Below are 115,343 nucleotides of genomic sequence, written 5' to 3'. Positions count from 1 at the left end.
GTACAGCCTGGAGTTCAGCAAGGCGTTCAAGGAAGCGGGCGTCGATATTTTCCATATCAGCGCGGGCGGCGAAGGTCCGATTGCGGCAGCCGGACGGCCGGGAACGCATGCGGCGTACCAGGTGCCACTAGCCAAAGCGATCAAGGAAGGCTTGAACGTGCCAGTAATCGCCGTAGGACGGCTTGACACGCCTGAGCTGGCAAACGCCGTCGTCGGCAACGAAGAGGCCGAGCTGGTTGCCGTAGGCCGGGGCATGCTGAAGAATCCGTACTGGGCGTTGACCGCCGCCGAAGCGCTTCGCAAGGAAGTTCCGGTTCCGGCCCAGTATGAGCGCGGCTTCGCCATCTCCAAGTAAGCTGTGATGCTCCGGCATGGACCGGAACGGGCCGAAGCCGATATAACCTAACAACACCCCCGGCTGCGGAACCGAGCAGGTTCCGCAGCCGGGGGTGTTCTGTTGTAACCGGGTATCGGGTATCCGGCTCATTTCGAGAAGTAGTCCGCGAGGCCGTCGGCGATCGCCCGGGCGGCCTTCTTCTGATAGGATGATGTCCGCACGATTGACTCGTCTCTCGCACTGGTGAGGAAGCCAAGCTCCACGAGCGCCGCCGGAATCGTGTTCTCGCGCAGGATATGATAATTCCCGAAGGACAGGCCGTTGCTCTTGAGGCCGATGCCGTCGCCGAGCCGGTGCTCGATGGCGCGGGCCAGCGGGAGATCGCCTGATTCCGAGTAAAAGAAGGTTAGCGTACCGGATACATTTTTCGGTGAGGAATTGAAATGAACGCTGACGAAGGCGTCCGCCCCGATCGTCTGCGAGAGCTGCGCGCGGCTGGACAGGGATGGCTTCTGGCTGTCCTTCGTCCGCGTCATCCTTACCTTTGCGCCGGCCGCTGTCAAATAGTCGCGCAGATACAGCGCCGTCTGCAGGTTGAGGTCCTTCTCCATGGTACCGTAAGTCGTCCCGATCATGCCGGGATCGTCTCCTCCATGACCGGCGTCGACGACAATCAGCTTGCCGCGGATGCCGCCGGAATGGGACCGGCTTGCGGAGCCTCCCGAGGCAGAGGAGGAGGAACCGGACGAACTGGACGCGGCATACGAGATGTAAGAGGAAGACACCCAGCCGGTTACGCCCTCCGGCGTCCGGATGTTCATCCATCCGGACCGGCTGGACAGCACGGTTACACTGTTGCCTCCCCGCAGTGAACCGACGACTTCGTAGCCCGTTCCGGGACCGCCGCGGATGCGGAGCGAATCCGCCGTGACGGTCGCTCTGGACCGGGAGGCGCTTCCCCCCGCAGAGGAAGAAGATGCTGCGGAGGGTGAATTGCTCTGGACAGAGGCCGGGGAGCCGGAGGACCGCTTCAGATAGTAGCCCGCGACCCAGCCGGTCAGGGAACCCTGCCGGATCTTCAGCCAGCCATGCTGCTCGTCCGTCACGGTGACGACGGCGCCGCTCTTTAGCGAGCCAGTGATGGCGGAGCTGGCGGCAGGCTCGCTTCGGACATTGAGCGAGGAGGCGTAGACCTTGGCCGTGTAGCTGTCCGCACGGACCGTGTAGGACGACGCCGGCACAAGGCACAGGAGCGCGGCAAGGGCGGCTGTCAGCCAGGCGGCGGGTTTGAGCCAAGCCTTGCGGCGGGAACGGGAATATGTACGCGGGCGTTTCGAATTTCGTTGATCGGGCGATGTAAGGTTAGATCGATCTCTGTTCATCTGCAGGCCTCCGCTGTCGCAAAAATTCTGTAACCCTTTACCCCTACACTTCCAAAAGCAAACCGAAAACCTCCCAAAATGCTTCCATCGGCTCAGGAAAAGCGGGCCCCGGGAATCAGCCGGAACGCCAGGGTCCCGGCTTCTGCAAGAGCCGTAAATGCGTGCAGCGACTGCCGCGCAAGCATGAAATGCTGCGAGTGCCGTGTAGCCGTGAATTCCGTAATGCCGGACTGGAAGGCCGGGTGCTTATAGGCGCTTGCCGCATCACAATGCGCCGCCTGGCTGCAAGACATTCCGGATCTTCAGGCGTCCCGGAGCATCAATTGGCGCCGGTTCTCTTCGCAATCTCCCGGCGGACGATTGGAGCGACCTCTGTCGCCAGCAGCTCGATGGCCGAAGCAACCTTGGAGAAGGGCATGCCGCCGACGTCCATCTGGGCCATGAAGCGGGTATGTCCGAACAGCTCATGCTGGTGCAGGATTTTCTCGACAATCTGCTCCGGACTTCCGACAGCCAGTGCCTCGCCGGGCCGGGTATACGCTTCGAAATCTTCGCGCGTGAACCGGAACTCCTGGCCGGGATGGGCCATGATGCCGTTCAGATAGTTCAGGTAGTACGGATAGAAGTCGTCCAGCGCCTGCTTGGATGTCTTGGCGATATAGCCGTGGCTCGTTATGCCCACCTTCAGGGAATCCGGGCTGTAGCCCGCCTGCTGTCCGGCCTGCCGGTACAGCTCTGCCAGATGGGCGAAGCGCTCCGGATTGCCGGACAGAATGGCTATTGCCATGCCGGTGCCAAGCGTGCCGGCTCTCTCCGCGCTGGCTGGCGTCCCGCCGACGCCGATCCAGAGCGGGAGACTCGGCTGGAGAGGGCGGGGCGAGATTTCCGCGTCCTTGAGCGGCGAACGGAAATGGCCCTCCCACGAGACAGTGCTCTCCTCTCCGAGTTTTTGCAGAAGGCCGATATTCTCGGTGAACAGCTGCTGATAGTCACTCAGGTCGTATCCGAACAGCGGGAACGATTCGGTGAACGCGCCGCGTCCGACCATTATCTCTGCGCGTCCGTCCGACAAAAGGTCGAGCGTGGCGAAGTCCTCGAACAGGCGGACGGGATCGATGGTGCCGAGCACCATGGTCGTGCTGGCGAGCTTGATCCGCTTGGTGACCTGAGAGATGGCGGACAGAACTACGGGAACGGAGGAGACGGCAAAATCGAGGCGATGATGCTCCCCGACGCCGAATATATCAAGTCCGGCCTCGTCGGCGAGCTTGGCGGCCGCTACAATATCCCGCAGACGCTCCCGGTGGCTCGCCGAACGGCCTGTCAGGGGATCGGGGACGATATCGCCCAGCGTATAGACGCCGAACTCAAAGACGCTGCCGGACGCTGACGTTTTTAGAATGGAAGGGTTCATGGAAAAGACTCCTTTGGTTTATGGTTCAAATATAAGACTTTATAAGTTGTTGCTTACAATAGATCTTCTGTTTCTCGGTAAATGCACGGCGCCTAAAGGACGCCGTCAGGCGTTTATCCTTGAGTGAATAAGTAAGTTAGTGAGTTATTGTGATCATTATAACAGGAATAAGCCCCGGGTTTCTATGTTTCTTGCCCGCCGCCGATCAATCATGGTAAGTTACGGGTAGGATGAAAGCGGACAGAACCCGCGCAGATTACAGAAGCCGCCGGTTTTTGGCTTGGCGGAAGGATAGGAGCATACAGGAAATGGATTATAGGATTGTGTTTTTTGATATCGACGGCACGCTTGTCAACGAGGAGAAGGAAATTCCGGCGGATACGCTGGAGGCCGTCGCCCATTTAAAGAAGAACGGCATTGAGCCGGTGATTGCGACCGGCCGGGCGCCTTATTTTATCAAGCCGCTGGCGGAAGCGCTGGGCATCGACTCCTATGTATGTCTGAACGGGGCTTTTGTCGTATACAAGGGCAAAGTTGTGCATAAGCAGCCGCTGGACAAGGAGACGATTGCGGCGCTGGTGGAGCTTGCGGGCAAGCACAAGCATTCGCTCGTGTTTGAAGGCGGAGAGTCTTATTTTGCCGATACGGAGAATCATCCTTTTGTCACGGAATCCGTGAACACCCTGAAGGTCGATCAGCCGGGCTGGGACCCCGAGTTCTGGAAAAACAATGAAATCTACCAGATGTTCCTGCACTGTGAGAGCCATGAAGAGGCGCTGTACGAAGAGCTGCTGACGAAGCTGCGGCTGATTCGCTGGCATCCGCTTGCACTGGACGTGCTCCCGCCCGGAAGCTCCAAGGCAATGGGCATTCAGGCGCTGCTGGACAACCTTGGCCTTAGCCGGGAGGAAGCGATCGCGTTCGGCGACGGCCTCAACGACAAAGAAATGCTGGAGCTGGCCGGACTCGGCATCGCGATGGGCAATTCACATGAAGAGCTGCTTCCCTACGCCGACTATGTGACAAGCAGCGTGGATGACGGAGGCATTTACAAAGGGCTTCAGCACGCCAGCCTGATTTAACCGCGAATAGTGGAAGCTGGGAGAGCATGGCAGAAGGCAAGCCTAATAAGGGGAAAGAAGGGACCCATGAAATGAAGCTGCTGCAGTATAGAAGCAATGGCGGAATCAAGCTTGGCGTGAAGACGCCGGAAGGCATCGTTGACATCGAGGCGACGGCTGAACAGGCGGGAGTCCAGGCTCCTGCAAATATGGAGGAAGTGATCGGGAGCGGCGATGAAGCGCTGACTCTGCTGAGCGGGCTGTTGGCGGGGTCGCCGGTCCTGCTGCCGGAAGAGACTGTGGAGTTCGCGCCCAGCGTGACCCGCCCGCGCAAAATTCTCTGCGTTGGCCTCAACTACAAAAGCCATGCGGAAGAAGCGGGCTTTGAATCGGTTTCGGTTCCGGTGCTGTTCAGCAAGCTCGACAACACGCTGTCGGCCCACAAGGAGACGATTGCAATACCGCCGGGGCTGTCGCAGATCGACTATGAAGCGGAGCTCGTCGTGGTGATCGGCCGCAGAGCTTCCCGCGTAGCGAAGGAAGAGGCTCTGAGCTATGTTTTCGGCTATGCCGCCGGCAATGATTTGACCGCCCGCGAGCTGCAGTTCCGCACAACCCAATGGCTCCTCGGCAAATCGCTGGACGGCTTCGGGCCGGTAGGGCCCTGGATTGCGACGGCCGATGAGATTGATCCCGGCAGCCTTCGCATCGAATGCCGTGTCAACGGGGAGCTTCGGCAGTCCGCCAACACCGGGAACATGATCCATACCTGCGCCGAGCTGGTGTCCTACATATCGCAGTACCTTACCCTGGAGCCTGGGGATTTGATTTATACAGGAACGCCGGAAGGGGTTATTCTTGGATTGCCCGAGGAAAAGCGGGTATGGCTGAAATCCGGGGATAAAGTCGAGATTACGATTGACGGCTTGGGTACGCTGGAAAATACGCTCGCTTAGCGGCAGGACGCCTATAGGCGAATATGAGATGTACAACAAAACGGCCTGTCCGCGGATCAAGCGGACAGGCCGTTGCTGTGAGTGGGCTGCAAGTGCAGGGGCGTGTGCAGGAAAGTATCTTCCGCTTAACTGTCGTATGCTGCTCCAGGGTCTGCCCCGAGTGCGTGGAATGATCTTAAATGCCCGGCTGGCCGGGATAACCGGTCACGGGATAACCAATTACGGGGTAACACGTCACGGGATTAACGGCTAACCGGGTGAAGGGTTCACCGCCTGAATCATTAACGGCCTGTACACAAGGCGCAGGAAGATAACGTGCCTGAGGGGCAGGCCGTTCGGCGTCTCATTGGCGGTTGACCGAGCCTCGATCTGGAAAATCATGTATACTCATTGATGTCAGCATTAACCATTTGGGACGGGGTTCGTTCCGAAGCGGAGGAGGAGAAGGGATGGCAGGCGGCAGGGAAGAGAGCGGCAGGGGGACGGAAGACGGGCGCACAGGGAGAAATGAGGGTGCGCAGGGGAAGGGGAAGTTCATCTCGGCAGGACATCCACATGACAATGATAATGATGCGGGCTCAAGGCTCAATGACTTACGAGAACCGGACGAGAACGCACAGTCGGAGGTTGAGGCCAGCGGCGGGCCGAAGACAACGCCGATCCAGGAGGAAGCCGCAGGGGCGGGCCTGCAAAATACGGCGCTTCCGGAAGTCCGGCCTAGCAGCGAGGCGAAAGGCAGCGAGGCGAAGAACGACGAGCTGCCGCAGCGGGCGAACGGCTGGATCGTGTCGGTTCTCGGCGCCGGTTCTCTGCGCGTCAAAGAGAGCCAGCTTCTCCCGGGAAGCACCTCCAGTGTCCTGTACCGGGTTACGCTGGAGGACGAAGGAGAAGCGGACGAAGGAGGAGCAGGTGTTATGGAAGCGGTCATCCGCCTGTATGACAATGAAAGCTGGCTCCGCATGGAGCCCGACCTGGCTCAGCACGAGGCCGCTGCGCTCCGGCGGGCGAAGCTGGCCGGCCTCTCTGCGCCGAGACTGCTCGGCGCAGACCCGGACGGCGCGGCCTGCGGGCTGCCCGCCGTCCTGATGACTCTGCTGCCGGGCAGAGTCAATCTGAAGCCCCGCGACATGCGGAGCTGGCTCGCGGGGCTGGCGCAGGCCCTTGCCGGCATCCACGCCGCGCCGGCAGAGGAATTCCGCTGGACGCATTTCCCGTACAGCGACATCGCGAACCTCCGGGCTCCCGGCTGGACCCGCTGCCCGGAGAGCTGGTCTGCGGCGGCGGACTTCGTCAAGCGCCGGCGGCCGACCTTCGTGCCCCGGTTCATTCACCGGGACTTCCATCCGGCCAATGTGCTGTGGAGCGGGGATTCCGTCAGCGGAATCGTCGATTGGCCGAACGCCTGCATCGGCCCTGCCGGAGCCGATGTGGGGCACTGCCGCTTGAATCTGGCGGAGCTGTACGGTGTGGAAGCCGCGGATTTGTTCCTGGAGTTGTATGCGGATGTAGCCGGTGCGCAGTTCTCCTATCATCCGTACTGGGATCTGCTGTCCCTGTTCGACGGGCTGGATGATCAGCCGCCGCAGGTTTACGTGGGCTGGTCCGCGTTCGGCGTAACGGATCTGACGGCAGAGCTTATTCAGGAGCGTCTGGAGCATTATCAGACAAGCTTGATGAAACGACTGGAGGAGGACGGGAAGTGGGAATGATCAAGTGGATGAACCGGATTACGGCGGGAACGCTCGGTCTCGGGCTGCTGCTTGGGGGGACAGGTGCGGCTGTGGCGGATACGGCATCTCATACTTCGTATGTCGGGAACAACTATGATACCTCGGCGTCGTCAATATCCGCGAAGGAGATCAAGGCGCAGTGGGTCTCGGCAATGGATGCAGCCGCCGATGATTCTCAAGGAGATTATTCGGTGGATCAAGGACTCACGGCATCAGGCGGCGGACAAATCTATATCATCAAATCCGGACAGCTGACGGCGCTGGACGCACAGACGGGAAAGACGGTATGGAAGTTCGGTGCGGGCCTTCAGGCGCCGATCCTGTACCGGAACGGTGTGCTGTACACAGCTTCGAAGCCGGGAACGATCTATGCGGTTAATGCGGTCAACGGGAAAAAGCTCTGGGCTGCCGCCAAGCCTTCAAGCCCGGGAGCGTCGCAGCTGACCGTGGATGGAGAGCGGCTGCTGGTGAGAAGCGGCGGAATTCAGGCGTACCGGCTGAAGGATGGCGTTCTGCAATGGACCGCCAAGGATGAGACCCCGTTCAATCAGCCGATCATGGCGGCAGGCGGACTGGTATTTGCCACGAACACCATCTCCGGGGCCTATTCGTATAATCTGTTGCATGCCTATGATTCGGCGACAGGCAAGCAGTTGTGGGAGTCAGGCCATTATAGTTTGCCTCTTGCGGTGAAGGACGGCAAAGTAGTGGTACAGCGAGAGAGTACGCCTTTTGAAATACAAGAGCTGACCACGCTCGATACGCTGGACGCCAAGACCGGCAAAATTACCGGAACGACTGTCTATAATCCCGCGAACATCAATCTGACCGATCCTCAGCATGCTCCCGGAAATTATGGAGCCTGGTTTGAAGGCGGCCGCATTTATCTGAATGCGGGGAACAAGCTGTACAGCTATCCGGAAGCCGCCGATCCCGCGAAGACAGTGAGGGACACGTATTCGGCGGAGAGCATAGGGCCGAAGGACTTGGCCTACGCGGCGGGCCCGTATGACGAGCGGATTATTTTTACCAATAACCATGATCTGTACGGCGTCAAGACGACCGACAAATCGGCGGTTTCCTATAATGGAAGCATCCGCAATCCCATCGCCCGTCTTGATTTGATCGGCCACGGCATGTATGTGATCCAGACCGACGGACGGCTGATCGGCATCCATCTGAAGACGGCGCAGCCGGTCGTTCAACTGGAGACGAACGGGCATGTCTTTGGCCCGAGCCTGTCCGAGAGCGGAATGATTATTGTGCAGAGCAGAGGGAAGGTGCAGGCCTTTAAGGAACCGGACAGTCTCCGAATCAAATAGCGTCCGGGCATCATGTGCGAATAAGTTTATTTGGCATGCTGCATCATTCTCCAGACAGATCCCATCATTCTGCTCTCTATATTGTTGGCCTAAATCACTCCATGGAGTTAAGCAAAATGCTCTATTGACAAACAATCCCATTCCGCCTACCATGTATATTAATCCTATAAACTTAGTTGGAAAAAGGTTGACCGGATAACCGGAGGCTCTGAACCGCCGTAGCTGCCCAAGGCAGCATGGCATGGATTCAGGGCCTTTCTTCATATTCGGGAGCAGCAAGGCGCGGAAAATTGTGTGAAAACCATCACAATGAATGGGGGAAGAAACATGACCAAGTATCTGTTTACTTCAGAATCCGTTACAGAAGGACACCCGGATAAAATCTGCGACCAGATTTCGGATGCCATTCTGGACTCCATATTGGAACAGGACTCGAACGGAAGAGTCGCCTGCGAGGTGGCGGTCACGACGGGGCTCGTTCTGATCGCCGGCGAGATTTCGACCTCGGCGAACGTCAATATTCCGGCCATTGCGCGGGATGCGATCGTGAAGATCGGCTACGATCATTCTTCACTCGGCTTCGACGGCCATACCTGCGCCATTCTCAGCTCGCTTGACGAGCAGTCGGCAGATATTGCCCAAGGCGTGGATCAGGCGCTGGAATCGAGGCTTCTGGTCAATGCCGGTGAGACGGAAATCGAGCTTGGAGCAGGCGACCAGGGACTGATGTTCGGCTATGCGACGGATGAGACGCCGGAGCTGTTCCCGCTGCCGATCTCCCTGGCCCACAAGCTGGCGAGAAGACTGGCAGAGGCCCGCAAGAGCGGACTGCTGCCGTATTTGCGTCCGGACGGCAAGACGCAGGTAACCGTGGAGTATGACGATGACCGCGCCGTTCGTGTCGACACCATCGTTGTGTCCACCCAGCATGACCCGGACATCGAGCTGGAGCAAATCTGGAAGGATATCATCCGGCATGTCGTGGAGCCGACGGTTCCCGAAGGGCTGCTGGACGGAAGTACGAAGTACTATATTAACCCGACAGGCCGGTTCGTGGTCGGCGGACCGCACGGCGACGCCGGATTGACCGGACGCAAGATCATTGTCGACACCTACGGCGGCTACGCCCGCCATGGAGGCGGAGCCTTCAGCGGCAAGGACCCGACGAAGGTGGACCGCAGCGCCGCTTATGCCGCCCGCCACGTCGCCAAGAACATTGTAGCGGCTGGCCTGGCCCGCCGCGCTGAAATTCAGCTGGCCTACGCCATCGGCGTCGCCAGCCCGGTCTCGGTCACGGTGAACAGCTTCGGCACCGGCATCCTTCCCGACGATGAAATCGCGGCTGCGGTGAAGGCAGTCTTCGATCTCCGTCCGGGAGCGATTATCCGGACACTTGATCTCAAGCGGCCGATTTACCGGCAGACTGCGGCCTATGGCCATTTTGGCAGAAGCGATCTGGATCTGCCGTGGGAGCGCACAGACAAGGCCGAAGCGCTCAAGGCGGCCGCTGCGGCGCAGAGTCATGGGGCAGCGGTGACTGTGGCCGAAGCCAGTGCGGCTCTCTGAACCGAATAATCAGGAAGTCGGAGACAGGATTAGGGCAAGCAGCATACAGGAGGTTGATAGAAATGGCGAAGAATACCAAGCATATTGCCATCTACGGCAAGGGCGGAATCGGCAAATCGACCACTACTTCCAATATCAGCGCCGCCCTGGCGGAAGCGGGTCACCGGGTCATCCAGATCGGCTGCGATCCGAAGAGCGATTCGACTAATACATTGCGGGGCGGCGATTATTTGCCGACGGTGATCGACAGCCTTAGGGACAGCGGCAAAACGCGGCTGGAGGATATTTCGGCGATCGGATTCAAAGGCATTCTCTGCATCGAAGCGGGCGGTCCCGTGCCCGGCGTCGGCTGCGCGGGGCGCGGCATCAACGCCGCAGTCGGCCTGCTGCAGGAGCTGAACGTGTTCGAGGAGTTCGAAGCGGATTATGTGCTGTACGACGTGCTGGGAGACGTCGTCTGCGGCGGCTTTGCCGTTCCGATCCGGGACGGCATTACGGACCGGGCATATGTCGTCAGCTCCTCTGACTTCATGGCGGTCTACGCCGCGAATAATCTGTTCAAAGCCATCGGCAAATACGCCCCCTCCGGCGGAGCGAGACTCGGCGGCATTATCGGGAACAGCGTTCTGCCCGGCTATCCGCAGGCGCTGATCGAGGATTTCGCGAAGGTGACGGGCGCGTCCGTGGCCGGGTATGTGCCCCGGTCGCCTGTTGTGGCGCAGAGCGAGCTTTACGGCAAGACGGTCATCGAAGCCAGTCCGCAGTCGGACCAGGCGGAGGTGTACCGCAAGCTGGCAGCGCATGTGGCCTCCAATGAGCAGTTGACCGTTCCGGCTCCGCTGAATGTTACTGATCTTCGCGACTGGGCGAGAAGCTGGGGGGATGCCATCAACAAGGAGGCGGTATCTTCGGGAACCGCCGCGAACTAAAGGAGATGACGACCATGAACCATGAGATCAGACAGCGGTTCGCTCGGGTTCGGGAGAAGCGCCTCGGAACGCTGACCGCCTTCTATGGCGACAGCGGGACGCTGGCGGATGAACTGGAGCGGGAGGAGCCGGCTCAGCGGATCCGCACCTACTCGGAGACGACCGACGACGAGGTGATCGGAGCCATCCGTCTGCTGGGACGGATTCGCGGAGCTGTCACGATCATTCACGGCCCTCCGGGCTGCGGCGCGGCGAAGCTTGAGGATGAGCTGCGCTCCGGCGGCGGGCCTTGGCTGCTTACACATATCGAGGAGAATGATTCCATCCTTGGGGCGGACGACAAGCTGAGAGATGCGATCGGCAGAGCGCAGCGGCTGTGGAAGCCGGATATCATCTTCATTCTGGCCACACCTGTCATAGCGATCAACAATGATGACATCCAATCCGCTACTGTAGAGGCGGAGGAGCTGTACGGCATTCCGGTTGTCCCGATATTCGCAGCTGGCTTTCGTTCCAAGTCGCCGCTGTACGGCTACGACCTTATCTATCACGCTTTAGCCAAGCATGTGCTGAACGAGGAGCCGGCTTCGGACAACAGCGAGCGGTTTATCAACCTGATCGGGACAGCGGAGACAAGAACGGGGAATATCATTAGAGAGCTGACAGCCGCAGGAATTTCATATAACAACGTGTCAGGATTCTATACGCTCTCCGATCTCCGCAGATCTCCGGGAGCCGCCGCCTCCGCAGCACTGGACCGGGATGATGCCGGCTATCTGCTGGCCTGGCTGGAGGAAAGCCGTGGCGTCGCCAGGCTCGATGTCCCGCCGCCGATCGGCTTGACCGGAACTCACCGTTGGCTTCTGGCCGCGGCGGATGCCTTGGACACCGGCGCCGAGACGCGGAATGTGATCGAGGCCGCCAGGACGGAGACGGCGGAGACGCTCGCACTTCAGCGGCTGGGCGATATCTCGGTCTTCATTGATCTTCCGCCGGAGCAGGCCTTCGGGATCGGCGAATTAGTAACGGAGCTTGGAGGGAAGGTGACTGCCTTTGCTCTAACCCATGCCGACCTTACCCATGCCCCAAGGCTCAGGGAATGGTCCCGCCGCCACAATCCGCATGTGCTGATCGAACCAGGGCAGCCGTTCGAGAAGATCAACGCGCTGAACAAATGGCGGCCAGACCTCTATATCGGCCGGAGCGAGACGGCCGTATGGGCGGCTGCCGCAGGCATTCCGGCAGCTTCGGTGGACGCCGTGGACATTTACGGCTTCCAGGGAGCACTTGCGCTGGCCGGACTCTTCGGCAAGGCGCTGCGGAATCAGGCGCTGAGCCGGTACTTAAGCGCGGGAGGTTCCTCCTACCGTGAGGGTTGGCTTGCGAAGAGCGTGAACTGGCATATCAAGCAGGAGGTGCGGTGAAGATGGGACAGACGACGGCGGGGAACCGGAACAGCTGCCTGCTGCACGGCGCGCTTCAGACGATTCGGGCGATCGAGGGGGCGGTGCCAATCATTCACTCTTCCGCCGGCTGCGGTGTGCAGCAGTATTTGGGAGGAAGCACACTCAGCGGCAACGGCGGCTCGGGCAGCGGCGGCGGACTCAGCGTTCCATCCACCAATTTTCTGGAGCGGCAGGTTGTGTTCGGCGGCACGTCGAGGCTGAGGGAGCAGCTCAAGAACACCGTCAAGATCAAGGCGGGAGACTTCTATGCCGTTCTGACGGGCTGCACGCCGGAGCTGGTCGGGGACGATGTGCCGGCGATGACCAAAGAGCTGCAGGAGCAGCAGGTGCATGCCATCCATCTCGGCACTCCGGGTTTCAAGGGCAGCGTTCATAACGGCTATACTGCCGCGCTGCTCGGCATTTTGCGGCAATACGACAAGCTGGGGGTAACTGAAGGGAATCGAAACGGCCGTCTGGTCAATTTGTTCGGCGTAATTCCGGAGCAGGATGTGCACTGGAGAGGCAATTTAGCGGGGCTGAAGCTCAGCTTTGAGGACGCGGGAGCCGAAGTCAATGTCATCTTCGGTCCAGATGCGGCAAGGAAAGAATGGGCGGCGCTTCGGCAGGCGTCGCTCAACGTCTCCTTCTCGGTCCATAGTCTGGAGATTTGCGAATGGCTGGAGCGGCATGCGGGCATTCCCTATGTGCATTTCGACGGCTATCCGGTGGGAGTGGCGCAGACAGGGGAGGTGCTGCGCTGCGTGTTGAATCAGCTTGACCTGGAGCCGGATGCGCTGGAGACGCAGATCAAGGCCCAGGAGCGGCGGGAACGCTATTACATCCGCGAGCAGGCGGACGCCTATTACCGCTACGGCTTCCAGAAGAGGCTGGCCGTCGTCGGCGACAGCTCAGCCGCAATAAGCCAGGCCCGGTTTCTGGCCGATCCGCTGGGCTTGCTGCCGGTTCTGATCGTCATTACCGACAACCTGCCGGAGTCGGCGCAGGAACGGATTGTCCATGGCTGGCAGGAACGGCATTCCGGGCTTGAGACGAGAATCGTCTTTGAAACTGACGGACAATTGATTGAGGAACTGCTGCTGGAGGAGGACATCGAGCTGCTGCTGGGCAGTACGATCGAACGAAAAACCGCGGAGCGCAAGGGAATTCCGTTCATTCCCGTGTCGTTCCCGGTTGCGGAGGAGCTGGTGCTTACCCGGGGCTTCGCCGGATTTGGCGGCGGCATCGCGCTGCTGGAGACAGCGGGGAGCGGAATCATCAGGTTCGCGAAAATACGCAGGGAGCTGGAACCGCATCAAATCATGAAGGGGGACGCGAGAGATGAGCAGGGAGCACATCCGAAGCCGGCTTTTTCAGGAGCTGAGCATTAAGAATGAGGTGAATGTGGAGGGAGTGGCGGCCGATCCGGCCATTTTCCAGCATCTCGATCTTGGAGGCGCGCATCAGGAGCAGGTGCATCTGTGCTTTGAAATGGACCATGAAACCCATGAGGGCTTCGATCTGCCTACCGGGTACATTACGCCGGGCGGGCTGCGGGTCGCCTTTCACTGGGACAGCAGATCGGACTTCCGGATCGTCTATGACAGCTGCGAATATGTCCTGACCCATAAGGGAAAAGAACTCTTCCCTGTTACCTTCGACAAGCGGCCCGCCTATTACGGACTTGAGGCCTCGGACGGAACGCCATTCTCCCGGATTGCCGGCTATTCCTCCGGCTATTTGGACGGCGGGACCGTCTCCATCGCGTACAGCAATGAATGCTCGCTGAAGGAGAAGGGCCAGGACTGCCTGTTCTGCAACATTAACGCGACCAAGGATACGTATTCCGAAATTCAGGGCATCAAGTGGAAAAATCCAAGGCAGATCGGTGAAGCCGTTGCGGCGGCTTATCGGCTCGACGGCGTCACCCATACGAACCTGACGGGAGGCTTCGTGCCGGAGCGGCGGGAGGTCGACTACTACATTGACGTGGCCGAAGCCATCCAGGAGAGCACGGGGCTTCAGGACTTCAATGGGACTGCGGTCATCGGGGCTCCGCTGGATCTTGGTATTATCGACCGCTACAAGGAAGCGGGCTTTCGGACGCTCGCGATGAATCTGGAAATGTGGGACCCGGCATTCTATGCCGCGATCCTGCCGGGCAAGGTTGCGGAATGCGGCGGCCGGGAGCATTGGATCAAGGCCATTGAATACGCCGCGAAAGTGTTCGGCAAGGGCAAGGTGCGGTCAGGCTTTGTTGCCGGCATCGAGCCTAAGCGGGCGACGCTGGAAGGCGTGGAATACTTCGCTTCCATCGGAGTATTGTCCCTGACAGGCGCCTGGACGCCGAACCCTGGGTCGGCGCTGGAGGGCCACCGGACACCGCATGCGGAGTGGCATCTCGATATGGCCTACAAATGCCATGATATTTTCAAAAGATACGGCTTCACCTATCAGGACTATTTCGACATCGCGCCAAGCCCGAACTTCCTGATTCACGATCTGTTCGCGATCGACGAAGAACGGGTTCCGGCGTTTGGCGGGGACAAGCGGGAGCAGCCGGTATAAGGAGACCGTATCGCTTAAAGGCCCGACGTATGGGCCCCCGCAGGATAAACAAGAAACGCAGATGCATTCCACAAAGGCGGCATGATGCGTTTTTTCTTTTTATTTTATCGTTGACAGCCTGTGTGAATGATGTTATTTTAATAATCACAAATCGCATAAAAATACTATGAATTAAATCACAGGACGCTGACTGTTTAAGCAGAGGCGCTGTGTCCATTTGGACATGGCGCCTTTTGTTTGGAGTTTCATTCTGCTGGCCGGATTTAATTTGATGGGGGAGGAAGAGGATTTATGGGCGAGGCGCTGCTGGAAATCTCCAGCCTGAACAAGTCGTTTGATACCAAAAGCGGTCCCGTGCAGGCGCTCCGGGAAGTTGATCTCCGGGTGGAGAAAGGAGAATTCATCACAGTTATCGGTCCAAGCGGCTGCGGCAAAAGCACGCTGCTGCGCATTATCGCCGGCCTGGATGCCGGCTATGACGGCACGGTGAAGCTGGGTGGAGCGGAGATTGGCGGCCCCGGCGTCGATAAAGGTTTTATTTTTCAGGAGCATCGCCTGTTTCCCTGGCTGACTGTGGAGAAGAACATCGCTTCCGATCTGTCCCTGCGAAGTCCCGAAGTCCGGAAGAAGGTGGATGAACTGATCGGGCTGGTGAAGCTGAAGGGATTCGAGAAGGCCTATCCCCGCGAGCTGTCGGGCGGCATGGCCCAGCGGGTGTCGATCGCGCGGGCGCTGCTCCGGAATCCGAAGATTCTGCTGCTCGACGAACCGTTCGGCGCGCTGGATGCTTTTACGAGAGCGCATATGCAGAGTGCTCTGCTGGACATTTGGCGGAACAATGGAACGACGATGATTCTCGTCACGCATGATATCGACGAAGCGGTCTTCCTGGGCAGCCGGGTGGTCATTCTGGACCCCAGACCGGGAAAAATCCGCAAGGTCGTACACATCGATCTTCCGTATCCCCGCAAAAAAGCGTCAACCTCCTTTCAGGAGCTCCGGCTGAAGGTGCTGAGCGAGTTCGAGAAGGTGGAGGAACTGGAGCTGACCGACGGAGCAGGGATTTAGTCGCTCATAAATCCGATTTAATCTATTGGAATTGTAATTAATTGTAAATGGAGGATTGATGTTCCGATGAGCAATCGCGCTGCCGTTGTCCGAACGCCGGGAAGACCCGGACGAAGCACGCAGGTGCTTCTCGGTCTGCTGGTTCCGGCTGTGGTACTCGGCCTCTGGCAGATCCTCGGACAGAACGGCTGGATCTCCGATCTGCTGTTTCCGACACCCTATACGATACTGACCTCTCTCGTCTCGCTAGCAGGTTCGGGCGATTTATGGATCAACCTCAGAGTCAGCGCCGCCCGGGCGTTCTCCGGCTTTGTGCTTGGCGGCGGTCTTGGACTCTTCTTCGGCATTCTGGTCGGCCTGTTCAAGCGGTCGGAGAAGCTGCTTGATCCTTCATTCCAGATGATCCGCATGATTCCGAGCCTCGCGGTCGTTCCGCTGTTCATTCTCTGGTTCGGCATCGGGGAGGAATCGAAGGTGCTGCTCATTGCGAAGGGTGCTTTTTTCCCTATCTATATCAACACTTTCGTGGCCATACGCGGGGTGGACAACAAGCTGTTCGAGGTTGCTCGGGTGCTCGGCTTCGGCTGGTTCAAACAGGTCACGAAGCTGGTGCTTCCGGCGGCGGTTCCCGGCATCATGCTCGGCGTAAGATTGTCGCTCGGATTGTCCTGGCTGGGTCTGGTGGTTGCCGAATTGATCGCCTCGACATCCGGTATCGGCTACATGATGTCCGATGCCCGGCAATTTGCCGATACACCGGTCGTCTTCGTCGGCATTCTGGTCTTCGCGGTCTGCGGCCTGCTGAGCGATGGGGCGGTCCGTCTCGCGGAACGGCGGCTGCTGCGGTGGAAAGAAAGTCATTAGGTTAAGGAAAGGAGTATGACGATGAGTGAAGGAGCCAAGGCGCTGTTTCGGGCGGGAGCCAAGACTGCCGAGGAAAGCGTCCGGTCTGATACGAAGCGAAAGCCTGCTGTTCTGAGGAAGGCTGAGCCGAGGTGGAGAGCTTATCTCTCGGATCTAGGTGCCGGGGCGCTGATCCCGGTCATTGTGGTGGTGCTCTGGCAGGCCGGTGCCAGCACCGGGTGGCTGTCGCCTGAATTTCTGCCCTCGCCGCTGACCATTGTCCAGTCATTCATAGAGCTGACGGTGTCCGGCGGTCTGGCGCATCATCTGGGCGTCAGTCTCGGGCGGGCCTTCCTGGGCTTTCTGATCGGCGGCGCGGCCGGGCTGCTGCTCGGAGTGCTGAACGGTCTGTTCCGCAGCGCCGAGTATTTGCTTGATCCCGGCATCCAGGTGCTGCGGCTTGTCCCGCATCTGGCGATCGCCCCGCTGATCATTCTCTGGTTCGGCTTCGGCGAAGTTTCGAAGGTAGCCATTATTCTGAGCGGTTCATTCTTTCCGCTCTACATTAATACCTTCCTGGGAATCCGGCACAGCGATCCCAAGCTGCAGGAGGTTGGACGGGTTCTGGGCTTCACACCGTTTCAACGGCTGCGGCGGCTGATTCTGCCATCGGCGCTGCCGAACATCCTGCTCGGGGTGCGGCTCTCCCTCGGCGTCGCCTGGATCGGTCTGGTCGTCGCCGAACTGATCGGCTCCCAGTCGGGAGTGGGATTTCTCATTAATGAAGCGAAACAGAATTCCAACACGCCGGTTATCTTCGTCGGCATTTTGATCTTCGCTGTAATCGGCAAGCTGATTGATTCGCTGGTACGGTTGCTGGAACGCAAGTTTTTGTCCTGGCGGGACAGCTATTCGGGCTAGCGAGAGAATTGCCCCGGCGCAAAGGCGCCGTCACATATTTCAACTTCTAAGTCCAGCGGTATGATGTCAAGTCCCTGAGTTGTGCGAATTGGAAATTTCCCAGGCTCATCAAGGAAGAAGTCACGAAAAAAGGCGCATCGAAACAAACCCAGCCGAAAATTCAATCATATACCAGAATTTTACTGGGAATTTGGTGAAGGACTTGGCAAAGAAGGCGTTAATTCTTCGCGCTATTCACCTTCCTTCGAGGCGTATAGAGTTGGCCGTTGCGTAGCAGCACATCGACCAGACGCACGAGTTTTCTTGCCGTTAAGACGAGGGCGCGTTTGTGTTGATTTCTGGGCACTTCGTTATATTTCTTCCGGTAGTACTCACCGAATTCCTCATCGCGCAATCGAACGGAGTTGGCAGCTTCAACCAGGTAGTAGCGCAGGAATCGATTGCCGGATTTGATGCGCGCGGTGTGTTCGGCTTCGAAGGCGCCGGACTGATGCTTTCGCCATGTAAGGCCGGCATACTTGGCCACGGCGGCCTGATCCTTGAACCGTTCGATGTCGCCGAGTTCCCCGAGCAGGCCGGCGGCGTAGACCTTGCCGATGCCGGGTGCGCGCCCGGGATGCCGTCCAGAATGCGTTCAATGGCCTTGTCCAGATCCTTGAGTTGCTTCTGGATGCTGCGGATGGACTCGATGGACGTGCCGAGCACAAGGTCAATGGAATCTTCCACGACCTTCGACAACCGGTAGGAGGCGCGGGCGGCTTGCTGGATGCAGCGAGCCACACGTTCAGGGTCGGGGAAGCGATTCCGCCCCTTGTCCCGCAGATAGTCAGCCAGGTCGGTAACATTCATCTCGGCAATGTCATCGAGGCTGAACTTCTCCGAGAGCATTTCCATGAGGGCGTGGCCGAATACTGAACTGTCCACTTCGGTGGTGAAGGCATTGCACTTGTAGAACAGGTTCTGCAAGAAGTATTGCTTCTCCCGGGCGAGGTTGTGCACCAAGTGGAAACGCATGCGCGTAAGGCGCTGGAGCGCGATATACTGCTCCTGCATGACGAGGGTGGTCGTCAGGCGGCCGAAGCGAAGGCGATCCGCAATGACCCAGGCATCCAGACGGTCGGTCTTGTCCATGTCGGCGTAAGCTTCGCGGAACTTGCAGATGAGCTTGGGGTTCAGCGTAAACACCTTGGTCTTGCGCTCACGAAGTGCCGGGTCCTGGTGGAAATACATGGCCGGGTGCCAGCTGTAGACGGAAGTGGCCTCAAGGCCGATGTGAATCTCAGATACGGCAAGCTTGTCCGCTGCGACCACGATACGATCGCGAAGGTGAGAAGCGCCGTGAAGGTTATTCGGGACGGTGAACGATTCGAAGTTGTCGCCGTCCGCGTTCATGAAACACGCTTCGAGCTCTTGGGAGCTCACGTCAATTCCGACAAAAAGCTTCAAGGGGAATTCCTCCTTTCATTTAGGGATTCAGGGAATGGACGCTCCGGGATGCCTCCGGCGCACGCGCCCAACCTCACCCTCGCGTATGAGAACACGCTTCGGTCCATGAGCTGCCCTGGGTCTGCTAAAGCCAGGCATGGGCTGCCGAAGGGAACAGCCAGCGGGTAAGAAGTTCGGACGCGTACCGGAGAAACAGACTTAGGGAGTAGATGAGACTACGGGAGGCGTAAGAATATCCCCGAATGAACCCTAAGATTCATTGTCCAGAAGCACGCCGGAAAGTCCAGTCCCTGTTCGATGTTCAAGGAGCAAGTGACTGGTAAATCTTCGAGTGGCCGCTAGTCCCCTCTGGGACTGGAAACTAGCTTATATAAGGCTTTTGAAAATACTATACGAGGAGGCCATAAGCATGACATTTGGAGCAGACAAGGGTGTATTGGAACTTAAGGCAGATGTCCTGATCCTCGGTGGAGGGCCCGCCGGCACATGGGCGGCTCTTGCGGCCGCGGCCAAGGGCGCTTCAGTTGTGCTGGCCGACAAGGGTTACTGCGGGTCAAGCGGCGCGACGGCTCCGTCCGGAACGGGTGTCTGGTATGTTGAGCCGGACCGGGAACTCCGTGAGAAGGCCAAGGCCAGCCGGTATACGCTGGGCGGCCAGCTGGCGGAGGACCGCTGGATGGACCGGGTGCTGGACCGGACCTACGAGAACATGAACCGGCTCGGCGTTTCGGGTTACCCGTTCCCGGTCGATGAATACGGCAGGCAGCACCGGCGGGGGCTGCAAGGCCCCGAGTACATGAGGCTTATGCGCAAGCTGGTCAAGAAGGCTGGCGTCCGCATTCTCGACCACAGCCCGGCGCTGGAGCTGCTCGCCGATGAGCATGGCGTGGGCGGCGCCTCCGGCGTCCGCACGCAGAGCGGCGGAACATGGAAAGTGACGGCGGGGGCGGTCGTAATCGCCACCGGAGGCTGCGCTTTCCTGAGCAAGGCGCTCGGCTGCAACGTGCTGACCGGCGATGGTCTGCTGCTGGCCGCAGAGGCCGGGGCATCGATGTCGGGCATGGAATTCTCCAACGCCTATGCCATCTGCCCGACGTTCTCCACTGTAACGAAGACGGCGTATTACAGCTACGCCAGCTTCTATTATGAGGACGGCAGCGTCGTGGAAGGAGCCGGCTCGAAGAAGGGGCGCTCCGTGATCGCCCGGAATCTGCTCGCCGGCCGCCAGGTCTACGCTAAGCTGGACCAGGCTCCCGAGGACTTGCAGCCGCTGCTGCGGGTCGCGCAGACGAACTTCTTCCTGCCCTTCGACCGGCTTGGCATCAATCCGTTTAAGGATGCTTTCCCGGTTACGCTTCGGCTGGAAGGAACGGTTCGCGGCACCGGAGGAATTCGCATAACAGACGAGAACTGCGGTTCCGGGGTGCCGGGTCTCTACGCCGCCGGCGATGCGGCGACCCGCGAGCTGATCTGCGGCGGCTTCACAGGCGGAGGCAGCCACAATGCCGCCTGGGCGATGTCGTCGGGCTCCTTCGCTGGCGAAGGGGCGGCCGACTATGCGCTGAGCCTCGGGGCCCGCGCCGCAGGGCGCAACCCGTCCGGACTGTCGTCCTCTACGCTGACCGCCCATGAGGGTGACCGGGGCTACCAGAACCGGACGGCGGAATACATCTCGGCCGTTCAGGACGAGGTGAAGCCTTACGATATTAATCTGTTCCGCACCGAGGCGGGACTTACGGCCTCACTGGACCGGCTGGACCGGCTGTGGGAGGAGCTGCGCGGCGGCGAGGTCGCCCTTACCGCCCACGGGCTGAAGCGGCGCGAAGCCGCCGCCATGACGGCGACGGCCCGCTGGATGTACGCTTCGGCGCTGGCGCGGACCGAGACGAGAGGCATGCACAAGCGCGAGGATTACAAGGCGCTTGACGACAGCCAGCATTACCGTCTTGTGAGCGGCGGGCTCGACGACATCTGGGTGTCTCCCGAAGCCGTGAAGGAGAGTGCGCTGTTATGATCGAGATTGTCAGCGCAGAGCGGTGCATCGGCTGCAATCAATGCGTGTCCGTCTGCCCGACCAACGTATTCGACAAGGGCGAGGCCGGGGTGCCGGTGATCGCACGCCAGAGTGACTGCCAGACCTGCTTCATGTGCGAGCTGTACTGCCCGGTTGACGCCCTCTATGTGGCGCCCGATGCGGAAGCAGCAACCGGTGTGACGGAAGAGCAGCTGTCTTCGGGAGAGCTGCTTGGGGGTTACCGGGCCAAGGTCGGCTGGGGCAAAGGGCGTCAGCCCGTAGCCAGCCACAGCTTTATGATTGATCTGTCCCGCCGTGCGGGATTTTAACAACAACGACTGATTTTTAATTACTGAGGGGAGAAATGGCAAATGACGCGCACTGGCAGAGAGATTCAAAGGGGAGAGGCGCGGGGCTTCCGGCTGGCGCTGATTACAGGCATGATTCTGATGCTGCTGGCGGTTACCGCCTGCGGAAATAACGGGAATGCCGGAAATCAGGCTGACGGAGCCGGCAAAGCGGAAGCGGCAGGCAGCGAGAGCAACAAGGCCAGTAACGTTCCCGCTGTGCTGAATTATGGATACATCGGAAGCAACAAGCTCAATCTGCCCGGCGGCGCCGAGGGCTGGGGCCTGTATAAGGGCATCATTCAGGAGGAATTGAAGAAGTACGGAATTACGGAAATCAAGCTGACCGGCTTTCCGAACGGTCCCGACCAGACGGAGTCGCTGATCAGCGGCCGGCTGGACTTCGGCTCCCTGGGTGACACGCCGGCGCTTATCGCCCGTTCCGGCGGGGCCAAGACCCGTCTGATCGGCCAGGGATCGGCCCATACAGTCGGCTATCTGATCGCGAAGAAAGACGGTCCGAAGACGGTGAAGGATCTTCAGGGCAAGACGATCGCGACTCAGAAGGGCTCGTTCATGCACCGGTATCTGGTTGGACTGCTGAAGCAGGAAGGCGTCACCGACTACAAACTGGTGCACATGCTGATACCGGACGCGACGGCGGCTCTTGCCCGGGGCGACATTGACGCGACGACGAACAACGGCGTTCAGGCTATCAAGCAGATCGACAGCGGATATCCGCTGCTGGATGACGCTACGAAGCATCCGGATCTGTTGGGGTCCAGCGTAACGGTCGTGTCCGAGGATTATTTAGCCAAGTTCCCGGATTTTCCGAAGGTATGGAACGAGGCCCGGGAGAAGGCGCTGGCCGACTTGAAGCAGCACCCGGATGAGTATTACAAGTTCCTGGCCGAAATCGGGGATACGACGACGGATATCGTCAAGCAGGTCAGCCCCATCGAAGATTTGAAGGATACAGCTTTTACCGATGACGGGCTGGCGCTGCTGGAAGGCACCAAGAGTTTCCTTGTTGAGGAGAAGCTGGCCAAGAAGGACTTCTCGATTGAAGAGTGGAAGATTAAATAATAGGGTAGGCCGGGTTATCCGGGAAGGCGGGCTGGGATGTTTGGCCCGTCTTTTTTTCTGGATTTCGCGGTTTTTCCGCGTTTTTTCTTGGATTTTCGCTGATTTTGTCGAATGCGAAGAGGCATTTTGGAGCATAACGAAATCACTGAAAACAAGCCTATTTTTCTATATACGATGCAAAAATAAGAGCTTATACTAAAGCTGCGCACCGTTTTCAGCAGGGTGGCTGCTCCCCCAGGGCATACTTAGTAACTTGAGAATTTATAGCTGGAGGAGAATGTATGAGTACTATTGACCTGGCGGGCCAGCTTTCCAATTACACGGGAAGATTGCTTCGGGAACGGTTCGGGAGAGGTCCCGAATCTGTATATGCTTCAATCGGAAAGCATTGTGTGGCGATGCATATCCGCAACTTCATGGGACCGGTGGAACGCTTTTTGCTAGGCAAGGAGGAGGAGCAGGCCTTTCGGTATACAAGGGAGCTGCTGATGAAATCGCTCCTGCCGGAACTTTCTTCTTATTTAAAGGACGAGTTGGATTTTGACGCCGGCGAGATTTTTTATGACTGGGGCATACATAACGCATCTGGGATGATTGTGGCGCTTGCTGAGGGATGTGAGGCTTCGGCCGACAGTTACGCGAGGCAGGAGGAAGTTCACGCCGAGATTAACGAGGTGAGCAGCAAGGTTCATAAACTCCCCAACCTGACAAGCTCCTGGTGGATCAATCCGCGCATGCTGATCATCAGGCGAGAAGGCATACTGATCCCGTTGGAGAAAGAACTGCTCGAGCTTGGCTATGAGAACACATTGAGGACGACCAAGCGGAAGATGGAGAAGCGTTATCTGGAGATGACGACGGTAGCCTCGCTGCTTGGCAAGGAATTGTCTGATATTTATGTGGACTGGGATTTCAACAAGGATACCAGCGTCATCGCCTATACGTTCAAATAAGATCACTTATCGGGTGGAAACGGGTCGGACATGCAAATGAGCCGAACGTGAGCCGGAGCAAGGGGGGAGCCCCTTTCTTCGGCTTTTTCATTTTCGCGGATAGGGTTCGGTTGGCAGACTCAAGCAAGGAGGGACGGTACAATTATGGAAGATCAGATGCAGAAGGTTCTGTATGTAGAGGACAACCTATTGAATATGGCGCTCATGCACCATCTCTTCAAGAAGAATCTGCCGTCCGTCCAGCTTCTGAAGGCTGAAACCGGTGAGCAGGGGCTGGAAATCGCCGAACAGCAGCTTCCCGACCTGATTATTATGGATATTGGCCTGCCGGGAATGAACGGCTATGAGACGCTGGAGTGTCTGCAGCGAAGCGCCGGCACCTGCGACATTCCGGTACTCGCGATCAGCGCGTTCGCCCAACTGTCGGATCTGGCCATGGCCCGGGATACGGGATTCGCCGGATACATTACGAAGCCGATTCAAGTGAGAGTCTTTACGGAGACCGTACAAGAACTGCTCGCCGGGGCGGGAAGATTGACTCGCAACTGACGCATTAGAAGTGCAAGCAAGCCTTGGGGAAAGGGCCGTCTTCTCTGTGTGAAAAGGCATACCAAGAGCATGGCCCGTACTGCTGATCAGCCTGGATTATTGGAATTGACTTTCGCCCGGATATGCCACATATTATTAGTACAGTTTTTAATTAATAGAGAGTTTACTATTCTTCTTAACTATTCCACAAACGGGCGGTGGATTGTTGTGACGAAGAACAATACGGATGGTTGTGAATATTCGCCGACCGGCTATGCCTACTCCAGGGCCGCTGAGGAAGAAGGACAGACCGTCGTCAAAGAGTCTACTCCCCCGCTGAATATCCTGGTGGCGGAGGATAACGAGGTGAACCAGATTGTGCTCCGAAAGATGCTGGAGAAACGGGGACATGCCGTATCCGTGGTATCGGACGGGCAGGAAGCCCTGGAGGTGCTCAAGACGAACACCTACGATCTGGTCTTCATGGACGTGCAGATGCCAAGGATGAACGGACTGGAGGCGGTCCGGGTGATCAAGGATACGATGCCGCCCGAAGCTATACCGGTCATTATCGCCGTCACGGCCAATGCGCTGAAGGAAGACCGCGAACGCTGTCTGGCCGCAGGTATGGATGAATACATCAGCAAGCCTGTGCGCAGCGAGACACTTCGAAGCGTAATTTCCAAATTCTTTTGAGATAGCCGCCGCCATTCGGTAACCTAACCGGAGGCGACGGTTTTTTTGTGACGTGGCCCAATTCCCAGTACCTTAAAACTATACATGGGAAAAAGGCAAGGTCCGTTCGTATCCTTTCACGACGGTCTTGCCTAATTTAGTTTTCAGACGAAAACCATTCTCCTACTGTTGCCATCTCCTGGATAAGTTGCATAATCTTAAATAATATAATACAATTCTTAAATTTATTTCATGAGGTTGTTGTGTATTATTATTTGGTAGTTACTATTAAAGGGGTTGTTTGCAGTTAATAGAAAAATGATCATATTATCTTCGTTGCTGCTTTTTAACATGCTGTTGGCTTGCAGCAGCCAGCAAAGCGGAACTTCTTATACAACTGCCTCAGAATCATCTGTGCAAGCAGCAACATCCTTTTTTCCAGAGATTACGGATACTCCTGCTGAAAAAAACGGGGATACCGTCAGCAAGTTTCCGAAATCTATTCTTTCTGATTCTATTTCTTTGGATTCTGTTGGAAGTACACCTTCCATTCGAGCAGAAACGGATCTTGAAGAGGGAAAGATATTAATGATTTCTGGGGACCGTGAAGAGCGTGGACATCTAATTGTTCCAAGTGTTTTGGGAGCTGAGGGCGATCAGACATTTCAGAGCAATTATAAAATTGTCTATCGGAAGGGAAATAATGATGAAGTTCTTTTGGAGTTGCCCGCCTTTTTGTATGTGCAGCCAACTGATAAAATAATACCTTTTGATAAAGTAAGCTTTAAGGAAGCAGACATTTTCTTGCTAACCCCGCAATATCGGACTGGGCACGGTCTTGAAGCGTATGTGTTCGCAGCAGATAAACAAAATGGGAATGTATTTCCTGTAGAGATTCGGAAGGGGAAAACAACTTCTAAAATGCTCTTGTATTCCGAACTGAACAGTCCCTTTAATCAAAACGAACAATTAGTTGTGTATCCTCCAATAGGAGCTGGTACGCCTGAACAGGACGCCAAGGAAATCCATTTTAAGTTAGACCTCCGCAATAAGCAATTAATTGCAAAATAAAAAATAGCTGCCCTAACTGATATACTCCCCATATACTAGACAGGCGAAATAATAAAAACCTGTTGCTGTATGGGGAGCGTTTTTAAGGATACCAAGAGGTATATGGATTAGAAAAACAAACGACCCTTCAAGAAATTGAACATATTTTAACTTCACGCTGATCAGGATTATTTGGAAAGAGCCTTCTCGCAATACCAAACTATCGAGAAGTATCAGATTGCGAGTCGAACCCAACTCTCAAACTGGATAAAGAAGTATAGTGGTCATAGCAGCAGCTTTACAGTTGGCTCAGGGGGAATCAGGATTTTCCTGACTGCACATGAAATCTTGGCACGGGGCCTATACTAAACAGGTATGAAATCCAACCTTGGTGAGGACTGAAATCATGAACAAGCAGTCAGCTTCGGAGAAGCAGGGAAAGCTTAAATGGTGGCAGTTGTCCCTGCTGGGAGTCGCGGGCACGATCGGGACGGGATATTTTCTGGGATCGGGTCTTGCGGTCATGATCGGCGGCCCTGCCGTAATTATCGCGTACGTACTTGCGGCTGCGGGAACCTACGTCGTCTTTGACGCGCTGTCGCGCATGACGGCAGATCATCCGGAGCAGGGTTCCTTCCGGTCCTATGCGCAGCAGGCCTTCGGGAACTGGGCAGGATTCGGCAGCGGATACATCTACTGGTGCTCCGAACTGCTGATTATGGGCAGCCAACTGACGGCTTTGTCCATTTTCTCGCGCTTCTGGTTCCCCAACGTTCCCATGTGGATGTTCGCGGCAGGCTTCGGACTGCTGGGCCTTATCATCGTCTTCTTCGGCAACAAGGGCTTTGATAAGGTCGAGAATGTGCTGGCGGTTATAAAAATTGCGGCCATCCTCATGTTTCTGATAATCGCAGCCGGACTCTTGGCGGGCTGGATCGACGGCGGGCATTATAAGCCTAATGTGCCAATGAGCAGGCATGAGCTTTTTCCGAAAGGCTTGATGGGATTATGGACGGCATTTATCTACGCCTTTTACGCCTATGGAGGCATCGAGGTACTGGGCATCATGTCTTACCGTCTGCGGAAGCCGGAAGAAGCTCCCAAGGCGGGCAAAATCATGCTGCTCCTGCTGGGTGGGGTCTATGTGATATCTATCGGCTTGGCTGTCTCAATGGTTCCCCACGGAGAGTTCAATCCGAAGGAAAGCCCGTTCGTACTGGCGCTCAGCAGCGACCATCTCAAATTCGTGCCCCATGTCTTCAACGGCGTTCTCATCATTGCAGGCTTCTCGACCATGACTGCATCGCTGTATGCCGTTACGTCCATGATGATAACCCTGGCCCGGGAAGGAGACGCTCCCGCTCTATTCTCGCGCAAGCTGAAGGATAAGTATCCGCTGCCGGCCCTATGCCTCATTACGGCCGGACTCGCGGCCACAATCGTCATGTCGCTGCTCATGCCCGGGAAGGTGTATGAATATATCACCACGGCCGCCGGATTGATGCTTCTCTATAACTGGTCGTTTATTCTGCTGTCCTCCAGCAGGCTGCTTAAGCCGGTGAAGCTTGGAAGATTCAAGCGTTGGTGCGGCCTGATCCTTATTGCAGCGGCGGTGAGCGGAACGCTCTTTCATCAGGACAGCCGGCCCGGCTTCTTCATCAGTCTGCTGCTGGTTGCTGTGATCGCTGGTTGCGATGCAGTTCTTCAGTATGTTCGAAAGCGGCGCAAGAACGGAGAAAAGGGACGCGGACCCCGCAACCCTTTGGAATCAGCCGAACATGCCACGCTGCCGGGCACGGCATTTCGGATCAAGGGATTGCGGCTGCGCAGATCGCGATCTCCGCATTAAGGGAAGAAGAGCATGCGCGCAGCCTGATAGCCGAAATAGAGGCCGAAGCCGATGAGCGTCAGTCCGGACAGCAGCGACAGTCCCTTAAGGAACCGCTCAGTCAGCAGCCGGCGGAAGATGCTCGCCGCTCCCGCCATGCAGAAGTCCCATATCAGTATCCCGAGAACGATGCCCACGCTGTAGAACAGCAGCAGCCGCATCGGATACTCTTCCGCTGCCTGGGCGAGGACGGAGCCGTAAATGCCCAGCCAGAACAAGATGGACAGCGGATTGAAGAGCGACATCAGAAGTCCCGATAAGTATGACTTGCCGAGACGCGAATCTTCGCCTCCCCTGTAACCGTAGACGGACGTGCCGCCCGCATTCTTAACGCTCTCGAGTCCGGTATAGGTGAGGACGAAGAAGCCGAATAGCCATAGGCAAGCCTTGATGTACGGATATTCAAGCAGCCTGATTACTCCAAAATAGACCAGCAGCATGTAGAGAATATCGGCGCAGACCGCCCCTAGCCCGACGAACCAGGCGTGCAGAAAGCCGCTCCGGATGCCCTTGTCCAGCTGTGCGGCGTTGATGGGTCCGATCGGAGCGGACAGCGATATACCGAGAATCATATAGCCGAAAAAAATACCCACTTTCACAATCTCCTCGCCAATTAATGGATCACCTGTCTTATCCTATTCAGCGAGCGTGGCCTGTACCACTAATTTAGCAACCTGCCCAATCAGCATATATTCTCTTGCAACCTTCCGGATTATCCTTTAGAATATGACAATACGCTAATGACATTGACGAAGAGAGTAAGCGTCCATACGGATCTGGACAGGGAGGGCATGCCGGAGATTGAGAGCTGCCTCTGAGACGGAGACGCCGAAGTTCACTTCATAGTCGGATTCCCGAAGTGCCTTTTTAGGCTATGTGTAAGGATTCCCGCGCCCCGCGTTACCGGGTCAAAGACAGAGCTTCTTCAGACGTTTGGCGGATTCCCCGAATCCAGTCAAAAGCGTAGATGTCTCTAAATAAGGGTGGTACCACGGCTCCTCGTCCCTTGACGAGGAGCCTTTTTGCGTATATTGCGTATATTTATTTGAGAAAAAGGAGTGCAGATGAACATGAGCAACGCCGAATTGGAGCAATTGAGAAACCGTCTGGACGAAATCAACAGCGAACTGCTGAAGCTGATTTCGGAACGCGCGACTGTGGTGCAGGACATCGGAGCCGTTAAGGAGAAGCAGGGGGTGCCGAAGTTCGATCCCGAGCGGGAGAAAAAGATGCTGGATAAGCTGGTCGAAGAGAACAAGGGTCCGTTCACGGAAAGCACGATCCGTACGCTGTTCAAGCAGATCTTCAAGGCTTCCCTTGATCTGCAGAGCACCGAGCACAAGAAGAACCTGCTCGTCAGCCGCAAGACTCGCAAGGAAGACACCCTCATCCTTCTTCCGCAGGATGTCGTGGTCGGCGGAAATGCCTCGCTGATGGTGGCGGGACCTTGCTCCGTCGAGAGCGAGCAGCAGACGCGCACGGTGGCGGCCGCTCTGGCCAAGGCCGGTATCAAAGTAATGCGCGGCGGTGCGTTCAAGCCCCGCACCTCGCCTTACGATTTCCAGGGCCTCGGCATGGACGGCCTCCGCATTCTGCGTGAAGCAGCCGACGAGTACGGCCTGCTCACGATCAGCGAGATCGTAGACCCGGCGCATATCGAGCCTTCGCTCGACTATGTCGACATCATCCAGATCGGCGCCCGCAACATGCAGAACTTCGAGCTGCTGAAGGCTGCCGGCGAAGTGAACAAACCGGTGCTGCTGAAGCGCGGTCTGGCAGCGACGATGGAGGAATTCCTGCATGCAGCCGAGTACATTCTGTCCCGCGGCAACACTCAGGTTATGCTGATCGAGCGCGGTATCCGCACCTATGAGAAATGGACGCGCAACACGCTCGACATTTCCGCAGTGCCGATTCTGAAGCAGGAGAGCCATCTGCCTGTGCTGGTCGACGTGACGCATTCTACCGGACGCAAAGACATCCTCGTGCCTTGCGCCAAGGCCGCGCTGGCGGCCGGAGCCGACGGCATTATGGTTGAGGTCCATCCGGACCCTGCAACGGCGCTGTCCGATGCGGCGCAGCAGCTTAACATCGACGAATTCAACACCTTCTTCAATGACGTGAAAGCCTCCGGCCTGTTCCGCGAATAGTCGGAAAGTCCGCAGCTGTCTTCCATAAGGCCTCCGGGGTTCGCACCCCGGGGGCTTTTTTGCGTAGATGGCCATAAGTGTGCCCGCTGTTTGGTTTCAAATTATCGGATAAGCAGGGACTAGGCCGCAGCGGAGACTATGGGTGTAGATTACGTGAATTACGTGAACAGATGCTTACACGCGGATTATCCGTTATTGTTGCGACCGATCCCTCGGAACTTCCGTATATTGTTCATAACGTGCACAGCAGGGCTGGTGGATTCCGAAGCAAGGACGGCCGGAACAATCCGCTGGAAGAGCCGTGCAATTATGGAGGGGGAATGTTTGTGAGTAGCACCGAATTGAATCCCAAAATGAAATCCTGGCGTCCGGGAAAAATGATCGGCGTGGCTGTAGCTGTTGTTCTTGTGCTGCTGATTGGAGGCAATGCGTACTCTTCGGTCGAATACGGTCATGTCGGCCTGTACAAAACCTTCGGGAAGCTCGACGACCAGGTGCTGTCTCCAGGCATACATCTTAAAATTCCGTTCATCCAATCCATTATTCAGGTCAACACCCAGGTCACCAAATCGGAGACCGATACGTCGGCTTCCTCCAAGGATCTTCAGCCCGTATCGACGCATGTGGCGGTGAACTATTCCGTGAACAAGGAATCGGCTTTCAATCTGATGAACAATATCGGGGGCCGCTTCGATTCTGTCATCATCAACCCCGCCATTCAGGAAATCGTCAAGGAAGTGACGGCCCGCTATCCAGCGGAAGATCTGATTACCCGCCGGGATATCGTAGCCGGAGAGATCAGCGAGCTTCTGACCAAGCGTCTGGCCAAATACGATCTCATCGTCAACGATATCAACATCGTCAACTTCAAGTTCTCCGATGCCTTCAACCAGTCGATCGAAGCCAAGCAGGTAGCTCAGCAGCAGGCGCTGAAGGCGGAGAACGATCTGAAACGGGTCCAGATCGAAGCGAAGCAGAAGGTCGCCCAGGCTCAAGCCGAAGCCGAGTCACTGAAGCTGAAGAAACAGGAGGTTACGCCCGAACTGGTGCAGCTTAAGCAAATCGAGGTGCAGGAGAAGGCACTGGACAAATGGGACGGTAAGCTGCCGAGCGTAACGGGCGGAGCTACGCCATTCATTGATTTGGACTCTCTGGCGTCTAAATAAGCGGGAATGGTCCGCTCTATTACCTTCAATCCCCAAGAAAGGCTCTTCGGTCTGCGTGACCGGAGAGCCTTTTGACGGTAGCTATAGGCATGTTGGCGTCAATCGCTGCGATGTTCGGGTTCTGACAATTGAACAGCCAGCCTGCGCAAGCAAGGAATTCGGCTGCCGCGCTTAAGCGAGAGCTTTGCAAAGAAAGCCTCCTGATTGTATGATTACAGAGATATCAGGAACTTCACTGAATTGAATTAATGGAGGAACGCATATGAGCGAGAGCAATCTGACACGCATGATCGACCATACGCTGCTTAAGGCGGATGCCCGTAAGGAAGATATCATCAAGCTGGCCGAGGAGGCCAAAACCTATAAATTCGCTTCCGTCTGCGTCAACCCGGCTTGGGTGGCGACGGCGTATGAGGTGCTGAAGGATACGCCTGAAGTGAAGGTCTGTACCGTCATCGGCTTCCCTCTGGGAGCTTCGACGCCTGAGACGAAGGCTTTTGAGACGGAGAATGCTATTCAGGCTGGAGCCGAGGAAGTGGATATGGTCATCAATATCGGTGCGCTGAAGAGCGGGGATGACGAATGGGTGAAGCGGGATATCGCCGCCGTAACGGGAGCAGCCCGCGGCAAAGCGCTGACCAAGGTCATCATCGAAACCTGCCTGCTGACGGACGAGGAGAAGGTTCGCGCCTGCAAGCTGGCAGTCGAAGCCGGAGCCGATTATGTCAAGACCTCGACCGGCTTCTCGACAGGAGGGGCGACCAAGGAAGATATCGCCCTGATGCGGCGGACCGTGGGTCCGAATATTGGTGTGAAGGCGTCCGGCGGGGTCCGCAGCGCTGAGGATGCTCTGGTGATGATCGGAGCAGGCGCAACGCGAATCGGAACAAGCGGCGGCGTCGCCATCGCCAAAGGCGAGCAGAACATCAGCGGATACTGAGTTCATGCCCTCTGCGAACGCGTATTTAGTGATAGGGCCGAAGGGACAACCCCTTTCGGGCTTATCCTGCAATGTAAATTGAAAGCGATAACAAAAATAAATTTATAATTCTCATTGGAATAATAAGATTTACTCTTTTCAAATGGAAATGTTTGTGAGAGAATAGGAACAAATTCGAGCGCTCACCCGCTTCCCATTGAATAAAAGGAGGATTTTTGATGCCAGAACAACCGAAGCTTTCGTTTGAAACCCTTGCTGTCCATGCCGGACAGGAAATCGATCCCACCACCTTCTCCCGGGCGGTTCCGCTCTACCAGACGACGTCCTATGGCTTCCGCGACACCGAGCATGCCGCCAATCTATTCGGGCTTAAGGAGTTCGGCAACATTTATACCCGGCTGATGAATCCGACTACCGATGTGTTCGAGCAGCGGATCGCTGCTCTGGAGGGAGGCGTAGGTGCGCTTGCCACAGCGTCCGGTGCAGCCGCCATCTCCTTCTCCATTCTGAATATCGCCGGAGCCGGCGACGAGATCGTATCTTCGGCGAGCCTGTACGGCGGAACGTACAATCTGTTCTCCACAACGCTTCCGAAGATTGGCATCAAAGTGAGCTTTGTCGATCAGAGCGACCCTGAGAACTTCCGCAAGGCGATTACGGCGAATACGAAAGCTCTGTACGCCGAGACGATCGGCAATCCGAAGGGCGATATCCTCGACATTGAAGCGGTAGCGGCCATCGCGCATGAGCACGGCATTCCGCTGATCGTCGATAACACCTTCCCGAGCCCGTACCTGCTCCGGCCGATCGAGCATGGGGCGGATATCGTCGTTCACTCGGCGACGAAATTCATCGGAGGACACGGCACCTCAATCGGCGGCATCATCGTCGACGGCGGCAAGTTCGACTGGGCGGCCAGCGGCAAATTTCCGGGACTCACGGAGCCGGATCCGAGCTACCACGGCCTCGTCTATACGGAAGCGCTTGGTCCGGTCGCTTATATTATTAAGGCCCGCGTACAACTGCTTCGCGACTTGGGCGCTTCGATCTCGCCGTTCAATTCCTGGCTGCTCTTGCAGGGGCTTGAGACGCTGCACCTGCGCCTGGAGCGACACAGCGAGAATGCTCTGAAGGTTGCGCAGTATCTGGAGAACCACAAAGATGTGGAGTGGGTGAGCTATCCGGGACTGCCTAGCCATCCTTCCTATGAGCTGGCACAGAAATATTTGCCGAAGGGGCAGGGAGCCATCCTGACGTTCGGCATCAAGGGAGGCGCGGAGGCTGGAACGCGTGTTATCGAGAATGTAAAACTGTTCTCGCATCTGGCCAATGTCGGGGATTCGAAGTCGCTGATCATCCATCCGGCCAGCACGACCCATCAGCAGCTGTCAGCGGAAGAGCAGGTGTCGGCAGGGGTATCGCCGGAACTGATCCGCCTGTCGATCGGCACGGAAGCGATTCAGGATATTATCGCGGACCTGGAGCAGGCGATCCAAGCTGCAGTTGCCGTCCCGGCCCAATAACAGCCATCTTCCAATTTCAGTCTTCCGGCACTTCTGCAAGCCGCTTTGTCCGCTCCCGCAGGGTAAGCGTAAATCAATCGGTCCTTCGCGACACACGGGCTGCATAATTTGCGGTAACCTTCCGTAAGCATGTAAAGAGACCTTCAATACAGACTGCAGACCTTTTGTCAGGACCGGCTGAGGCGCGGCCCATAGGCCGCGCCTCAGCCGGTTAATTATAGGAAAGGGCAGGTGCGAACAATGGGGGATAAGCAATGGCGGGGAAATGAGGCCGGCGGTGCGCTATCGGCCGGAACAGCGGCCGAGTGGCTGAAAGAAGGAGGCGCTTATCTGCCTCCATCCTTAAGAGGACTGCGTCCGGCCTTTCTTGTGCTGCCCGAAGGCAGGGAGGATCGTCCTTCCGGACGCGAGCCGGCGGCATCCGGGCCCAGACTGATCCGTTCGGAGGAGTGGCTGAAGAGCTCAGGTCCGCTGTATGAAGCCTGGCTCGCCAGCGAAGGGGAGCAGGAGGCGGAGCAAGCTCTGCGCCGGATCTGCTATCGGCTGCGCGACGAGGCCGCCGCACAGTTCACTGGAGGAGGCGGCGCCTGGACCGCGGCAGCACTTCCGGTGCTTCCGGAGCTAAGCGACCGGCCGGACTTGCTGGCGGCGCTTCAGGATGCAGTGTTGGAAGCGCTTTTTCGGGCGGTGGGCGAGCGGCAGCGCGGGGGCGGCGACGCCCGCCTGGACCTGCTGGCGTCCTACCCCGCCAGCGCCTGGGAATTCGCGGCTGCGCGCGAATTCATCGAGTCGGTGGCCGAGCAGCTTCTCGGCCACCGGTACGCGGCGGCGTGCCGCATCGGGGCGCTGATCGCCCCGGACATCCCGCCCGCCGCCGCGCTGGAAATCGGGCGCACCGCCGATTTCCTGGTGATCGACGGCGCGGCGGCTGGAGCCGCGCCGCTTGACGCCGCGAGCTTCGCTAATGCGGCGGAGGGCATAGCAGCCGCCGTGCGGCGGGTGAAGCCCGCGGCGGCCGTGTTCGCCGCCGGAGCGCCGGCGGCGGAGGCGCTGGCCGATCTGTATCGGATCGGCCTGAACGGGATCTTCTGCGCCCCGGCCCAGCGGACGGAGGCGCTGCTGCGGGCGGCATGCCTGGTCTGGATGGACCGGCATGAGAGCGGAGGGAGCGCGTCTGCGGCAGAGCTGTAATCCGCGTGCCATCCCGCTAGAATGGAAGTAGCTTAATTCATCTGGGAGGTGTCCCGGCCTTAGGGCTGTCGGGACACCTCTTTTCGTCTTTCAGCGGTCGGATGAAGAAGTCCAACCGGCAAGATGTTTCATTTTAAAATGCTAGTCCGATCCAATCATTCGTTGAAAAAAGCGCGTGGCACCACTTCGCCAAAGGGAATAATTTCATCCTGCTGCTGAATCGGCAGAATACGTTCTAACCGGTCAAATCCCTCTAGATTATTAAAGGCTGCCCTCCATTTGCCTCCAGCGGCTGCTTTTTCTCATAAATTGCATGCTCACATGCTCCATATCCTTCTTAATGGTTTCGGCGTAGCCAAGCTGTTTGTACAAACGGATGGTATCGGTGAAGGACGAGCCTGTAAATATTTCGAAACAGTCATTGGGCTGAATTCGCGTCTCGATTTCGAGCATCAAGGCCCGGCCGAACCCTCTTCTCTGATAATCGGGGTGTACGATTAGGCGGCCAATGTGGCATACGCCTTGATCATCAAGGCGGGCGCGGACAGAACCCGTAATCATTCCGTTATCTGTTTTTTTTAGGAATAGCGAGCTTGTAAATTCTGCTTCGATGCTGACAAGCGTTTGGGTAAGCGGTGCGAGGTTATAGTTGCCGACAGCAGCTGCTACAGACTGGAAAGAGAGTTTCTGCAGCCTCAGGATTTCCGGCAAATCCGTTTTCTGCGCTTGTTCAATCATGTGAACCTCCTATATTTTTCGTGTATGGGATGATTTGGAGGTGATGTTAAAGCATAAAAAGATACCCGTCAATGAGAAAGATTCCTCTAGAAGTGAAGCTTTTTGAATGATCATCTTATTCGGAATATTATGGAACTGGTCATTTCTTGATTCTATACGGGGTACCCGACCTGCCTCGCAGGCTGCGAGCAATACTTCTTAGAGACATTCTCACAGATAAGCCTATGGGGCCGCCAATTACCTGGAGAATGAATTTTTTTAATCATTTATGATTTGGACATGACCCAGACTAGCGGTACGCTGCTCCTTGAAGGAGGCGGGAAGGTTGTTGATGCAGCCGTAAAGAATGGAAGCGGATGATCATCATGACATCCCACGAAATTTCCGACAAGTCTTAGCCGTTTAGCTGGGTCATTCAACCTTAAGTGAGCGGTGGAGCTGTTCACTATTGCGTAGAACTTGGTATCGATTCCATCCATTTACCGACTCTTGGGCTTATAGGATTTGGACTGGAACGCTTCAAAAGAGAAAACCTCACCCTCAAGTCTGCCTTCGTCGAGGGTGAGGTTTTTTGAGGGTATCCTCCGCACCAGGAAGTACCCGGCGCCATTCGGCGGCACTTTTTTCCGCAAAACGGGCTTCCACCGTTTACAAAAATCGAAAAAGGGGTATATACTAAGTATAAGTTGCATTAAGGAAAACAAGTTGTACCATGGAAACAATGATTTTCATTCTCAATTAACATGCTGTCCCGGCATAGCCGGGGCAGCATGTGTCATTTTAAGGGCTGTAAGAATGGCTCTCATTATCAGTGAATGCTGCTCTTCGCCCAAACATATAAAAAAGGAGTGTCTGACATGCAGGAAGCCAAACAATTGCCAAGAATCGCAGCATATGAAGAACAGAAGAAACCGGGTGCGCCTAAAGGCAGGCGATTTGATCCCAAGGAAATGCTCCAGAATACGGAGATGAGAGCCGCGCTCGGAAGCGGAGCGCTAATGCTTCTCGCCTGGAGTATTCATTCATCGTTCGCGACGGTGTCGATTCTGCTCTATATCGCGGCCTATACGGTCGGCGGATGGATCAAAGCGAAGGAAGGGGTCGAGACGCTCGTTAAAGAGCATGATCTTGATGTCAACCTGCTGATGATTGCGGCTGCGCTGGGTGCAGCGGCGATCGGCTACTGGAACGAAGGAGCCATGCTGATCTTTATCTTCGCCATGAGCGGGGCGCTGGAGAGCTATACGATGGACCGCAGCCGCAAGGATATCTCCGCGCTGATCGCGCTGAAGCCGCAAACGGCTGTGCGCATCGACCAGGGCGCCATGAACGAGGTGTCGATTAACGATCTGGCTGTCGGCGATCTCCTGCTCGTGCGTCCGGGCGAACTGATTCCCGCCGACGGCCTCGTGTACCGGGGCGAATCCTCGGTTGACCAATCCTCGATTACAGGGGAATCGGTGCCGGTGGAGAAATATGCCGGAGACGATGTGTTCGCGGGTACGCTGAACGGCGAAGGCGCGCTGTATGTCGAAGTAACCAAATCGGCGGAGAACACGCTGTTCGCGAAGATCGTTAAGATGGTGGAAGATGCCGAGGAGGAAGTGCCGGAATCCCAGCGCTTTATCAAGCGGTTCGAGTCCATTTACGCCCGGATTGTCGTCTTGCTGACGGTGCTCTTGATCGCGCTGCCGCCTTTTGTCCTGGACTGGTCGTGGAACACAACCTTCTATAAAGCGATGGTCTTTCTGGTTGTAGCTTCTCCCTGTGCTCTGGTATCGTCGATTATGCCCGCCATGCTGTCCGCCATTTCCAAGAGCGCCCGCCGGGGCATTCTGTTCAAGGGAGGCGCGCATTTGGAAAATATGTCCCGCACCGCCGTCGTCGCGTTCGACAAGACGGGAACGCTGACCGAGGGCACGCCGCAGATGACTGACTTCATTGTCGGTGAAGGCTATTACCGTCAGGAGCTGCTGACCGTATGCGCTTCGATTGAAAGCCTGTCCCGGCATCCGCTTGCCGATGCCATCGTCCGGGCCGCCGACGAGGAATGCCTCGAGCTTCGCAGTGTAACGGATTCGCGTTCGCTGACAGGCTGGGGAGTGGAGGGCACAGTCAGCGGGAAGCTGTGGAAGATCGGCAAGTCGAATGTTCTGGATCAGGCTGAACTGTCCGGAGCGGCCGCCGGCGCAGATGCGGTGGATGAGCCCGGAGCCCGGCTGAACGATGAGGGCCTCTCTATTTGGAGAGAGCGCCGCGCCGAACTGGAGAAGGAAGGGAAGACGGTCTCGGTCATCCTGGACGGAGACAAGGTTGCGGGCATGATCGCGCTGCAGGATACGGTGCGCACCGAGGCGGCTGAAGCGGTACGCAAGCTGCAGGCGCTTGGCATCAAGGTCGCGATGCTGACCGGAGACCGTGAGGCGACGGCCCGGGCGATCGGAGCGAAGACCGGTGTCGATCTGGTCTTTGCCGACCTTCTGCCCGAGGATAAGGTGAAGCATATCGCCGCTCTCCGGGAGCAATACGGGCCTACGGTTATGGTCGGCGACGGGGTTAATGATGCGCCCGCTCTTGCGCAGGCCACGGTCGGTATGGGCATGGGGATGAAAGGCAGCGGTGCGGCTCTTGAGGTAGCCGATGTGGTGCTGATGAACGATAATATTGAAGAGATAGCATCGACCATCTCGCTGGCCCGCCGTTCGCAGCGGATCGTGAAGCAGAATATGACTTTTGCGATCTCGGTGATCGTGCTGCTGATTCTCAGCAATTTTATCGAGGGAATTGCCCTGCCGTTCGGGGTTGTCGGTCATGAAGGCAGTACCATCCTGGTTATTCTGAACGGCCTGCGGCTGCTTCGCTAACCTTGCAAAAATTTAGATTCTAAAAATTAAATTGTTCACAAAATATTTTTTGAACTCGGGCCCATCGATATTGACATATTCTTCTCAACCTTTCATAATAAATATTACTTTATAATAATTCTAAACAAGCAAATCCCCGGCTCATCATTTGACGGTGGGGAGCTGCAGTCCCATAATAAAACAAAAGCCAAGGATACGAGCAACGCTGCTGCATAACAGCAAGGGAAGCTGCCTATCCGCGTCTCATTTGAGGAGGAACTGTCCATGTACAAATCCATTATCGTCGGTACCGGACCTGCGGGTCTGACCGCCGCCATCTATCTGGCCCGAGCTAATCTGAATCCGCTCGTCATCGAAGGTCCCCAGCCAGGGGGCCAGCTGACCACGACGACGGAAATCGAGAATTTCCCCGGCTTCCCTGAAGGCATCATGGGACCCGAGCTGATGGACAATATGCGTGCGCAGGCTGAACGCTTCGGCGCGAAATTCATCACCGGATGGGTGAACAGCGTGGAGCTGGGCGAGCGTCCGTTCAAGTTGAATGTGGAGGACATGGGTACGCTTGAGACCGATACGCTGATCATTTCCACCGGAGCCACAGCGAAATATCTGGGTATTCCCGGGGAACAGGACAATGTCGGACGAGGGGTCAGCACCTGTGCGACCTGCGACGGCTTCTTCTTCCGGAACAAGGAGATCATCGTGGTGGGCGGCGGAGACTCGGCGCTTGAGGAAGCCGGCTTCCTGACCCGCTTCGCTTCAAAGGTGACGCTGGTTCACCGCCGCAATGAGCTCCGTGCATCCAAGATCATGCAGGACCGTGTCCGCGACAACGCCAAGGTGGAATGGGCGCTGAACCGCACACCGCTCGAAGTGCTGGCTGGCGACAACGGCGTGACCGGTCTGAAGGTGCTGAACAATGAGACGGGCGAGGAAGAAGTAATCCCGGCCAGCGGCGTATTCGTGGCGATCGGCCATCATCCGAACACCGGATTCCTTGGCGGCCAGATCACGACCGATGCGAACGGCTATATCGTAACAGTACCGGGAACCTCCGAGACGAACATTCCGGGCGTATTCGCCTGCGGCGACGTTCAGGACACCCGGTACAGACAGGCGATTACGGCGGCAGGCAGCGGCTGCAAAGCGGCAATGGATGCCGAGAAGTACATTGAAAGCCTGGAACACAGCGCGGTTATGCAGTAACATTTAAACCCTGAGGCTTCAGGTGCTATAATACAAAATAAAATAATGTCCAGGAGGGAATTAACCATGGAAAATGTAGTGGTGTATACTTCGACGAACTGTCCGCATTGCAAGCAGGTAAAGAGCTTTCTGACCGAGAAGGGAGTCGCCTTCGAGGAACGCAATATTGAACAGAATGACGACTACGCCCAACAGGTATGGGATATGGGCATGCGTGCCGTGCCGGTAACCGTAATCGGTGAGCACAAGATCGTCGGCATGAACAAAACGAAGTTCGACAAAGTGCTGGCTGCTGCCGAGTAAGAGCCGCATACCAGGATCAAAATGATATATGAACGAAAAAAGCTGGCCGTGTCATCGATGACACGGCCAGCTTTTTTGCTGCAGCCCTGAGTCAAGTTGGGGAGGCTGCGGAGTGTGAGGGACCGTTTCTTATACGGGATACGTAACCGGCGGGCCGGAGAGCATCGTCTTGCGCCACAGCACATAGGCTCTCCAGGCGCTGCCGTTATCGAGCAGGTCTTTGCAGGTGTAGACGCCCTCCTCGATCGAATCGACGCGTTCGGCCAAGTGCAGCCGGACCGCCCCGTTAAGCAGTACCTGGTTATAGAAAGCCAGATGCCCGCCGCCCTGAAGCACTTCCTCGGCCATTTCGAGCTGAAGCGCAGCCGTCCATTCCACTTCGGGAACGGCGGTATCGAGTCCGTAGGCATCCGGATCGATGACATCGAGATCCGGTTCGCCGTTCCCGACTCTGTATACCCGGGTCGGGCGGTCGATATGGACGTCCTCCGAGCCCTCCGGACCCTGAACGACCAGCGCCCTGCGGTATTCCAGCCTGGCGAGCAGCCGGGAGAGGCGGTCAAAGACCGTATTATGGTAAATCCCGAATACCAGGTAAGGGGAGCAGGCATAATCGGCCAGCTTCTCGACCGTATTGAAGATCGTGCGCATGCCAAGTTCTTCCCGGATGCTCCGGAGTCCGCCAAGCGGAGGACACCAAACCTCGGAGTCTGCGTAGAGAACGCTGCTCCGCGCTGCGGTGTGGATGGCGTGCTCGCGGGCGAACGAGGAGGAAGGGATGCCGGATTCTTCGATCAGGTCCCGGAGGGTGATTCCCCATTTGGGAGGAAGAGATGCCGAGCCGTGGAGCGTTACCGGCAGACCCGCCGAAGCGAGAAGAAAGGCGGTAGGAAATGTCGCGGCGAAGGAGCGCACACGGCCGTCGTAAGGTCCTGCGCAGTCGAGCCCGCGCTGGATCTGCTCCCGCTGTGCGTATTTTCGGCAGACGGCTACGAAGGCTTCAAGCTCCTCCAGGCTCTCAAGCTTGATGCGTTCGGCGGCGAGAAATGCCCCGATCTGCGCTGGAGTAGCGGATTGTCCCAGAATGGCTTCAGCGGCAGCCAGGGCTTCGCCATAGCCGAGATCGCGGGCTCCGCGCTTGCCGCGGGCCACTTCTTTCAGCACGTTAATCATGGCGATTCCCCCTTATGGTTGATCCTGAAGCATCTGATAGACCTTGACGATTTGGGTGGCGACGTCCACCATGCGCTTGCGCTCGTTCATCGCCTGCTTGCGCAGCAGATCGTATGCTTCGGATTCGGAAATGTTTTTGGCTTTGGACAGAATACCTTTGGCCATTTCAACCCATTTGCGCTCCTCCAGGCGGGAGAGCAGCTGCTCCTTCTCCTTCATCCACTGCTTGCGCTCGAAGCACTGTCTGGCACCAAAATGCAGACTCCAGTGGATGTCCTTGGGATGCATATGCGGCGAAAGAATGCCGTCCGCCATGATGTTGTCGTCGCACGCTTCGGCTGACAGATTGGCCGTCAGGTCCGAGCACCACCACAATACAGGGGCGGTTTTGCGGGAACGGATCAGTTTCGACCAGGGTCCCAGTTCCGTGACGGGCAAATACAGGATGGAGGCGTCGGCGTCACACAGCAGCGAAACGGCTTCTTCCCGCGATGCCGCCACGTGGGCGATATATCCGCATGATCGGAGAATGAATTCCGGTCTGGATCCGGCTTCGGTCTTGTCAGGAGACAACTCTCCGTCAAGACCGCCATATACAACCAATAAGGAATGCATAGTCGGACGCCCCTCTTTTCAAACTTTCATATAATGCATAACTTCATTTAATTCGGAACATGAAATCATGATGGACTCGGGTAAAACGCCGAACCTGCCTTCCTTCTAGCTCGCCGGCGTTCGAAATGGTGTCCTTATGTGAATTTATATTACACAGTACAGGGCGGGATGTCGATATTTTTGAAAAATAAAATTTTATATGTTAAATTTATTGACGTTTCGAAAATCGTCATGTATATTACATTTAACAATTTCTTTGACGGGTACAATGGCGTACCCCGAATAAAGCGGCAATGGCGCCTGCTTGCATGTCACGATCCCTGGAGATTTCTCTTCGCGGTCCGGCATGCGGCGGGCTTTTTGAGTTTCTCGGCTGCGCGTTCACGCTAAAAAGGTCGGTATTCGACGCTGCCGCAGTACGAACAACGCCGTTTGAACTCCACAGAATAAGTGCTGCAGGCGTATTGGTCTTATTTCGGATTATCGAGGTTCTCATGGAGAGGAGAGGGAAAGAAATGGAATCATCTCGTAAACAGCTGGTGCTTGTCGGCAATGGTATGGCAGGGGTACGGGCGATTGAGCATTTGCTGAAGCTGGCTCCCGATAAATATGACATTACGATCTTCGGTGCGGAGCCGCATCCGAACTACAACCGGATCATGCTGTCCTCCGTTCTGGCCGGCGGAGCCGACCTGTCCGAAATCGTGCTGAATGACGACGAGTGGTATGAATCCCATCATATTACGCTGCATAAAGGCCATACGGTTACCGAAATCGATACCCGAAACAAGGTTGTCATTTCGGACGGAGGCATTCTGGCCGATTACGACGAGCTGATTCTGGCGACCGGCTCCAACCCGTTCATGCTGCCTATACCCGGAGCGGATAAAGAAGGAGTTATCGCCTTCCGTGACATTAAAGATTGCGAGACGATGATGGAGACGTCCAGGACCTACCGGAATGCTGTGGTGATCGGCGGCGGGCTGCTCGGACTTGAAGCGGCAAGAGGCCTTCTCCATCTGGGGATGAACGTTTCGGTCGTTCACATCCATGACTACATTATGGAGCGCCAACTGGACCGTGAAGCCGCACTGATGCTGCAGCGGGAGCTTGAAGCCCAGGGCATGCAATTTCTATTGAAAAAGCAGTCGGAAGCCATTCTCGGCCATAAGCGGGTTAAAAGCCTGCTCTTCGCGGACGGAACGTCGGCCGATGCCGACCTGATCGTCATGGCGGTCGGCATCCGGCCGAACACGGCGCTTGCAGAGAAGAGCGGCCTTAGCGTCGGCAGAGGCGTTCTCGTTAACGATTATCTGGAGACGAATGTTCCGAACGTCTACGCAATCGGCGAATGTGCGGAGCACCGGGGAATTGCCTACGGCCTGGTCGCCCCGCTGTACGAGCAGGGGGCTGTGCTCGCCAAGCGCCTGGCGGGCGCCGAGACGAACGGCTATGAAGGGTCGGTCACCTCGACCAAGCTGAAGGTATCCGGCGTCGACGTCTTCTCGGCCGGCCGCTATGAGGAGCCGGCGGGATCGCGGGCGCTTCGCTACCAGGACGAGATCGACGGCGTGTACAAGAAGCTTGTCATCGAAGACGACAAGCTGATCGGAGCGGTGCTCTTCGGCGACACCGCGGACGGCCCGCAGCTCTTCTCGCTGATCAAGAGCGGAGAGAGCATCAAGGGACAGGAGAAGTCCCTTCTGCTGGGACTGCAAGGCGGCGCGGGCATGGCGAAGGCTTCTCCGGCCAGCCGCCTTCAGGCGATGGCGGATGATGAAATCATCTGCGGCTGCAACGGCGTCTCCAAGGGAGCCATCGCCCAGGCCATCACGGAAGGAGGCTGCAACAGTGTCCTCCAGATCAAGGCCTGCACGAAGGCCTCGGCTTCCTGCGGCGGCTGCAAGCCGCTGGTGGAAGGGCTGCTGGAGCTGTATGCGGGAGATTCGGCTGTCCAGGTAAAGGAGGGCATCTGCGGCTGCACGAGCCTCGGCCGCGACGAGATCGTGGCGGAGATCAAGCGGATGGAGCTGAAGACGGTCAAGGAAGTGATGAACGTGCTGGGCTGGAATACGGAGGAAGGCTGCTCGAAGTGCCGGCCATCCCTCAATTACTACCTTGGCATGCTCTGGCCGGAAGAGTACAGGGACGAGAAGGAATCCCGCATTACGAATGAGCGGTATCACGCCAATATTCAGAAGGATGGCACGTATTCCGTCGTTCCCCGGATCTATGGAGGCGTAACCTCGCCTGCGGAGCTGAAGAAGATTGCAGAGGTGGCGGAGAAGTTCGATGTGCCGATGGTGAAATTCACAGGAGGGCAGCGGCTTGACCTGCTGGGCGTCCAGAAGAAGGATTTGCCGAAAATCTGGGAAGAGCTCGATATGCCATCCGGCCATGCTTACGGCAAGACGCTGCGCACGGTCAAGACCTGCGTTGGCTCCACGTTCTGCCGGTTCGGCACCCAGGATTCCATTGCCATGGGCATCCGGCTGGAGAGGGAATTCGAACGCCTGAATACCCCGGCCAAGGTGAAGCTGGCCGTCTCGGGATGTCCACGCAACTGTGCGGAGGCGACGATCAAGGATTTCGGCGTCGTGGCGATCGACGGCGGCTGGGAACTGCATGTCGGCGGCAACGGCGGCGTGCACGTCCGGGCGACCGATCTCCTGTGTGTCGTGAGGACGGAGGATGAGGTCGTCGAGTGGGCACGCGCATTCCTGCAGTACTACCGGGAGAACGCGAGCTGGAATGAGCGGACGTCGAACTGGGTCGAGCGGGTCGGGCTGGACAGCATCAAGGAGGCCCTTGCCGATCCGGATGAACGGACGGCGCTCGGGGAGCGAATCGGGACGGCGCTCAGCGTCATGACCGACCCGTGGAAGCAGATTGTGAACGACAAGGATCTGCGCAAAAATTTCGAGCCGATCGCAGAGGAGCAGGATCGCATTTCGGGAGGGGTTACGGCATGATTAAACCTAAAAGACAGGTGGCCTATATAGAGGATATCGACCGTAAAGGCTCCCGGGTGCTGAAGCTGGACGGACTGGAAATCGCTCTGTTCCGGCTGTCGGGCGGCGAGGTTCTGGCCGTGGAGAACAAATGCCCCCACAAGGGCGGCGCCTTATCGGAAGGCATGGTGTGCGGAGACAAGGTTCACTGTCCGCTGCATGACTGGCGGATCAGCCTGCATACAGGCCAGGTTCAGGAGCCGGATCACGGCTGCGTGCCGACCTACGAGGTGGAAGTCGATCCGGTCAGCGGAGCGGTCTATCTTATGATCTGATCTTGCTAAGCGGAATCGGCCCGCAGCCGGTGCGCCGATGAACGGCCGCACCGGCGGCGGGCCTTGGGCATCAGTCAAGATCGAGGAAGCCCTATCCTATAGAGGAGGACTGTACAATGGATAATGTGAAACCAGGTGAATGGCCGGAGTTCATCATTGAGGCCGGCAGGGTCAAGGCGGAGCTGACAATCATGGAGAGGGGCATGGATATGACAAGTCCGATGATCCGGTTGGAGGGAAGCCTATGAAGCCAGGCCGCATTTCCATTGTCGGAGCGGGCCCGGGCGATCCCGAATTGATCACGGTCAAGGCGATGCGGCGCATTCAGGATGCCGACATCGTACTCTACGACCGCCTGGTTTCCGATGAGCTGCTGGAGTACGCCAAGCCTGAGGCACGCCTCATCTACTGCGGCAAGTCGCCGGGCAGCCACAGCATGACGCAGCGGGAGATCGAGCAGACGCTGATCCATCATGCCTGTCTGGGAAGGAATGTGGTCCGGCTGAAGGGCGGAGATCCGCTCGTGTTCGGACGGGGCGGAGAAGAGGTGCTGGCAGCTGCGGAAGCGGGTGTTCCGTGGGAGGTGGTTCCGGGCATTACCTCGGCGGTCGGAGCGGCTGCGGCCGCCGGAATTCCGCTGACCCACCGGGGTATTGCGGCATCCTTCGCCGTCGTTACGGGAAGCCGGAGCAGCGATGCCGAAGAACCCGTGGACTGGAAGCGGCTGGCCGATGGGGTGGACACCATCGCCATCTACATGGGCGTGGGCCAGCTGCCGCGCATTCAGGCCGAGCTGCTTCGGCACGGGAAGCAGCCGTCCACACCGGCGGCCCTGATCGAGAACGGAACGACCGCTCGCCAGCGGACGGTTACGGGCACGCTGGAGAACATCGGGCAGCTCGCCGCCAGCCTGAAGATCGGCAACCCGGCGATGATCATCATCGGCGAAGTGGTGGCCGTTAGGGAACGGCTGGCCAGTCTGGAGGCAGCCGCCAAGTCCATGATCGGCTAGCGCCAGCACAGGCAAAGAGGCGTGAATAGCAGGCTCTGCTCTTCACGCCGGTACGAACAATAGCGTTAATTATTATGGGAATACGGCATACACGGCGGCGCCTCCGGCAATTAGCAGGAGGCGCCGCTTTTGGTCGAGTGTGGAAGAGTCTCAGCGGGGAGTCGTATTTGTCAAAGCTGATCAGCTCCTTAAGAACGGTCACGCCTCTCTACAGACTCACCCGAACCGAACCGAGAAAATGCATGGCCGCCGCGAAGGCCGCGCCTGTCATCGTCGCGCGGCTGCCCAGCGTGGAGAACGAGATTTCAAGCTTGCGCTTGTGGTAGGGCAGCGTGCGGCCCGCCACGGTACGGCGCAGCGGCTCGGCGAGCCAATCCGACGCTTCCGAGAGAGGTCCGCCAATGACGATGACCTCCGGATTGAAGCTGTTGACGAGATTGGTTACCCCGATGCCGAGGTATTCGCCAAGCTTGGCGAAGTGATCGATCGCTTCCTGCTGGCCGAGCACGGCATGCGCCACAAGCTCCGGAGTAGTCCGCGCCGGGAGAGGGAGACCGGGGTTATCGTAGGTCTTCTCCGAGGCGTACAGCTCCCAGCAGCCGCGGCTTCCGCAGCTGCAGGGCAGTCCGGCGAACTCGATCGTCATATGGCCCGTCTCTCCGGCATAGCCTCTGGCTCCCTTGTAGAGCTGCCCGTCGATAATGATGCCTGAGCCGATACCGGAGCCTGCGCTGACGTAGAGCAGGTGGCGGGTATCCCGGGCGGCGCCGAAATTGAGCTCGCCCTGCGCCCCGGCATTGGCTTCGTTGTCGATCACAACGGGAACGGAGAACTCGGACTGAAGCTCGCTGTACAGATCGACCCCTTCCCAGCCCAGGTTGGGAGCGAACAGGACGACACCGTTCTCGTCCACCATTCCGGGGACGCCGACGCCGATACCGACCAGGCCGTAGGGGGTAGGGGGAGCCTGCTCCGAGAGCTCCGCGATCATCTTCTTCATCTGGGCCAGAACGGCAGCGGGCTTGTGCTGCTCAAGCGGGGAATCGCTTTCATAAAGCACCCGGCCGCCCAGGTCGCAGAGCATGGCCGTCAGCTGCTTCACCCGCAGTTCCATGCCGATGACAACGCCGGCCATGGAGCCGAAATGCAGCATCACCGGCTTGCGGCCGCCGCTCGATTCTCCGGGACCGACCTCCAGCACAAGCTGCTCCTGGCACAGCTCGGCCACGAGATTCGAGACGGTCGCCTTATTCAGGCCGGTCATTTCCGACACTCTGGCGCGAGAGAGCGGCGCTTCTTTGCGAATGGTATGGAGGATGAGGGATTTATTGATTTTCTTGACCAACGCCTGATCGCCGGTGACTCTCACAGTCTGCACTTCCTTTTTCATAAATAAAAATGTATAAGCTGCATCACGAATCGTGATCTTATAAATATCCGGTAAACGCCCGGTATCCGCAGTAACTGGCAGGCGTTTATCTTGTGACTTCGTATGGATATGCCTTCTAGTCTAGTGCCAACGTATCGGAATTGCAATCCAAAAAATGATTTAAACAAACTTTGTTTAAGCAATATACAAAGTCGAAAGGATGTGCTAAACTGCTCTTGTAAACGTTTGCTGTCGGCTCGATGGTTAGAGCACTATCATTCATTTTTCCAAATATGAGGAGGAAGCTGTAATGGCTTATTTTGAGAACGTAAGCAAGATTTCTTATGAAGGAAGCCGCTCCAAGAATCCGTTCGCGTACAAATTCTACAATGCCGAAGAGGTTGTCGCCGGCAAGACGATGGAGGAGCATCTCCGCTTCGCCATGGCCTACTGGCACACGCTGTGCGCAGGCGGCTCCGACCCGTTCGGCGCAGAAACTGCGGTGCGCGGCTGGAACGGCTACAGCGCAATGGACAAGGCGAAGGCCCGTGTTGAGGCCGCTTTTGAATTCCTGGACAAGACGGGCATCCCGTTCTACTGCTTCCATGATATTGACATCGCTCCTGAAGGCGATTCGCTGCGCGAATTCTACGCCAACATCGATACGATCGTTGATCTGCTGGAACAGGGCATGAAGTCCTCCGGCAAAAAGCTGCTGTGGAACACGGCGAACATGTTCACCAACCCGCGCTTCCTGCACGGCGCAGGCTCGACCTGCAACGCCGATGTATACGCCCATGCCGCCGCACAGATCAAGAAGGGTCTGGAAGTCGGCAAGCGCCTCGGCGCCGAGAACTATGTGTTCTGGGGCGGCCGCGAAGGCTACGAAACGCTGCTGAATACCGATATGGGACTGGAGCAGGATAACATCGCCCGCCTGTTCCACCTGGCGAACGATTATGCGAAGGAAATCGGCTTCGGCGGCCAGTTCCTGATCGAGCCGAAGCCGAAGGAGCCGACCAAGCACCAATACGACTTCGACGCCGCCACTACGCTTGCGTTCCTGCAGAAATACGGTCTGGAGAAGACCTTCAAGCTGAACCTGGAAGCCAACCACGCAACGCTGGCCGGACATACGTTCCAGCATGAGCTGCGCGTTGCCCGCATCAACGGCGTGCTGGGCTCCCTCGACGCCAACCAGGGCGACATGCTGCTCGGATGGGATACCGATGAATTCCCGGTAAATGTGTACGATTCCACCCTGACGCTGTACGAAGTGCTGAAGAATGACGGCCTCGGCAAGGGCGGCATCAACTTCGACTCCAAGGTGCGCCGCGCTTCCTTCGAGCCGGAGGATCTGTTCCTTGCGCACATCGCGGGCATGGACACTTATGCCAAGGGTCTGAAGGTTGCTGCCAAGCTCATCGAAGACCACGTATTCGAAGACGTTATCGAGAAGCGCTACAGCAGCTTCAAGGAAGGCATCGGCGCCGACGTCGTTGCAGGCAAAGCTACGCTGGCTTCCCTCGCCGAATATGCGCTGTCCAACGAAAATCCGCGTCCGAACGAATCGGGACGCCATGAACTGCTGCATTCGATCCTGAACCAATACATTCTGGCCGAATAGGCGAAGAGCTGCGGGCTGACGATATGGCGGGCAACCGCGCTTCGTCAGCCCGTTTTGCTGCTTCCAGAAGCAGAATACAGGAGGGTATTTATGAACTATGTGATTGGTATCGATCTGGGTACCAGCGCCGTGAAGTCGGCTCTGGTAGACCGTGAAGGCCAGGTGGCAGGCGAGCATTCGGAGAGCTATCCGCTGATGAGACCGAAGCCGGGTTACAGCGAGCAGAATCCGGAAGACTGGGTCGAAGGCACAATCCGCTCGCTGGAACGGCTGATAGTGAAGACGGGCATCCAGCCTTCCCAGGTTGACGGCATCAGCTTCTCGGGACAGATGCACGGTCTCGTGCTCGTGGACGGGGACGGCAAGCCGCTTCGCCCGGCCATTCTGTGGAATGACACCCGGACGACGGCGCAGTGCCGGAAGATCGAGAGCGCCCTTGGGGAGCGGTTGCTTGATATCGCCCGCAACAAGGCGCTGGAAGGCTTCACGCTGCCGAAGCTGCTGTGGGTGCAGGAGAATGAGCCGGAGCTTCTGGAGCAGGCGAAGCTGTTCCTGCTGCCGAAGGATTATGTGCGCTTCCGGCTGACGGGCGAATATGCGACCGAATATTCGGACGCGGCGGGTACGCTGCTGCTGGATGCGGCGGCCAAGGACTGGAGCGCCGAGATCGCGCAGGCGTTCAACCTGCCGCTGTCGCTCTGCCCGCCGCTTACGGAATCGTTCGGCCAGACCGGCGGGCTTCTGCCGGAAATCGCAGAGCGGGCGGGCCTCGCCCCGGGAACTAAGGTGTTCGCCGGCGGCGCGGACAATGCCTGCGGCGCACTGGGCGCTGGCATTCTGGGCGAAGGCAGAACGATGTGCAGCATCGGCACGTCCGGCGTCGTGCTGTCCTATGAGAGCGACAAGACGCTGAATCTGAAGGGAAGCGCCCATTTCTTCAATCACGCAGAGAAGGACGGCTACTATATTATGGGCGTAACGCTCGCGGCCGGCTACAGCCTGACCTGGTTCAAGGAGACATTTGCCGGAGACAAGAGCTTCGACGATCTTCTGGCGGGAATCGGCGATATTCCGGCCGGCAGCGGCGGCCTGCTCTTCACGCCGTATATTGTGGGCGAACGGACGCCGCATGCGGATTCCGATATACGGGGCAGCTTCATCGGCATGGACTCGGGACATAGCCTCACCCATTTTGCAAGAGCCGTGCTGGAGGGAATTACGTTCTCGCTCCGCGAATCCGTAGACATCGTCCGTGGAGCCGGCAAGGAGATCAAGGAAATTGTGTCCATCGGCGGGGGAGCGAGAAATCCCGACTGGCTGCAGATGCAGGCGGATATTTTCAATGCTACAATAATTAGACTGGAAAGCGAGCAGGGACCGGCGCTTGGAGCGGCCATGCTGGCTGCCTACGGCGCAGGGTGGTTCGGTTCTCTGGAGGAATGTGCGGCTGCCTTTATCCGTCCGGCGGGAGCGTACCAGCCGAATCCGGAGCAGGTGGGGCGCTATGAAGGGATTTACAGTCTGTACCAGGACGTATACGGCCAGACCCGTGAACTGAACCGGCGTCTCGCTGAATACCGCAACTAATAGCGTCCGGCAGAGCCTGCCGGACCAGCGACGAAGGAGTAAATTATGATGAAAGTGCTGATTGTGGATGATGAGCCTAAGCTGAGAGAAGGGCTGCGAACCTTGATACCCTGGGAGGAGCTTGGGTATACGGTTGTGGCCACAGCAGGCAACGGGGCCGAGGCGCTTAAAAAATATCATGTCTTTGCTCCGGAGTTGATCATCACCGATATCCGTATGCCGGTTATGGACGGCTTGCGGCTGCTCGGCGAGCTGAGGCAAGCAGGAGAGCGCTGTCATGTACTCATCTTAAGCGGACATGCGGATTTCGAATATGCCAAGCAGGCGATCTCCCACCGGGCGGACGGCTATCTGCTGAAGCCCGTGGATGAGGATGAGCTGATGACCTACCTGAACAATCTGCGGGAAGTGATCCTGCGGGAGTCCCAGCTCGGCCAGATGAACGCAGCCGAGCAGGCTGCAAGCCGCGAGACGCTTCTGCACCAGCTTCTTCATCCCGGGGGAGAGAAGGCCGCCTCGGAAGAGGCGGCGAGAATGCTGGGGCTGGCAGGAAAGGTGACCGAGGTTGTGCTGATTGAGCTGAAGCGGAGCGGCAAGGATGGAGATGAGCGGGAGGAGCAGGTCAAGCGCGCGCTGGAGCGCCGCTGGTCCGAGCCGGACCGCGGGCTGTTCTTCAGCTATCCGCCGTACCTGGGTCTGCTGCTTGCCGAGCCGCTTCGGGATGAAGAGGCTCGCGGCGATCTTTGGCGCGAGCTTGATGGCCTGATTGCCAAGGAAGGCCTGGAGTTCTCGGCAGCGGCGGGAGGCGCAGCGGATGGTCCCGTTTCGGTTGCCGCATCCTTCTCGGCCGCGCGCGAGTCTCTGGGCGCCCGCTTCTTCGGTGTCAAGGATACACTGCTAAGCGGAAGACCGGAGGAATGGCCGCTGCCTGAAGCGAATTCCGGGGATTCGCAGGTACAGAGCGCGGAGAACGGTCTGCTGCTGGCGGTGGAGACGGGAAGCACGGAGAGCATGTCCGAGCTGGTGGGGCTGATTCTTGCGGGGGTTGTGTCCGAGCATCGGGAGGAGCGCTATGTCAAAGACCATCTGATGCGCATCATCAGCGGCGTTTCGGCGCGCCTTGAAACGGCCTATCCGGAGATCAAGCCTTCCATAGCCGAGAGCGCACATTCGCTCAGCCGGGTATACACCGCGGATTATTTGAGTGAGCTTCAAAGCCGCGCGGCGGATTATCTGCAGCGCATTTCGGATGGCCTCAGCGCCGGCCGGGGCGATGAGATCAAGCGGATCACCGATTTGATCCAGCGCCGCTACAACGAGAATCTCAAGCTTGGCACGCTGGCCGATATGTTCAATTACAACAGCGCTTACTTAGGCAAAATGTTCAAGAATCATACGGGTGAACACTTCAACACCTACCTGGACAAAGTGCGCATAGAGAAGGCGAAGCAGTTCCTGGCGCAGGGGATGAAGGTATACGAGGTGGCCGAAAGAGTAGGGTACATGAATCCCGACTATTTCAACGCCAAGTTCCGGAAATACGTAGGTGTATCCCCGACCGCTTACCGGAAGGAACGCTGACCCGCTATACCGCAAGGCTTCGGCGGATGACCGTGCCAGGGTTCCGAACCGCCCGGATGAGCGGATGACCGGCCCGGGTTCCGAACCGCCCGGAAGAGCGGATGACCGATCCGGGTCCCGGACCGCCCCAAAGAGTGGATGACCGGCCGGGTCCCGGTGAACCGCCCGGAAGAGCGGCCGACCGGCTGGGTCCCGGCGGACCGACTCGAAGAGCGTATCACGTGCCGCTCACGGTAAAAGCCGGCCTCCGCAGCTTCCACTCCGCCTCTCTATCGCATGAACAGGCTGTCTTTGGCATTCCTGCCGAAGGGAGTCTGTTTTTCTATATTTACGGTGCCCATAGATTTCCGGTGCGCGCTCTCTTTGCCGGTATCTCTTTCTCCGATATTTGTGTTATTATAGGGACCTTGAATTGCCAGGAAAGGGTGAGTACGATCAAATCTCTGATTCGCGCCATCAATGACATGAAGCTGAAGAACAAGCTGATCCTGTTCTATTGTCTGTTCGTCATGCTGCCCGTGCTGGTCGTCGGCATTAGCCTGACAAGCTATTACCGGAGCGAGGCGCTAGGCAGGGCGATCGATCAGGCTACTAACAATGTCGCCAAGATCAAGAGCCAGCTGTCTTCGCTGCTTCGCGTGCCGACGGATATTTCCAATCTGCTGGTCTTTGACCAGCAATTAAACGAGCTTGTCAATACGCGTTATGCCAATATTCTGGAGCTGACGAAGGCTTATAACAATTACAAGGTGTTCGATAAGTATATTTTGCAGTATCGCGAGATTTCGAATATCCGCTTCTTTATCGACAATCCCACGCTGGTGAATAATATGTCGATTTCGCCGGTGGACGCCGATATCAAATCGAGCATCTGGTTCAACTCCGTCATGAAGAATAAGGGGATCTATTGGCTGTATATCCCCGATAAGGATGTATACAGCAACAGCCCGGCGGGCTCGATCAACAAGCTGAGCCTGGTCCGTCACGTAGCCTATCCGGAATTCCGCCGGACAGGCATCCTGATGGTGCAGATGAAGCCGGAAGGGCTGGAGCAGATGCTGTACCAGGAGCCATTCGAGACGCTGGTTGTGGATGAACAGGGCTACATTGCCGCGGCCAAAAGTCAGGAGCAGATCGGCCAAACGCTGGACTCGCTCGATATCGGCGCAGATCTGGGCACATCGGGGGAGAAAGTCATCAAGACGACGGTAAAGGGCGTCGATTCCTATGTCATAGTGAACGAGCTGACTCCGCTGTACAGCATCAGCAAGCTTAAAATTGTATCCGTATTTGCGACCGAGGATATTGTCAAAGACGCCAACAGGGTCAGCACGCTCGGACTTATCATTATTCTTGGCGTACTCGTGGTAGCGCTTGCGATGGTCAACGCGATTTCCTTCCTGATGACCAACCGTCTGCTTCGCCTGAGCCGCCAGCTAAACCAGGTGGCGCTCGGCAATTTCAACGTGATTTCGAATATCGATGGCAATGATGAAATCGGCCAGCTGTCCCGCCAGTTCAATTATATGGTCGGCAGCATCAATCAGCTGATCGAGCGGGTTATTGAGAGCAATGAGCGGAACAGCAAGCTGGAGCTCGCCCAGAAGGAGATCAAATTCAAGATGATGGCGAGCCAGATCAATCCGCACTTCCTGTTCAATGCGCTGGAATCCATCCGCATGAACGCCCATATCAAAGGCGAGAAGGAAATCGCCAACACCGTAAGGCTTCTTGGCAAGCTGATGCGCAAGAATCTGGAGGTCGGGCGCGACATGGCGCCGATCAAGGATGAGGTGGAGATGATCCGTTCTTACCTGGAAATTCAGAAATTCCGCTACGAAGACCGGCTGGATTACGACTTGTCCGTTGATCCTGAATGCATGGATATTGTGATGCCTCCGCTCATCATACAGCCGCTGGTGGAGAACTCGGTGGTTCACGGCCTGGAGAACAAGGAAGGCGCGGTTCGGGTTGATGTTCATATCGTCCTAAAGGACGAGAATATCGAGGTTATGGTGCGGGATGACGGAGCGGGCATGTCGGAGGATAGACTTGCCGAGATCAGGGAGGTCATCTCGAAGGCTGAGGATGAGCCAAGAAGCCGGATCGGTCTGCGGAACGTTCATCAGCGGCTGGTACTGTACTATGGTGAGAACCGCGGGCTTCATATTGAGAGCCGGGAAGGTGAGGGGACGTGCATCACCTTTTCCATTACGGAAACAGGGGATCACACGAACTGAACGAATCTGCAATCCATAAGGGGAATGTCAAATTCTTATGGGGTTTTACGTTAAATCTGTCGGGTACTGAAAGCGCATCCGCTAAGCTATGATATAAACATCATAACGAAGGGGGGATGTAGAAAGTGGAAGCGCTAACCGAGTCGAATGTACCGGCCAATGAAAGCGTAAACTCCTCTACCCCGCGCAAGAAGAAGTCGAATGGATTGTGGAAGAGCTTTGCTGAACAGAAGTACTTGTATCTGATGTCAATTCCATTCGTTATATGGGTGTTTATCTTCAGTTACTTGCCATTATGGGGCTGGACGATGGCCTTTCAAAACTACAAGCCATCAAAATCTTTTGGGGAACAAAAATGGGTGGGGTTCGACAACTTCACAAGGCTGTTCCATGATGAGAGGTTCTATCTGGTACTTCGCAACACCTTGGTAATGAGCGGTCTGGGACTGGTCTTTGGTTTCATAGTTCCAATTGTATTCGCTGTCATGTTGAATGAATTACGGGGGAACACCTTCAAGAGAACGGTTCAGACGGTTTCCTATCTCCCCCACTTTGTATCCTGGGTCGTCGTAGCGGGTATTGTATCCAAAATGTTCTCGATCGATGGCGGGATTGTCAATCAGCTGCTGATGTGGACGCATATAATCGACACACCGATTCAGTTTATGGCTCAGGGCAAGTATTTCTGGGGAATTGTAACCGCATCCGATCTGTGGAAAGAAACCGGGTGGAACGCCATCATCTATCTGGCGGCAATTACCGGTATCGATAAAGAGCTCTACGAGGCATCTCGTGTTGACGGGGCCGGAAGATTCAAACAGATGTTCCATATCACGCTGCCGGGCATCCGTTCCACCGTCATGGTGCTGCTGATCATGTCCATCGGCCATCTGATCGGAATCGGTTTCGAGAAGCAGTTCCAGTTGAGCAACAACCTGGTTACCGACTATTCGGAAGTCCTTGACATATACGCGCTTAAATACGGTATACAAATCGGACACTTCTCCTATGGTACCGCCATCAGTATGTTCACCTCGGTTGTCAGTATCATTCTGCTCCTGAGCGCTAACGGCCTGATGAAGAAATTTACCAAAGAAAGCATTATGTAGGAAGGGGGACTCAAGAGATGAACACGAAAGCTTTTAATATGACAAAAGGGGAGCGGCTGTTCGATGTGCTGCTGTACGTCTTCCTTGCACTCGTGATGATTGTCACCCTGTACCCCTTTCTGAACGTGCTGGCCATTTCTTTGAATGAGTCGGTCGACACGGTAAGGGGCGGCATTTACATCTGGCCGCGGGCATGGACGCTTGAGAACTACGAACGCATCTTCAGCTATACCGGCCTTATTCAAGGCTTCAAAATCTCGGTGCTCCGCACCGTGTTCGGGACGATCGTCGGATTGATCAGCTCCTCCATGCTGGCGTTCACGCTCAGCCGGCAGGAGTTCAAAGCCAGAAAAGCAGTCTCGGTCTTCCTGGCTATGACGATGTATGTCTCCGGCGGCATGGTTCCGGTGTACATTCTGATGAGACAGCTGAACCTGATCGGCAGCTTCTGGGTCTACATTCTCCCCGGCGCCGTATCCGCCTTCAACGTATTCGTCATTCGTTCCTTCATGGACGGTCTGCCCTATGCCCTTCAGGAATCGGCCAAGCTTGACGGCGCTAACGATTTCAAGATCTACTACAAAATCATCATGCCGCTCTGCAAGCCGGTTCTGGCGACAATCGCGCTGTTCCTGGCAGTGGGCCAGTGGAATGAATGGTTCTCGACCTACCTGTACAACGGCAGCAAGGCGAATCTGACAACCCTGCAGTACGAGCTGATGAAGGTGCTGGCGACAACGAACCAGGGCGGGGCCATGACGAACGCCAACGATATGGCGAAGCAAATGGCGAATATCTCGCCGGAATCGATTAAAATGGCGATTACGATTGTCGTTACCGTACCGATTCTCCTGGTCTATCCGTTCCTGCAAAAGTACTTTGTAGGCGGTATGACGCTGGGAGCGGTCAAGGCTTAAAACAAGCGAACGGGAACTATGGCGGGGCATATCCGGCGAAGCCGGGCCCCGTTCCCGAATTTGCTTCCGAAGCAACATACACTGGTTCAAATTTGCGTATTGAAATTTTTTAGGACATTGTTTGCAAGCGTTATCTGAAAGCGTTATCCAAGTGCATCATTCAAAGCAAGGCATAGCCAGGCTTGTCCTGATGATATGCATAGATGGTTGTACTACACATTATCAAGGGGGATAGCATTATGAAGAGTAAGGGCATCCGTTCCGCATTTTTGCTGTTACTGGCAAGTTCCATGATGATCGCCGGCTGTGGCGGAGGCAATAACAATAAAAACGAAAGCAAGGCATCTGATAGCCCTGCCGCATCGGCGGGAGCATCCGCTGGGGCTTCGGCAGCACCGGCAATGGATACGACACCGATTACCTTTTCTTTCTTTGGCGCTGACGCCAGCCCGAACTGGAATAATATGCAGGACGAAGTGGGCAAGGAGATCACCAAGAAGACGGGTGTTACGATCAATGCTGAGTACGATGTAGGCAGCGGCGGCGGACAAAGCCGTATCCAGCTTATGGCGGCCAGCGGCGAAGTTCCGGATATTCTGTTCGGTAAATCCGAGATCAAATACCTCGTTGACGCGGGCGAACTGCTTGATCTGACCGACCTGATCGACAAATACGCTCCGCATATCAAGAAAATATTTGGCGACAACATGAACCGTTTGAAGTACAGCAACGACGACCAGGCGATTTACTCCATACCGACCAACATTGGAGTAGACGGCATATCGTTTGATGCCACAGGCGGCTTTGAAATTCAGCATCGCGTTCTGGAAGAACTGGGTTATCCAGAGGTCAAGACGGTAGAAGATTATGAGAAAGTGCTGAAGGAATACGTTGCGAAGCATCCGACGACGGATGGACAGCCGACCATTCCGCTGACACTGAACGCGGACGACTGGAAGATCATGATCACAGTTACCAACCCTGCCTTCATTACGACCGGCGCTCCTGACGACGGCGAGTACTACGTCGATCCGACGACGTACAACGCCCAGCTTCACTACAAACGCCCGGAAGAGAAAGAATACTTCCGCTGGCTGAACAAAATGTTCAACGAAGGCCTTCTCGACAAAGACACCTTCGTTCAGAAGGATGACCAATACAAGGCTAAAATCGCAAGCGGACGCGTTCTTGGACTTATATCCCAGGAATGGGAGTACCAAGAAGCTGAAAATGCGCTGAAATCTGCCGGCAAGAACGAATACACCTATGCACACTTCCCGGTAACATTGTCCTCCGAATACAAGGATCATGAACTGCAGAGTGCAGGTGTAGACGGCGCCGGAATCAGCATCAGCAAAAACTGCAAGGACCCGGTTCGCGCCATTCAGTTCCTCGACTGGCTTGCATCCGATGAAGGTCAGGTTCTGGTTAACTGGGGTATTGAAGGCAAGCAGTACACCGTTGACGCAGACGGCAAGCGTACGATTCCTGCCGACGTGCTGAACAAGAAAGTCAACGACAACTCCAGCTTCGCCAAGGAGACTGGTATCGGCCTGTACACCGCTTTCGCTCCGCACTATGGCGATGGCGTGAAGGATTCGACGGGCAACTACTATACAACCAATTTCCCTGAACAGATTGTGGCCAGCTATTCCGATGCCGAGAAGAAATCTCTGGCTGCTTACAAGGCAACAACCTGGAAGGATCTGTTCCCGAGCGAGAAAGACTTCCCGGCTAAAGAGTGGGGCGCTCTGTACAACATGGCAGTTCCGACTGACGGCGACTATCAAGTGATTTACCAAAAAACGCAGGATATTATCCGCAAACGCATTCCGGAAGCCATCCTGTCCAAGCAGGCTGACTTCGATAAAGTGTACGACAGCTTCATCGCCGAGCTGAACAAAGCGGGCGCCGAAGATATGGAAGCTCAATATACCGAAATGGTTAAGAAAAGAGTGGAACTGTTTACCGGCAAAACGCTGTAATCGGCTGACCGCACTTGATAGAATAATAGCATAAATGCAACAGACCCCGACATTACGTCAGGGTCTTTGCGCATTCTTGCGGATCTGTCCGCCGGCAAAGGAGAGCAGACGGAACAATGGACGAAGCGAAGAAGGACTCCATCTGGAAGTTGATTTATGAGCGCCCTGCAGAGGTCTGGGAAGAGGCGCTTCCGCTCGGCAATGGAAGCTTCGGGGCGATGGTATTTGGCGGAGCGGCGAAGGAACATCTGCAGCTCAATGAGGATACGCTGTGGTCGGGCTTTCCCCGGGATACGAACAATTATGAAGCGATCCGCTATTTGAAGCGGGCGCGCGAGCTTGTCTTCGCAGGCAAATACGCCGAAGCGCAAGAGCTTGTCAACGCACGCATGCTGGGAGTCAACTGCCAGGCTTATATGCCTCTCGGCAATTTGTATATCGAAATGGACAATGCTGCGGAAGGCGCCGCTTATCGGCGCGAGCTGGATCTGGACAGCGGCATTGCCCGCATAACTGCGGAAGCCGGCGGACTTCCGTGCACCCGGGAAATGTTCGTGAGCACTCCGGATGGCGTATTCGTTGTTCGTGTACAGGGACAAAAGGGGAGCTTGAGCGCCCGGGTCACCCTGGACAGCGCTCTGCGCCATGCCGTTCTCCCGGCCTCAGACGGAAGCCTAATAATGAAGGGACGCTGCCCGTCCAATATTGCCGACAACTACTTTGGCGATCATCCCGTTTCGGTGATGTACGAAGATGGACTCGGCATGACCTTCGAGCTGTACGTGAAGGCGCTGGCCGAAGGCGGAAGCATTTCAATTGAAGAAGGCGCCATCCGGATCGCCGAGGCCGATAGGTTCACGCTGCTGATTGCGGCGGATACGAATTACGGGCAGTTGAAGAACAAGGCCGCCCATCTCACGGCGGGTTCTGAAGCTTCCGGCGCATCGGCCGGGAACGACCGCAGCGCGATTGACCGGATTCTCGCGGCGGAAGCTCTTGCCTATGAGGAGCTTCGCAGCCGGCATGCCGCCGATCACCGGAAGCTGTTCCGGCGGGTTGATCTGGACCTCGGCGGCCTGGAGGCGGCCGGGTTGCCGACTGACCAGCGGCTCGCCGCTTACCGGGAAGGCGCCGAAGATCCGGCGCTTGAGGCGCTCCTCTTCCAGTACGGCCGCTACCTTCTGATGGGCAGCTCCCGTCCGGGCACCCAGGCTGCCAATCTTCAGGGCATCTGGAACGATAAGGTTCAGCCGCCGTGGAACAGCGACTATACGACCAATATCAATACGCAGATGAACTATTGGCATGCGGAGGTGTGCAATCTCGCCGAATGCCATGAGCCGCTGATCGATCTTATTGAAGAAACCAGCCGCACGGGCGCGAGGACCGCTGCCATCCATTACGGCGCGCGCGGCTGGACGGCTCACCACAATATTGACCTGTGGCGGATGTCCAGCCCGACAGGCGGAGACGCCAGCTGGGCCTTCTGGCCGCTGGGCGGCGTCTGGCTGTGCCGGCATCTGTGGGAGCATTATGCCTTCAATCCTTCGGAAGGCTTTCTGAGGGAGACGGCTTACCCGCTGATGAAGGGGGCGGCTCTGTTCTGCCTGGATTGGCTGGTGGAATCGCCGGACGGCTACCTGGTAACCAATCCCTCGACTTCACCGGAGAACCGTTTCCTGACCGAAGACGGCCAGCCCTGCTGCATCTCTGCAGGCTCGACAATGGATATGTCGCTGATCCGCGAGCTTCTGGCGAGCTGCACCGAAGCGGCGGATATTCTGGGAGTCGATGAGAAATTCCGTGAGCAGCTGCATGCGGCGTCCGCCCGGCTTGCTCCTTTCCGTGTCGGCCGTGACGGGCGCCTTCAGGAATGGTCCGAGGAATTTGCCGAGGCGGAGCCCGGGCACCGCCATGTCTCTCATCTGTATGGCTTGTATCCGGGCAATCTGATCAATGTCAGAGACACGCCCGAGCTTGTGGAAGCAAGCCGCAGATCGCTGGAGCACCGGATTGCCAGCGGCGGCGGCCATACCGGCTGGAGCTGCGCCTGGCTCATTAATCTGTACGCCCGGCTGGCTGACGGCGAAGGCGCGTACCGCTTCGTCCGGACGCTGCTGACCCGCTCGGTGTATCCGAACCTGTTCGACGCACATCCGCCTTTCCAGATCGACGGCAATTTCGGAGCTTCCGCGGGCATTGCCGAGATGCTGCTGCAGAGCCATTTGGGCGAAATCCATCTGCTGCCGGCACTCCCGGACACCTGGAAGAACGGCAGCGTCAAGGGCCTGAAAGCCCGGGGCGGATATACGGTGGATATCGAGTGGCGGAGCGGCGAGCTGGTATCCGCGCGGATCGCCGCTTCGCAGGATGGCATGCTCCGGCTGGGCTATGACGGCGAATTGGAGATTTTGGCATCCGGCGGCACACAGTCGTTAACTGAGGGACATTTAATAGAAGCGAAGGCGGGCGAAGTTATTCTCGTTGCGACTCAGCGGAAGGGATAAGCTCTCTTTGGCATAAGGCGTCGTTCATCTGTTCACCGCACAATGGCATGGACTTCTATTTGCTTATACACACTCATAGTCTAAAGGATGCCTTAAGCGTATATCCCGGGCACAGATAGGCCTATACAACCGGAAAGCCTTGAAAAGATATTCTTTTTCTGAAAATTTGGCGCTCAAGTCGTATTGGAAACGGACCAAGAGACATGTAATATATGGTACAAGGCTGGGAAGACCTATATTACATATGCGATTGCGATGCTGCAAAATTGAACCAGGAAGGCTGAAAACGGATGGGAAAGATGACGAAGGCCATATTGCTCGGTATGCTGACCGCCGCTGCCATTCCCCAGGCCGTATATTGGGGGATGGATTACGCCTATGCCGCAAATAATAGCGCGGCCTTGCGCTCCGTCAGCGATATGACCCAGCGGCTCACGGCAGCGATCGGCAGCCGCAAGGAGAACATCTCTTTTACTTATCAGGGCAAAACCGCCGGCTTAAAATCGCAAATCCAATCCGCTCTGGACAAGGCGATCACCGGGGATCCTTACGTGAATTACATTGTGGACAGCTACAGCTTCTCGTTCCGGGGAGGCGCCAATTCGGCTGCCGTAAGCGTTACGGTCACGTACCGGGAGACGCTTCAGCAGACCGCTTATGTGGACGATAGGGTCAAGGCGATTAACAAGCAGAGCATCAAGACTGGAATGACAGAAGACGAGAAAGTGAAGGCCATTCATGATTGGGTGGTTCTTCATCTGAAATACGACACGACTTATACCCGTTACACGGCTTATGAAGGGCTGAAGAACGGAAGCACCGTCTGCCAGGGCTATGCGCTCTTGACCTATAAGCTGCTGAAAAGCGCCGGCATTCCGAATAAAATAGTGGAAGGAACGGCCTGGCAGAACGGCTCTGGCGTATCGCATGCCTGGAATCTCGTTCAATTGGGCGGCCGCTGGTATCATCTGGACACCACCTGGGATGATCCTGTTCCCGACCGGAGCGGGAAGGTCAGCACGAACTACTACCTGCTTACCGACAGCGAGATGCGGCGCGACCATACCTGGACGAAGGCTTACCCCGCCGCAGCGGTGAAATACGCAGATGTACTGAGCGGCCTTGCCTCATCGGGAGGCAGCAAGCAGGCCGTCTACCGGAAGCTGCAGCAGGAACTGCATTATGACGTGTACGAGGACGGCGTGGCAGTGCGCACACCGGCGGAGCTGGCGACGCTGGCCCTGAAGGCCAGGAGCAGCGGGGAGAGCTCTATGCTCTTTCGGTATAGCGGCAGCGAGACCCGCCTTATCAGCGATCTGCAGACGCTGTACGAAGAGGGCTTCGACGATCTGAGGTACAAGACTTCATCTCAGGATGGAACCTGGAATTTGAAAGTCGAATTGTACTGGCAGTAAGCTGCCAGGGCGCAGGAGATATTGGTGATTCTAATTATTTGGTGAAAAACAAACGCCTTGCTTGGGCCGTGGGCCTGGGCAAGGCGTGTTTATGTTGTGTTGTTTTAAGCTGTACTGCTTGGCGGAGAATGGCGGTTATGATCGGTTCAGGGAAAGGCCGAACTTTTGCGGAAACCGGACTTCTATTAGACAGCTTCCTTAGTCCGCCTGGCTGCTGAGATCGCATTCGTTCAGCGGGATCATCCGGCTCTTCCGGAACATGCGGTAGCCTGCCCAGACAAGCAGAAAGAGCGGGAGGCTGACGTAGGAGACAAGCACGCCGTACCAATCGATGTTCTCCCCGGTGAATGCGCCGATATTTTGTCCGAGCACCGCGATCATGCAGAGCGCAAAAGCGAAGAGCGGGCCGAGCGGGAACCATTTGGCGCGGTATGGAAGCTCGTCCAGACTATGCCCCTGCGCCTTGAAAGCCCGGCGGAAACGGAAGTGGCAGACAGCGATGCCGAGCCAGTTGATGAACCCGCACATGCCGGAGGCGTTCAGCAGCCAGTTGTACACGGCGCCGTCTCCGAAGAAGGAGGCCAGGAAGGCCAGCATGCCGACGGCAGTCGTAACGAGCAGGGCGTAGATCGGAACGCCGCGCCGGTTCAGCTTGCCGAGAATTTTTGGAGCCATGCCGTCCTTGGCCATGGCGAACAGCACGCGGGTCGAGGCGTACATGCCGGAGTTGCCCGCAGACAGCACGGAGCTGAGGATGACGGCATTCATGACGGAAGCGGCGACGGCAAGTCCCGCCTTGTTAAAGACGATAGTGAAAGGGCTGATACCAATATCGTCGATGCCGCCCCGGAGCAGGTCCGGATTCGTATACGGGATGATCATGCCGATGACGAAGATAGCCAGAATGTAGAAGATCAGAATCCGCCAGAATACCTGCCGGATGGCAAGCGGCACATTCCGTCGCGGATTCTCGCTCTCTCCGGCGGCGACGCCAATCAGCTCGGTGCCCTGGAAGGAGAATCCAGCGGCCATGAAGACGCCCACAAAGGCGAAGAAGCCGCCGTGGAAGGAGCTGCCGCCGAGCATGAAGTTATCGAAGCCGGTCGGCTTGCCGCCGAGAATGCCGAAGATCATAAGTAAGCCCGCGGCAAGAAAGACGATAACGGTGATGATCTTGATAATGGCGAACCAGTACTCCGATTCGCCGTATCCGCGGGATGACAGGGCGTTAAGCCCGAACATCAGTATAAGGAAGAGCAGGCTCCACAGCATGGAGGAACTCTCCGGGAACCAGTATTTGATGATGACCGTGGCGGCCGACAGCTCGGCTGCGATCGTAACGGCCCAGTTGTACCAGAAATTCCAGCCGATCGCGAAGCCGAACGCGGGGCTGACGAAACGGGTGCCGTAAGTGCTGAACGAGCCTGATACCGGCAAATAGGTAGCCAGCTCGCCCAGGCTGGTCATCAGGAAGTAGACCATGAGTCCGACAGCGGCATAGGCCAGCAGCGCGCCTCCCGGACCGGAGGAAGCGACCGCGCCTCCGCTGGCGAGAAAGAGCCCCGTTCCGATGGAGCCGCCAAGGGCGATCATCGTCATATGGCGGGCCTTGAAAGCTTTACGCAGGCCGGGTTCCCGGGGCGGAGCCGCTGGACGCGGACCGCCGGGAATTGGTTTGGCTTGATGCTGCATAAGGGTAACACTCCTTCATTAAGATAGATTCGGTCATCTCCCCGTGGAAATACCGGCCGAATACGGCAGATGTCCCCATGGCGAGGATTGATGTCTGTTCATGAACGTGAAAGTCATGACCGGGATCAGCAGGCCAGGAGTGCGGGTAACAAGGGGGATTATTAATCTCATTAGCGAGATTTCCAGTCCCTCTTGTGGCTGAGAACGCAAGAAGACCGCAGATGGGCAATCTGCGGTCTTCTAGCGTAACGGATTCCGCATCATACTCTCCAGTGAAGATAGCGCAACACGCCGCGAAGCAAGCTTCGCAGGCGTGACAGTTCCGTCCCTTTCGGGTACGGCCCCAGTCCATGCCGGACAAGAGCGGCGGCATGGACTTCGGCGGCTATGCCTTTCCGCGGCGGTTCGTGGACGGCTCTTTGACGTCTCCCCGCGCGTACTCTTCATATCCGCGACCTCTACCTCATCTTTGGAAGTGATGAGGCTATCTGTTCTTCATTCGTTTATAAACACAACTACGTTAGTATATATAAAGTCAGAACGACAATCAATAACAAATTACGGCATATCCGTGTTAGATTGCACGGGGTGGCCGCTTTAGCTCCGGCGGCGTTCCGCCATCTGCTGCCAGACGGTGCCGGCCGCCTCTTCGCCGGATTCGATCCGCTCCAGCGCCATCCGCGCCTGAAGGCCGACCTCGAATTCGGGGTCGTTCACCGCCGCTTCCAGAGCGTCACGGGCTTCCGCCGTGCCGACCTCATACAGGAAGCGCGCGGCCCGCCAGCGGACAATCTTGCTGCCGTCCTTCAGCGCCTCGGTCATGACCGGCGTCGCGGCGGAATCGCCGATGTCGGAGAGAGTGTCTCCGGCTGTCCGGCGGACCGCCGGCGCGCTGTCCTCCATCGCTTCATAGAGCAGCTGCATCGCTTCAGGTGTCCGGAGGTCGCCGAGATAGACGACGGCGAGACGGCGGATCTGAAGCTTCGGGTCTTTCAGCGCCCGGGATATCTCGGGCAGCAGCTGGGGCGAGGGCGTCAGATCGTCGAGGGCGGCGTAGCGGATGCGCCAGTCGTCGCTGGCGAGGTCCTGCAGCAGCTCCTCCTGCGACCGCTTGCTGCGCTCCTCGACGAATTCGCCCTCGGAGCGGCCGTGCGCAATCGCCTGCCGCACCAGCGAGTCCAGCCGCTCCTGCGGATAAGCGGCTTCCAGCTCCTGCTCGACCTCGCGGGCGATGTCCGTGGGCTCGCCGTAGCGGACGCCGTAATCGGTGAGCTTCCGCTCTTTGATCATGACGGCGCTCGCCACATCGGTCACCGCCTCGGTGAACCGCTGCGACAGCGCGATGCGCTCCTCGTGCGCGCCGGCCTTCACGCGGATCTGCATCGGGATGGCGCGGAACATCTGCACGAATACCTGCGCCTCCCCGTAATGGGCGCCGGCGTTCTCGTCCGTCAGGCTCCAGTCCTGCCCGCCTGCCTCTCCGCCGCCGAAGCGGGACTGGACTTCACGGAGAATGGCGGCCCAGTCCGCGGAGGGCTTCCGCTCCAGCGCGGCAAAATCCGCAGTGTGAAAGACGCCCGCCACTCCAGGGATCGTCAGCATTTCCCGCGCCCATGAGGGAGCGGATCTCAGCGTTTCGGGGGTATAGGTTCTGCGCAGGCCCGCTCCCAGCGTCTCATCGAGATGAAGCTTCATCGTATTCGGGCTTGGCGTAGGTTCAATAAATGTAATCTTCATGCCGGTATGGCCTCCTTGTCGCGTGCGGCGGCTCCCGGCGAAGTCTCCGGTGCCGCCCGCGCCGTATCTTGGGTCTCCTGCGGCCGTGTCCGGCCGGGGAAGGCTGTATCCGCATTTTACCTTAAATTTAATCGAAATTACAAAACAGGGAGAGTACGAGGGCTAATAAGATGGCATGAGGCAGCGAAGTTCGAGCTTCGCTCCAGGAGGAACCGTTCCGCCGGATCTGCTAGAATGAAATCATTCGAACTCAAGGACTGGCCTAAGGAGCGAAGGAGCATGCCGAAAATCCGTTACCGAAACTTGGATAATATCAAGGTGGATAAGACGTTCAAGGAAATACGCAAGTGGCGCGAGGAACGAAGAGGGAAGAAGAAGGATCTATCGTTCGCCGTTCCCGGTGTAACGCCGCGCGTGGCTTATTTGACGGACAACCGTCTGGAGACGACGATCACCTGGATCGGACATTCCACGTTTTTTATCCAATATGCAGGGCTGAATATCATCACGGACCCCGTCTGGGCAGAGCGTCTTGGCTTTGACCGGAGGCTGGTGCCGCCCGGGATGAAGATTGAGGAGGTGCCGCCGGTGGATCTCATCCTAATCTCCCATTCCCACTATGATCATATGCATCTGGCTTCCATCCGCAGGCTGTACCGGGCGGAGACGAAGCTGATCGTGCCTGCCGGATTGAAGGGCAAGATGGTCCGCAAAGGCTTCCGGAACTGTATGGAAATGCAGTGGTGGGAGAGCGTGGGCATCGGCCGGTTGAAACTCTCGTTCGTGCCGGCGCAGCACTGGACGCGGCGCACGCCGTTCGACACGGACATGTCGCATTGGGGCGGTTATATTCTGGAGCCGGCGGATCCCGGAGATCAGACGGAGCGGGGAAGCGAACGGGAACTGCTTCCGCCCCATTTGTATTTTGCGGGGGACAGCGGATATTTTCCGGGCTTCAAGGAGATCGGACGGCGGTTCCAAATCGATGTCGCCCTGATGCCGATCGGCGCGTATGAGCCGGAATGGTTCATGAGCTTACAGCATGTGAACCCGGAGGAAGCGGTGCAGGCGTTTCTCGATGTGGGAGCGGAGATGATGATCCCGATGCATTACGGCTCGTTCCGTCTTGCGGACGATACGGCGCGGGAGGCGCTGGACCGGATGGAGGCGGCACGGGCCTTGCAGGGGATCGCGGAGGAGCGGATCAAAGTGCTGGGGAACGGCGAGACGCTAGTCATGCCTCCAGCGGACGTGAAGCATGAGAAGGGGGACGCGGACTTGTCCGTCTGGTAACGCCGCAGAAGGAGATCAACCGCGTTATCAGCAAATGTTTCCTGTAATCTCCTTCTTTCCGTCTTGATGCGGACTAAATCAGCCCTTTTGCGGCACGTGCGGGCGGTTTTGTGCTATAATATGCCGGAAACCTAAGTGTAAAGGATGGTATGAATACATGATCAGTACAAGCGGCGTGACTCTCCGTTACGGAAAACGCGCACTTTTTGAAGATGTAAATATAAAGTTCACTCCCGGGAACTGCTACGGTCTGATCGGAGCCAACGGCGCCGGCAAATCGACGTTCCTGAAAATTCTGTCCGGCGAAATCGAGGCTAACACCGGCGACGTGCATATTACGCCTGGCGAGCGCATGGCCGTTCTGAAGCAGAACCATTTCGAGTACGACGAGTATCCGGTGCTTGAGACGGTTATCATGGGCCACACTCGCCTGTATGACATTATGAAGGAGAAGGATGCGCTGTACGCCAAGTCCGATTTCTCCGAGGAAGACGGTCTGCGCGCCGGTGAGCTGGAAGGCGAATTCGCCGAGCTGAACGGCTGGGACGCCGAGCCGGATGCCGCAGCGCTGCTGATCGGTCTTGGCATTCCGCGCGAGCTGCATGACAAGAAGATGGCGGAGCTCAGCGGCAACGAGAAGGTTCGCGTCCTGCTGGCCCAGGCGCTGTTCGGCCGCCCGAACAACCTGCTGCTTGACGAACCTACCAACCACTTGGACCTCGAATCGATCCAGTGGCTGGAGAACTTCCTGATGGACTACGAAGGCACCGTTATCGTCGTATCCCATGACCGTCACTTCCTGAACAAGGTGTGTACGCATATTGCGGACATCGATTTTGGCAAAATCCAGATGTACGTCGGCAACTACGATTTCTGGTACGAATCCAGCCAGCTCGCGCTTCAGCTGCAGCGGGAATCGAACAAGAAGAAGGAAGAGAAGATCAAAGAGCTGCAGGCGTTCATTCAGCGCTTCTCCGCGAACGCTTCGAAATCGAAGCAGGCGACTTCCCGCAAGAAGCAGCTGGATAAGATTACGCTTGATGACATCCGTCCGTCGAACCGCAAATACCCGTTCCTCAACTTCAAACCGGAGCGTGAAGCGGGCAAGCAGCTGCTTACCGTCACCGGCCTGACGAAATCGATCGAAGGCGAGAAGGTGCTGGACGAAGTGGGCTTTGTCGTGAACAAGGGTGACAAGATCGCGCTCGTCGGACCGAACGGGCTGCCCAAATCGACGCTGTTCGATATCATCATGGGCGAGTCTGAAGCCGATTCCGGCGAATACAGCTGGGGCGTAACGACCAGCCAGGCTTATTTCCCGAAAGACAACTCGAAGTTCTTCGACGGTGTGGATCTGAATCTGGTGGAGTGGCTGCGCCAGTACTCGAAGGATCAGGACGAGACCTTCCTGCGCGGCTTCCTGGGCCGCATGCTGTTCTCCGGCGAAGAAGCGCTGAAGAAAGCAAGCGTGTTGTCCGGGGGCGAGAAGGTGCGCTGCATGCTGGCCAAAATGATGCTGAACGGCGCGAACGTGCTCATATTCGACGAGCCTACGAACCACTTGGACCTCGAGTCCATTACCGCGCTGAACAACGGACTGATCGATTTCGACGGCACGATCCTGTTCACATCGCATGACCATCAGTTCATCCAGACGATTGCGAACCGGATTATCGAGATTACGCCGAACGGCATTATCGACCGCTCCATGAGCTATGACGAATATCTGGAGAGTGACGAAATCAAGGAGCTCCGCCAGCGGATGTATCCGGTTGAAGTGTAAGGACTAACAGGGATGTACAAGTTAAACGCCCGGGCCCGTCCGGGCGCCACGACCTAACGAAAGCCGGCCTTTGAATGGCCGGCTTTTTGGCATGCCTCTCAAATTCTCCGCCATGACGCGGGCCTGCCTCTGTTCGTGAAGATATAAAGAGGACCTTGGTGAATTGTCATAGAATACCAGGAGTTTAAATAGTACAATAAGGGGATAATCGTGCTTTCAAGGAGAGTTGTGGATGTGACAAAGCCAAACGCGTTTATCGGATCTTCACGGGAGGCTGTGGATCTAGCAAGTGCAATTCATTCCCTCATCAGTTATCATGCTCAAGTGACCCCTTGGTATGCTGGCGCTTTCGAGGTTAATCAATATACAATGGAGTCCTTGGAATTACAGCTTGACCAGAATGATTTTGGAATATTTGTCTTTGCTCCAGATGACGTGGCGCTTCATCGGGGAAAATACGTTTTCATTACCCGCGATAATACGCTTTTTGAAATGGGGCTTTTCTGGGGAAGGTTGCGGCGCAAACGAGTTTTTGCGATCATCCCGAATGAAGTGAAGGAGAGAGACGACCTTATTAAGGATGAGACAGTAAGGGAATACCATCTCCTTTCCGATCTTCAAGGCTTAACCTTGCTAAAATATGAACGGCGTAGCGACGGTAGGGATGAAGCAGCCGTATCCGTAGCTTGTCGACAAATTATTAAAGTCATTCAAGCGGAAGGACGTTATCTGGATCCCCGGAATAAATTGAGGGAAATGGAATTAGAAATTCAACGCAAGCGTCGGGTACTGCACTTTTTTATGTCTTACGTTAAAAACGTGTCCATGGTGGATGGAAAAGAACGCTATGATTCATTAAGTGATGCTATTAAAATGTCTATCATTGCTCCCCATGAGTTCATTGTAACGGGTGTTGCCATCTGGAAGGTACAGGGTACTGATGGAATCGAGCAAGTTGGTGGACATGTCGGAAAAGGAAGGTTCTTCACTTTCCAAGAAAACCATATAAGGATGGAGTTAAAACAGCAGCCGATCTTCGTTCTGGATGCTTATTTAAGCGGGAAATGGATATTCTTTAATCGTGAAGAATTTGAAATTGTTGTAATCTTATGCTACCCTTTAGATAAAGATCATGTTCTCTCCGTTCATTTTTCAGGTGATTATGCCTTGGAGGGAGATCGGCTTAACGAGATCGTCAATAACAATAGTGAGCTCTTTCGTTACTTAATTCAAATTGTTGGAGGGGAATCTAAATGAAGCGAGACAATAGTCAACGTAAGCAAAGATTCACTCCGAGCTATAAGGCCCCAAAGCGTCTATCTCATTCGGTAATTCTGACTCGTGAAGGTCAAATGGTAGTTCGTATTGATGCACGCAAGAAGAAAATATCTCCTTGGATTACGAGAAGACCTTTCCTTAGCTCACGCTACGTCGATCATTACGTGAGTCCCCCTGTAGGCACGCGATTCCTTGCTCCATCCATTGACGGCGGAGATAAAGAGTTCGTTAAAGTGCTAAGCGGAGAGGTCGATCGAAGTGAACCTTTCTACATGTAAACTGAGACAATTACAAACACCTCCAAGAGGATCATCCCTATTGAAAAATGGGGGGTACCTTGGAGGTGTTTTTGCGTTGGCAGCAAAACGAGCTACCCATTATTAATCAAAGATACAAGCCGCTGCAGGGACAGGTGAAGCGGCGGGCAGCGCGTACGGCCGGGGAATCAAAGTCGGCTCAGGACCCGCCGGTGCGCCGGCGCTGGTTGTTCGGCTTCTTGTTGTTCTGGGTCTTGAAGGTTTTGGCGGCTCCGCCGTTGAAGGCTCCCGGCTTGGAGCCGTTCTGCTGCTTCTTCTGTTCGAGCTTGGCCCGGATGGCGTCGGCCAGATTGACTTTGGGTTTATCACTGCTTTCGGTCATATCGATCCTCCTTGAAGCTTGTCATGAGCTTATTTTATAGCTTTTTGAAAACGCCGACAAGAAGCAAGTACTCAGGTCCCTGCACCAACCAATTGCCTAATCCCCGTTTCTCGGATAATGGGACAGGCAAGACCTAAATGTTGACAGCGCTTATAATAAAAAGGAGGAATCAAGACCATAGACCTGCCATTTTACCATGAATTGGCATATCGATTTGTGAGATTTGGTGCATGTTCCCATTTTCCCGGGGGCCTATAATGAGGGCAGAAAACAATAACGGCGGCGCCACCCTTGTTGATTTTCACATCATAGCTTACCGGGGGAACGGTATGAACAAACGATCGAAGCAGCTTTTTGCCGCGTTGTTTTTTTCGGCTGCCCTGTTTACGGCAGCATCACCGGTCGGGACCGGGTCTGCCCAGGCGGCCTCAGCTTCCGCATCTTCCTTAACTGGCGTTATTGAATCATCGGTCCGGCTCCGCAGCGAGCCTTCTGTCAGCAGAGGCACGGTTCTCGGCTACTTAAGAAAAGGCGATACCGTGGCCATTCTGGAGAAGAGCAACTCTTATTTCTACAAAGTCCGCACCGCGGACGGCGACATCGGTTATGTCAGCACTCAGGATCAATATATTTCGGTATCCCAGACCTCGCCAGCGGCTCCCGCGCCCTCGCAGGAACTGCCGGCTTCGTCAGCAACGATTGAGACGGTTATAGCGAGAGGCATGAGCTATCTCGGAACGCCGTATGAGTTCGGCTCCAGCCGCAGCAACACCTCGACCTTTGACTGCTCGGATTTTGTCCGGCAGGCTTATCTGGAGGGCGCGAACATCAAGCTGCCGGCGGACTCCAGACAGCAGGGAGCATGGATTCGCTCGAACAGCACGGCCGTAACCGATATTTCGAAGCTCAAGCGGGGAGACCTGATGTTCTTTATGAGCTACCGGGGAAGCTCCGCCTCGGCTTACGCCGGGATCGACAAATCCGCGCAGACGATTACCCATGTGGCGATTTATCTGGGCGATGGCCAGATTCTGCATACGTACTCAGCCTCTTCCGGAGGCGTTCGGGTCGATCAATTAAGCGCTTCTTGGATGAACCGGTTTATGTTCGGAGGATCGGTCATCCGCTGATCATAGAGCTTTTAGTAACAGAGGAAGCGACTGCAGTACGGTTTGTGACGGGTGCATTTTGCGGGAAAAAGGGGATGTCCGCTGCCGCTTGAGGCAGGATGGATATCCCCTTTTTCTATTTCCGGGCAAGCGATCGGCAGCAACAAGGAAGCCGACGATGACCTTCGGGTATGACGGCTGCTCCGGCTGTTTTTGAAACCGCTTCCGCTATTTGCATATTAGGCTATGGCATCAGGACATCGGTGGGGCTCGGGACCATTACCCAGGCCAGGCCCAGCCAGGTGTACACCTCTCTCCATTCGTTGCCGTAAGCGTCTGTGGCGACTTCTCCAGTCGTATCGACTGTCTGTGGAGCGAGTACGCCGGCCTTCAGCATGGTGGAGCCATTGGTGAAATAGAACGGAGTGTTGCCGGTCAGGACGAGCACCGGCGTAGCGGGAACGACATCGGCTGGTGTAATAACCGGCTCCGAATAGGTGCTGGTTGTGACCGTCTCGGGGGCTGCAGTTGCGGTTCCCGGAACATCGGCGGCGGAAGCGGTAGCTCCGATCGAAGCGGCGAGACCGATGGCGGTGGCAATGCTGACGATTCTTTTCAATTGCAATTCCTCCTTGAATTTGGTGTGCACGACCGATTGGGTTGATGTGCCGGTAATTCAGTATCCTAGTAAACCCAAATGAAGCCCATGAACCAGGAGGTTATTTTTTTCAATCGACAGGCATTCGGGCGCGGTTTGGCGAAATGAAGTATAGACGGCGCGAGCAGCTGCCACAGATAGTTCACAACGGCAGGGAAAGGATAGAGGCGTAAATGGAATCGAAAGCAGTGCGAAACAAAAGGGGCGGTGTGCTGCTGCGGCTTCTTATCGGCATCGTGGTGCTGCTGCTCCTGGCGGGCGCTTGGCTGGTATGGTATGTGGCACCGCAGAAGAAGCTCGACCTGGCATATACCCCGGTAGATTTTGGACCGAAGCTGCTGCAAATGGTGAAAAACCACAGTCCGGTTCTGACGCTGAGCGAAGATGAATTGAACCAGCTGTGCAAGAAGGGGCTGAACGACCATATTGCCGAGCATCCGTCCACTTTCGTCCGGATAACCGGAGCGGAATTTGCCCAGAACGGGAACCGGCTGACGATGGATATTACCGGGAAGGCGGGTCCGCTTCCCTTCGGAGCGACCTTCGGCATGCTGATGGAAGTATCTCCCGAAGGCGGAGGCATGCTGACACTGCATCATGAATATACCGAGATCAGAGGGCGGAAGGTGCCGGATGGATTTCTGTCCCTGTCCGAGATCCGTGTTCCGCTGAGGGAGCATATGCCGCTCATGGTGGAAGTGAAGAGCATGACGCTTCTGGACAGCGGCATCCGCATTTCCTTTAACGTGGATTGGAACAATCTGCTGAATCTGCTGCGTAAATTGACATAAGCCCGGAACCTCGCTGCTTAAGTGGATTGTCCGGGCATGCTTCATGCTTTTTTAGGCGGGCATAGGCCCAATCTTCCCAACTACCGCATACACTTACATTGACAATGAGGGGATGACGAAGAGAGTTAGCACTCTTTACTCTCATTAGCCGCCTTGTTCGGCCCCCAAAAACAGAGCTTGCGGCGGATTGGAGAAGGGGCTTGACAGCCCGAATGCGTGCTGTTTCGGCCAGTAAATCAAGGGGTAACTAGACAATATTAAGGCAGGCACAGACGCCAGACAAATTGAACCGGAGGGAGTTTGCCATATATGATTATCAGCCTTAGCGTCGCACTTATTGCTATCGCATTTGCCATTCTTGTTATTTTTCTGATCAAAACTTTGAATGCCGCCAAGGGATCTCTTGAGAAGGTAAGCCAGACGCTTCAGGAGGTCCAGAAGACGGTTGACGAATTGACCTATGAGGTGAAGACGACGGTCCGGCATGCCAATGATATAACGGCTGATGTTCAGGGCAAGATCGAGAAGATTGATCCGATTATGGATTCGGTCAAGAACCTGGGAGAGGTGCTCGCCGAGCTTACCCTGACCTTCAAGCAGGTATCGGTTACAGGTATCGAGAAATTCCGCAAGACCCGCGAGCTGAAGGAGAAGGCGGAGTCCGTGTCCATTGACTCAACGAAACCAAGCCCGGCGGAGGAGCGCACGGTTAATTCCTATAACGCGGTCTACGGCAGCGGCAATAAAGGGAAGACGGCGGCTGTTCTGAAAGGTGTGGACGTGGCTGCGGTGCTGTGGCAGAAGTTTCGCACGAACAGGCCGGCCGGCAAATAGACAGGGGCTTCAAGCAGGCGGCGGTCATGCGCGTATAAAATTCAGAAGGAGGAGATTGTCATGAAAGTACTTCTCGTATTGTTGGTGCTCTTCTCTCCTTTTGCCGCGCAGAGCGCGCCTGCCCAAAGCGCCCTGTCCAGTCCGGCGGACCACGGTCTTAAGCCGGTTTCCGTATCGGCTGCAAGGACTGTGGAGGACACATATATCCGCACATTCGATTCTCTGGCAGATGTTCCCCTGTATGCGACCGCGAATGAGCTGATCGAGCTGAAAGGCCAGCCGCTCGCGATCGTACCGGACCCTTGGGAGGATTCCCTTGAATTCCGTTATGCGGATATGTCGGCCGGAATCGCCGCAGGCATGGTATCGTATATACATGTCAGTCCGGAGCAGGTTTCGGCTTACGGCCTGAAGCTGAACGGAAGGGAGATCGACCCGCTGCGCGATACGCTGAAGAATACGCTTGGTTCGCCGGATTTCGCCGCCGAGGACGGGGATGTCTATATGAGGGGCCATACGGCGCTTAAAGTGTATGTAGACCGGCAGACCGGTGAATGGCGGGGAATCGACTTGTTCGACGATTATTCGGACTGAGTGATTGGCTGTTTCAGCGGCTGCGGTAAAGGGTTAATAACAGGATGATTGTCTCATTGCCGCCCTTGTCCCCATGAAAATGGTAAAGGAGAGTGGAATCATGGATTCTATCGGAGCCCAGGCATATGCCAAAATCCTGGAAAATGGCGTACAGGCGATTGAAGAAGTGAAACGACTGCAGGACAGCGGATTTACGAGGGAAGACATCTACGTTATTAGTCATGATCAGAACCGGGAAGACCGCATCGCGGAGGCCGCCGGCGCGGGTGAGGTCGGCATGAACGAGGAAGGACTGTTCGGCACGCTCGCCAATATGTTCCGTTCACGAGGAGACGAGCTTCGCTCCAAAATCTCTTCTCTTGGATTCAGTGAAGCGGAGGCCGATTTCTATGAGAAAGAGCTTGATTTGGGCAAGGTGCTCGTCATCGCCAAGAAAAGGCCGTCATGAACTAGCAGAATATGTTCCGGAAAGGTTCATAGTCCAATAACGTAACCTCCAGAACCACGTGTCAGTGGGGCTGGAGGTTACTTTGTTGGAATTGTATTACTTACCAGGCTGCTCCCGGTGCAGGAAGGAATAGCTCAAGTCAGGCAGATGTTTCGAATAGCGGACTTCTGGCGGATTGTCGTATCATGGGATAAGCGGTTTTTTTGTAAAATTAGTCGAAATATGAATTCAGGCGAGGTGGAGGCATGAAGATTCTTGTCGTTGACGATAACCCTACCAATATTATTATCATCCGCGAAATTCTGAAGAAAGAGGATTACCGGAACGTAATTACGGCGTCATCCGCCATTGAAATGCTGGAACTGCTCGGGGTCGGCCGTAACAACAGCGAGCTCAGACCGAAGCATCCGGATGTCGATCTGATTCTCCTGGATATGATGATGCCTGAGATGGACGGAATTGAAGCCTGCCGGATCATTCAGCGGTATGAGAAGCTGAAGGACATTCCGATCATTATGGTAACCGCCGTCGGCGATTCGAAGAAGCTGGCCGAAGCCCTTGACGTGGGCGCGGTTGACTATGTTACCAAGCCGATCAACAAAGTGGAGCTGATGGCGAGAATCCGTCTGGCGCTCCGGTTGAAGGCCGAGAAGGATTGGCACAAGGAACGGGACCAGCGCATCCAATACGAGCTTAAGCTGGCGGCGCTCGTTCAGAATGCGGTGCTCAGCCTGCCCCTGGAGGAAGAACTGTTCGAGGTCCATGCCATCTACCAGCCTTCATTCGAGCTGGCCGGCGATCTGTACGCCTGGTATGCGCTCGGGGATGGACGATACGGTGTCATTTTGCTGGACATGATGGGACACGGCATTTCCTCTTCTCTGTTCTGCATGTTCATCGCATCGGTGCTGAAGGATACGGTAACTACCTACGTGGAGCCCGAAAAGGTGATACAGGAGCTTAACCGAAGGTTCAATCAGCTCTATATCGAGAAACAGCTGATTCAGTATTATTTTACGGCGATTTATATGGTGATCGATACGAAGCTGCAGCGCATCGACTATGTCAATGCCGGTCATCCGCCCGCACTGCTCTTTGACGGAGCCTCCGCAAGTCCGGTGCTGCTGGAGAGCAACTGCCATCCGGTCGGCCTGTTCGACCGCATCGAGGCCGCGCCTCAAAGCCTGACCTACGAGGATGACGGGCATCTTGTCATGTATACTGACGGCCTGCTCGAAATGGTCGGCGGAGACCAGTCCGAGCAGCTGGATTTTCTCATCAATCAGATGGACGATGGCCATGAATGGCGGGAGGAGCGGATGAGATCCGTGTTCTTCAATGAGCAGGCGCCCGGAGAACGCGATGATGATAAATGTCTCGTGTGGATTTCACTCAAGAAGGGGAAGCGATAGTGCATGAAGATTAAGGCGAAGCTGCTGATCGGCTTTCTGACGCTGCTGCTAATTGCGCTGAGCCTGACGCTGATCGGATATGACCGACTTAACCGGATGAACAGTCAAATGGAGGGGATCTACCAGGACCGCTATCAGAAGATTCTCGCATCTTCCGGGATGCGGGGAGAAGTGAATGGCATGGCCCGAATTTTGACCAATATTTTGCTGAATCCCGATTCCAATCTGGCGATTCAGAGTAATGAGATCAAGCAGAGCAAGATCCGCGCCGATCAATTCGCCGCTCAGATGAAGGCTCTTAAGCAGACTGTTGAAGAAGAGCAAATGTTCACGGTGATCGAGGAGGCGTCGGCGGCCTATTACTCCTATCAGGACCGGGTGCTGAGCCTGCTTGAGGACGGGAATCTGGCGACGGCCAATGCCCTCCGCCAGCAGACGGGCATCTCGATCCAGAATGAAGTGATATCCAGCCTGAACAATCTGGCCGAGTTCGAGAATTTGAAAATTAAAGAAGAAATAAACACGGCCAAGAGCGCCTATCAGCAGTCGGTCCAGATTGTCATCGCCGTTATGGTGGCGGGGCTTCTGCTCGGGCTTGGCATAATTCTGTGGGTGCTTCCGAGCATCAGCAAAGGGCTTAATACCGTGTCCCGGATGGTGGCCAGTCTGGGAGACGGCAGAATGGGCGATTTGCGAAGCATCAATTACGCCTCGAACGACGAATTCGGTGGCGTCGTCCGCGCATTTCAGATTATGGCGGGCGATCTAAAGGAGAAGCAGGACCGTGAAGCGGCTTACATCAAGGAGCAGCAGGAGCATGCCTGGCTGAACGCCAACGTTGCGCGCACCACGGAGCTTCTGCGCGGCGTCAATTCTCTGGATGCGGTATCCCAGACCTTCATCAGCGAGTTCACGCCTGTGGTCGGCGCGCAGTTCGGCGCCGTCTATCTGCGGGAGAAGAACAATCCGAACCGCTTTGAGATCAAGGGCGCATATGCTTTTGACGAGAGCAAGCCGAAGAGCGGGTTCGAGCTCGGCAGCGGACTTGTGGGCCAATGCGCGCTGGACAAGAAGCCGATCCTGCTGCAGGAGACGCCCGATACGTATTTCAACGTCGCCTCGGGCTATGGCTCCGGCCGCCCCGGGTACATCGCCTTGTATCCGCTCCTGTTCGAGGATGAAGTGCTCGGGGTAATCGAATTCGCCTCGTTCAAGCCCTACCCGGAACTCCATTATGAGTTAATGGAACAGCTGGCTCTCAATATGGCAACTATTGTCAACAATATTACCCGCCGGCTGGCCGTGGAAGAACTCCTCCGGGAGTCGCAGGCGCTCACGGAAGAGCTGCAGTGCCAGTCCGAGGAGCTTCAGACCCAGCAGGAAGAGCTGCGCCGCTCCAACGAGAATCTGGAGGAGCAGACAGATGCCCTGAAACGCTCCGAGGAGCTGCTGCAGCGCCAACAGGAGGAGCTCGAGCACTACAACAACGAGCTGGTGGACAAGACCCGCTCCCTGGAGGAGCAGATTCAACTCGTCGAGGAGAAGAAGGACGAAATCGAGGAGGCGCGGCGCCAGCTTGAGAAGCAGGCCGCGCAGCTTACAGCTACAAGCAAATACAAATCCGAGTTTATGGCGAATATGTCGCATGAGCTGCGTACTCCGCTGAACAGCCTGCTTATTCTGTCCCAACTGCTGGCCGAGAACAAGAATGGCAATCTGACAGAGAAGCAGGTGGAGTTCGCCCAGACCATCTATACCTCCGGTGCCGATCTGCTGAAGATGATCGACGAAATTCTGGATCTGTCCAAGGCCGATGCCGGCAAGATGGAGCTGAACCGCGAGAAGGTGGCGCTCACGGAGCTGAAAACGTTCGTGAAGCATAATTTTGCGCCGCTGGCCCAGAAGAAAGGCATCGCGCTGCGCCTGTCCTTCCTTGAGCCGCTGCCGGATACGATCGTGACCGACGGCTACCGGCTGAAGCAGGTGCTCCGCAATCTGCTGAGCAATGCCTTCAAATTCACAAGCAAGGGCTATGTGGAATTCTCGGTCAGCCGGGCCGAGGAGAAGCAGCTGCCGGTTTATTTGCCGCTTGACCGCGATTATTTGGCTATCGCGGTCAAAGACAGCGGCATCGGCATACCGGAAGACAAGCAGGACCTCGTGTTCGAGGCCTTCCGGCAGGCCGACGGCACGACGAGCCGCAAATACGGCGGCACGGGCCTGGGCCTGTCCATCAGCAGGGAACTCTCCCGGCTGATGGGCGGCGGCATTGTGCTGGAATCGGAGGAGGGTGCGGGGAGCGTGTTCACGCTCTTCCTGCCGGCCTCCGCCGATTACAGCCTGCTGCCGGGTGAGACAGCAGCAGGAGAGGCAGAGGCAGCCTCGGGAAGCGAGCTCCCCGAGGCGCTGCCGGCACCGGCGGAAGCCATGACTCTGCCCGCTCCGGAAGCTGAAGCGCCGTTCGCGGACGACCGCGATCATCTGGAGCCGAGCGACAAGGTGCTGCTCATCATCGAGGATGACCGGAAGTTCGCGGACATCCTGCTTGATATGGCGCACAGCCGGGGCTTCAAGACGCTGGTTGCGCTGCGTGGGGATACCGGTCTCTCGATGGCCAAAGCCTATCTGCCGGATGCCATCATTCTGGACATCCAGCTGCCCGTTATGGACGGCTGGGCGATTCTCCGGGAGCTCAAGGAGAAGGCAAATACCCGTCATATTCCGGTTCACGTCATATCGATTAATGATGAAGTGAAGCAGGGCCTGATGATGGGGGCATTCGCCTATCTGAGGAAGCCTTCCGGGAAGGAAGCGCTGGAGCGAGCTTTTACCCGGATTGAAGCTTATACGGAAAGCACGCTGAAGCATCTTCTGATCGTCGAGGACGACGATATCCAGCGGCGGTCCATCGTGGAATTGATCGGCTATGATGATGTGGCGATAACAGCCGTCTCCACGGGAGGCGAGGCTCTGAATGAGCTTCGCAAGCGCAAATACGACTGTATGGTGCTCGATTTGATGCTTGGGGATATGGACGGCTTCGAGCTGCTTGATCATATCAGGGACGATGAGGAACTTAATGATCTGCCGATTATCATATACACTGGCAAGGATCTGGACATCAAGGAGGAGACCAGACTCCGCAAATATGCGGAATCGATCATCATCAAGGATGTCCGGTCGCCGGAACGCCTGCTGGACGAAACGACGCTGTTCCTCCACCGGGTGGAAGCGAACCTGCCGGAGGACAAGCGCAAAATACTGCGGAAGCTTCACAATAAGGAAGAGTTGTTCGTAGGGAAGAAGATTATGCTCGTCGATGATGATATCCGCAACGTCTTCGCGCTCTCCAGTGTGCTGGAAGGGTATCAGATGGAGGTCAGATTCGCCGAGAACGGCAGGGAAGCGCTGGAAACGCTGAAGGAGAATCCGGACATCGATCTCGTGCTCATGGATATGATGATGCCGGAGATGGACGGATACGAAGCGATGCGGAAAATTCGCGAAATGCCGCAGTTCGCCAAGCTTCCGGTCATCGCCCTTACGGCCAAGGCCATGAAGGAAGACCGGTTCAAATGTATTGAGGCCGGGGCCTCGGACTACATGAAGAAGCCGATCGATACCGACCAGCTTCTTTCGTTAATGAGGGTCTGGTTGTATTCGTAGCGGGGAAAACGGGGTAATAGTCATAAAGACAGAATTTATCGCCGCAGGTCAGTAAGCGGCGTACGCAAGGGAGCCGCGATTGCCATGACGCTGTCAGAGGAAGGGAAGTATGACTTATCCCTTGCCGGATCAAGCAAAAACGAACTGGAGGACATCGAAGTAGAGCTGCTGCTCACTGGAATTCACCGCCTGTATGGATATGATTTCCGGAATTACGCGCTTCCTTCCCTGAAGAGGCGCATCTGGCACCATGTTCATGCAGAGAACCTGCCGAGCATCTCCGCCCTGCAGGAGCGGGTTCTGTACGACAGGTCCTGCTTCGAACGGCTGATCTACAACCTGTCCATTCCGGTAACGGAAATGTTCCGGGACCCGAGCCTGTTCCTGACATTCCGGCAGAAGGTGGTCCCGCTGCTGCGGACCTATCCTTACATCAGGATCTGGCATGCCGGCTGCTCTACGGGCGAAGAAGTCTACTCTATGGCGATTCTGCTTCATGAGGAGGGTCTCTACGATAAGGCCCGAATCTATGCCACGGATATGAACAACCGTTCACTGCAGCAGGCCAAAGAAGGGGTATACGAAATCAGCAAGATGAAGACGTACACCAAAAATTATTTGGAGGCAGGCGGCAAGCATGCCTTTTCGGAATATTATACGGCCAAATATAACTCGGTTATCTTCCAGCCGTTCCTTCGCAAGAATATGATTTTTGCGGAGCATAACCTGGCAACCGATACTTCGTTCAACGAATTTAATGTCATATTTTGCCGAAACGTGATGATTTATTTTAATGATGAGCTCCGGGATCATGTTCACGGCTTGTTCTGCGAGAGTCTCAGCCGGTTCGGAGTGCTTGTTCTCGGGGCGAAGGAGTCCATCCATTTTACCAGGTACAGCGATAACTACGAGCCCCTGGACAGAGTGGAGAAAATCTATCGTAAAGTCAAATGAGGTTTAGGAGGGGCTTATGGGGGTTCAAGAACCGATTCACATTCTGCTGGTAGACGACCGACCGGAAAACTTGCTGGCGCTTGAGGCGGTGCTTGAAAGCCCGCAATATAAGCTGGTTAAGGCCAACTCCGGCGAAGAGGCGTTGAAATGTCTGCTGAGGCATGACTTTGCCGTCATCGTGCTTGATGTGCAGATGCCGGGAATGGACGGGATTGAAACCGCCAAACTGATTAAAGCGAGGGACAAGACGAAGGATATCCCGATCATTTTCATCTCGGCCACAAGCAAGGAAGCGGAGCATTTATTCGCCGGCTACTCCGCCGGGGCAATTGATTATATGGTCAAGCCGTTCATCCCGCAAATTCTCAAATCGAAGATTGCAGGCTTCGTGGACATGTTCCTGACGACGAAGAAGCACCAGACGCAATCCATGCTGCTGCAGCAGAAGACGCAGGAGCTGGAGCGGATCAACAAGGAATTGGTCAAGGCGAAGGAGGCGGCCGAAAGCGCGGCGAAGGCGAAGACGGAATTCCTGGCCATGATGAGCCATGAAATCCGCACGCCGATGAACGGCGTTGTCGGCATGATCGACCTGCTGATGGAGACGCCGCTGTCGGGGGAACAGAAGGAATATACGGAGATAATCCGCAAGAGCGCCGATACGCTCGTTACGGTCATCAATGATATTCTGGATTTCACCAAGATGGAATCCGGCAAGATGGAAATGGAGTACGGACTGTTCGAACTGAGAAGCTGTGTCCAGGAGGTCTTCAGCCTGTTCTCGGCGGAGGCCGGCAAGAAGAATCTGGAGCTTGCATATTTCATTGACCAGAGTCTGCCGGCTCTGATCTATGGGGACATGGCGCGCCTGCGCCAGGTGCTTCTCAATCTGGTGTCCAACGCGGTGAAGTTCACCCATCAGGGCGGTGTCTATCTGGTCGTCTCAAGCAAGGAGCGAAAGGATAACGGACTGGTGCTCGAGTTCACGGTCAAGGATACCGGGATCGGTATTTCACCGGAGAAGCGCGACCGTCTGTTCCAGCCGTTCTCCCAGCTGGATTCCTCGATGACCCGGAAGTATGGCGGCACGGGGCTGGGACTTGCCATCTGCAAGTCGCTGGTTCAAATGATGGGCGGGGATATCCGGGTAGAATCCACGGAAGACAAGGGCGCCGTATTCGTCTTCACGATCAATGCCGAATTGCCCGAGAACGATCCGGATGGAGGCGGCCATCCCGAGAAGGAGAAGGTCTTCCCGTTCCGCAAGGAACACAGACGGCGCGTGCTGGTCGTCGACGATCATCCCATCAATCAGAAGCTGATGGTCAATATGCTGGGCAAACTGGGCTTCACGGCCGAAGTGGCAGAGGATGGCAGCCAGGCCGCAAGTCTGGCTTTGTCTCGTCCATATGATATGATATTCATGGATCTACATATGCCGGTCATGGACGGTCTGGAAGCAGCCCGTAAAATACGAAGCTCCATGAAGCGCGATTCCGGTTCTCCCGTCATTATCGCTATGACAGCCAATGTTATGGACGGAATTCAGGCGCGGTGCCTGGCCGCAGGGATGGACAATTATATCAGCAAGCCGCTGAAGCTGGGCAGCATCCAGAAGATGCTGTCGCGCTATTTCGGCGAAGAGGGATTAATTCAGGAACGGAATTCAGAGGTGAACCCTGCCTAATAGTGGAAGCATATGTATTTCCAGAGCTTAAATCCCTATTTTTTTTGTTTCAAGGACATGGCTTTAGGGTTATTGGTAAAGAAAACACTTAATCAGGAGAGATTGTCTATGAATACACATAAGAGTGACAAGTTTCAGACAACGATCACAACCGAGAGCAATGTATGTACAGTCTACTTAACCGGCGAGCTGGATCTGTCCGTAGCCCCGGAATTCAGACTTGTATTGGAACCGCTGGTTGGAGACACTTCGCTTGATCTGGTCATTAACATGAAGCAACTGAAATATATCGACAGCACAGGAATCGGAATTCTTCTATCGATCCTCAAAGCTAGACACGGCATGGATGTCAAATTCACCGTGGAGGAAGTTCCGCCGCAAATACAGAAGCTGTTTGACATGACTGGAATTGCGAAGTTCTTCACCTCCCAAGAGAACTCCCACTAGAAAGGATCGAACAAAGAATGAGTGACGATGTGCAAAAAGTGATGCTCCAACTGCCGGCTAGCGCGGATTATGTCGATATTGTAAGGCTGAACTTGTATGGAATCGCCTCGAAGATGGGCTTTTCTTATGAGGATATTGAAGATATGAAGGTAGCCGTCTCCGAAGCTTGTAACAACTCCGTACTGTACGCCTACGGGCAGCAAGACGGAATTGTCGATGTCATCTTTGAAGTAAGCGCGGACGCTCTGTCCATTACGGTCAAAGACGAGGGGGAGAGCTTTGACAAGGCTGATGCGTCCGCCGAACGAATTACCCTGCATGACAAAGAGCTTGGCGATGTTCAAGTTGGCGGCCTTGGTTTCTATCTGATGCAGGCGCTGATGGATGAAGTGAATGTCGTAAGCGAATTTGGAAAGGGGACGACTGTGACCCTGACCAAGAAGCTCTATCTCAGCGAGGAGAGAGTATGAATGAAAGAGTGACTCCCCCAGAGTCCATGGACGAATCCGTCTCTCTCATTTGGGAATACCAGCAAACGAAAGACAACGATATTGCAACTGTACTCATTCACAAATACGAGCCGATGGTCAAGATGGCCGCCGGTAAAATCGCCCGCAACCGCCCCGATTTGTACGAGGATCTGTATCAGGTCGGACAAATGGCGCTGATCCGTCTGCTTCAGCAGTATGACATCAGCCTGGGTATCCCTTTTGAACCTTATGCCATGAAGAGCATGATTGGGCATATGAAGAATTTCCTCCGCGATAAATCCTGGTACATACAGGTTCCCAGACGTATTAAGGAAAAAGGCGCTTTGGTTCAGCAGGCTATCGACGAACTGACAGTCAGATTGGAACGCTCTCCGGATGTGTCCGAGATCGCCAGCTATCTGGATCTGTCGGTGGAAGAAACGGTCGAGGTGCTGGCAGGCCGGGAATGCTACCATTATGTATCGCTGGATTCACCGCTCTCTCAGGAGGAGACGGGAGCTACGCTTGGCGAGCTGATCAGCTCGGATGCGAACGACTATGACACCGTTGAACGTCGGATGGATCTTCAGCAGGCGCTTGGCCAACTGAAGGAACAGGAGCAGAAGGTACTGCTGCTGGCCTTTCAGGAAGGGCAGTCGCAGCGGGCCATTGCCCAGAAGCTTGGCGTGTCGCAGATGAGCGTATCGCGTATTCAGAAACGCGCAACCGAGAAATTAAAGCAGATCATGTCCAATTCATCGTATTGAATGGGACAAGAAGTGTGTTTCCATATAGAAGGGCCGGCTGCCTCTCATGAGGCGGCCGGCCCTTCCTTTCAGTAAGGGTGCAAGAGAGCCGTTAACGGCTGGAGGCGGGAGACGGCCCGGCGCCAGGGCATCAGCTGTTGGCGTCTATATACTTCTTGATCTCGGCCAAATATTCGCCGATGACCGGCACATTCACGAAGAGGCTGATTACGTAGCCGAGCAAGCCGAGAATGACGAAGGTCCCGAGCGACAGGCCAAGACCGCGGGAGATGCCGGCCATCAGATTGGAGATGATCCGTTTCTTGGGATCGGTATAATTCTCCAGAATGTCCTTGAATTCGGAGCGCTCCAGCGAATCGGCGATTTGATCCAGCCGTGCATTCAGCCGCTTCACTTCATGGCGGAGCTCAAACGGATGGTCATCCACTTCGTAAGTTTTCGTTCTTTGAGTTTGGGCTTTAGTTTCCATGACGTGTTCCTTCCTTTCTTAAGCCAGGCCGGCTATTGGATTGAGAGGTTCCCGTGGTCGCCAGGACATGGCAACAGCCAGCTGGGTCAGCTGGCTGTTGGCTGAAGAGCAGAATCAAGCTGATTCACCCGCATTTGGTGGACGCTTAGGAATATCCGAGACCGCTAAGCGTAACGGCTGCGTGAAGCTGCGTGAAGTAACGGCAACGCTCAGCAGGTTGAAGTATTAGGAAGAACGGATAGCGTCAGACGCATCCTTGGCTGTGTCGGCCACTTCTTCGGACGCATCCTTCGCTTCTGAAGAAACTTCCTCCGATGCACCTTTGACCTGATCGGCCACGATGGCGGACGTTGTACTTACTGTGTCGGCTACATCCTTGCCGGTCTCCGCGAGTGTCGCGGCAATCTGCTTCTTGCTGTCGTTGACCGTGGATATCAGATCAGAGGCTTTGGTTGACACGGTGCCGGCCAGATCGGATGCCTTGGCGGCAACGGTGCTGGCGAGATCGGAAGTCTTGGTTCCGACGGCAGAGGCGACAGATTTCGTCTTGTCTGTCACAATGCCGGCGTATTCCTTAGTCTTGTCGGTGGCCGTGCCCAGCTTACCGGCCAGATCGCTGCGCACTTCGCGCCCCGGCTTTGGTGCGAAGAGAAGGGCTGCCGCAGCGCCGATCAGGCCGCCGATAAGCATGCCTTTTGCTAAAGTTCCACCGGTTTTTACGGGTTGTTCTGTTTCTGATTTATTCATCACTTATCACTCCTTATTGGAATATAGAGAGTTACAGGCAGCTCCTGATTTCCAGGCGGCGCGCCGCAGAAGTCTGGAGATCAAACCAGGCAGAAATATGAACAGTGCGGTAGCCAGTATGACCGAAAAAGATGGCGAGTTTGCTGCCAATAACAGGGCCAAAGCTGCCGATAACGGTGCCGAAGCTGCCGAACAGACGGGCGCTCAGCCAAGCGCTGGCACAACAGATGCCATAGAAACGGTGATCGAACAGACAAGCGCTCAGCCAAGCGCCGACACAACCGGCTGTCATCGAACCGATAAATTCCGCCGGGGCATACCGCCTTCATCTCTTGCATTACCATTCAATCCGATGATGATCGCCGTCCTGGTGCTGACGATGATTCCCCGGATCAGTCCGCCTTCTTCATTAAAGATGAATCGATAGTGAAAGATGAATCGATAGTGGCGGTGAGTTCATCTTACTTCGTATATAAACTGCGGGGTATCGACTGAAACAACGGAAATGCCCGGAAGAGATCGAAGGAGAATAGGGGAGGAATATCAGGATAAAGCTCGAAAAGCCTCAAGGAAACGCCGTTTTTACAGCTTTACAAAAGGAGGGGGTTGCGGGCTAGATTATATAGTTCCGGAATCGTTGACCGAGCATCCGGCGTATATGAATAAGCACAAAGCATCGAGATATAGATTACAGATCATGTAAGGAGAGAACTATTAATGGAGACGATTTTGGTAAAAGAGTTCCGGGCAGGGCTTATGGAATGCGCCCACAGCGGACATATTGCGATGGTGGGCGAGAACGGCGTGCTGAAAGGCTACGCAGGCGATCCCGGCTTTGTCGCATTCACTCGTTCGTCTGCGAAGCCGCTGCAGGCGATTCCCGGCATTCGCGGCGGAATTGCGGGCAAGTTCGGCTTCACCGAGGCTGAAATCGCGCTCATGACATCATCGCACCGCGGGGAGGACTATCATCTGCGCACGCTCGAGAGCATGGAAGCCAAGACGGGAATCGAAGAGAGCTGTATGATCTGCGCGGCCAGTTACCCGCTGGACGAGAGCAGCCATGAGAAGGCGATCCGCGAAGCGGATAAGCGCAAAGGCTATCATAACTGCTCCGGCAAGCATATGGGCATGCTGTCATACGCGAAATCCAAGGGTTATCCGCTGGAGGGATATGAGCATCCGGAGCACCCGGTTCAGCGGGAAGTGCTACAGGCGGTCGCTTATATGGCCGGACTCACCGAGAAGGAGATCAAGCTGGGGACGGACGGCTGCGGCCTGCCGGTATTTGCGCTGCCCCTGACCGGACTTGCACATGCTTACTTGAAGCTGTCCTGTCCGGAGCTGGTTGAAGATCCGGCGACAAGAGAAGCAGTAAAAGCCATTACGTCCGCCATGCACGCCCATCCGGAAATGGTTGCGGGACATGGACGTCTGGACTCCCTGCTGCTGGAGGACAGCAATATTATTGCCAAAGGCGGCTTCAAGGGAGTCTACTGCTTCGGTCTGCGGGAGGAACGTCTGGGCTTCGCCTTCAAAGTCCTGGATGGCTCGGAAGAAGAGTGGGGGCTGATTGTCCGGACGATTCTTCAGCAGATCGGCTACCGCAACCGGCTGACGCTGAAGAAGCTGGAGGATGCTTTTCCCCAGGAAATCCTGAATGATGAAAAGATGACCGTAGGCCGGGCAGAACCGGTGTTCCATCTGGAATTAATCTGAAGAGGCGGCTGATTAGCCTTACCGGCGAAGGGGTAAAAAATTCATAGTTAAGGCGCCCATTTGTAATTTTCCGGGGCCCCCGCAAAGGACCTGATCAAGCTTCAAGTCAATGCTTCACTTTGTGGGGTTCTTTACATCTCAGGAGGTGCGTAATTATGATTAAAGTTGTGACTTCCGCTGAAAGGCATACTTCGAATAAAGAGTGGATACACAGTGAATTCAGCTTCGCCTTCGCCGACTATGACGATCCCGGCAACTCCCATTTCGGCAGTCTGCTGGCGCATAACGACAATGAGCTGAAGCCTCTTCAAGGGATGCACCGTCATCCTCATCATGACCTTGAGATTATTACCTACGTGATATCGGGAACGCTGAGGCATGAAGATGATTTGGGAAATAAGACGGATCTTCAGGCCGGTTCGGTTCAGATCATGAGCGCCGGACAAGGAATCCGCCATTCGGAGCAAAATCCGTCGGAGACGGAAAATGTACGATTTCTGCAAATATGGCTGCTGCCGAATGCAACGGGGCTTCCGCCGAAGTGGGATGCCAGGTATTTCCCGCCGGAGTCCAGGAAGAACACCTGGCTGAAGGCCGTGTCAGGAGAGGAGGAAGAGGGGGCGCTGCATATTCGTGAGAACGCGTCCATCCACCTTGCTTCGCTTGACACCGGACAAGCTCTGGTCTTCCCGCAGCGGGAGGACAGGCGGACCCATATTTTTGTCATAACAGGAAATGTCGATTTGACCTGCGGGGACGGCCAATTTCCGCTAGGTGCGGGAGATGCCGCCCGGATTCGGGAATGTAGCGAAATAAGCATGAAAGGAACCGGCAGCGACGGTCCGGCCGAGCTGATTCTGATCGATCTTCCATAACAGAAAGGCCCTTTCTCTCTAGCGTCCGCGCTGCGGATTTCAGAGGGAAAGGGCCTGCTGCTGTATCGCCGGTTATTTCCGCAGTTGTCCAAGCTCGGAGACGAGCGCTTCCACTTGCGCGATGCTGAGTCTGTCGCTGTCCATCACAACCTCATAAATGTCGTGGATATCCTCGTAACGGTTCAGCGAAAAAGAGGAAGCTTGCATGGCGGCCGCGCTGGCCATCTTCAGCTTTGTTTTGATGCCTTCGATCATATATTCCAGATTGCTCTGGCTCGGAGAAGACAAATCCATGACGTCGCGTCATCCTTTCTGCGCGTTAATCCCTGTATTTTACCATGATCGTCTTGGCTGGTACAGGTTTTGCCCTGCGGAATCGTTTTATTGTAAAATGAAGAATCATAATTAAGGCAAAGGGGGAGCGCGCGGTTCATGGCAATCAGGGAACAGGGAACCGGCAAGAGGAAGCTTGACGGCGAAGGGCTGCATGTCTTTTTTCGGGAAATCGGGCAGCTGCACAAGCCGGAGGAAGTGACTTTCCTGTGCATCGGCACGGACCGGTCCACCGGCGACGCGCTAGGCCCTTTGACGGGCACCCGCCTGGCCGAATACGGATTCCCGCATGTGATCGGAACGCTTCCGTCGCCCTGCGACGCAGACAACTTGACGCTCAGAATCGCCGGGATTCCCGAAGAGCATTTTGTTATCGCCATCGATGCCTGCCTGGGTCCGCACGCGGCTGTCGGGTATTATTTTGTATCCAGAGAACCGCTGCATCCCGCGAGGTCGGTAGGGCTTCTTCTGCCCGCAGTCGGGCATTACAGTCTGGCCGCCGTGGTAGATGTGAGCGGACCTAAACCTTACCGGACCCTTCAGACGACGCCGCTTCACCGGGTGATGGGCATGGCCGGCGTGATCGCCGCGGCAGCGGCTGACGGATTCGGACTTTTAATGCGATGACAGCGTTTCAAACTCTCTTCAATCGGATTTATATAATTAATACCCCTGAATTGTATTTATATAAAAGAAAGAAGGAAGCAGTCATGGAGACGGTGCGTTGTGAAGGAAGCAATATTTGTTACAGCGATCAAGGGCAGGGCGAAGTCATTGTTCTGCTCCACGGTTTCTGCGGAAGCTCGGCCTATTGGGAGAAAGTGATCCCTCTATTGTCCGGGAGCTACCGCGTGATAGCGCCCGATCTGCGCGGGCATGGCTCTTCCGATGCGCCGCTCGGCGCGTACACCATTGAACAGATGGCGGGCGATGTCCTGTCCCTGCTCGATGCGCTGGATATCCCGAAGGTGACGCTGCTCGGACACTCGCTCGGCGGTTATATTACGCTTGCGTTTGCCCAGCGGTACGCTTCCCGCCTGAACGCCTTCGGCCTGATTCATTCCACGCCTTACCCGGACAGCGAGGAGGCGAAGGAGAAGCGGCTCAAGGCGGTAGCGACTATCCAGTCGAAAGGCATTAACGAATTTGTCGACGGGCTTGTCCCCGGCCTGTTCGCTCCGGATACGGCGTTCACTTCGCCGGAGCTCTTGCAGCGGGCCCGCGAGATCGGCTATAAGACTCCGCCTTCGGGTGCGGTAGGTGCAGCGCTTGCGATGAGGGAACGTCCCGACCGGCGGGATGTGCTGTCCGCCAGCTATCTGCCGATCCTGCTAGTGGCCGGAGAGAAGGATGAGATTGTCCCTCCGGAGAAAATCTTTACGGCGAGTGGCTCCAACGTCGCCAAGGCCGTCATCCCGGGCGCCGGACATATGAGCATGTTCGAAGCGCCGGAGCAGCTGGCTGCGGTGATTAGGGATTTTGCGGCGGTTCTCGTAAGATAAGATAAGATAACTGTAAGATAAGATGACTCGTAAGATAAGTAGTGGCAGTAAGAGATAACCGGTAAGATAAGCGGAGGGTGTTAGTCCGCTGCAAATAAGAGTTGCGCCACGTACAAGCGGGCGGTGTCTCACAGGAGACGCCGCCCGCTTGTCTGCGTGGATGTGGATATAGTGTATTCTACTGGAATCGCCGGATGGACGGGATGCAGAGCACCAGCAGGATGGCTGCGATTCCAAGGCCCGAGAACAGGCCGATCGTCAAGACGCCTCCGATCTGGTCGGCTATCCAGCCCACCATGATATAACCGATCGGAAGCAGGGCGAAGGAGCCCATCAAGTCCAGACTGGCTACCCGCCCGAACGCCTCCTGCGGCACCAGATCCTGCAGACTGATTTCCCAAATCATCGAGAAGAACATAATGCCGAAGCCCTCCAGCGCGAACAGGGCGATCGCCGTTCCGGCATTGGGAGCAAGGCTTAGACTGAACAGCGCAATACCGCTTATCAACGCTCCGCCGTAGGCAACAAGCCCTCTGCGCTTCCACTCTCCACGCATGCCGAAGATCAGGCCCGCCGCGATAGCCCCGAGACCGGAGAAGGTAACCGCCAGGCCATACAGGTAAGGCGACCAGCCGTTATGCACCTTGAACAGCCAGGGGATCAGCACACTGGTCACGCCGGTGAAGCAGATGTTGATGAAGCAGAAGGCTATGATTGTAATCCACAGCCAGGGATGGCTTCGCAGAACAGCGATACCTTCCATGAAATCCTGCTTCCAGTGGGTGGACGAATGACCGGGCTGCAGCGAAGCGGCTTCGTTCCCGGGCCCGTCCTTTTCCTGCGCTCCGAGTTCCCGCCTAAGCCTGAGCAGGCACGCTAGAGACAGCAGGTAGGTAAAGGCGTCGAGTCCGAAGCCGATTCCCGGCGGCCAATGAGTAATGAGCAGGCCGCCGAGAGCCGGACCAATCAGGCGAACCGCCTGCGTGGTAATCTGCGACAGGGAGTTCGCCGCGATCCGGATGTCGGGCGTGAAGACGACGGCCCGGACCGCAGCGTAAGCAGGCTGAAAAAGGCCGTCGAGCAGGCCATAGCCGGCCATGAGCAGCAGCAGAAGCGGGATGCTCAATGTCCCGGTAAGCGAGAGAACGGCTGTCCCCGTCATGATCACAAAGCGCAGAATGTCGGTCAGCAGCATAACGGATACCCGGTCGCTGCGGTCCACGATATGTCCCGCGAAGGGAAGCATCAGCACATTCGGCAGCATATAGGCGGCCATAACGATGCCCATCGTGGTAGTGGACCCGGTCAGCGAGTACACGAGCACCGGCAGAATTACCATCGTGACCGAGCTGCCCAGAAACGAGATCAAGTGGCCCAGCCAGAGGGAAGGGAAGGCGCGGGACCGGGCAAAAGGGGCAGCGAACCGCTGCAGCGTTCCGCTTCGTTTCTGCTCGGCGGCGTCTGCCGGCATCATGATTGGGCCTCCTTGTTGCTTTCATTGTCGTGAGGCTGAGGAAGGCGTCCGATTGCCATTTCAATGCCATATTCCTGGCCCTGCGTCGCTTTGGCCTCCCAGCCTGTAATGAGGTCCATCAAATCGCGGCGAAAATCCTGAAGCTCGCTGTCCGAAAGCGTCAGCCTTGTCGTAAAACGTTCGACCATATCCTCCGGAGGGAACTGGAACCCGGAGAACTCCGCAGAGCGGAACCAGGCTGATTTGGACTGGTAAAATTTCTGCATAATCCCGCCGGCGGCTTCTGTGCGCACAAGCTCCAGCAGTCCGCCTTCATAAAGCTTCTGAATATGGTAATGGACGTTGCCCGGAGTCTTGCCGAGCCGCTCGGCTGCCTGCTTGGATGTCAGAGGCTCCCCGGCCAGCGTCTGGATGATCTTGATTCGCAGCGCACTCTGCAGAAGCTTCTCCTGCTCTTCGTTAATTGGAAATACGGAACCAAGGGTTCTGTCTTGATCCTTAAAATCACTCATTGTTCGCGCCTCCTTGATTCTGATAAGTCTGGATTTGGTTCCGTTTTGTCTTATTCTTGAACTGGAATCCAATATGATCTGTAATCCAGATCATTCGTTTTTTCAGATTAACTCTGTCCCCGGATTTTGTCAATCTTTCATACTCCAAAACCTTCCTGCGTCATCGTCGTACCGGAACATTGGCGCATCCCGGTTTTGTAATGGCGGCTCCGGTGCTGGCGGCTCAACCGGCCGGGTGGTGGAATTGGCGCAGGGAATGGTTTAAGATAGGCGTGAAGCCAAGCTGTGGGGAGGCGAAAGATCTTGTTCCGTAGAGATTACATCGTCCGGATGATCGAAGACATGACCGGAATGATTGCGAAAGTATTCGCATTGAAGCAGGAGCGCAAGACCACGGAAGCGTTATGGGAAGTCGATGAGCTGATGAATAAGCATTTCCGGCTCAACTCCAGGCTCATGAATTCGCTGTCCGTGGAGGATATCATAGAGATGTTCCGCCTTGGTGGAGGCGTAGAGAGCGATAAGCTGCAGGGAATGGCCAGGCTGATGTACGAAGAGGGCGGGATTTATTTGGCGGGCGAAAATGTGGAGGAGGCTGTTCCCCGGCTAATGAAGAGCCTGCATCTCTATCTGTACGCGGCTCTTCACGGCGCCGACCGGGATCTTCTGAATTTGCCGGAGGAAATCGATGAATGCCTGAATGCCGTGGAAGCTTATCGACTTCCAGCCAAGAGTGAGCGGCTGCTGATGGCTTATATGGAAGCCGTTGGCCGCTACGGCAAGGCGGAGGATTCGCTGTACCGGCTCAGAGAGCATGGGGAGGATATCGGCAAGGAAGGCGAGGAGCTGTACAATCGGCTGCTGGCCAAAGATCAGGACGAGCTTCTTCGCGGCAACCTCCCGCTCGAAGAAGTAGCTGAGGGACGCGAGCAATGGCTGCGTCTGAACCATGCGGATAAGGAGACGGAGACATCATGACACTGCCCATTTATATTGTGGACGCCTTCACCGAGAAGGCCTTTGGAGGAAATCCGGCGGCGGTGTGCCTGCTTCAGGCACCGGTGCCTGAGGATTACATGTCCCGGGTGGCCGCAGAAATGAATCTTTCGGAGACGGCCTTTCTCTGGCCGGAGAACGGCGGCTACCGGCTGCGCTGGTTCACGCCGGCCGCCGAGGTGAAGCTCTGCGGCCATGCTACGCTGGCGAGTGCGCATACGCTGTGGGAGACAGGTGTTCTGTCTGCCGATAAGAGAGCGGAATTCCATACCCTGAGCGGGCTGCTGACAGCCGAGCGGAGCGGGGAGGGAATTACACTCAGCTTCCCTGCTTATGAGCTGACTCCGGCTGAGCCTATAGCCGGACTTGCGTCCGCTCTTGGACTGCAAGAGGAAGATGTGGAAGAACTCTGGCATTACGCCGACAACCTGATCGTCACCCTAAAGGACGAATCGCAGGTCCGGAGCATGAGTCCGGTCTTCACCGCCCTGACCGCGCTGCCGCCACGCGCTGTGGCGGTTACCGCACGGAGCCGGGAAGACGGCATCGACTTCGTATCCCGTTTCTTCGCTCCGTCAATCGGAGTGAACGAAGATCCCGTTACCGGCTCGGCCCATACGGCGCTCGCGAGTCTTTGGTCCGAGCGCCTGGAACGGCGGGAACTGACGGCCTATCAGGCGTCCGGCCGGGGCGGCCTGCTCCGGCTCCGCGTCTCGGACGGCCGGATATATCTGACCGGACGGGCGGTGACAGTGGTCAGCGGGCAGCTTCACGCCGCTCCCTGAAGCAGGCGGCGTTCAAGCCACAGACTGAAGCTCCGGCAATTCCGGCCGCCCGCTGCCTGGCGGCTCTCATTTTACCTATCAAGAAAGCGGGTTATCATCTTGGAATCCCTGAATACATTGATCGAACACATTATGGGGGGCCAATCCCTCATTGCGGGTACGCTGAGCCAGCTTCGCCGCAAGGAAGGCGCGACGTTCAGCAAGGTCGTTGTCAAACCCGTGCAGCTGAAGAACGGCATGCATTACCAATTCGCCTATTACACGGCTACCCAGGTGGAGCATAAGAATATTCCTGCCGAATCTGCGGGACAGGAGCTGGAAATGCTGCTGACGGACATCTTCCGTCAGGGGCTTCTCTGCACTGCTGACGCGGATTACCAGGTGCTGCTCAGCAAGAAGGGGAAGGCAACCGTGCTGAAGAAGCCGGCGACGAAACAGCCTGCTGCGGATTTGTCCCATAACCGCAAGAAGCGGTATGTGCTGGAGGACGGAGAGCCGGTGCCGTTTCTGATCGAGCTCGGCATCATGAACGAGAGCGGGAAAGTGCTGGCGAAGAAATACGACAAGTTCCGCCAGATTAACCGGTTCCTCGAAATGGTGGAGGATGTGCTGCCGTCTCTGCCGCAGGGTCGGCCGCTCACCATCGTCGATTTCGGCTGCGGAAAATCCTATCTGACCTTCGCGCTCTATCATTATCTGGCGGTCGCGGCAGGGCGGGAGCTCAGCATCGTAGGGCTGGACCTCAAGGCGGACGTCATCGCGCACTGCTCGGCGCTTGCGGAGAGACTGGGTTATAACAAGCTCCAATTCCTCGTCGGGGATATCGCGGACTACACGGGGCTTGACCAGGTCGATATGGTTGTCACGCTGCATGCCTGCGACACAGCAACGGATGCCGCGCTTGAGAAAGCCGTTCGCTGGGGCGCTTCGGTCATTCTCTCGGTTCCCTGTTGCCAGCATGAGCTGTTCGCCCAGATACAGAACACGGTCATGGAGCCAATGCTGTCGCACGGCATTCTGAAGGAGCGCTTTGCGGCGCTGGCTACCGATGGCATCCGGGCGAAGCTGCTGGATATTCTCGGCTACCGCACGCAGCTTCTGGAGTTTATCGATATGGAGCATACGCCGAAGAACATTCTGATCCGCGCCGTTCGCGGCAGCGGAGTGGACAGAGAGGCGCTCTGGCGCGAATATACGGCATTCCGTGACTTTCTGGGAGCCGATCCTTATCTGGAGCGGGCTTGCAGAGATCTGCTGCCGACGGAGAAATAAATACAGGGCCTTGGGTCAGGGCCGCTTGAATGAAGGGGCTTGCCGGATGCCGGCAGGCCTCTTTTTGCTTCAATAGCGATGAGAATCCCGTGTTCTGTTTCCGAAGCGGACGACGCATCATGATCGTCAGGCGGTTTTCAGGATCAACGATTTGCCCATATTTGTTACATGAAGCCGTTCTTTTGCCAAAGGCAAATTGGTTTGTCGCCAAAGGCAAATTGGTTTGTCGCCGAAGGTACATCGTCTGTCTCCGGCGATCGTCTTCGTATGACTATGACAGGGTTTGGCAAGGCTGCGGCTTGGAGACACTAAGGAGACGAGAATGGCCGCTTCGGGGGATGACGGTGATACAATGAGAATGCGGGAATTATTGAAAAAATGCATGCGCTGCATGTTCGGTTTCCTACACCCGGAAGGGATAAGCGCCGCCATTATTGCGGTTGTCGGGATTGCGGCGGTTCTCCGGCGCGGGCTTTATTTTGCGGAAGACGGCTATTTGCTCCTGGCCGTCTTCTTTCTGTTGTGCGGAGCACTGCTTATGATCCCCATGCTGCGGTGGACTGCCGGGGAAATGCCAGCCGGGGATTCCGACCGGTGCATAATTGCAGATGCAGCCGTGAAGAAGGATGGGCTGCGTCTGCGGAGTGCTGATAAGCTGCTCAGTCGGATGGCTCCGGGTGAAATCGGGGTGCTTGCGGGACCGTTTCTTCTGGCCGGGCTTTATGGCATTTCGCTGCTGCGTCATCCCGTATCGGCCCAAGGCACCGTGAATGAGCTGCTGAGCTGGAGCGCTTGCGGCTGCTTCGCCGTGCTCGCCTGGCGGGCCGCTTCACGGCGGCAGTCGGGGCGGCTGCTGCGCGCCGGCTGGCATCTTGCCGGCGGTCTGCTCTGCGCAAGCGGCCTGCTTGCCTATTTCCGCCTGCTGCCGATCCCCTATGCCGTGCTGACCGGAGCTTCACCGCAGGTCAGCGCTTCGGGGGCACGGCTCGGCGGGCTGCTGCAGTACCCCAATGCCTTCGGAGCGGCGATGGCGGTATTCCTGCTGGAGCGCCTGTTCGCTGCTGCTTCGAGGGCTGCGGGAACAGCTGATATGCGCAGGGGAGTGGGTGCCAGGCAGGGCGGGGCAGAGGGGCAAAAGCTGCGGGAGGGCGGTTCCCGAATGGCTGATGCGGAGGATCGGGATTGGTGGGGGTGCGGGGACGGAGCGGAGGGGCAGGGGCTGCGGGAGAATGCTGCCCGAGTGGTAGGGGCGGAGGATCGGGACTGGTGGGGGTGCGGGGACGGAGCGGAGGGGCAGGGGCTGCGGGAGGACCGGCGCGACCTCCGCCGGTCTGCCGTCTCAGCGGCGCTCCGCCACGCGCCGCTGTTCCCCTACGCCGCCGCGCTGCTGCTCAGCGAGTCGCGCGGCGCCTGGCTCGCGGCGGCCTGCGCAGCCGCCGCCCTACTAGCGCTGCAGCGGCGGCTCGCCCTGCCGCTGCTCGCAGCCGGGGCCGCCCCGTTCGCGGCGGCGGCCCTGCTGCTCCGCGGGCTGGCGCTGCTGCCCGCGGAAGCCCCGCCCGGCCTGGGAGCGGCGGCCGGGCTATGGCTCTGGGCCGGCGCGCTTGCGGCCGGCCTTCGCTTGAGCCGTCGGGCGGAGCGCCCCGGCGGGAGGAAGAGCGCCGCGCTGCTGGCGGCGCTGGCCTGGACGGCGGGCTGCGCCGCCGTCCTGCTGCTCGTGCGCGCGCGGGGAATCGGGCCGTCCTCGACAGTGGGCGCGCGCTTGATCATATACCGCGACGCGCTGCGGTTCGCGGCCGAGGCCCCCTGGCTGGGCAGGGGAGGGGAGACCTGGCATAGCGCGTATCTCGCGATCCAGTCCTCCCCGTATGCCGGGAGCCAGGTGCACAGCGGCGTCCTCGATCTGCTGCTGGATCTCGGGGCTGCCGGATTGACTGTCGCTGCGGTAAGTCTCGCAGCGGCGGGCGTGCAGATCGCTATCCGGTCGCCCCGTCTGCTGGCTCCGTTCCTGGCACTGCTCCTGCATGCGTCAGTCGATTTCGACATGAGCTATACGCTCTTTCGACTGCTGCTGCTATGGCTTCCGGCGCTGGCCTTGGCTGAAGGGAACGGCATCGACCGAGGCCAGGAGGCTGAGGTAGCGCCGGGGCGGGTGCTTAATAGGGGGAGAAGAGGAACTCTCTCCACCCCCTTTTTCAGCGATTCGGCTTCCAGCGATGCGGGAGAACTAAGAGACGGCTTGCTCAAAGATTCGGCCCTCGGCAGTGACGGTTTGGCCTTCGGCAGCGCTCGTTTAGATCCCTACACCCCCGGTGTTTCCGGCTTCTGTACCCCAGTCGGTTCTTCGCCTGTTTCCCGTTTGGCCTGGATAAGTACCGGACAGAAGAGGCCTGAGCGCTGCAAGCACCGCCAACCCTTCCACTCCATTGGCCGCCGCCTTGGAATAGCCGGAGTCTGCGTGCTGCTAATCGGGCTCTCCACGCTGTCCTTCCGGAACTGGCGGGGAGAGACCTTGTTCCGGCAGGCGGTGTCCGCTTCTTCGAATTCCCGGGCGGTACAATTGGCGGAGCGGTCGCTTGACTGGAATCCGCTCTCCCCGAAGAGCACCGTCGTCTTATCTTGGCTGCTGCCCGATCCGGGAGAGAAGCGTGAAGCAGCGGAGATGGGGTTGCGTTATTCGCCGCAGGACCCTGCTCTGAGCTGGGCGGTGGCTGAAGAGGCCCTGAAGTCGGGCAATCCGGGTGAGGCGCTGCGCCAAATCCGCCTTGCGGAGCGGGCGGACCGGTTCAATCGCTTGAAGTGGACGGAAGCCGCAGAAGGAATGCTGAAGCTGGGGGAGGCATATTTGGCGAAGGGCGACCGGATAGAGACCATGAGGTTTGCAAGAACCGGCCGCGAGCTGTTAAGGCAGTACCGTCTGCTTGCGGAAGAGCAGGAAGCGGCGCTGCTCAACAGAAGAAATGACCGCCGTTTTCGTTATACCGCCGAAGCCTCCGGGCTGGATGAACAGTTGAAAGCCCTGGAGCGCGCGGCCTCAGGGCTTGAGAATGGGTTTACAGAATCTGTCAGGCTTTCAAGCGGCGGTAATCAAACCACGAATACACGTACGGAATCAGACAGGAGAGCAGGACTACAACAGGCAGAATATAGCCATACCCCTTGACCGGCACGAATGCGCCCAGGAAGATGATAACGCCGCTAATGGTCCAGAGCGTTCCCGTCAGCCGATGCGTCCGGCGCCAGACCTCGGGGCTTGCAAGTGTCCAGGGCGTCTTGACGCCGAGAAAGTAGTTGTCCTTGATCTGCGGCATATAATTGCCCATAACCATGAAAGCGAGGCCCATGATGGCCATGGCGATGCGGTTAGCCGGAAGGGAGACGCCGAGACCATACAGGACCGATACCATCAGCGCACTGTCAAAAATGAGGGATATAGCCAGGCGAATCATCGCATGGGCATTCTCAAATTTGAAGTAGCGCTCTCTCTTCGGGTCAATCGCCCGCGTAAGCTGAATCAGCGCAGGCATGAAGATGCCGAGTGCCCCGAACAGGCCGATCACCGAGTTCTTGCCCCAGAAGTTGTCGAACTCTCCCGATATACCGATGTGGGACGGCAGCTGCGCCGGCAGCCGGTCATAATTGACGAGCGCGAATATGACGGTCAGCAGACCGGCACCGACCGCTACCGTATCCTGCCATGTCCATTTGAAATGCTTCATGTGAAATCTCCTCCCTGGCCGGCCGCTTGCGGAAAGCCCCGCTTCGCTTCTCCGGCGTTCTTTCAAAATATGCCTGATTCTCATCTCACTTGCCTTTCTTGTCCTGAAGTCCTTCTGTCAGCTCCAGCATCCAGCTCAGAACCTCCTGAAGCACAGTGGTGTTAAGCGTATATCGGATGAACTGGCCCTGCCTCTCATCCTGGACAAGCCCCGCCGCTTTCAGCGCGTTCAGGTGATGGGATATGCTTGGTTTGGACATCTCGAAGCATTCGGCGATCTCGCCCGCTGTCATGTCCTTGTCCCGGAGAAGCCGGATGATCTGACGCCTGGTCGGGTCGGCCAGCGCCTTGAACGAATTGTTCATTGGACTCTAACCTTTCGATATTTAGATAATTAACTAAATATAAAATTACACGGTTAGCTCGCTATTGTCAATCCGGATTCCCGCCCGTTTCGCCAAAGTAGAAGTCTTAAGCGCGCCTATGCTAGAATAGGCTAATAGAAGCTGGCTACATAGAAGAGTGCGCGATCGGCCCGGCGCGGATTCTCCGCATCCCAGGCAGGCCCGTCTGCATTCGAATCAAATGGAAGGAGGATGGAGCGTGCAGGCACTTTCGGATTTTGTGTCACAGCTGTTCGACTGGATTCAGAGTCTGGGGTATTTCGGAATTATGATCGGACTTATGGTTGAAGTCATCCCGAGTGAGATCGTTCTAGCATATGGCGGCTACCTGGTCCATCTGGGCGACATCAATTTCTTCGGAGCAGTTCTGTTCGGAACGATCGGGGGAGTAGTGGCGCAAATTTTCGTGTACTGGATCGGGCGCTATGGAGGAAGGCCGGTGCTTGAGCGGTACGGCAAGTACATTTTGATCAAGAAGCACCATATCGATCATGCGGAGGACTGGTTTAAGAAATATGGAACCGGAGTCATATTTACCGCACGGTTTATTCCGGTAGTTCGTCATGCCATTTCGGTCCCGGCGGGAATTTCCCGTATGCCAATCTGGCGGTTCATTATGCTCACCACACTGGCTGTCATTCCGTGGAGCGCCCTTTTTGTATATCTGGGAATGACTCTGGGAGAAAATTGGAAGAATATAGACGAGAAGGCGTCTGCGTATACGCATGAAATCATCATCGGCGCTCTCGCCCTGATTGTTGTGTATTTTCTGTTCAAATGGCTTCAATCCAAAAAGAAGAGAGGGAACGCGGAATGAAACAGAACCTCGCTGCCAAGCTCGGGAAAGGGCTGTCCCCCCGTCAATTCGTCGAGAACATGACCAAGAACCAGCAAGCCTTTGAATCCTGGTACGAAGCCTTCTCCTGGCAGGATGAAGATGACAAGGCGTATTTTGAAAGCCTGAACCACCGGGACGACCTGCGCTGCCTGATTCTGGCGGCCGACTGGTGCGGTGATGTAGTCCGCAATGTTCCAGCTGTATTCCGGATTTTGGAGACCGCAGGCATCCGGACGGAAGTGCTGATTCTGGAAGAGAATCAGGATGTGATGGACGATTACCTGACCATGGGCGGCCGCGCCGTTCCGATCGTCATCATTGTTGATACCGGCGGTTATCCGTTAGGGTCTTGGGGCCCTCGGCCGCGCCGTGTGCAGAAGCTTATGGAAGAGTTCAAACGTGAGAATCCGGACCGCGAAGCGCCGGAATATGAAACCAAGATTGCCGGGGTCCGCACGGCCATGGGCCAAGCTTATGGCGAAGGCACGGAATATCAATCCGTAATTGCCAAAGAGCTGCGCGAACTGATCTCCGGCTTGTAAGGGGTGCGGAATGCTGAATATTCGCAGTTTTTCATTGGGGCCGCTTCAGACGAACGCTTATCTTCTGACCGGAGAGGATGCTTCCAAAGGCATCATTATTGATCCGGGCATGAATCCCGGCGCTCTGATTCGGGCTATACAGGATATGGAGATCGAGGCGATCCTGCTGACCCATGCTCATTTCGATCATATCGGCGGGGTGGATGAAATCCGGAAGCTCAAGAACTGTCCGGTTTATCTTCATGCCCTGGAGGGCGACTGGCTGGATAGTCCGAAGCTGAACGGCTCGCTCATGTGGCCGAACGTATCGCCTCCGATTTCGACAGCGCCTGCAGAGTATGACCTGGATGAGGGGCAGACGCTTGAACTGATCGGACATTCCTTCCGGGTCTATCATACACCGGGTCATTCACCGGGAAGTGTTAGCTTCCTTTGCGGGAACGATCTCTTCTCGGGCGATGTGCTGTTCCGCCTCGGTGTAGGACGAACGGATCTTCCGGGCGGCCGGGAGAGAGATCTGTTCGATTCAATCAAGGGCAAGCTGTACAAGATGCCGGACGACGTGACCGTCTATCCGGGACATGGACCTCGTACGAGAATCGGCTTTGAGCGGACCAATAATCCATACGTATCCTGACCGCAGATCATTCTCCTTCATTCGACAAATGTTGAAAAAGGGCTGGACAATAGGATACAAACTTGCTACAATTACGTTAATTTAATGTAACATTTACCTTGCGAAGCACGCAGACTGAGGCCTGATCCCGGTTTGCGTTCTTTTTTTGTGTTTTTTAGGGGGAGTGGCAAGTGGAGGATGCTGAAGTGGAGCTTGATATACGCGATCTGATTGATATCCGGCGGCCTGATGAGATAATTGAAGCTGACTTCTTGATTGAAGTGCCGGACACGGAGACGGCCGCCATTACCCGGAAAGAAGACGTAAGCGCCGGAGATAAGGCGCCAGGGACTGGTAGTGCGGATATTTCCATCAAGTCGGTTAACGATACATCATATAGACCGGCTCATTTGGCATATTCGGGAATGGGCAGCAAGGATGTTTCTGCCGTGCCGTCACCTTTGTTTTGGAGCTTTCCGGCGGGCCGGGGAGCCAAGCAGCCGTGGAGAACAAGGCTGTGGGAGCACCGGAGCAGCCAATCCTAATTTTTTTCGGGCAGCGCTTGAACGTTTTGCTTCTCTCAATCGTATTACATATGCATTTTGTATAAATCACAGAGCGATTTCAAACCAACAATATAGAGATCAGAAGGATTTTATCTGTCTATATTGCACCAGCTAGTGTCTCTGTTCGAATTATGCAGAAAGCTGTCAAAGGAAATCAGTGTATTGGTGGAGGAACCGATGGGCGACGATGAGTCCCAAATGATCCGCAGAGCACGGGAGGGGGATTCTCTTGCACTTGCGGAGCTGCTTAAGCAGCACTATCCGTTTCTGTTCAAGTATTTGCTCAAGGCTACGATGGATCCTCTGCTTGCGGAGGACATTGCTCAGGACACCATGGTGAGATGCATGGAGAAGCTTGCTTTGTACAATGGCACGTCCTCCTTCTCCTCCTGGCTGATAACCATAGCAACGCGCATCTATATTGATAAGCTCCGCCGCAGCAGAAAAGAAGCGGACTTGTTGAAAGAGCAGGCTCTGCGTTCCATTCGCTGGAAGTTTGAAACCAGTGGCGAGGAGTGGAACGGGGTGCTGGAAGCCCTGCCCCGTATTTCCGCAGATCAGCGGATTGCACTGCTGCTCAAACACTACTATGGCTACAGCTATAAGGAGATAGGCGGCATCCTGGGCATTCCCGAAGGTACAGCCAAATCGAGAGCGTCATATGGACTGCGGCAGTTGAGAGAGGAGATGAGCCGCAATGACTGAAGAGAAGGGTAAGCCGAATCCGAAAGATCACACAGAGCGGGGCGATATAACGGAAGAAGCTGTGTCCCGTACAGATGATCCAAGGGTAACTTCGTCCGATGAGCTTCCGGATGACTTGCTGTTTGAACTGATGGCAGGATTGGACCGGCTGGATACGGTATATGCGGAAGAGTCAGCTTCCCCTCCACTGGACGTTCTTGCCCGAGAGCTTAAGGCGGCTGCCGAGCAATCCAGATTGAAGAAGAGGAAGGAGCGGCGGCTGTTCGGAGTCATTTCGCTGGCCGTTATCGCCCTCTCAATACTTGCCGCCGTAACTTCGCCGGTTCTGTACTGGAGCTTGCAGGGACTCGTTCCGGTTGTAGCGCTTCTCGCGGCGATTTGGAGAGCGGGAAGGAGGAGACGGACGGAATGGAAATGAAGCACCCGAGCGATCTTCCTTGGTGGGCATGGACTCTGCTTGCAGTGCTGCTGTTCAGCCAGGGCACTCTGCTGTTCCGGGATGCCCGGGAGAGGGGAAGCTCTCCGTGGTTTTGGGGAATTTGGGGAATGACCACAGTCCCGCTGCCGACGGTGCTGTATCTCCTGTTCGTCGTGTATCCCGACCGAAGACGGAGGCGCGCGGAGCAAGAGGGAACGGATAGAACGGACTGAGACGAGACCTCGCCAGGTTCATCAGGAATGGAGGGGATTGAAGTGAAGACACCGGATTGGTCGCTTTTATGGCCAGTTATTGCCTTGCAAGGCCTGCTTGCTGTTATCGGATTGATATCTCTGGCCCGGGCCCGGAGCGTCCGCGGCCCGAAATGGTTATGGGTCCCGATTATCCTTCTCGGAAATCTGCTGGGCAGCATCGCCTATTTTACTATCGGGAGGAAGGACTAATGCCGCTGCTTGAAGTATCGGATCTGTACAGGGAGTTTAAGGGACGCCCTTATGTGAACGGGATCAGCTTCGACGTTGAGCATAAGCGATGCGTGGCTCTTCTCGGTCCGAACGGAGCCGGCAAGACGACAACACTGCGCATGCTCGCCGGGATGCTCCCTCCGACACGCGGCAGCATCCGGTATAAGGGAGAGCCTCTAGGAGAGAGCGGCCGCCGGGAAATCGGCTATTTGCCCCAGTCTCCCGCTTTTTATACCTGGATGACCGGAGAAGAGTACATGCATTTTGCCGCGCGCCTAAGCGGGATCGGCGCCAAAGAAGCCGTCCGGCTTTCTGCCGATGCTCTTGAACGTTTGGGTCTTCAAGAAGCGGCCCGGCGCAGAATCGGGGGCTATTCCGGAGGCATGAAACAGCGTCTCGGACTGGCGCAGGCGCTCGTGCACTCTCCCCGTCTGCTTCTGCTCGATGAGCCGGTATCGGCGCTTGATCCGTTCGGCCGCCGCGAGGTGATGGATATCCTCCGGGAAATCCGGAAGGATGCCGCCATTCTGTTCTCTACCCATGTGCTGCATGATGCCGAAGCGCTGTGCGACGATATTATTCTCATGAACAAAGGGACGATTGCCGAGCGCGGAGAGCTGTCCGCTCTTAAGGCCAAATATACCCGGCCGGTCCTCAGCCTTCGCGTCGAGAAGCGCAAGGAGGCACTGGAGTGGCTGGAGACGCTATCGTCCCGTCCCTTTGTCCGCGAAGCCTGGATGGAGGAAGAAGGCTCGTTAAGACTGGAGGTCGAGGATATGGAGTCTGCAAGGTCCACCATCCTTCGGGAGGCTGGGCAGCAGAGCGTTCCCGTGCTGCGGTTCGAGAGAGATTCATTGTCGCTGGAGGATGTCTTTATGAAGGCGGTCGGACAATGAGAATCCTTTGGATTTGCTACCGCAAGGAAATGCTCGAGATGCAGCGCAGCTACAGGCTGCTATGGATTCCCGTCGTGTTCATCCTGCTTGGCATGATGCAGCCGATTTCAGCCTACTATATGCCGGAAATTCTGAAGATGTCGGGCGATGTGCCGAAGGGCCTTCTGGATTCCTACCAGATCCCGGGCGCAGGCGAGGTTATGGCCAAATCGCTTGGACAGTATGGCATGATCGGCCTGCTGGTGCTTGTCCTTTCGGCAATGAACAGTTTCGCCGGAGAGCGTGAAGGAGGCATTGCGGAGCTGCTCCTGTCCCGGCCGCTTTCCACTTCCACCGCTGCGTCTGCGAAATGGCTGGCCCACCTGACACTGCTGGTTCTTTCTCTGGGGCTCGGTTCGGCTTTTGCTGCTTACTACACGATCCGGCTTATAGGGGATCTGCAGTTTGGACCGGTGTTTGCCGCTTCCGCCATATATGGACTCTGGCTGATGTGCGGCGTTTCGCTGACCCTGCTCTTCAGCTCGTTTCTTCGCGCACCAGCCGCAGCTTTCCTGGGGCTTGGTGCGACCGCCGTTCTGTCGCTGCTGCATCAGCTGCTGCCGGGAAGGCTGCAGTGGTCGCCGGCGGCGTTGACGCAGCTGTCGGCGGGACTATTGGACTCGGCAGATGAACTGAGATGGTATCTGCCAGTGTTGTCGGGGATCGTGTTCATTGCCTGCTGTATAGGGGGAGCCGCCCAACTGTTCAAGCGGAATAAACTTCCTCGTACCTGATCGGTATTTATACCCGACTATACTAGTTTAGTAGCTTGACCGCATCAGATTTCAGGGCATGCCCCTGCTCGTAGGCGGATCAGCTGTCGCTAATTAGTCTCCAGTCGCCTGATTGATTATATAAATGTAACAACTTTTTTTCTATTTCAAGAAAATGCGACAATTTTCATGGTTGCTCCCTTTCTTCCTGTAGACAGTCCTATCATTTTTTAGTAGACTGTTGAAAAGCACAACACGAAACAACTCGATTAGAGTTAAAGCTCAGGAGGTAGGGCGATGCTGCGTTTAGGAGAGAAAATAGTCATTGTCGCGGACGCTTTCGAGCAGAATCTTCCTATCGGGGATTACGGGTACGTTATTGCATATGACCGCAATCCGGATAACGCGTTTGATTATGTCATTCGCATCCCGCAGGCCAACCGCAATTTCTATGTAACGGCGGAAGACGTTGAGACGGAAGCGGACCTGCTGACCGAGGAAGCGGAAAGAGCCACACATGAGGCTTTGATTGATTATGCTTTGTCCACGCACAACGAGAAGCTGTTTTACCATTTGATGAACGGTGAGGCGGGTCAGGCGGAAGAGATAGAGAGTACTCCTAAGGAAAGCATGACACAGGCGGAATTCATTAAACAGGTGAATCTTCGAGCTTGGATTTAAGATAAGGCCGGCGGCAAGCCGGCTTTTTTATATGCTCAGAACGTATTATCTTCAACAGCCGGCCCCTCCCGATACTGCAAGAAGAACTACAGCTAACGAAGAGTTCGGCAACTTTTTCCATAAAAAGATTCAGATTAGTGTTTTCGAATGTGCCCGGACATGCCCTGAATTTGGATACCCCGCATGTCAGGCTGGCTCAGGGGATTGATGCATAGCGCAATTTATAGTGGAAAGCGGATAACCGGCGGCGGAGGGCTGGCTGGGTATGGTGAACGGGCGCCTTGGATAGGCGCCTTTTTTATAGGCGTTACTTATTTGGGGGAGTTTGCGCAGACTTCAATAAATCGGCCGCCGGCGAACCCGGAAAGGATAGATTCGTTGCTCCATTCTTTCCCTCTGCGAACTCTGGCCGCTGCCGGAGTGCCGCCCCCTGCGCGGGTTTGGTTATCCTGAAGGGAAGTATAACCGCATTGAATTGTATACGTATCTACAATATAATTAGTAACGTTATCCGGGCGCTTTAGCCCTTTAAACAGGAGGGATACGCAAGATGAGCATTACCGTCAAGGACGTGCAGCATGTGGCCAAGCTGGCCCGACTGCATTTAAGCCCGGAAGAAGAGGCTTTGTTTACAGAGCAGATGAACGCCATTTTACAATATGCGGAGAAGCTGGGCAGCCTGAATACGGACGATGTGCCGCCGACAACCCATGTGCTGCATGTCAGCAATGTGATGCGTGAGGACGTTGTGAAGGAGAGCATCACCGTGGAAGAGGCCTTGCTGAATGCGCCGGACGAAGAGGACGGACAGTTTAAGGTACCGGCGGTTCTGGATTAATTACATGGCTAAAGGAGATGACATTTTGAGTCTGTTTCAATATCGTCTTTCTGAATTACATAACTTGCTGCATGACTCGAAGATTTCGGTCAGCGAACTGACTGAGGAATCGCTGTCGGCGGTTGCCCGTCTGGACGGCGACATTCATGCGTTCCTGACGCTGAATGAAGAAGGCGCCAAGTCTGCTGCCCGTCAGCTTGATGACAAGCTGGCTTCGGGAGCGCCGAGAGGGCTTCTCTTCGGGATCCCGGCCGGAGTCAAGGACAATATCGTAACCAAGGGACTGCGGACAACCTGTGCCAGCCGTTTTCTGGACAACTACCAGCCGATTTACGACGCTACGGTCGCGGCCAAGCTGCGGCAGGCGGATGCCGTGACGATCGGCAAGCTGAATATGGACGAGTTCGCCATGGGCGGATCGAACGAGAACTCCGCCTATGGCGCGGTCCGCAATCCATGGGACCTCGAACGGGTGCCGGGCGGCTCAAGCGGCGGCTCCGCTGCAGCGGTTGCCGCGGGCGAGGTCTTCTTCGCCCTGGGCTCGGATACCGGCGGCTCCATCCGCCAGCCGGCTTCGTACTGCGGCGTTGTCGGCCTGAAGCCGACTTACGGCCTGGTGTCCCGCTACGGCCTGGTTGCCTTCGCCTCCTCGCTGGACCAGATCGGTCCGCTGACCCGGACCGTCGAGGATTCCGCCTATGTGCTGCAGGCAATCGCCGGCTATGATCCGCAGGACTCCACATCGGCGAAAGTGGATATCCCCGACTACCTAGGCGCCTTGACCGGAGATGTCAAAGGACTGCGCATCGCCGTGCCGAAGGAATACGTCGGCGAGGGCGTTGACGCCTCCGTCCGTGACACGGTTCTGGCCGCCCTGAAGGTGCTCGAGGATCTGGGCGCCGTCTGGGAGGAAGTCTCTCTGCCGCATACCGAATATGCGGTAGCCACCTACTATTTGCTGGCCTCTTCGGAAGCCTCCTCCAACCTGGCTCGCTTCGACGGCGTTCGCTTCGGCGTGCGGGTGGACGATGGCAGCGGCCTGCTGGACCTGTACCACAATTCCCGCAGCCAGGGCTTTGGCCCCGAAGTCAAGCGCCGGATCATGCTCGGAACATATGCGTTGAGCTCCGGCTATTATGACGCCTATTACTTGAAGGCGCAGAAGGTGCGTACGCTTATCAAGCAGGATTTTGACGAAGTGTTTAAGAAATACGACGTGGTTATCGGACCGACTGCTCCGACAACGGCGTTCAAGCTCGGCTCCCAGACCGAGGACCCGCTGACCATGTATTTGAACGATATTTTGACCATTCCGGTCAATCTGGCCGGCATTCCCGCCGTCAGCATCCCTTGCGGCTTCGCCGAAGGACTGCCTGTGGGCCTGCAGATCATCGGCAAGGAATTCGACGAGAGGACGGTGCTGCGCGTAGCGCATGCCTATGAGCAGCATACGGATCATCACAAGCAGCGTCCGCAGCTGTAACCGGTCCATAAGGAGGGAACGAGATCAACATGCCATCATCCAAGTACGAAACCGTCATCGGTCTTGAAGTTCACGTCGAGCTTCATACCCAATCGAAGATTTTCTGCGGTTGCTCCACGGAATTCGGAGCGCCTCCCAATACCCATACCTGCCCGGTCTGCCTGGGCCATCCAGGCGTCCTGCCGGTCTTGAACCGCCAGGCGGTGGATTATGCCATGAAAGCAGCCATGGCGCTGAACTGCACAATCGGCAACGTTAGCAAGTTCGACCGCAAGAACTATTTTTATCCCGATTCGCCGAAGGCTTACCAGATCTCCCAGTTTGATCAGCCGATCGGCCTGAACGGGTGGCTCGACATTGAAGTGGACGGTGAGACGAAGCGAATCGGCATTACCCGCCTTCATCTCGAAGAGGATGCAGGCAAGCTGACCCATGTGGACGGCGGCTACGCTTCGCTTGTCGATTTCAACCGTGTCGGCACGCCGCTGCTCGAAATCGTCTCGGAGCCGGATCTCCGTTCTCCCGAAGAGGCGAGAGCATACCTGGAGAAGATCCGCGCGATCATGCAGTACTGCGACGTCTCTGACGTCAAGATGGAAGAGGGCTCGATGCGCTGCGACGCGAACATCAGCCTGCGGCCTATCGGCCAGCAAGAATTCGGAACGCGCGCGGAGCTTAAGAACATGAACTCCTTCCGCGGCGTGCTGCGGGGACTGGAGTATGAGGAGTTCCGCCAGGCCGAAATTCTGGACGAGGGCGGCGAAGTTGTGCAGGAGACGCGGCGTTGGGATGACGCCAAGGAGAAGACCTTCGCCATGCGCGGCAAGGAAGAAGCCCATGATTACCGGTACTTCCCCGATCCCGACCTGATCGTGCTGCATATCGACGAGGCCTGGAAGGAATCGATCCGTGCTTCCATTCCGGAGCTTCCGGACGCTCGCAGAGCGCGCTACGCCGAGGAATACGGCCTGCCCGCCTACGATGCGGGTGTCATTACCTCCTCCAAAGCGCTGGCCGATTTCTTTGAGGGAAGCCTGAAGTTCACTGACGACGCCAAATCGGTCTCCAACTGGATCATGGGCGACCTGCTGGCTTATCTCAACAGCAACAATCTGGAGCTGTCCGAGGTCAAGATTACCCCGCAGGGCCTTGGCGAGATGATCGGCTTGATCGACAAAGGGACCATCAGCAGCAAGATCGCCAAGACCGTCTTTAAGGAAATGCTCGAATCCGGCAAGCTGCCGGCCCAGATCGTGGAAGAGAAGGGGCTTGTGCAGATCAGCGACGAGGGAGCCATCAAAGGAATTGTGGAAGCGGTCGTTGCGGCCAATCCGCAGTCGGTTGAAGATTACAAGGCAGGCAAGCAGAAAGCGATCGGCTTCCTTGTCGGCCAGGTCATGAAAGAGAGCAAAGGCAAGGCCAATCCCGGCCTCGTGAACAAATTGCTGGCAGAAGTGCTGAACGGCTGATTGCCGTATTATAGAGGCTGATTAAATAGTGAAGGCTTGCCGTCTGCGGCAGGCCTTCGGCAATTATGAAGGAGAGTCCCGGCATGAACACAATTGCGAAGCTGAATCTGCAGGACGAAGATACGCTGGACAGTCTGTGGAGCCTTCAGCATAAGGCATATCGCCTTGAGGCGGAACGGATTGGTTTTGATGCGATTCCTCCGCTGCTGGAGACCCGGGACATGCTCCGGAACTGCGAAGAGAATTTTTACGGCTGCCTGGACGAAGACGGCGATTTGATGGGAGCGGTTGCTACCGAGGAAGAGGATGTGGACAGTCTGACGATTACCCGCATGATGGTCAGTCCCGATCATTTTCGGCAGGGAATCGCGGGCCGGCTGCTTGAGCATGTATTCGGACTGTATCCGTCTAAGAACCGGTTCATCGTATCAACGGGCAGGAAGAATGATCCCGCCGTCTCCCTGTATCTCAAGCACGGCTTTACGCCCGTATCAGCTGCGGAAGTGGCTCCGGGTGTAGAGCTGGTCGAGTTTCACCGTGCCGGGGGACGTACCCATTGACGGATGGCGAGAAAGGAGGAGGGCCCGATATGAAGAATCCGAGTCATCCGGCGCTGACGCCCGAAGAGAAAGATCATCAGACTGAAACGGAAAAAGAATACGAAGATCCGCAGTCCGATGAAGGAACCGCCGATGCGCCGGTGATTCCGCCACGGACCAAGCGGCGCCCCGTTAAGCGCAAATTTATTGCAGGTCTGATGGCGGCGATTATCCCGGGCGTGGGCCACTTGTATCTGGGCCTTCTCCGCAAAGGGATATCTTTTTTGTTCGCCATCATCCTGGATATTGCGGCGCTGCTATATTTTTCATCGATCGGCATGCAGATTAACGTTCCGCTGCTCATCCTGCTGGCGCTGTTGATTCCGTGCCTGTATTTCTTCAATGTATATGACGCCCTCCAGTCCGCGGACCGGATCATCCGGTTTATGAAGATGAACGCTGCGGAATATGAACTCGCGGAGGAGAAGCCGCAGCGCACCCGGCTCATCAGCGAGCCAGGCATTTCCTTCGGGCTGTTCCTGTTGGGAGGAGGCGTGCTGCTGTTTCTATTCAGGCAAAAGCCCGCATGGCTGCAGTTCTTTATCGAGCATCATGCGGGAGCGGCGGCGGGAGGTGTTCTGATCGCAGCCGGCCTGCTCTTTATGCTTCGGGAGATCACCTTGAGCAGACGGCGCGGCGCCGCTGTTTCACCGAAGCTTCGGATTGGGCGCTATACGTCTTCGATCGTGCTGATTGGCGTAGGAGCGCTTCTGTTCCGGGATTGGCTGCTGGGAACGGACGATATGCTTCTGCTGCTGAAATGGTGGCCGGTCATCCCTATTCTGTGGGGGCTGGAGTATCTTATCCTGTATACGGCTGCGAGAAGACCGCGCAGCAGCGGAAGCCGGCGGCGGGTTCAGCAGGATTTGCGAAGCCTTGTACCTGCGATTTTGCTGGGAGCCTGTGTCTTTATCGTGTCCGAGCAGGAGCATTACCTGCAGCTCTGGAATAAAGTTAGCCTGAATCTGACAGCGGCGGCTGTAGATTACGGCGAAGCCAAAGGCAGCCGATTCGTCAAACCGTCGGTTGCGATTCCGGTTGAACTGAACTCGGCAAAGCTGACTGTGGACGCGATTAACGGCGACATTCTGGTACACCGCAGCCCGATCGATGATATCGAGGTAACGGCAACCGTCTGGGTGGACCAGCTTTCAGGTGTACGGGCTCAGGCTGTGTCCGACCAATCGTTTATCGAAGTGACGGAAGGCCCAACCATTAAGCTGACAACCAAGGGAAAAGCCTACGGAGACTCCGGCAAACGCCAGCCGCGTATTGATCTGGATATCGCCGTTCCCGACACCAGACGCTTCGATCTGCAGATTACGACGATGAGCGGTGGCATTACGCTGCAGAATGTGGAAGCGATTCAGGATATCGGCATCGAGACCGGCAACGGTCCGATCATTCTGCATCAGGTATTCGGCAACATCAAGGGCAAGACTCTGAACGGTGAGGTTCGCATCCGCAACATACAAGGCACAGCGGATTTGACAACCAACGGGGGCGATATGATGGCCTGGAATGTGTCATCCTCGCTGAAACTCTCCACGGCGGTCGGCAATATTGTTGCGGAGGGGAGCGGGGCGGAACTTGATCTGTCGACCAAGAACGGCAATGTGAATGTCAAAGAGGCGCCCTCATCGCTTAATCTGCAATCACTGAACGGGGTGATCGAAGCGCGTTCCTCTTCCGTTCAGGGGGACTGGAATATTTACAGCGCTGTCGGCGATATCAACCTGTACCTGCCGGAGATTGCGAACTATTCGCTGAAAGGCTCAAGCGGCTATGGCAATATCGAAAGTGACCTGCCGGAGCTCACCATCGACAAAAAAACGATTACCGGCACAGCCGGAACAGGCGAATACAAGATCGATGTCGAGGGTAACAGCAATTTAAATGTGAGAAAACAATGAATAAACAAATTTTTATTAAATAATAATCAATATAATTAAGTCATCGCGTTGACAATCCTAAAAGAACGGTTTTACAATAAATACAATAGCGTTTATAAAATCATGGATTGATATGTAAAGGCGGTGACAGGGATGGGAAGCGGCGTACAACACGCACTGGAACAATTGAAGACGACGGGAGTCCGCATTACGCCACAACGCCACGCGATCTTGACGTATTTGATGGAATCTATGAATCACCCGACCGCTGACGAGATTTATCGTGCGCTTGAGCCCAAGTTTCCAAGCATGAGTGTGGCGACCGTGTACAACAATCTCAAAATGTTCATGGAAGCTGGTATGGTCCGGGAACTGACTTACGGCGATAATTCCAGCCGCTTCGATGCCAACGTAACCGATCATTATCATATTATTTGCCAGGAATGCGGCAAAATTGAGGATTTCAGCTATCCTTCCCTGCATGAGGTTGAGCGCAAAGCCGAAGAGGAAACCGGGTTCAAGGTTCATGGCCTCCGGATGGAGCTTTACGGGATTTGCGGCTGCTGTGCAGGCAAGAAGCATTAGACCGGTGTTGGGATTGAATAAGAACAGGCGCTGGCTCAGCCGCTCATCGAGCGGCTGCCTTTTGCCCGGTGTCAGAACAACGTGGGGATTCCGAGGATAAGCGGATGATGCACGTTTCTTTTTTTGTTGGCGCTTTTTCCGTACTACTCAATACAGCCATTATGGAGGATTTGCTTTGAGCAGAAGATTGAAATCGAGACGTAACAGACCTGCAAGACGGGGCGGCTTTCTCCGAAAGCTGGCGGGTCTCCTGATTATAGCCGCTGGAGCCTGCGCCCTCGTTTTATTTGTACTGCCGAACCCGTTTCATACCGATCCGGAGTGGAAGGGTAAGGATAAACCTATCTTTATCAAAGGCGAGTTCACCGGTTACTCCGCATCAGGGGAAGGGGAACAACTCCTTCTGCCGCTTCCGCTGCTGCAAAAAGCCGTCGACCCGGCCATTCGATATGAAGCAGGAACCAAATCGGTTATTTTGACAACGGACCGCAAGCTGCTGCTCATGCAAGCGGATAAGAAGGCGGCGGCGCTTAACAATCAGCCGGTCCAGCTTCGTCTGGCCCCGGTGGAGAAGGGCGGAGTTACCCTTTTGCCTGCCGAATCGTTAAAGAACTTATACGGTCTCGATGTCCAGGAGAACAAGGATACGGGAGCTGTGCTGCTGATGACGGCCGGGGAGTCGGTCCCGCTTGGTGTCGTCAAAGAGAATAAAACCTCTATGCGCAGTGAAGCGACTATTCATGCCCCGATTTTAAGCAAGATGGGCAAGGGGACGAAGCTGAGAATCTGGAAGAAGCAGGACGATTGGCTATATGTACAAATGGATAACGGCTATGCGGGCTATGTGAAGGCTTCGGCGGTTCAGGACAATGGGACGAAGACGGTAGAGAAACCGAAGAGCCCTCCAACCCGGGCCGAGAGCAGCTGGAAGGGTAAAGCCGTGAACCTTACCTGGGAGGCTGTATATACCAGTAATCCGGACACCTCTTCGTTGGGCACTCTGAAGGGAGTCAATGTTGTAAGCCCGACCTGGTTCAATATCGTGGACGGCCAGGGCAATGTTCGGAGCCAGGGGGACCCGGCCTATGTGACCTGGGCGCATGCCAAGGACAAGGAAGTCTGGGGCCTCTTAAGCAACAGCTTCGACGCCGACCTGACTACCAAGGCGCTCTCTACTTATGAGAACCGGATGCGGACGATTGAGCAGATGATGGAGTACGCCGATCTCTACGGCCTGGATGGTATTAACATTGATTTTGAAAATGTGTATACCGATGACGGCGACAATGTCACCCAGTTTGTGCGGGAGCTCCGGCCGATGGCCCAGGCGAAAAATCTGATTCTTTCCATTGACGTCACCCCCAAGTCGAACAGCGAAATGTGGTCCCTCTTTTTTGACCGCCGCGCGCTGGGCGAACTGGTTGATTTCATGATTGTTATGGCGTATGACGAGCATTGGGCGTCCAGTCCGGTAGCAGGCTCGGTGGCATCCTTGTCCTGGTCGCAGACGGCAATGGAACGAATTCTGGACGAGGATGATGTTCCTGCGGACAAGCTCATACTGGGGGTTCCGCTGTATACCCGAATCTGGAGCGAACAATCCGTGGACGGGAAGACCAAAGTCAGCTCCAAATCGGTGGGTATGAACCGCGTAGCCACGATTATCGGCACGAAGAAGCTGAAGCCGGTGCTCTCCAAGGAGACAGGCCAGAACTATGTGGAATATCGGGAGAACGGAGTCCTCAACAAGATTTGGATCGAGGATAAGGTATCTCTTCAGTCGAGAGTCAAGCTCGCCAAATCGCTTAAGCTTGCCGGGATTGCGTCCTGGAACCGCAGCTTTGCCGGAGAGGGAGCCTGGGAGACGCTGAATACGATCCACAAATGAGGAAAGAACCTTCTGTCCGATCCGGCGGGCCGGAGGTTCTTTTGCTGGCGGATTAGACAGTCTGTTCCGCAAGATGATATAAGGTGATACATGCCGTTTTGGGAGGGAACAAGAGCCCTGTCTCAAGATATCCGGCAGCAGATCCCATGTGTGAAAAACGTTGATATTGGCTAACATGAGGATCATGAGTCATTTCTCCCAGCTTAAATATAGTTCGGTCGTCCAGAAGGAACTGATATGGGGATGTAGAATTAGTAGATATAACTGAATGGACGCAAAATCGCCAAATTTGATGGAGGACGATATGGAATTATCCAATCTGACATTATTAAATGGAGATATCTTTGATGCCAATGCTCTGGGAGCTGTGGCATTGAGCTCTTTAGGGAACGCGCCCTTTCAAAGTGCTCTGCTTCATGACTTCGATAAAATTATCATGGTTATTCATCCCGACCCGAATGAACGGCAGCGGTATGGCAACCATCTTATACATGGCGAATCACGGACACAGACCATGCATGTGGAGCTTTCACAGCTGGAACGTTCTCTGCTGACTGGAGACAACAATGAGCGGGTGGTCTGTCTGCTCGAAGGCGACATTTTGTGGGACCCTCAAGGTATTATCAGCCGGCTTCGGGAGGAAATCAAGCTCTTCGGCGAGCCATTGCGAGACAGGATGATCTTTATTGAGTTCGCCCGTTTTCTTCATATGTACGTGAAATCCAAACGCTATTTGCAGGCCTGCTGCTTCATGGATTCCTACAACTGTATTCTGATGTCGCTGTATCACTGGGCTAAGATGGAGGTTTGCGAAGCGGGGCAATATCCGACACCTGCGGTGTGGGAACAGGTTAAGAGTCTTAACAATTCCGTCTACAAGCTGTACGAGGAGCTCGCGATCAGCGGCGAGACCGTTGAACAGCGGATTGAGCTGGTGCAACTGGCCTGTGAGTTCTCTCTAATGTCCAAAATGGTGGACTGCTGCAAATGGCTCC

General features: G+C 56.1%; 104 protein-coding genes, 1 pseudogene and 1 riboswitch (2 of these 106 only partly in view). Of the genes and pseudogenes, 85 read left to right on the top strand and 20 right to left on the bottom strand.

The window, feature by feature from the left end; all coding sequences use genetic code 11:
• Nucleotides 1-355, top strand: the 3' end of a protein-coding gene (locus tag PSTEL_RS22575) for an NADH:flavin oxidoreductase/NADH oxidase (RefSeq protein WP_038698848.1). It extends 680 nt beyond the left edge of the window; the window shows 355 of its 1,035 coding nt (coding positions 681-1,035); its start codon lies beyond the left edge, outside the window; the stop codon is at nucleotides 353-355.
• Nucleotides 356-483: 128 nt separating this feature from the next.
• Here PSTEL_RS22575 and PSTEL_RS22570 read toward each other — a convergent pair whose 3' ends face one another.
• The 3 genes from PSTEL_RS22570 to PSTEL_RS22560 all read right to left on the bottom strand — a co-directional run bounded on the left by PSTEL_RS22570 (nucleotide 484) and on the right by PSTEL_RS22560 (nucleotide 3,133).
• The gene (locus tag PSTEL_RS22570; protein ID WP_052098867.1) at nucleotides 484-1,719 is read right to left on the bottom strand and encodes an N-acetylmuramoyl-L-alanine amidase family protein; all 1,236 of its coding nucleotides are present in this window, start codon (nucleotides 1,717-1,719) and stop codon (nucleotides 484-486) included.
• A gap of 92 nt (nucleotides 1,720-1,811) precedes the next feature.
• Complete coding sequence (locus tag PSTEL_RS22565; protein WP_038698845.1) at nucleotides 1,812-2,012, bottom strand: hypothetical protein; 201 nt, start codon at nucleotides 2,010-2,012, stop codon at nucleotides 1,812-1,814.
• Between the two features lie 26 nt (nucleotides 2,013-2,038).
• Nucleotides 2,039-3,133, bottom strand: coding sequence for an LLM class flavin-dependent oxidoreductase (locus PSTEL_RS22560; protein WP_038698843.1), 1,095 nt, complete (start codon nucleotides 3,131-3,133; stop codon nucleotides 2,039-2,041).
• 308 nt (nucleotides 3,134-3,441) lie between these two features.
• On the opposite strand from PSTEL_RS22560, the gene PSTEL_RS22555 reads away from it, so the two are divergent.
• From PSTEL_RS22555 to PSTEL_RS22500, 12 genes are all read left to right on the top strand, one after another.
• Nucleotides 3,442-4,215 (top strand): Cof-type HAD-IIB family hydrolase, encoded by a 774-nt coding sequence (locus PSTEL_RS22555; protein WP_038698841.1) that lies wholly within the window; start codon nucleotides 3,442-3,444, stop codon nucleotides 4,213-4,215.
• Nucleotides 4,216-4,241: 26 nt separating this feature from the next.
• Nucleotides 4,242-5,150 carry a fumarylacetoacetate hydrolase family protein gene (locus tag PSTEL_RS22550; RefSeq protein WP_245625007.1) on the top strand — a complete coding sequence of 303 codons (909 nt, stop codon included), beginning with the start codon at nucleotides 4,242-4,244 and terminating at the stop codon, nucleotides 5,148-5,150.
• Between the two features lie 449 nt (nucleotides 5,151-5,599).
• The gene (locus tag PSTEL_RS22545; protein ID WP_052098864.1) at nucleotides 5,600-6,859 is read left to right on the top strand and encodes a phosphotransferase family protein; all 1,260 of its coding nucleotides are present in this window, start codon (nucleotides 5,600-5,602) and stop codon (nucleotides 6,857-6,859) included.
• The gene (locus tag PSTEL_RS22540; RefSeq protein ID WP_245625214.1) at nucleotides 6,856-8,202 is read left to right on the top strand and encodes a PQQ-binding-like beta-propeller repeat protein; all 1,347 of its coding nucleotides are present in this window, start codon (nucleotides 6,856-6,858) and stop codon (nucleotides 8,200-8,202) included. Before PSTEL_RS22545 ends, PSTEL_RS22540 begins: the two co-directional genes overlap by 4 nt.
• Nucleotides 8,203-8,529: 327 nt before the next feature.
• Nucleotides 8,530-9,768 carry a methionine adenosyltransferase gene (metK, locus tag PSTEL_RS22535; RefSeq protein ID WP_052098860.1) on the top strand — a complete coding sequence of 413 codons (1,239 nt, stop codon included), beginning with the start codon at nucleotides 8,530-8,532 and terminating at the stop codon, nucleotides 9,766-9,768.
• Nucleotides 9,669-10,697: a nitrogenase iron protein NifH gene (locus PSTEL_RS22530; RefSeq protein ID WP_281176735.1), complete on the top strand. Its 1,029-nt coding sequence runs from the start codon at nucleotides 9,669-9,671 to the stop codon at nucleotides 10,695-10,697. The genes metK and PSTEL_RS22530 overlap by 100 nt, the downstream gene beginning before the upstream one ends.
• A gap of 14 nt (nucleotides 10,698-10,711) precedes the next feature.
• Nucleotides 10,712-12,121, top strand: a complete 1,410-nt coding sequence (locus PSTEL_RS22525; RefSeq protein WP_038698835.1) for a nitrogenase component 1 — start codon at nucleotides 10,712-10,714, stop codon at nucleotides 12,119-12,121.
• 2 nt (nucleotides 12,122-12,123) lie between these two features.
• Entirely contained in the window at nucleotides 12,124-13,533 is a 1,410-nt protein-coding gene (locus PSTEL_RS22520; protein ID WP_052098858.1) for a nitrogenase component 1, read from the top strand.
• On the top strand, nucleotides 13,484-14,710 hold the full coding sequence (locus tag PSTEL_RS22515) for a radical SAM protein (protein ID WP_038698833.1): 1,227 nt from the start codon (nucleotides 13,484-13,486) through the stop codon (nucleotides 14,708-14,710). The genes PSTEL_RS22520 and PSTEL_RS22515 overlap by 50 nt, the downstream gene beginning before the upstream one ends.
• Nucleotides 14,711-15,001: 291 nt before the next feature.
• On the top strand, nucleotides 15,002-15,778 hold the full coding sequence (locus PSTEL_RS22510) for an ABC transporter ATP-binding protein (RefSeq protein ID WP_038698831.1): 777 nt from the start codon (nucleotides 15,002-15,004) through the stop codon (nucleotides 15,776-15,778).
• A 66-nt stretch (nucleotides 15,779-15,844) separates the two neighbouring features.
• Entirely contained in the window at nucleotides 15,845-16,642 is a 798-nt protein-coding gene (locus PSTEL_RS22505; protein WP_038698829.1) for an ABC transporter permease, read from the top strand.
• 21 nt (nucleotides 16,643-16,663) lie between these two features.
• Nucleotides 16,664-17,542, top strand: coding sequence for an ABC transporter permease (locus PSTEL_RS22500; protein WP_038698827.1), 879 nt, complete (start codon nucleotides 16,664-16,666; stop codon nucleotides 17,540-17,542).
• Nucleotides 17,543-17,759: 217 nt separating this feature from the next.
• Here PSTEL_RS22500 and PSTEL_RS22495 read toward each other — a convergent pair.
• Nucleotides 17,760-18,988: pseudogene (locus PSTEL_RS22495) on the bottom strand (IS110 family RNA-guided transposase).
• Between the two features lie 409 nt (nucleotides 18,989-19,397).
• Here PSTEL_RS22495 and PSTEL_RS22490 point away from each other — a divergent pair.
• The 8 genes from PSTEL_RS22490 to PSTEL_RS22455 all read left to right on the top strand — a co-directional run bounded on the left by PSTEL_RS22490 (nucleotide 19,398) and on the right by PSTEL_RS22455 (nucleotide 27,490).
• Nucleotides 19,398-21,002 (top strand): FAD-dependent oxidoreductase, encoded by a 1,605-nt coding sequence (locus tag PSTEL_RS22490; protein ID WP_038698825.1) that lies wholly within the window; start codon nucleotides 19,398-19,400, stop codon nucleotides 21,000-21,002.
• Complete coding sequence (locus tag PSTEL_RS22485) at nucleotides 20,999-21,331, top strand: 4Fe-4S dicluster domain-containing protein (RefSeq protein ID WP_038698823.1); 333 nt, start codon at nucleotides 20,999-21,001, stop codon at nucleotides 21,329-21,331. The genes PSTEL_RS22490 and PSTEL_RS22485 overlap by 4 nt, the downstream gene beginning before the upstream one ends.
• A gap of 42 nt (nucleotides 21,332-21,373) precedes the next feature.
• The gene (locus tag PSTEL_RS22480; protein ID WP_038698821.1) at nucleotides 21,374-22,435 is read left to right on the top strand and encodes an ABC transporter substrate-binding protein; all 1,062 of its coding nucleotides are present in this window, start codon (nucleotides 21,374-21,376) and stop codon (nucleotides 22,433-22,435) included.
• A gap of 281 nt (nucleotides 22,436-22,716) precedes the next feature.
• Nucleotides 22,717-23,388 carry a Na-translocating system protein MpsC family protein gene (locus tag PSTEL_RS22475; RefSeq protein ID WP_038698819.1) on the top strand — a complete coding sequence of 224 codons (672 nt, stop codon included), beginning with the start codon at nucleotides 22,717-22,719 and terminating at the stop codon, nucleotides 23,386-23,388.
• 144 nt (nucleotides 23,389-23,532) lie between these two features.
• Nucleotides 23,533-23,937, top strand: coding sequence for a response regulator (locus PSTEL_RS22470; protein ID WP_052098851.1), 405 nt, complete (start codon nucleotides 23,533-23,535; stop codon nucleotides 23,935-23,937).
• 207 nt (nucleotides 23,938-24,144) lie between these two features.
• On the top strand, nucleotides 24,145-24,612 hold the full coding sequence (locus PSTEL_RS22465) for a response regulator (RefSeq protein ID WP_038698817.1): 468 nt from the start codon (nucleotides 24,145-24,147) through the stop codon (nucleotides 24,610-24,612).
• Nucleotides 24,613-24,888: 276 nt separating this feature from the next.
• Nucleotides 24,889-25,662: a hypothetical protein gene (locus tag PSTEL_RS22460; RefSeq protein WP_169744620.1), complete on the top strand. Its 774-nt coding sequence runs from the start codon at nucleotides 24,889-24,891 to the stop codon at nucleotides 25,660-25,662.
• Between the two features lie 385 nt (nucleotides 25,663-26,047).
• The gene (locus PSTEL_RS22455; protein ID WP_084065267.1) at nucleotides 26,048-27,490 is read left to right on the top strand and encodes an amino acid permease; all 1,443 of its coding nucleotides are present in this window, start codon (nucleotides 26,048-26,050) and stop codon (nucleotides 27,488-27,490) included.
• Here PSTEL_RS22455 and PSTEL_RS22450 read toward each other — a convergent pair.
• Nucleotides 27,487-28,122 (bottom strand): LysE family transporter, encoded by a 636-nt coding sequence (locus PSTEL_RS22450; protein ID WP_038698812.1) that lies wholly within the window; start codon nucleotides 28,120-28,122, stop codon nucleotides 27,487-27,489. The two genes, PSTEL_RS22455 and PSTEL_RS22450, sit on opposite strands and share 4 nt — an antisense overlap.
• 477 nt (nucleotides 28,123-28,599) lie before the next feature.
• Here PSTEL_RS22450 and PSTEL_RS22445 point away from each other — a divergent pair, with 477 nt between their 5' ends.
• From PSTEL_RS22445 to PSTEL_RS22425, 5 genes are all read left to right on the top strand, one after another.
• A complete protein-coding gene (locus PSTEL_RS22445) occupies nucleotides 28,600-29,679 on the top strand; it encodes a bifunctional 3-deoxy-7-phosphoheptulonate synthase/chorismate mutase (protein WP_038698810.1) in 1,080 nt (359 codons plus the stop codon).
• A gap of 326 nt (nucleotides 29,680-30,005) precedes the next feature.
• The gene (locus PSTEL_RS22440) at nucleotides 30,006-30,845 is read left to right on the top strand and encodes a prohibitin family protein (protein WP_342666533.1); all 840 of its coding nucleotides are present in this window, start codon (nucleotides 30,006-30,008) and stop codon (nucleotides 30,843-30,845) included.
• Nucleotides 30,846-31,107: 262 nt separating this feature from the next.
• Complete coding sequence (gene deoC / locus PSTEL_RS22435; RefSeq protein ID WP_038698808.1) at nucleotides 31,108-31,785, top strand: deoxyribose-phosphate aldolase; 678 nt, start codon at nucleotides 31,108-31,110, stop codon at nucleotides 31,783-31,785.
• Nucleotides 31,786-32,003: 218 nt separating this feature from the next.
• On the top strand, nucleotides 32,004-33,308 hold the full coding sequence (locus tag PSTEL_RS22430) for a homocysteine synthase (protein ID WP_038698806.1): 1,305 nt from the start codon (nucleotides 32,004-32,006) through the stop codon (nucleotides 33,306-33,308).
• 240 nt (nucleotides 33,309-33,548) lie between these two features.
• Nucleotides 33,549-34,499, top strand: a complete 951-nt coding sequence (locus PSTEL_RS22425; RefSeq protein ID WP_038698804.1) for a hypothetical protein — start codon at nucleotides 33,549-33,551, stop codon at nucleotides 34,497-34,499.
• 261 nt (nucleotides 34,500-34,760) lie between these two features.
• Here PSTEL_RS22425 and PSTEL_RS22420 read toward each other — a convergent pair whose 3' ends face one another.
• Complete coding sequence (locus PSTEL_RS22420) at nucleotides 34,761-35,237, bottom strand: GNAT family N-acetyltransferase (protein WP_038698802.1); 477 nt, start codon at nucleotides 35,235-35,237, stop codon at nucleotides 34,761-34,763.
• 857 nt (nucleotides 35,238-36,094) lie between these two features.
• Between PSTEL_RS22420 and PSTEL_RS22410 the strand changes: the two genes are divergently transcribed.
• The 3 genes from PSTEL_RS22410 (at nucleotide 36,095) to PSTEL_RS22400 (ending at nucleotide 39,610) form a co-directional block, all read left to right on the top strand.
• The gene (locus PSTEL_RS22410; protein WP_038698798.1) at nucleotides 36,095-38,101 is read left to right on the top strand and encodes a heavy metal translocating P-type ATPase; all 2,007 of its coding nucleotides are present in this window, start codon (nucleotides 36,095-36,097) and stop codon (nucleotides 38,099-38,101) included.
• A 264-nt stretch (nucleotides 38,102-38,365) separates the two neighbouring features.
• Complete coding sequence (gene trxB / locus PSTEL_RS22405; RefSeq protein WP_038698796.1) at nucleotides 38,366-39,307, top strand: thioredoxin-disulfide reductase; 942 nt, start codon at nucleotides 38,366-38,368, stop codon at nucleotides 39,305-39,307.
• 66 nt (nucleotides 39,308-39,373) lie between these two features.
• Nucleotides 39,374-39,610 carry a glutaredoxin family protein gene (locus PSTEL_RS22400; RefSeq protein ID WP_038698794.1) on the top strand — a complete coding sequence of 79 codons (237 nt, stop codon included), beginning with the start codon at nucleotides 39,374-39,376 and terminating at the stop codon, nucleotides 39,608-39,610.
• Nucleotides 39,611-39,739: 129 nt separating this feature from the next.
• On the opposite strand, the gene PSTEL_RS22395 is transcribed toward PSTEL_RS22400, so the two are convergent.
• Both PSTEL_RS22395 and PSTEL_RS22390 read right to left on the bottom strand, forming a co-directional pair.
• The gene (locus PSTEL_RS22395; protein WP_038698792.1) at nucleotides 39,740-40,789 is read right to left on the bottom strand and encodes an anthranilate phosphoribosyltransferase; all 1,050 of its coding nucleotides are present in this window, start codon (nucleotides 40,787-40,789) and stop codon (nucleotides 39,740-39,742) included.
• Nucleotides 40,790-40,795: 6 nt separating this feature from the next.
• Nucleotides 40,796-41,398 (bottom strand): ANTAR domain-containing response regulator, encoded by a 603-nt coding sequence (locus PSTEL_RS22390; RefSeq protein WP_038698790.1) that lies wholly within the window; start codon nucleotides 41,396-41,398, stop codon nucleotides 40,796-40,798.
• A gap of 515 nt (nucleotides 41,399-41,913) precedes the next feature.
• Here PSTEL_RS22390 and nirB point away from each other — a divergent pair.
• The 4 genes from nirB to cobA all read left to right on the top strand — a co-directional run bounded on the left by nirB (nucleotide 41,914) and on the right by cobA (nucleotide 45,696).
• Nucleotides 41,914-44,370: a nitrite reductase large subunit NirB gene (gene nirB / locus PSTEL_RS22385; protein WP_038698788.1), complete on the top strand. Its 2,457-nt coding sequence runs from the start codon at nucleotides 41,914-41,916 to the stop codon at nucleotides 44,368-44,370.
• Nucleotides 44,367-44,684, top strand: a complete 318-nt coding sequence (gene nirD, locus PSTEL_RS22380; protein ID WP_038698786.1) for a nitrite reductase small subunit NirD — start codon at nucleotides 44,367-44,369, stop codon at nucleotides 44,682-44,684. The genes nirB and nirD overlap by 4 nt, the downstream gene beginning before the upstream one ends.
• 116 nt (nucleotides 44,685-44,800) lie before the next feature.
• On the top strand, nucleotides 44,801-44,932 hold the full coding sequence (locus PSTEL_RS28775; RefSeq protein ID WP_281176734.1) for a hypothetical protein: 132 nt from the start codon (nucleotides 44,801-44,803) through the stop codon (nucleotides 44,930-44,932).
• The gene (gene cobA / locus PSTEL_RS22375; RefSeq protein WP_038698784.1) at nucleotides 44,929-45,696 is read left to right on the top strand and encodes a uroporphyrinogen-III C-methyltransferase; all 768 of its coding nucleotides are present in this window, start codon (nucleotides 44,929-44,931) and stop codon (nucleotides 45,694-45,696) included. The genes PSTEL_RS28775 and cobA overlap by 4 nt, the downstream gene beginning before the upstream one ends.
• 208 nt (nucleotides 45,697-45,904) lie before the next feature.
• On the opposite strand, the gene PSTEL_RS22370 is transcribed toward cobA, so the two are convergent.
• Nucleotides 45,905-47,065 carry an ROK family transcriptional regulator gene (locus PSTEL_RS22370; RefSeq protein ID WP_179944942.1) on the bottom strand — a complete coding sequence of 387 codons (1,161 nt, stop codon included), beginning with the start codon at nucleotides 47,063-47,065 and terminating at the stop codon, nucleotides 45,905-45,907.
• Between the two features lie 310 nt (nucleotides 47,066-47,375).
• Between PSTEL_RS22370 and xylA the strand changes: the two genes are divergently transcribed.
• The 9 genes from xylA to PSTEL_RS22325 all read left to right on the top strand — a co-directional run bounded on the left by xylA (nucleotide 47,376) and on the right by PSTEL_RS22325 (nucleotide 62,033).
• Nucleotides 47,376-48,692 (top strand): xylose isomerase, encoded by a 1,317-nt coding sequence (gene xylA, locus PSTEL_RS22365; protein WP_038698780.1) that lies wholly within the window; start codon nucleotides 47,376-47,378, stop codon nucleotides 48,690-48,692.
• A gap of 90 nt (nucleotides 48,693-48,782) precedes the next feature.
• Nucleotides 48,783-50,279, top strand: coding sequence for a xylulokinase (gene xylB / locus PSTEL_RS22360; protein ID WP_038698778.1), 1,497 nt, complete (start codon nucleotides 48,783-48,785; stop codon nucleotides 50,277-50,279).
• A gap of 45 nt (nucleotides 50,280-50,324) precedes the next feature.
• Nucleotides 50,325-51,860 (top strand): response regulator transcription factor, encoded by a 1,536-nt coding sequence (locus tag PSTEL_RS22355; RefSeq protein WP_038698776.1) that lies wholly within the window; start codon nucleotides 50,325-50,327, stop codon nucleotides 51,858-51,860.
• Between the two features lie 134 nt (nucleotides 51,861-51,994).
• The gene (locus PSTEL_RS22350; protein ID WP_342666532.1) at nucleotides 51,995-54,100 is read left to right on the top strand and encodes a sensor histidine kinase; all 2,106 of its coding nucleotides are present in this window, start codon (nucleotides 51,995-51,997) and stop codon (nucleotides 54,098-54,100) included.
• 125 nt (nucleotides 54,101-54,225) lie between these two features.
• Nucleotides 54,226-55,209, top strand: coding sequence for an ABC transporter permease (locus tag PSTEL_RS22345; RefSeq protein WP_038698774.1), 984 nt, complete (start codon nucleotides 54,226-54,228; stop codon nucleotides 55,207-55,209).
• A 17-nt stretch (nucleotides 55,210-55,226) separates the two neighbouring features.
• A complete protein-coding gene (locus tag PSTEL_RS22340; RefSeq protein ID WP_038698772.1) occupies nucleotides 55,227-56,126 on the top strand; it encodes a carbohydrate ABC transporter permease in 900 nt (299 codons plus the stop codon).
• Between the two features lie 239 nt (nucleotides 56,127-56,365).
• On the top strand, nucleotides 56,366-58,111 hold the full coding sequence (locus PSTEL_RS22335; protein ID WP_038698770.1) for an ABC transporter substrate-binding protein: 1,746 nt from the start codon (nucleotides 56,366-56,368) through the stop codon (nucleotides 58,109-58,111).
• 116 nt (nucleotides 58,112-58,227) lie between these two features.
• A complete protein-coding gene (locus PSTEL_RS22330) occupies nucleotides 58,228-60,618 on the top strand; it encodes a glycoside hydrolase family 95 protein (protein ID WP_038698768.1) in 2,391 nt (796 codons plus the stop codon).
• Nucleotides 60,619-60,908: 290 nt separating this feature from the next.
• The gene (locus PSTEL_RS22325; RefSeq protein ID WP_038698766.1) at nucleotides 60,909-62,033 is read left to right on the top strand and encodes a transglutaminase domain-containing protein; all 1,125 of its coding nucleotides are present in this window, start codon (nucleotides 60,909-60,911) and stop codon (nucleotides 62,031-62,033) included.
• Between the two features lie 198 nt (nucleotides 62,034-62,231).
• Here PSTEL_RS22325 and PSTEL_RS22320 read toward each other — a convergent pair whose 3' ends face one another.
• Nucleotides 62,232-63,632: an amino acid permease gene (locus PSTEL_RS22320; protein ID WP_052099337.1), complete on the bottom strand. Its 1,401-nt coding sequence runs from the start codon at nucleotides 63,630-63,632 to the stop codon at nucleotides 62,232-62,234.
• 364 nt (nucleotides 63,633-63,996) lie between these two features.
• Nucleotides 63,997-64,194, bottom strand: a riboswitch (Lysine riboswitch).
• A 128-nt stretch (nucleotides 64,195-64,322) separates the two neighbouring features.
• Nucleotides 64,323-65,462 carry a conserved virulence factor C family protein gene (locus PSTEL_RS22315; protein WP_038698764.1) on the bottom strand — a complete coding sequence of 380 codons (1,140 nt, stop codon included), beginning with the start codon at nucleotides 65,460-65,462 and terminating at the stop codon, nucleotides 64,323-64,325.
• A gap of 279 nt (nucleotides 65,463-65,741) precedes the next feature.
• Here PSTEL_RS22315 and PSTEL_RS22310 point away from each other — a divergent pair, with 279 nt between their 5' ends.
• From PSTEL_RS22310 to PSTEL_RS22300, 3 genes are all read left to right on the top strand, one after another.
• Nucleotides 65,742-66,755 carry an MBL fold metallo-hydrolase gene (locus PSTEL_RS22310; protein ID WP_038698763.1) on the top strand — a complete coding sequence of 338 codons (1,014 nt, stop codon included), beginning with the start codon at nucleotides 65,742-65,744 and terminating at the stop codon, nucleotides 66,753-66,755.
• A 157-nt stretch (nucleotides 66,756-66,912) separates the two neighbouring features.
• On the top strand, nucleotides 66,913-68,538 hold the full coding sequence (locus PSTEL_RS22305; protein ID WP_038698762.1) for an ABC-F family ATP-binding cassette domain-containing protein: 1,626 nt from the start codon (nucleotides 66,913-66,915) through the stop codon (nucleotides 68,536-68,538).
• Nucleotides 68,539-68,772: 234 nt separating this feature from the next.
• The gene (locus PSTEL_RS22300; RefSeq protein ID WP_179944910.1) at nucleotides 68,773-69,795 is read left to right on the top strand and encodes a TIR domain-containing protein; all 1,023 of its coding nucleotides are present in this window, start codon (nucleotides 68,773-68,775) and stop codon (nucleotides 69,793-69,795) included.
• Between the two features lie 477 nt (nucleotides 69,796-70,272).
• On the opposite strand, the gene PSTEL_RS22290 is transcribed toward PSTEL_RS22300, so the two are convergent.
• Nucleotides 70,273-70,455, bottom strand: coding sequence for a hypothetical protein (locus PSTEL_RS22290; RefSeq protein WP_038698756.1), 183 nt, complete (start codon nucleotides 70,453-70,455; stop codon nucleotides 70,273-70,275).
• 329 nt (nucleotides 70,456-70,784) lie between these two features.
• Here PSTEL_RS22290 and PSTEL_RS22285 point away from each other — a divergent pair, with 329 nt between their 5' ends.
• Nucleotides 70,785-71,585, top strand: a complete 801-nt coding sequence (locus PSTEL_RS22285; RefSeq protein ID WP_038701496.1) for a C40 family peptidase — start codon at nucleotides 70,785-70,787, stop codon at nucleotides 71,583-71,585.
• 223 nt (nucleotides 71,586-71,808) lie between these two features.
• Here the strand turns inward: PSTEL_RS22285 and PSTEL_RS22280 are convergent, their stop codons facing one another.
• On the bottom strand, nucleotides 71,809-72,183 hold the full coding sequence (locus PSTEL_RS22280) for a hypothetical protein (protein ID WP_038698754.1): 375 nt from the start codon (nucleotides 72,181-72,183) through the stop codon (nucleotides 71,809-71,811).
• 212 nt (nucleotides 72,184-72,395) lie between these two features.
• On the opposite strand from PSTEL_RS22280, the gene PSTEL_RS22275 reads away from it, so the two are divergent.
• The 11 genes from PSTEL_RS22275 to PSTEL_RS22225 all read left to right on the top strand — a co-directional run bounded on the left by PSTEL_RS22275 (nucleotide 72,396) and on the right by PSTEL_RS22225 (nucleotide 84,292).
• On the top strand, nucleotides 72,396-73,013 hold the full coding sequence (locus PSTEL_RS22275) for a hypothetical protein (RefSeq protein ID WP_038698752.1): 618 nt from the start codon (nucleotides 72,396-72,398) through the stop codon (nucleotides 73,011-73,013).
• Nucleotides 73,014-73,322: 309 nt separating this feature from the next.
• Entirely contained in the window at nucleotides 73,323-73,847 is a 525-nt protein-coding gene (locus PSTEL_RS22270) for a DUF948 domain-containing protein (protein ID WP_038698749.1), read from the top strand.
• Between the two features lie 60 nt (nucleotides 73,848-73,907).
• Nucleotides 73,908-74,441 carry a hypothetical protein gene (locus tag PSTEL_RS26500; protein ID WP_052098844.1) on the top strand — a complete coding sequence of 178 codons (534 nt, stop codon included), beginning with the start codon at nucleotides 73,908-73,910 and terminating at the stop codon, nucleotides 74,439-74,441.
• Nucleotides 74,442-74,541: 100 nt separating this feature from the next.
• A complete protein-coding gene (locus PSTEL_RS22260; RefSeq protein ID WP_038698747.1) occupies nucleotides 74,542-74,889 on the top strand; it encodes a YflT domain-containing protein in 348 nt (115 codons plus the stop codon).
• A 245-nt stretch (nucleotides 74,890-75,134) separates the two neighbouring features.
• A complete protein-coding gene (locus tag PSTEL_RS22255) occupies nucleotides 75,135-76,301 on the top strand; it encodes a PP2C family protein-serine/threonine phosphatase (RefSeq protein ID WP_038698745.1) in 1,167 nt (388 codons plus the stop codon).
• A 3-nt stretch (nucleotides 76,302-76,304) separates the two neighbouring features.
• Nucleotides 76,305-79,967 (top strand): response regulator, encoded by a 3,663-nt coding sequence (locus PSTEL_RS22250; protein ID WP_038698743.1) that lies wholly within the window; start codon nucleotides 76,305-76,307, stop codon nucleotides 79,965-79,967.
• Between the two features lie 84 nt (nucleotides 79,968-80,051).
• Entirely contained in the window at nucleotides 80,052-80,921 is an 870-nt protein-coding gene (locus PSTEL_RS22245; RefSeq protein ID WP_038698741.1) for a CheR family methyltransferase, read from the top strand.
• Nucleotides 80,922-80,937: 16 nt separating this feature from the next.
• Entirely contained in the window at nucleotides 80,938-82,608 is a 1,671-nt protein-coding gene (locus PSTEL_RS22240; RefSeq protein WP_038698739.1) for a response regulator, read from the top strand.
• A 108-nt stretch (nucleotides 82,609-82,716) separates the two neighbouring features.
• Nucleotides 82,717-83,055 carry an STAS domain-containing protein gene (locus tag PSTEL_RS22235; RefSeq protein ID WP_038698737.1) on the top strand — a complete coding sequence of 113 codons (339 nt, stop codon included), beginning with the start codon at nucleotides 82,717-82,719 and terminating at the stop codon, nucleotides 83,053-83,055.
• Between the two features lie 17 nt (nucleotides 83,056-83,072).
• Nucleotides 83,073-83,525: an anti-sigma B factor RsbW gene (rsbW, locus tag PSTEL_RS22230; protein WP_038698735.1), complete on the top strand. Its 453-nt coding sequence runs from the start codon at nucleotides 83,073-83,075 to the stop codon at nucleotides 83,523-83,525.
• A complete protein-coding gene (locus PSTEL_RS22225; protein WP_038698733.1) occupies nucleotides 83,522-84,292 on the top strand; it encodes a sigma-70 family RNA polymerase sigma factor in 771 nt (256 codons plus the stop codon). Before rsbW ends, PSTEL_RS22225 begins: the two co-directional genes overlap by 4 nt.
• 130 nt (nucleotides 84,293-84,422) lie before the next feature.
• Here PSTEL_RS22225 and PSTEL_RS22220 read toward each other — a convergent pair whose 3' ends face one another.
• Together PSTEL_RS22220 and PSTEL_RS22215 are read right to left on the bottom strand one after the other, a co-directional pair.
• Complete coding sequence (locus PSTEL_RS22220; protein ID WP_038698731.1) at nucleotides 84,423-84,761, bottom strand: DUF5665 domain-containing protein; 339 nt, start codon at nucleotides 84,759-84,761, stop codon at nucleotides 84,423-84,425.
• 225 nt (nucleotides 84,762-84,986) lie between these two features.
• Nucleotides 84,987-85,508 carry a YtxH domain-containing protein gene (locus tag PSTEL_RS22215; protein ID WP_038698729.1) on the bottom strand — a complete coding sequence of 174 codons (522 nt, stop codon included), beginning with the start codon at nucleotides 85,506-85,508 and terminating at the stop codon, nucleotides 84,987-84,989.
• 16 nt (nucleotides 85,509-85,524) lie between these two features.
• Here PSTEL_RS22215 and PSTEL_RS27755 point away from each other — a divergent pair, with 16 nt between their 5' ends.
• The 3 genes from PSTEL_RS27755 to PSTEL_RS22200 all read left to right on the top strand — a co-directional run bounded on the left by PSTEL_RS27755 (nucleotide 85,525) and on the right by PSTEL_RS22200 (nucleotide 88,102).
• Nucleotides 85,525-85,935 (top strand): hypothetical protein, encoded by a 411-nt coding sequence (locus PSTEL_RS27755; RefSeq protein ID WP_169744619.1) that lies wholly within the window; start codon nucleotides 85,525-85,527, stop codon nucleotides 85,933-85,935.
• 290 nt (nucleotides 85,936-86,225) lie between these two features.
• Nucleotides 86,226-87,227: an asparaginase gene (locus tag PSTEL_RS22205; protein WP_038698725.1), complete on the top strand. Its 1,002-nt coding sequence runs from the start codon at nucleotides 86,226-86,228 to the stop codon at nucleotides 87,225-87,227.
• A gap of 155 nt (nucleotides 87,228-87,382) precedes the next feature.
• A complete protein-coding gene (locus tag PSTEL_RS22200) occupies nucleotides 87,383-88,102 on the top strand; it encodes a pirin family protein (protein WP_038698723.1) in 720 nt (239 codons plus the stop codon).
• A gap of 72 nt (nucleotides 88,103-88,174) precedes the next feature.
• Here PSTEL_RS22200 and PSTEL_RS22195 read toward each other — a convergent pair whose 3' ends face one another.
• On the bottom strand, nucleotides 88,175-88,396 hold the full coding sequence (locus PSTEL_RS22195; RefSeq protein WP_038698721.1) for a DUF1128 family protein: 222 nt from the start codon (nucleotides 88,394-88,396) through the stop codon (nucleotides 88,175-88,177).
• Nucleotides 88,397-88,534: 138 nt separating this feature from the next.
• Between PSTEL_RS22195 and yyaC the strand changes: the two genes are divergently transcribed.
• Together yyaC and PSTEL_RS22185 are read left to right on the top strand one after the other, a co-directional pair.
• Nucleotides 88,535-89,062 carry a spore protease YyaC gene (yyaC, locus tag PSTEL_RS22190; protein ID WP_038698719.1) on the top strand — a complete coding sequence of 176 codons (528 nt, stop codon included), beginning with the start codon at nucleotides 88,535-88,537 and terminating at the stop codon, nucleotides 89,060-89,062.
• 83 nt (nucleotides 89,063-89,145) lie between these two features.
• On the top strand, nucleotides 89,146-89,937 hold the full coding sequence (locus PSTEL_RS22185; protein ID WP_038698717.1) for an alpha/beta fold hydrolase: 792 nt from the start codon (nucleotides 89,146-89,148) through the stop codon (nucleotides 89,935-89,937).
• Nucleotides 89,938-90,115: 178 nt separating this feature from the next.
• On the opposite strand, the gene PSTEL_RS22180 is transcribed toward PSTEL_RS22185, so the two are convergent.
• Both PSTEL_RS22180 and PSTEL_RS26495 read right to left on the bottom strand, forming a co-directional pair.
• Nucleotides 90,116-91,408, bottom strand: a complete 1,293-nt coding sequence (locus PSTEL_RS22180; protein WP_038701492.1) for an MFS transporter — start codon at nucleotides 91,406-91,408, stop codon at nucleotides 90,116-90,118.
• Nucleotides 91,408-91,923, bottom strand: a complete 516-nt coding sequence (locus tag PSTEL_RS26495) for an ArsR/SmtB family transcription factor (protein ID WP_052098841.1) — start codon at nucleotides 91,921-91,923, stop codon at nucleotides 91,408-91,410. The genes PSTEL_RS22180 and PSTEL_RS26495 overlap by 1 nt, the downstream gene beginning before the upstream one ends.
• A gap of 303 nt (nucleotides 91,924-92,226) precedes the next feature.
• On the opposite strand from PSTEL_RS26495, the gene PSTEL_RS22170 reads away from it, so the two are divergent.
• From PSTEL_RS22170 to PSTEL_RS22155, 4 genes are all read left to right on the top strand, one after another.
• Nucleotides 92,227-92,901, top strand: coding sequence for a DUF6483 family protein (locus PSTEL_RS22170; RefSeq protein ID WP_038698715.1), 675 nt, complete (start codon nucleotides 92,227-92,229; stop codon nucleotides 92,899-92,901).
• On the top strand, nucleotides 92,898-93,704 hold the full coding sequence (locus tag PSTEL_RS22165) for a PhzF family phenazine biosynthesis protein (RefSeq protein ID WP_038698713.1): 807 nt from the start codon (nucleotides 92,898-92,900) through the stop codon (nucleotides 93,702-93,704). Before PSTEL_RS22170 ends, PSTEL_RS22165 begins: the two co-directional genes overlap by 4 nt.
• Nucleotides 93,705-93,836: 132 nt before the next feature.
• Nucleotides 93,837-94,976, top strand: a complete 1,140-nt coding sequence (locus PSTEL_RS22160; RefSeq protein ID WP_052099334.1) for a class I SAM-dependent methyltransferase — start codon at nucleotides 93,837-93,839, stop codon at nucleotides 94,974-94,976.
• Nucleotides 94,977-95,367: 391 nt separating this feature from the next.
• On the top strand, nucleotides 95,368-98,136 hold the full coding sequence (locus PSTEL_RS22155; RefSeq protein ID WP_169744618.1) for an O-antigen ligase family protein: 2,769 nt from the start codon (nucleotides 95,368-95,370) through the stop codon (nucleotides 98,134-98,136).
• Here PSTEL_RS22155 and PSTEL_RS22150 read toward each other — a convergent pair.
• The gene (locus PSTEL_RS22150) at nucleotides 98,039-98,692 is read right to left on the bottom strand and encodes an SdpI family protein (RefSeq protein ID WP_052098838.1); all 654 of its coding nucleotides are present in this window, start codon (nucleotides 98,690-98,692) and stop codon (nucleotides 98,039-98,041) included. The genes PSTEL_RS22155 and PSTEL_RS22150 overlap by 98 nt on opposite strands.
• 85 nt (nucleotides 98,693-98,777) lie before the next feature.
• The gene (locus tag PSTEL_RS22145; protein WP_038698707.1) at nucleotides 98,778-99,056 is read right to left on the bottom strand and encodes an autorepressor SdpR family transcription factor; all 279 of its coding nucleotides are present in this window, start codon (nucleotides 99,054-99,056) and stop codon (nucleotides 98,778-98,780) included.
• A 238-nt stretch (nucleotides 99,057-99,294) separates the two neighbouring features.
• Here PSTEL_RS22145 and uptA point away from each other — a divergent pair, with 238 nt between their 5' ends.
• The 19 genes from uptA to PSTEL_RS22050 form a co-directional block, all read left to right on the top strand.
• Nucleotides 99,295-99,912 carry an undecaprenyl phosphate transporter UptA gene (gene uptA, locus PSTEL_RS22140; protein WP_038698705.1) on the top strand — a complete coding sequence of 206 codons (618 nt, stop codon included), beginning with the start codon at nucleotides 99,295-99,297 and terminating at the stop codon, nucleotides 99,910-99,912.
• Nucleotides 99,909-100,475 (top strand): thioredoxin family protein, encoded by a 567-nt coding sequence (locus tag PSTEL_RS22135; RefSeq protein WP_038698703.1) that lies wholly within the window; start codon nucleotides 99,909-99,911, stop codon nucleotides 100,473-100,475. Before uptA ends, PSTEL_RS22135 begins: the two co-directional genes overlap by 4 nt.
• A gap of 10 nt (nucleotides 100,476-100,485) precedes the next feature.
• Complete coding sequence (locus PSTEL_RS22130; protein WP_038698701.1) at nucleotides 100,486-101,112, top strand: MBL fold metallo-hydrolase; 627 nt, start codon at nucleotides 100,486-100,488, stop codon at nucleotides 101,110-101,112.
• Nucleotides 101,113-101,282: 170 nt separating this feature from the next.
• Nucleotides 101,283-101,636, top strand: coding sequence for a hypothetical protein (locus tag PSTEL_RS22125; RefSeq protein ID WP_038698699.1), 354 nt, complete (start codon nucleotides 101,283-101,285; stop codon nucleotides 101,634-101,636).
• Between the two features lie 186 nt (nucleotides 101,637-101,822).
• On the top strand, nucleotides 101,823-102,362 hold the full coding sequence (gene sigY / locus PSTEL_RS22120; protein WP_342666584.1) for an RNA polymerase sigma factor SigY: 540 nt from the start codon (nucleotides 101,823-101,825) through the stop codon (nucleotides 102,360-102,362).
• Nucleotides 102,355-102,780, top strand: coding sequence for a YxlC family protein (locus tag PSTEL_RS22115; RefSeq protein ID WP_038698695.1), 426 nt, complete (start codon nucleotides 102,355-102,357; stop codon nucleotides 102,778-102,780). Before sigY ends, PSTEL_RS22115 begins: the two co-directional genes overlap by 8 nt.
• Nucleotides 102,771-103,013 carry a sigmaY antisigma factor component gene (locus PSTEL_RS22110; RefSeq protein WP_342666530.1) on the top strand — a complete coding sequence of 81 codons (243 nt, stop codon included), beginning with the start codon at nucleotides 102,771-102,773 and terminating at the stop codon, nucleotides 103,011-103,013. The genes PSTEL_RS22115 and PSTEL_RS22110 overlap by 10 nt, the downstream gene beginning before the upstream one ends.
• Before the next feature lie 42 nt (nucleotides 103,014-103,055).
• Entirely contained in the window at nucleotides 103,056-103,244 is a 189-nt protein-coding gene (locus PSTEL_RS22105) for a PLD nuclease N-terminal domain-containing protein (RefSeq protein ID WP_342666529.1), read from the top strand.
• A 5-nt stretch (nucleotides 103,245-103,249) separates the two neighbouring features.
• Nucleotides 103,250-104,161 carry an ABC transporter ATP-binding protein gene (locus PSTEL_RS22100; protein WP_038701484.1) on the top strand — a complete coding sequence of 304 codons (912 nt, stop codon included), beginning with the start codon at nucleotides 103,250-103,252 and terminating at the stop codon, nucleotides 104,159-104,161.
• Entirely contained in the window at nucleotides 104,158-104,934 is a 777-nt protein-coding gene (locus tag PSTEL_RS22095; protein ID WP_038698691.1) for an ABC transporter permease subunit, read from the top strand. Before PSTEL_RS22100 ends, PSTEL_RS22095 begins: the two co-directional genes overlap by 4 nt.
• Nucleotides 104,935-105,210: 276 nt before the next feature.
• Entirely contained in the window at nucleotides 105,211-105,594 is a 384-nt protein-coding gene (locus tag PSTEL_RS22090; protein ID WP_038698689.1) for a hypothetical protein, read from the top strand.
• Between the two features lie 550 nt (nucleotides 105,595-106,144).
• Nucleotides 106,145-106,432, top strand: a complete 288-nt coding sequence (gatC, locus tag PSTEL_RS22085) for an Asp-tRNA(Asn)/Glu-tRNA(Gln) amidotransferase subunit GatC (protein ID WP_038698687.1) — start codon at nucleotides 106,145-106,147, stop codon at nucleotides 106,430-106,432.
• 25 nt (nucleotides 106,433-106,457) lie between these two features.
• Entirely contained in the window at nucleotides 106,458-107,915 is a 1,458-nt protein-coding gene (gatA, locus tag PSTEL_RS22080; RefSeq protein ID WP_038698685.1) for an Asp-tRNA(Asn)/Glu-tRNA(Gln) amidotransferase subunit GatA, read from the top strand.
• A gap of 29 nt (nucleotides 107,916-107,944) precedes the next feature.
• A complete protein-coding gene (gatB, locus tag PSTEL_RS22075; RefSeq protein WP_038698683.1) occupies nucleotides 107,945-109,384 on the top strand; it encodes an Asp-tRNA(Asn)/Glu-tRNA(Gln) amidotransferase subunit GatB in 1,440 nt (479 codons plus the stop codon).
• Between the two features lie 83 nt (nucleotides 109,385-109,467).
• Complete coding sequence (locus PSTEL_RS22070) at nucleotides 109,468-109,944, top strand: GNAT family N-acetyltransferase (protein ID WP_038698680.1); 477 nt, start codon at nucleotides 109,468-109,470, stop codon at nucleotides 109,942-109,944.
• A gap of 29 nt (nucleotides 109,945-109,973) precedes the next feature.
• Entirely contained in the window at nucleotides 109,974-111,896 is a 1,923-nt protein-coding gene (locus PSTEL_RS22065) for a DUF4097 family beta strand repeat-containing protein (protein WP_052098832.1), read from the top strand.
• 132 nt (nucleotides 111,897-112,028) lie between these two features.
• Nucleotides 112,029-112,460 (top strand): peroxide-responsive transcriptional repressor PerR, encoded by a 432-nt coding sequence (perR, locus tag PSTEL_RS22060; protein WP_038698678.1) that lies wholly within the window; start codon nucleotides 112,029-112,031, stop codon nucleotides 112,458-112,460.
• A gap of 175 nt (nucleotides 112,461-112,635) precedes the next feature.
• Entirely contained in the window at nucleotides 112,636-114,348 is a 1,713-nt protein-coding gene (locus PSTEL_RS22055; protein WP_038698676.1) for a glycosyl hydrolase family 18 protein, read from the top strand.
• 304 nt (nucleotides 114,349-114,652) lie between these two features.
• Nucleotides 114,653-115,343 carry the 5' portion of a nucleotidyltransferase-like protein gene (locus PSTEL_RS22050; protein ID WP_038698675.1) on the top strand. 182 nt of this gene lie beyond the right edge of the window, so the window shows 691 of its 873 coding nt (coding positions 1-691); the start codon lies at nucleotides 114,653-114,655; its stop codon lies off the right edge, out of view.

Source organism: Paenibacillus stellifer (assembly GCF_000758685.1).
Classification (GTDB): Bacteria; Bacillota; Bacilli; order Paenibacillales; family Paenibacillaceae; genus Paenibacillus_AQ; species Paenibacillus_AQ stellifer.
The sequence above is the reverse complement of the archived record's forward strand: the minus strand, read 5'-3'. Positions and strand labels throughout refer to the sequence as shown.

Bases quoted from the DNA above. Each gene is read 5' to 3' on its own strand.
- PSTEL_RS22570 (WP_052098867.1), bottom strand. From the start codon at position 1,719: ATGAACAGAGATCGATCTAACCTTACATCGCCCGATCAACGAAATTCG.
- PSTEL_RS22565 (WP_038698845.1), bottom strand. From the start codon at position 2,012: ATGTCTTGCAGCCAGGCGGCGCATTGTGATGCGGCAAGCGCCTATAAG.
- PSTEL_RS22560 (WP_038698843.1), bottom strand. From the start codon at position 3,133: ATGAACCCTTCCATTCTAAAAACGTCAGCGTCCGGCAGCGTCTTTGAG.
- PSTEL_RS22555 (WP_038698841.1), top strand. From the start codon at position 3,442: ATGGATTATAGGATTGTGTTTTTTGATATCGACGGCACGCTTGTCAAC.
- PSTEL_RS22550 (WP_245625007.1), top strand. From the start codon at position 4,242: ATGGCAGAAGGCAAGCCTAATAAGGGGAAAGAAGGGACCCATGAAATG.
- PSTEL_RS22545 (WP_052098864.1), top strand. From the start codon at position 5,600: ATGGCAGGCGGCAGGGAAGAGAGCGGCAGGGGGACGGAAGACGGGCGC.
- PSTEL_RS22540 (WP_245625214.1), top strand. From the start codon at position 6,856: ATGATCAAGTGGATGAACCGGATTACGGCGGGAACGCTCGGTCTCGGG.
- metK (WP_052098860.1), top strand. From the start codon at position 8,530: ATGACCAAGTATCTGTTTACTTCAGAATCCGTTACAGAAGGACACCCG.
- PSTEL_RS22525 (WP_038698835.1), top strand. From the start codon at position 10,712: ATGAACCATGAGATCAGACAGCGGTTCGCTCGGGTTCGGGAGAAGCGC.
- PSTEL_RS22520 (WP_052098858.1), top strand. From the start codon at position 12,124: ATGGGACAGACGACGGCGGGGAACCGGAACAGCTGCCTGCTGCACGGC.
- PSTEL_RS22515 (WP_038698833.1), top strand. From the start codon at position 13,484: ATGAGCAGGGAGCACATCCGAAGCCGGCTTTTTCAGGAGCTGAGCATT.
- PSTEL_RS22510 (WP_038698831.1), top strand. From the start codon at position 15,002: ATGGGCGAGGCGCTGCTGGAAATCTCCAGCCTGAACAAGTCGTTTGAT.
- PSTEL_RS22505 (WP_038698829.1), top strand. From the start codon at position 15,845: ATGAGCAATCGCGCTGCCGTTGTCCGAACGCCGGGAAGACCCGGACGA.
- PSTEL_RS22500 (WP_038698827.1), top strand. From the start codon at position 16,664: ATGAGTGAAGGAGCCAAGGCGCTGTTTCGGGCGGGAGCCAAGACTGCC.
- PSTEL_RS22490 (WP_038698825.1), top strand. From the start codon at position 19,398: ATGACATTTGGAGCAGACAAGGGTGTATTGGAACTTAAGGCAGATGTC.
- PSTEL_RS22485 (WP_038698823.1), top strand. From the start codon at position 20,999: ATGATCGAGATTGTCAGCGCAGAGCGGTGCATCGGCTGCAATCAATGC.
- PSTEL_RS22480 (WP_038698821.1), top strand. From the start codon at position 21,374: ATGACGCGCACTGGCAGAGAGATTCAAAGGGGAGAGGCGCGGGGCTTC.
- PSTEL_RS22475 (WP_038698819.1), top strand. From the start codon at position 22,717: ATGAGTACTATTGACCTGGCGGGCCAGCTTTCCAATTACACGGGAAGA.
- PSTEL_RS22470 (WP_052098851.1), top strand. From the start codon at position 23,533: ATGGAAGATCAGATGCAGAAGGTTCTGTATGTAGAGGACAACCTATTG.
- PSTEL_RS22455 (WP_084065267.1), top strand. From the start codon at position 26,048: ATGAACAAGCAGTCAGCTTCGGAGAAGCAGGGAAAGCTTAAATGGTGG.
- PSTEL_RS22445 (WP_038698810.1), top strand. From the start codon at position 28,600: ATGAGCAACGCCGAATTGGAGCAATTGAGAAACCGTCTGGACGAAATC.
- deoC (WP_038698808.1), top strand. From the start codon at position 31,108: ATGAGCGAGAGCAATCTGACACGCATGATCGACCATACGCTGCTTAAG.
- PSTEL_RS22430 (WP_038698806.1), top strand. From the start codon at position 32,004: ATGCCAGAACAACCGAAGCTTTCGTTTGAAACCCTTGCTGTCCATGCC.
- PSTEL_RS22425 (WP_038698804.1), top strand. From the start codon at position 33,549: ATGGGGGATAAGCAATGGCGGGGAAATGAGGCCGGCGGTGCGCTATCG.
- PSTEL_RS22420 (WP_038698802.1), bottom strand. From the start codon at position 35,237: ATGATTGAACAAGCGCAGAAAACGGATTTGCCGGAAATCCTGAGGCTG.
- PSTEL_RS22410 (WP_038698798.1), top strand. From the start codon at position 36,095: ATGCAGGAAGCCAAACAATTGCCAAGAATCGCAGCATATGAAGAACAG.
- trxB (WP_038698796.1), top strand. From the start codon at position 38,366: ATGTACAAATCCATTATCGTCGGTACCGGACCTGCGGGTCTGACCGCC.
- PSTEL_RS22400 (WP_038698794.1), top strand. From the start codon at position 39,374: ATGGAAAATGTAGTGGTGTATACTTCGACGAACTGTCCGCATTGCAAG.
- PSTEL_RS22390 (WP_038698790.1), bottom strand. From the start codon at position 41,398: ATGCATTCCTTATTGGTTGTATATGGCGGTCTTGACGGAGAGTTGTCT.
- nirB (WP_038698788.1), top strand. From the start codon at position 41,914: ATGGAATCATCTCGTAAACAGCTGGTGCTTGTCGGCAATGGTATGGCA.
- nirD (WP_038698786.1), top strand. From the start codon at position 44,367: ATGATTAAACCTAAAAGACAGGTGGCCTATATAGAGGATATCGACCGT.
- PSTEL_RS28775 (WP_281176734.1), top strand. From the start codon at position 44,801: ATGGATAATGTGAAACCAGGTGAATGGCCGGAGTTCATCATTGAGGCC.
- cobA (WP_038698784.1), top strand. From the start codon at position 44,929: ATGAAGCCAGGCCGCATTTCCATTGTCGGAGCGGGCCCGGGCGATCCC.
- xylA (WP_038698780.1), top strand. From the start codon at position 47,376: ATGGCTTATTTTGAGAACGTAAGCAAGATTTCTTATGAAGGAAGCCGC.
- xylB (WP_038698778.1), top strand. From the start codon at position 48,783: ATGAACTATGTGATTGGTATCGATCTGGGTACCAGCGCCGTGAAGTCG.
- PSTEL_RS22355 (WP_038698776.1), top strand. From the start codon at position 50,325: ATGATGAAAGTGCTGATTGTGGATGATGAGCCTAAGCTGAGAGAAGGG.
- PSTEL_RS22340 (WP_038698772.1), top strand. From the start codon at position 55,227: ATGAACACGAAAGCTTTTAATATGACAAAAGGGGAGCGGCTGTTCGAT.
- PSTEL_RS22335 (WP_038698770.1), top strand. From the start codon at position 56,366: ATGAAGAGTAAGGGCATCCGTTCCGCATTTTTGCTGTTACTGGCAAGT.
- PSTEL_RS22330 (WP_038698768.1), top strand. From the start codon at position 58,228: ATGGACGAAGCGAAGAAGGACTCCATCTGGAAGTTGATTTATGAGCGC.
- PSTEL_RS22325 (WP_038698766.1), top strand. From the start codon at position 60,909: ATGGGAAAGATGACGAAGGCCATATTGCTCGGTATGCTGACCGCCGCT.
- PSTEL_RS22320 (WP_052099337.1), bottom strand. From the start codon at position 63,632: ATGACGATGATCGCCCTTGGCGGCTCCATCGGAACGGGGCTCTTTCTC.
- PSTEL_RS22315 (WP_038698764.1), bottom strand. From the start codon at position 65,462: ATGAAGATTACATTTATTGAACCTACGCCAAGCCCGAATACGATGAAG.
- PSTEL_RS22310 (WP_038698763.1), top strand. From the start codon at position 65,742: ATGCCGAAAATCCGTTACCGAAACTTGGATAATATCAAGGTGGATAAG.
- PSTEL_RS22305 (WP_038698762.1), top strand. From the start codon at position 66,913: ATGATCAGTACAAGCGGCGTGACTCTCCGTTACGGAAAACGCGCACTT.
- PSTEL_RS22290 (WP_038698756.1), bottom strand. From the start codon at position 70,455: ATGACCGAAAGCAGTGATAAACCCAAAGTCAATCTGGCCGACGCCATC.
- PSTEL_RS22285 (WP_038701496.1), top strand. From the start codon at position 70,785: ATGAACAAACGATCGAAGCAGCTTTTTGCCGCGTTGTTTTTTTCGGCT.
- PSTEL_RS22275 (WP_038698752.1), top strand. From the start codon at position 72,396: ATGGAATCGAAAGCAGTGCGAAACAAAAGGGGCGGTGTGCTGCTGCGG.
- PSTEL_RS22270 (WP_038698749.1), top strand. From the start codon at position 73,323: ATGATTATCAGCCTTAGCGTCGCACTTATTGCTATCGCATTTGCCATT.
- PSTEL_RS26500 (WP_052098844.1), top strand. From the start codon at position 73,908: ATGAAAGTACTTCTCGTATTGTTGGTGCTCTTCTCTCCTTTTGCCGCG.
- PSTEL_RS22260 (WP_038698747.1), top strand. From the start codon at position 74,542: ATGGATTCTATCGGAGCCCAGGCATATGCCAAAATCCTGGAAAATGGC.
- PSTEL_RS22255 (WP_038698745.1), top strand. From the start codon at position 75,135: ATGAAGATTCTTGTCGTTGACGATAACCCTACCAATATTATTATCATC.
- PSTEL_RS22250 (WP_038698743.1), top strand. From the start codon at position 76,305: ATGAAGATTAAGGCGAAGCTGCTGATCGGCTTTCTGACGCTGCTGCTA.
- PSTEL_RS22245 (WP_038698741.1), top strand. From the start codon at position 80,052: ATGACGCTGTCAGAGGAAGGGAAGTATGACTTATCCCTTGCCGGATCA.
- PSTEL_RS22240 (WP_038698739.1), top strand. From the start codon at position 80,938: ATGGGGGTTCAAGAACCGATTCACATTCTGCTGGTAGACGACCGACCG.
- PSTEL_RS22235 (WP_038698737.1), top strand. From the start codon at position 82,717: ATGAATACACATAAGAGTGACAAGTTTCAGACAACGATCACAACCGAG.
- rsbW (WP_038698735.1), top strand. From the start codon at position 83,073: ATGAGTGACGATGTGCAAAAAGTGATGCTCCAACTGCCGGCTAGCGCG.
- PSTEL_RS22225 (WP_038698733.1), top strand. From the start codon at position 83,522: ATGAATGAAAGAGTGACTCCCCCAGAGTCCATGGACGAATCCGTCTCT.
- PSTEL_RS22220 (WP_038698731.1), bottom strand. From the start codon at position 84,761: ATGGAAACTAAAGCCCAAACTCAAAGAACGAAAACTTACGAAGTGGAT.
- PSTEL_RS22215 (WP_038698729.1), bottom strand. From the start codon at position 85,508: ATGAATAAATCAGAAACAGAACAACCCGTAAAAACCGGTGGAACTTTA.
- PSTEL_RS22205 (WP_038698725.1), top strand. From the start codon at position 86,226: ATGGAGACGATTTTGGTAAAAGAGTTCCGGGCAGGGCTTATGGAATGC.
- PSTEL_RS22200 (WP_038698723.1), top strand. From the start codon at position 87,383: ATGATTAAAGTTGTGACTTCCGCTGAAAGGCATACTTCGAATAAAGAG.
- PSTEL_RS22195 (WP_038698721.1), bottom strand. From the start codon at position 88,396: ATGGATTTGTCTTCTCCGAGCCAGAGCAATCTGGAATATATGATCGAA.
- yyaC (WP_038698719.1), top strand. From the start codon at position 88,535: ATGGCAATCAGGGAACAGGGAACCGGCAAGAGGAAGCTTGACGGCGAA.
- PSTEL_RS22185 (WP_038698717.1), top strand. From the start codon at position 89,146: ATGGAGACGGTGCGTTGTGAAGGAAGCAATATTTGTTACAGCGATCAA.
- PSTEL_RS22180 (WP_038701492.1), bottom strand. From the start codon at position 91,408: ATGCCGGCAGACGCCGCCGAGCAGAAACGAAGCGGAACGCTGCAGCGG.
- PSTEL_RS26495 (WP_052098841.1), bottom strand. From the start codon at position 91,923: ATGAGTGATTTTAAGGATCAAGACAGAACCCTTGGTTCCGTATTTCCA.
- PSTEL_RS22165 (WP_038698713.1), top strand. From the start codon at position 92,898: ATGACACTGCCCATTTATATTGTGGACGCCTTCACCGAGAAGGCCTTT.
- PSTEL_RS22160 (WP_052099334.1), top strand. From the start codon at position 93,837: ATGGGGGGCCAATCCCTCATTGCGGGTACGCTGAGCCAGCTTCGCCGC.
- PSTEL_RS22155 (WP_169744618.1), top strand. From the start codon at position 95,368: ATGTTCGGTTTCCTACACCCGGAAGGGATAAGCGCCGCCATTATTGCG.
- PSTEL_RS22150 (WP_052098838.1), bottom strand. From the start codon at position 98,692: ATGAAGCATTTCAAATGGACATGGCAGGATACGGTAGCGGTCGGTGCC.
- PSTEL_RS22145 (WP_038698707.1), bottom strand. From the start codon at position 99,056: ATGAACAATTCGTTCAAGGCGCTGGCCGACCCGACCAGGCGTCAGATC.
- PSTEL_RS22135 (WP_038698703.1), top strand. From the start codon at position 99,909: ATGAAACAGAACCTCGCTGCCAAGCTCGGGAAAGGGCTGTCCCCCCGT.
- PSTEL_RS22130 (WP_038698701.1), top strand. From the start codon at position 100,486: ATGCTGAATATTCGCAGTTTTTCATTGGGGCCGCTTCAGACGAACGCT.
- PSTEL_RS22115 (WP_038698695.1), top strand. From the start codon at position 102,355: ATGACTGAAGAGAAGGGTAAGCCGAATCCGAAAGATCACACAGAGCGG.
- PSTEL_RS22110 (WP_342666530.1), top strand. From the start codon at position 102,771: ATGGAAATGAAGCACCCGAGCGATCTTCCTTGGTGGGCATGGACTCTG.
- PSTEL_RS22095 (WP_038698691.1), top strand. From the start codon at position 104,158: ATGAGAATCCTTTGGATTTGCTACCGCAAGGAAATGCTCGAGATGCAG.
- PSTEL_RS22090 (WP_038698689.1), top strand. From the start codon at position 105,211: ATGCTGCGTTTAGGAGAGAAAATAGTCATTGTCGCGGACGCTTTCGAG.
- gatC (WP_038698687.1), top strand. From the start codon at position 106,145: ATGAGCATTACCGTCAAGGACGTGCAGCATGTGGCCAAGCTGGCCCGA.
- gatB (WP_038698683.1), top strand. From the start codon at position 107,945: ATGCCATCATCCAAGTACGAAACCGTCATCGGTCTTGAAGTTCACGTC.
- PSTEL_RS22070 (WP_038698680.1), top strand. From the start codon at position 109,468: ATGAACACAATTGCGAAGCTGAATCTGCAGGACGAAGATACGCTGGAC.
- PSTEL_RS22065 (WP_052098832.1), top strand. From the start codon at position 109,974: ATGAAGAATCCGAGTCATCCGGCGCTGACGCCCGAAGAGAAAGATCAT.
- perR (WP_038698678.1), top strand. From the start codon at position 112,029: ATGGGAAGCGGCGTACAACACGCACTGGAACAATTGAAGACGACGGGA.